Here is a 94,765-nt window from a genome sequence, read left to right on the forward strand (position 1 = left end):
AAAATCATTTTTGGAGCGGGTGATGGGAATCGAACCCACAACATCAGCTTGGAAGGCTGAGGTTTTGCCATTAAACTACACCCGCATAATTACTCGTGTAATCAATGAAATTTGATGCGGCCGAGAGGACTTGAACCTCCACGGGATCTCTCCCACTAGGCCCTCAACCTAGCGCGTCTGCCATTCCGCCACGACCGCTTGGGTTAAATTCATCAATTACTTAATTTAACAACGTACTCTATTGTAATACTTTCGTAATCTCTTGTCAATAACTTTTTAAAAGTTTTTAACAAGCCGTTAAAGTTCGTTTCAAATTTTTAATGTGTTTTTTTAGGACATGAACTATCATATAACATTCATTATCCTAAGTCAACATGAAACCTCGATTTTTTTCATCTTTTTTCAAATTTCTTCTATACACATAGAAACGCTGTGCATTGTGACACGTTCAAGCCTTAATGCACAGCGTTCATTTTTATTATTTCAGTTTCTTAACCAGCTGCAGTTTTCCATGGCAATGTCCGCATACCATTCTCTGTGTGTTTACTTTTTTAATTCTTGGAAATGATTTTTTGCATTTTCTGCACTGATAGATATAATTCGCTCTTTCTTCATAGCTTTTTATCGCACTGCAAAACCTCGGTGCACCAACTTGCTGACTTAATTGTTTAAAATCAGCATCTTTATGTTGGTAACCCCTCTTTTGCAAATGCAGATGGTAGTGGCACAACTCATGTTTAATAATGTCTATAATTGCCGCTTCTCCAAACTTTTCATATTGCTTTGGATTAATCTCGATATTGTGAGATTGCAGTAAATATCTGCCGCCTGTCGTTCTTAGCCGATTATTAAAATACGCCTGATGCTTAAACTCCCAGTTGAATACTTCTTTGGAAATCTTTTCTGTCAGCTGCTGCAATCTTTCATTATTCATCCATTGCTCAGTCATTTGGGTTAATCATCGTTAATGAAACTTTATTTTTAACTGTATCTGTATCTAGCACCCATACATCTACAATATCGCCGACATTGACGACATCCATAGGATTTTTGACGAAACGTTTAGAGAGTTGCGAAATGTGTACTAAACCATCTTGTTTTACACCGACATCTACAAACGCTCCAAAGTCTACAACGTTGCGTACTGTTCCGCTTAGTTTCATTCCTTTAGTTAAATCTTCTAAAGACAATACGTTCGATTTTAAAATCGGTGTTTCGTATTCATCACGCGGATCTCGGTTCGGCGCAATTAAAGCTGAGACGATATCTTCAAGTGTCGGTAATCCTACCTCTAACTTTTCAGCTGCTGCTTTCATATCAATTTTGTTCAGTGCATCTTTTAATTGTTTTGTGCCTAAATCCTCTGCACTCAGACCTTCTTGTTCCAGCAATTGGTATGCTATGTTATAGCTTTCTGGATGAATCGCTGTATTATCAAGCGGCTCTTTGCCATTAACGATACGCAAGAAACCAATACTTTGTTCAAAAGTTTTCGGCCCTAAGCGTTTAACTTTCGCAATTTGCTTATGATGATCAATTGCACCGTTCTCTTCACGGAAATCAATAATATTCTGTGCGATTTGCGGAGATAAACCTGATACGTGCTGCAATAATGAACGTGATGCTGTATTAACATCTACACCGACTTGGTTAACTGCTGTTTCCACAACAAAATCCAAAGCATTTTCTAATGCCTTTTGATTCACATCATGCTGATATTGTCCGACACCGATAGATTTCGGATCGATTTTTACTAATTCGCTTAATGGATCTTGTACACGACGACCTATTGACACAGCACTGCGTTCCTCAACTTGGAAGTCAGGGAATTCAGAACGTGCAATTTCAGATGCTGAATAAACAGAAGCCCCTGCTTCATTTACAATAATAAATTGCACATCTAAGTGATGTTTTTGAATCAAGTCCGCCACAAATTGTTCTGTTTCTCTGCTTGCTGTACCATTACCGATGGCAACAAGCTTCACATCGTAATCATTTACGAACTGCAAGAATGTTTTTTCTGCTTGCTGCTTTTTATTCACAGGCGGATGCGGATACATCACACCTTTAGCAATAAATGTTCCGTATGGATTGATTACAGCAAGCTTGCACCCTGTTCTGAAAGCCGGGTCGACACCTAAAATTTGTTTGCCTTTCAACGGCGGCTGCAATAACAAATGTTTGAGGTTCACACTAAAGACCTCAATAGCATGATCTTCAGCTTTCGTAGTTAAATCAGAACGGATTTCTCGCTCGATTGAAGGCATAATCAAACGTTTCATACTATCTTGTATAGCATCTTTAATATATTGACTGCCTTCATGATTGCCTTTGACTTCTTGTCTTTCAATATCACGTTCGATGCTGCTCGTATCCATTTCTATTTTAACGGTTAATACTTTTTCCTTTTCTCCGCGGTTCATTGCTAAGATACGATGATTTGCGACTTTATTGATTGGTTCTGAGAAGTCATAATACATTTCGTATGTCTTTTGTTCATCTTCAGCTTTTTTCTTTTTCTGACTCGTAATCAAGCCGCGCTTTTGTGTTTGCGTTAAGATTTTATTTCTATATTTAGGATTATCTGATACCCATTCAGCGATAATATCTTGTGCTCCTGCTAATGCTGCTTGTGCACTTTCTACTTCATCGTTGATAAAAGCTGCAGCATAATCAGCAGGTGATTGATCGATACTTTTTTGCATCAGCCATTTAGCTAAAGGTTCTAATCCTTTCCTTTTTGCTTCTGTGGCACGTGTCTTTTTCTTTTGTTTAAATGGTCTGTATAAATCTTCTACACGCTGCAATTTAGTTTGTTTTAAAATATCAGCTTTCAATTGTGCATCTAAAAGTCCTTGTTGTTCAATATTATGTAAGACTTCTTCTTTTCTTTTTTGAAGCTGCTCCATATAGTGGTATTCATCCGCTATTTTCTTGATTTCAACTTCATCTAATCCGCCCGTACGTTCTTTACGATATCTCGCGATAAACGGAACAGTATTATTTTCTTCTAAAAGTGCAAGCACTTCTGTAATTTGTTTGGTAGAAAAGTTATGTTGTTTTTCGATTGAGTTAATCAATTCTTTATTCAATATCGGCACCTCAATTTCGTTTTCTTGATTCCATGATAGCACAAAATACAAACAGGACTGAAATACATGAATACGTACTTCAGTCCTGTTATCAGATTCATATTTGCAACAAGCTGCTTTATTTCTTTGCTGCTTGCTGAAGTTTTTTAATCGCATTGCGCTGCAAACGAGAAACATGCATTTGGCTTAAACCAATGCGTTCACCTGTTTCTTTTTGACTTAATCCTTCGATAAACGTACACTGAATGATTTCACGTTCTCTGTCAGATAATATCGGTAAAATTCTTTCAAGAATCATGCGTTTTTCTGTTAAATCATAACCGTCTTCTTGTTCACCCATAATATCCAGCAGTGTCACTGTTGAACCGTCTTTGTCCGCTTCAATGGAATGATCCACACTTAAAGCATTATAACTTTGTCCCATCTCCATTGCTTCGAGTACTTCTTCTTCAGTGACTTCTAGTCTGTCTGCAATTTCAGCAATTGATGGCGAACGCTCAAGTTCATTAGTCAATTCATCTGTCGTTTTTTTGATCCTCGGACCAATTTCTTTAATTCTTCTTGGAACATGAACGCTCCAAGTCTTATCTCTTAAATATCTTTTGATTTCACCGATTACAGTAGGCACCAAGAAAGCTTCAAACTTTCTTCCGAAGTTAATGTCGAATCGATTGATTGCACCTATCAAGCCTACCATTCCTACTTGAACCAAATCTTCGTGGTGGGATTGTCCCTTTGAATACTTAAAAGCTAAAGATTCAATCAATTTCTGATAATGTTTGACAAGCTTGTCTTGGGCACTGGTATTTTCATTATTTTGATGCTGTCTGATCCACTCGTTGATTTGTTCTGGTGAAATATCGTTAGTTGATTTCGACTCTTTCGCCATTATTGTGCACCTGCTCTTTTTTTATATACTTAATCATGCTTATCGTAACACCATTGTCCTTGTTTACTTTAACTTCATCCATAAGTGATTCAATTAAGAACAAACCAAGGCCGCCTTCTCTTAAAAAGTCGATGTTTTCATTTTGTTTATATGGCCCTAGTTCTTTTTTCTTTTCTTCATAGTCGAAACTTTGACCTTGGTCAGAAATCACGACTCTGATTTTATCTTCGTAAATTTCAAAGCATAAATAAATAGAAGTATCTGTATCTTCACCTTTATAGGCATGCTTGACTGCATTTGTTACTGCTTCGCTCACTGCAATTTTTGCATCTTCAATATCATCGTATGAAGCACCGGCACGTGAGAATACACCTGACAGTGTTAATCGAATTAAACTGACATATTCAGCTTGTGCAGGTAACTTCATTTCAATTACATTCCGCTTCGCTTCCATGTCATTCTACCTCCGATCCTTCGTTTACATGCATTAAGTCGCTTAAGCCTGTAATTTCAAATAAACGGCTGATGCGCTCAGAAGCACCGATAATATATAATTCTTTATCATTTTGATTTAAAGCTTTCAATGTTCCAACAAATAAACCAAGACCTGTTGAATCCATGTAGCTGACATTCGTTAAGTTAACATGAACATCATGTGTACCTTCTTGTTTAATAGGTGACAAGACCTTTTCTAAATCAGGTACAGTATAGACATCCAATTCTCCTCCGACCTTAATTTCATAATACTCATCATGTTTTTTTGTCTCTATATTCAAGTTCATTCAATGATACACTCCAGTCTGTTCATATTTCAAACACTTATCTACCCGTTTTATTAAAAAGTTAATCACTTTTATTTAATTTACGCGCTTAATAATTAAAATTGTTAAGTCATCTCGTTTGCCTGAAGGCTGAATGCCTAACAGTTCTTCATATAATAACTGTACAATGTCTTGAGGATGCAGATTTTTGTATTTATGTATGAAATCTAACAAATAATCTGTTTCAATAAATTTGCCGTTTTCATCTCTGATCTCAGTCACACCATCTGTAAAGATAATAATCAAATCGTCTAAATAAATCGGAATCTCTTGCTGCTTATAACGCTCTAATTGTTTAACGCCTAATACTCTGCCTCTGACAGAAATTTCTTCAAATTCATCTTGTTCAGCTCTGAAGATATAACCAGGCTCATGTCCTGCTGAGCTGCAATACAATAAATGATTCATTTCTTCATACAAGCCGTAAAACATTGTCACGAACATATCTTGGTTAACGTTCTTTTCAACAACACGATTCAATCGTTTTAATCCGTCGCTTGGTAATTGCGAATGCCCATAGGAATCCATACCGAACTTAATCATACTCATTGCAAGTGCTGCAGGAATCCCTTTGCCGATGACATCTGCAACAGCGAAACTCATTGTCCCATCTTTATGATCGATTAAATTAAAATAATCTCCGCTTACCTTTTGTGCAGCTACGGAAATAACCCCGATTTGAATACTGTCAAATTGAGGTATCTCTGTTTGCAGCATTGTTTGCTGTAAACGAGAAGCTAAATCCATTTCCTTGTCATGGTAGTATAGTTTATCTACCATTTCTTGGTAATCTTGGTAGCTGAAGCCATATGCATTTGCAATTATTTTCAATAATTCGAACGTAGCCAGAATTTCATCTCTATTTAAATCCATCTCGTTGGCACATTCACGATGAATATCCAATACATCTTCTGCTTGAATGTCCTTTTCGATGATTTCTTTGCCGAACGCCTGGAATTGGTTCGTTATCTTTTCTTTATCATAGGACTCTACATATGATTGCATCATTTGCAAATACCTTTTTTTAAAATCCTTCATTGTATCGCCCTCTCTATAAATGTCAGTTTTTGCCCAATATTCTGTTTAATCTACACACTAAATACACATAAAGTTCATCATAGAAAAAGAGGAAAAAAACAAATTTCAGCATCATAGTAAGAATGCTGTATTACGCTATGATCATAGTCGAGCAATAAGCAAAATTGCTAAGTAAGCTGAAATCGTTTTTTAACCTCTTAACTTAATTTCATGGATGAACTGGATTGTTCAGCAAGACTGACATATCCGTTTGTCATTTAGTTGTTAAATATCAAGTTTGCAATCGGTTCTTAATTTTTGTGAGTTAAACCCAAACTGATTCCAATCGCATTGTCAATTTCTTTCATCTTTTCATCTGAAAGATAAGTCAGTTTCTCTTTCAAACGTTTTTTATCAACTGTTCTAATCTGTTCGAGTAAGATAACAGAATCTTTGTCTAATTTATATTTACTCTTTTCAATTTCCACATGTGTTGGAATTTTTGCCTTGTTAATACGGCCGGTAATTGCGGCTACAATCACCGTCGGACTGTACTTATTGCCAGTGTCATTTTGTATAATTACAACAGGTCTAACTCCCCCTTGTTCAGAACCTTGCACTGGTGATAAATCAGCTAAATATACATCGCCTCTCCTCATCATTCATCCTTGTCGAATGCAAGATAAGATTCGTTGCAATCACAGGCTTCACATTCAACTGAAAATGCCTCCGTTGCTAGGGAGAGATTTAAATCAGCCATTTGTGAATAGCCTTCTTTTAATGACTGTTCCAAACTATAAGTTCTATTCTGATTAAAAGTTGACATAAGTAAGACCTCCAAGAAATAAAGAACTGCTAAATTAATATTCAAACTAATGATAACAAATTTCAAAATTCATGACCATACTATTTTTGCAATTCGTTGACAATATCAAATAATTTTTCAGGTTCATAAATTCTTGGTACACGACGGCTGATGCGGCATAACACTTCATAATTGATTGTTTGCTGTTTATTCGCCATCTCTGTTAATGATTCCAGACCCTCGTGTTCACGGTTGAGCAAAGTTGCTGTATCACCGACATGAAACGTTTCATCTTCAGGTAATTCAACCATCATCTGATCCATGCAGACTCTGCCGATAATCGGGCAATGATGCCCTTTGATTTCAACTGTCGCACCTTGCATCATACGCGGAAAGCCATCTGCATAGCCTACACCTAATACAGCTGATTTCACTTTATGGTCCGCTGTATAAGTTGAGCCATAGCTTACTGTGTCACCGACATTCAGTTGTTTGACTTCCATAATTTCAGTCTGCCATTGTGCACACGGATACAAAACCGCATGTGTCTTTTCTCTTACATATTCAGATGGATAGTAGCCATATAATGCAATACCAGTACGGACCATGTTGCAAATCGGTGCTTCATGCAAAATAGTACCTGCAGAATTTTGCGCATGTACATAAGGCGGAAGTGGTAAAGTAGTTACCCATTCTTCAAACATTTGATATTGCTCTGCAGTATGCGGGCTATCTTCATCAGCTTGAGCAAAGTGTGTAAACACACCTTCAAAAATCAGATGTTCATGCTGATTGATCTCTTTAACAATCTTTTGGTAATCTTCTACTGATTTAATACCTAAGCGTCCCATTCCTGTATCGATTTTGACATGCAGCCATAAATCCTTTTCAACAGATGTATCAATTTGTTCAATCGCTGCTTTCAGCCATGAATATGATGGTACTGTTAATGCAACACGATGCTGAATCGCTTTATTAATATCATGCGGCATCACCACACCTAGAATTAAAATTTTGGCATCAATGCCGTTCATACGCAGTTCGATTGCTTCATCTAATGTTGCTACCGCAAAGAACTCTGCGCCGTTGTCTTCTAAACAGCGCGCAACTTTGACACTGCCCATACCATAGGCATTCGCTTTTATAACAGGCATCACTTGTTTATTGGGTTGTAGTTTACCTAGTACTTGATAGTTTTTTAAAATTGCTTCTAAATCTACCTTAAGATACGTAGGCCGATAAAATTTATCCGCCATAGTGTCATCTCCTTTAAAAACCGTTAAAATGTATTACTACTATAATACTACTTTTCACACTTTAGCAATACTCTTATTGTACTAAATCTTCTCTAGTATCACTTGGCTTGTCGCATAATTTTCAGTATGCGAGATGCTGACATGCACTTTAAATCCTTCGTATTCTATAAAAGGTCGTCCTAATTCATCATTTTTGCAGTTGATTGCTTTAAAGCCGATGCGTTTGCCGATCCCTGTCCCCAAGGCTTTACTGAAAGCTTCTTTGCATGCAAAACGGCCTGCAAGAAATTCTGCTTTTCTCTTTTCATGCGAAAATGAATTGAATTTCTCAAGCTCATCTGCACTTAAAATCTTCTCTGGCAATCTTTTTTGGCGTTCCAGCATCGTTTGAATACGCTCGATTTCAATTAAATCTATTCCGATTCCGTATATCATTTACTCACCTGTTTCTATATCATACTCATATAAAGTTTGAGAACTTTGTTTGATTTCATCCATTATAGCTTGTGCTGTAGTTCTTTTAATTAAAATAATATCACTATTCCCGCCGGCTGTGGATAAAGTTAGTGTTGCCAGCTGCCATTTGCGCATGATCCATCCTTCAGTAATATCTATGTTTTGAATTCTGAAAAGCGGAATATGTTTCAAGCTGACAAACAACATGCCTTCTTGTACAATTATCTTTTTGTTTTCAAGCACATAGCCATGTTGTTTCTTTTTCAGCCATGGATTGATAAGGCAGTCGATGATAATAGCAACCACAATGACACAAGCAGTAATGATAAAGTTCCATTTAACAGCTCGCTCTGACGTTATGTGCCACCAGTATAAGTCTGAAAAGGCAAGACTAAGCAATACCAATGCAATCAATGCTGTGCGTATTAACCCTGCAATAACAAGTACTTTCTTACCCTCTTGTGCCATTCGATTCAGTTTCATCATAACCCTCCTTGATATACCATTGTTTCAAACGCTCCGCTTCTCGGTCAGGAATAAACCGCAGCCCGATATCTATACTGGATAAACCACGTGCAGCCTTAAAGTTGAAATCAGCCAACTTGGCATGCTGCATGAAAAGATTTTGTGCTTTTTCAAAACCGATAATTTTATCCTTCTTCACATAAAAATATCGTGTCCGCATCAGCTGTGTTTTCTTCACTGTTAATAATGATGCATCTGTCATATAGCCAGAATAGAGCACAGTCATGATACTGTTCACAATAAACAACACACTTATGAATGCTGCTAAAACGAGATACCACACTGACCAGAAATACGTACAAATTCCGCCAGCAATCAGCAACAAAGCCACACCGATTTGTGCATGTCTGCGTATCCCGCCTTTAGGCAATCCTGTCGGTACACCTTGAAATTCCATAGACGGTACCAGCTGCTGTACCATTTCATAGGCTTTTTGTCTTTTGATAAACGGTAAAATCACAACATCTCCTGATGCAGATTCTGATTCTTCAGAGCTGTGTCCATCGCTTGTAATAATAAACGAAATAGAAGTATAACCCATAAATCTGCGAATAAAAGATTGCTTTTCAACAACTGCTTGTATTCTGCGTATCGGTACGTTCACAGTTTTAACACTTAATAAACCATGCTTGATATGAAGTTGTTCATTTTCTTCAGTCAATGTATAACCATAGCTGCGTACAAATTCTATAATGACACCGATAATGTATGCCGCAAGCAGCGCTGTAATAACGAGACCTGCTACAGCCACATATGCCGCATGTGCAATCCATTCGAAACGATTAAATAAACTTTCCCATGGAATGATTTCTTGGAATGTCCCGAGTATTGGTGTCAGTGTAACTAACGCAAAACCGATTGACCCGCTGGAAAGTGCCATTAAAATCAATTCTTTCAACGACAATTTAAAGAGCAATTGCTGCGATTTTGATTCATCTTCAGCACCTTCAACTGCTTCATTCTGTTCTGCCGGCTGATCATTGGCATACTGTACGGCTTTAACATTTTGTTCAATGTCTTCAAATTGCTTTTTAGAGACAATTTCTAATTGGATACTATCGCTCGGTGTTTTGATTTCCATAATCATGCCGCCGAAGATTCGACTGATAATATCTTGTGAAGAGTCAAAGGATTGAATACGTTGAATATCTAATTCTTTACGTTTCTTATTAAAAACCCCTTCTATAACGACAAAGTGATGACCTTCTATCCAATAGCGCGTTGAATATACCGCTAATGCATTGATGATAAAAGAAATAAGGAAGATTCCTATCATCGCTGCAGGCCAAATATATTCTCGGACATTCGTAAAGTTAAAATCCTTAATATTGATAAAGAATAAAATGATAACGATGATATTTTGTTTAATCGTTTTAATCAAGCCTGTGAGATAAGACAATGGATGCAGTTTCTGAGGACTATACATCAGCATCCACCTCCTCAAGCTTTTGTATACAAATTTTTTCTACTTCTTCTGCTGTCTTATGCATCAATAACGGCAGTGCGATTTTATATCCTGCTGTGACCACAACAATACCGTAAAGTTTAAATAATCTAAGTAATGGTCCGCTTTTTCGTTCGACATATTGAATACGATCAAACTTTACAATCTCTTGTTTTTTAAAGAAGAAATCTTTAATCGTTGAAATATTTGTGCTTTCAATTTGATAATGACGATACTTCCAAAGCAGCCAAGGCCGAATACATAAATAGAGCAGCTCAATCACCAAGAGCACCAGCAAGAGGTTGATAATCCAGCTGTTCCAATGAAAGTAATTACTGATCCATCTGATACCTAAAAAGATAAGCAGATAAAAAAGAAACGCTATCAAAAAACGCGTGTAATAATATTGTATAACACGACGAGGACTTTGCTGTTTCATTTTTTATGCCTCTCCTATTCATTTTAATTTTAGTATTAATCATAGTTTAACAATGATTAACCTCATTTTGTAACAATTTTATGGAACATTATGTAAAAAAACCGCTCCGAAATTAATCGGAACGGTAACATTTTAATCACGTCTATTATTTTTGCAAGTCCGCAAATGTACGGCCTTTAATCGGTTTCTTATGGTCTTTTTTATCGTTGCGTTGTTTCTTGTTGTTGAATTTGCCTTTGCCGCGACGGTTTTTGTTATCGTGTTTGTTGTTAGAACGTTTGTTTGAAGGTTTGCCTCCGCGACGAGGTCCTTTAGAATTTTGACGTCCTTTTCTTGCTAATGGTTTTTCGAATGTTAATTGTACTTCTACTTCATCATTCGCTTCCACTAACTCTTGTAATAACGCTGCGACTAATTCAACATCATTGTATTCATTCAATAATTGAGATGAAATGTTTTGCAGACGTTCTGAATGTTCATGAGACATCCATTTTTCTACTTTTTCTTTAATGTCGTTTTCGCGTGCACGCAATACTTCTTTACGATGCGGCGGTCTTAAAGCTCTCATTCGGCGGTTGTTTGTTTGTTCGATTTGACGGATATAATCCATTTCAATCGGGTTCACAAATGTAACTGCGATACCTTTTTTACCAGCACGGCCTGTACGTCCAATACGGTGAGTATAGCTTTCAGTATCTTGAGGAATATCGAAGTTGTATACATGGCTGACACCTGAAATGTCTAAACCACGTGCTGCAACGTCTGTAGCAACTAAGATATCGATTTGATCATTTTTGAATTTCTTCAAGACTTCTAAACGTTTTGCTTGTGTGATATCGCCATGCAAGCCTTCTGCTTTATAACCTTTAGAAATCAACGCACTTGTTAATTCATCAACACGGCGTTTTGTACGACCGAATACAATCGCAAGTTCTGGTTGATGTACATCTAAGAAGTTTGTAAATGTTTCGAATTTCTCTAATTCTTTAACAATCGTGTAGTATTCGTCAATTTGCGGATCTGACATTTCGTTATTCATTGTTTTAACAATTTTAGGGTCTTTCATAAATTGCTGCACTAATGCTTGAATAGCTTTCGGCATAGTTGCAGAGAATAACATTGTTTGACGATTTTCTGATGGAATATTATCCATAATGAATCTCATATCATCGATGAAGCCCATGTTCATCATTTCATCCGCTTCATCAATAATCAATGTGTGAATATTATCAGTTTTTAACGTACGGCGATTTAAATGGTCAATCACACGTCCTGGTGTACCCACTACGATTTGAGGGCCTTTTTTCAATGCTTTGATTTGACGGCCGATTGGCATACCGCCGAATACTGTCACAACTTGTACGCGTTGTCCGCGGCTGAATGCTCTTAACTGTTCAGCTACTTGCATTGCTAATTCGCGTGTAGGTGCTAAGATCAGTGCTTGAATACCGTCTTTTCCTACAACTTTCTCGATTAATGGAATACCAAACGCTCCTGTTTTACCTGTACCTGTTTGAGCTTGACCTAGAATATCTAATCCGTGCAATGCAAACGGTATACTGTCATTTTGTATAGGAGTCGGTTCTTCGAAGCCCATATTAGCAAGCGTTTCAGCAGTTTTTTCTGAAACACCTAAATCTATAAATTTTTGCAAAATAATTCTCCTTTATATATGGTCGAGACGACTTTGATGATTTTGTGCTCTCTTCAATCCAGTAGATATACATCATCTATAAGTTTCATTTTCATCCTAAAAATGATAAAAAATGAGCGGTTAATAATTTAACATTCATTCTGTATGAATTACAGAACTTGATGAGCACCCGCCCCCACCTGTCTTTAATTTTTCATCAACTTCTATATAGTACCACCTTGAGACCATTATAGCAATAACGCAAATTCCTCTTAAAAACAAAAAAGTTAGTAAGATGATAGGAGTTCTCGTATTGAGAATTTTTCACCATCTTACTAACTTTGTATTATTTCTGTTCTAATAGTGCTTGTGCAACTTCTTCTAAAGCCATGCCTCTTGAACCTTTGATTAAAATATTATCTTTAGGCTGAGCAGATTGAAGGACTGTATCAATCAATGCTGTTTTATCATCAAAATGTTGTGCCGATTCTACAAATGCTTGACCAGCTTCATGAATATATTTTGCTTCTTCGCCGAAAGTCAGTAATATATCGATACCTTTGTTTTCTAAGTAGGCACCGACTGACGCATGCATCTCTGCACTGTTTTCGCCGAGTTCTAATACATCTGCTAAAATCAATAGTTTGCGTCCGTCCATTGCTGCGAGTGTATCAATGGCTGCTTTCATGCTTGTCGGACTCGCATTATAAGCATCATTAATCACAGCAATCCCTGAGTCTGTACGATGCAATTCCATACGCATTTGTGTTAATTGTACTTTCGCAATATTTTCTTTGATGACTTCATATGATAAACCTAACAATTTGCCAACTGTAATTGCAATCGCTGCATTACGCATATTATGCGTACCCAAAATCGGTATTTGATAATGTTCGCTGACATTTAAACTGAACGCAATACCGAATGCATCATGTTGATCTACACTGCAGACCACTTCATTCTCAGAACCTAATCCGATACTGATTGTTTGCTTGTCTGCTAGTGTATTGACATGCGGCACTAATAAAGGCTCGTCTCCATCATAAAGCAATACACCGTCTGGTTTTAAACCGGCTACTATCTCAAATTTCGCTCTTGCAATACCTTCTCTTGAACCAAGGTCTTGCATATGCGATTCGCCGATATTCGTAATTACCGCAATATCCGGCTGTGCAATTTCAGATAATAGTTCAATTTGATGGAAGCCTGACATACCCATTTCTAAAATAGATATTTCCGTATCTTGATCTAATTCAAGAATTGTTAAAGGCATGCCGATTTCATTATTATAATTGCCTTGTGTCTTTTTCACTTTGAAGTTAGGCTTCAAGACACTTTCAATCATATCTTTTGTTGTTGTTTTACCATTAGAACCTGTGACCGCAATCACTTTAGGCTGTACTAACTGCAAGTATGCTTTGGCAAGCTCTTGCAATGCTAATAATGTATCATCTACCCAGATGATAGGTCCTTCTACAGGCGTCTCTGGTTTTGCATCGTTTTGGTAAAAGGCAGCACCGGCACCATCTGCCAATGCTTGTTCAACAAAACGGTGCCCGTCTGTATTTTCCCCTTTAAACGGAATAAATAAATTGCCTGCTTCAATTTTTCTTGAATCAATTGCTGCGCCTTTAATCGTATGTTCTAAATACTGTTCATCAATTTCACAGGGAATCCATTCTTTAATTTGTTTTAATGTTACTTCTATCATTACAAGTACACTACCTTAATCAATTTTATATTTGTTCTTTTGTTTTTCAACATGTTTCTCTTTCGCAAGTTCAATCAGTTTCGTAATCAAGTCAGCATAGGATAAGCCCATACCTTCCCATAAACTTGGATACATACTGTATTTTGTAAATCCAGGCATAGCATTCGTTTCATTAATATAAATTTGGTTGTCTTCAGTCACGAAGAAGTCTGCACGCAATAAACCAGCACAGTCAGTTGCTTTAAAGGCTTCAACTGCCATATTTCTTAATGTTGTGCTGACTTCCGGATCTAGTTTTGCCGGAATAGAAAGCTGGATATTGCCGTCTAAGTACTTAGATTTATAATCGTAGAAAGCAACATCTTTAATAACCTCTCCAGGTTCTGTAGTTTCAGGATAGTCATTGCCTAATACAGCAACTTCGATTTCACGTGCTACAACACCTTGCTCGATTACAAGCTTTCTGTCGAATTGGAAGGCTTCTTCGATACCTGCTTTTAATTCTTCTTCATTATTACATTTGCTGATACCTACACTTGAACCTAAGTTTGCTGGTTTTACAAAGACTGGGTACTCTAATTTATCATGGACAAGTTTTAAGATATTGCTTTGATATTTTTCATACTCGCTGCGTAAAAAGCTGACATATGGAAGCTGCGGCAGCCCTCTATGTGCAAAAAGCTGCTTCATTACTAGTTTGTCCATTGTGCTTGATGCAGCAAGTACGCCGTTGCCGACATACGGTAAATCCAATACTTCAAACAGACCTTGGATAGTTCCATCTTCACCATTTGGTCCATGCAATAACGGGAACACTGCTGAATATGGCTGTCCAGAGCTGCTGTTTGTAAGCAAGCTTGAAATTTCACCTTCTTCTACATCTTCTAGGCGTAAAGTTTCAGTATCTTCAATGCTTTCTGTGATATTATCTTTCTTCTTCCAAGAACCGTCATTTGTAATGTAAATGATGTCTACTTGGTAATCATCTTTATTGATAGCATTTAATACATTTTGCGCAGTCAAAATCGAAACATCATGTTCTGCACTCTTTCCACCATAAATGATACATATATTTTCTTTAGCCATGTTCTTTCCTCCAAACGCATTATTAAACTTTATTTTATCACGATTGCCTCACTTATTGCATGTCAAAGCTGAGAAAGAAAATTCACAATTTCATGAAACGGTATATAATAGGAAATAGCTACAGGTAAAACATTAAATATGCTATAGTTTTTCATAGAGAGAAATAATATAGGCAGAGCGGTTACAAGCGGCTTGTCATCTTTTCTGCCGATGTGAAATTGTGGATTAAAGGAGATCTAATATATGAAAGCTTCACGTCAACAACCTAGTAAATCATGGTTACGGCGCATTGACTGGGTTTTAATTGCCATCTTGCTGATATTTGCAGCGATCAGTATTTTATTTATTCAATCCGCTATGGGCGGCGGTCAATATAGTGCGAACTTCAGTATCAAACAAATTATCTATTACATATTCGGGTTTATTATCGCACTGGGGATTATGGTTGTTTCGCCTAAAAGGATTATGAAATATACGTATACTTTATACGGCATTTTATGCTTTTTGCTTATTGTTTTGCTGATTATGCCGGAAACGGCTGTTACGCCGACAATCAACGGCGCAAAAAGCTGGTATAGTTTAGGTCCGATCAGTATTCAGCCATCTGAATTTATGAAAATCGTCTTGATTTTAATGCTGGCTAAAATCGTATCACGACATAACAAATACACATTCAATAAATCATTAGAAACAGACTTCAAGCTGTTCTTCAAATTGCTTGTGGTTTCTGGTATTCCTATGATATTGATTTTCCTTCAAAATGACTTGGGAACTACATTGGTTTGTCTAGCTATTGTCGTCGGTGTACTGATTGTCAGCGGTATATCTTGGAAAATCTTGGCACCTATCTTTTTAACAATTTTATCTATCGGTGCTTTCTTTATTCTATCTATTATCTTTAAACCATCATTAATTGAAAATGGGTTTGGAATTAAAACATATCAATTAGGACGTATTGCTTCATGGTTAGATCCTTATTCTTATAGTTCAGGCGATGGTTACCATTTAACTGAATCGCTTAAAGCCATCGGTTCTGGTCAATTATTCGGCAAGGGATTGAATCATGGTGAAGTCTACATCCCTGAAAACCATACCGACTTTATCTTTTCAGTTGTCGGTGAAGAATTCGGCTTTATCGGAGCAGTGGTACTGATTATTCTATTCATTGTATTAATGTTCCACCTTGTACGTTTAGCTACGAAAAATACTGTGATTTATAATAAGATTTATATCATCGGCTTTATGACACTTGTATTATTCCATGCAGTACAGAATATGGGTATGACAATACAACTCTTGCCGATTACTGGGATCCCGCTTCCATTCATCAGTTACGGCGGCAGTTCTTTATGGAGCTTAATGACAGGTGTCGGTGTGATTCTATCTATTTATTATCACCAACCTGTACCTTACCAACCTGACTTCTTGCGTTCTAAATCATATAATCATTAATACACAACAAAAAACCGGTTATCGGTCGAACATTTTACAATGTCCGAATCGATAACCGGTTTTTATTCTTACTTTAATTTAGGTGTCGCAACTGATGTATTAGGCAAAGTATGCATAATTTCTAATCTTGATTTCGTTTTCTTAATATTAACACCTAGCGAAGATAACAATTGAACGACATTACGTAGTTTATCTGTATTATTATTCATTCGTGTTCACCCCATCTTCGTATTACAAATGATTGTTACTTACATTCTACCCTAAAAATTTTCCTATTACTACATTAATTTTGTAAATTCTTTTGATATTTAACCTTTTGAAGTCGTAATGCATTGAGTACGACAGAGACAGAGCTGAATGCCATTGCTGCACCAGCTACCCATGGGGCTAATAATCCGAATGCTGCAATTGGAATACCGATTGCGTTGTAACAAAATGCAAAGAATAGGTTTTGTTTGATATTTTTCATTGTTTTGCCGCTCATACCTAAAGCTACTTCCACTTTTTCGATATCTCCGCCGACAATCATAATATCGCCCGCTTCGATAGCAATATCTGATCCAGTACCCATTGCTAAACCAATATTGCTTTTAGCAAGTGCCGGCGCATCGTTGATACCATCACCAACCATCATGACATACTTGCCTTCTTCTTGAAGTTTCGTAATCTCATCTGCTTTATGATCAGGTTTGACACCTGCAATAACACGTTGAATACCAAGTTCTTCTGCGATTGCTTCTGCAGTACCTTGACTATCACCGCTCAGCATTACAATTTCATAATCAGGATTCAAGTGTTCGATTAATGCTTTCGCACTTGATTTCGGCTCATCTCTTAAAGCAATCATACCTGCAAATTGGTCATCAATTGATGCAAGAACGACTGTTGCACCTTGTTGCTGCAATGTTTCGATTTGTGCTTCTAATGCTTGATCCCATTCTTTTAAATCTGGTTGAATAAAGCTTTGCGATCCGACTTTGACAGCTTGTTGATTAATTATACCGCTGATACCGTTGCCTGGATGTGTTTGATAATTTTCTACAATTAAATTAGGCACATCTTGATAGTACTCAGTGATTGCTTGAGATAAAGGATGTTCAGATTGTACTTCCAAACTTTTCACTAGCGTACCGAATTGCTGGTTATCTGTGTTATCAATGACTTTATACACAGAAGGTTGTCCTTCTGTTAATGTTCCTGTTTTATCAAAGACAATCGTATCCACATTTTGTGTTTGTTCTAGTGCCTCTGAAGATTTGAAAAGCACACCTAGTTCAGCTGAACGTCCAGAACCTGCCATGATTGAAGTAGGTGTCGCAAGCCCTAATGCACAAGGACAAGCAATCACAATCACAGCGATAAACACTTCTAAACTTGATTGGAAATCAAGCGGTGTGACTAGACTGAACCAGATAATAAATACGACTAAGGCAATGCCTAGTACTGTTGGTACGAAGATACCTGAAATTTTATCTGCCAATCGTTGAATGTTTGGTTTTTCGCCTTGAGCTTCTTCAACAATTTTAATGATTTGATTCAAGACTAAATCATCGCCAGTGTGCGTTACTTTAACTTTAATAAAGTTGCCGTGGTTTAAAGTTGCACCGATGACTTCATCACCTGCTGCTTTATCTACAGGAATACTTTCACCTGTCAGCATCGATTCATCGATACTGGTATCCCCTTCGATAATTTCACCATCTAAAGGCACATATTCACCGCTTTTAATCAGTAAGATATCACCTTGTTTTACTTGGTCGACAGGCACTTCTACCGCTTCTCCGTCTCTTTCTACACGCGCTTCTTTCACTTGCAGCGAAAGCAGTTTATTAATCGCATCACTCGCATGTCCTTTAGCTTTTGCTTCGAAATATTTGCCCAACAGTATCAATGTAATTAATACAGCACTGGTTTCAAAATATAACGGAATATGCTGTTCGCCTGCATGGATAATCCACATATAGATACTGTAAAAGTACGCTGCCGAGGTACCTAAAGCAACGAGTACATCCATATTGGCACTTTTATTGCGCAAGGCACCATAAGCACCTTTATAGAATTGCCAACCTAAAATAAATTGGACAGGTGTTGCTAAGATGAATTGGAACCAAGGTTCAGTCATCACATGCGGCAGAGGGATAAAGCTTAAGAAACTGAAATGCCCTACCATCGTATATAACAACGGCAGTGATAATATCATCGCAATGATAAACTTCATTTTTTGACGATTCAATTCTTTTTGTTTACGTTGTTGCGCTTGGTCTGCCGTTTCTATAGCAATCGGTTCATAACCTAATTGTTTCACTTTCTCGAAGATTTGCTGAATATCGACGTTATCTTTATCAAAAGCAACAGATGCTTTTTCAGTCACAAGGTTGACGTTAGCTTGGTCAATCCCTTCCGTACGACTGAGTACCCGCTCAATACGTGCAGAACAAGCAGCACAGGTCATACCTGAAATTTTAAACTCTGCTTTTTCCATTATTAATCCACTCCTATACCCTATAGAGGTATATTATTTTTTGAAAAAATGAGGCTCAGTTACATCCATAACTTAAGCCTCTATTCACCTTTATTATTTTACAACATCGTAACCTGCATCATAAATTGCTGATTCTACTTGAGATAACACTGCATCGTCACCATTATATGCAACATCTACAGTATTTGCATCAGGATTTGCGTCGACTTTATCTACGCCTTCTACTTTACCTACTGCATCCTCTACTGCTGCTTTACAATGTCCGCAACTCATACCTTCTACTTTTAATTGTTTTTCCATAATAGAACACTCCTTACCATTAATTTAATATTTGATAACCTTGATCGTAAATTTCTTTCTCTAAGTTATTCAGACTGATAGGTGTTTTAAAGCTTGCTTTTACTTCATTCGTATCAAGATCAACTTGTACTTCATAAACACCAATCATCGCTTCAAGATGTTCTTTCAGCATTTCTTGCTGTTCTATCGTTTCCATTCCGCTGATGCGAATCACACTAGTTTGCATGATAAACTCCTTTATTAATCTTTAATTAATTTTTGGACGGTCACAAGCAATTCTTCCATTGCTTCTTCAGGGTTGCCATCATCCACTTTGTGCATAATACAACCTTTCATGTGATGATCTAGCAATCTGACCGCTACACTGTTCAACGCAGAACGTGTTGCTCTGATTTGTGTCAATACATCATCGCAGTAGACATCTTCATCTATCATACGATTAATGGCTCTGACTTGGCCTTCAATACGATTAAGACGTGCTTTAAGGTTGGATTTAATTTGTTCTGAATGATGTGCTTTATCAACTTGAGCCATATCATAACCTCCCCGTCCTAGTTTTGCTTTCACATTTATCATATACCCTATATAGGTATATGTCAAACTATGTCGTATCTATCACCGCTGTGTTACAATTAGTTCATTATCAGTTGATACAAACTTACAAATACTGCTGGTAAATGATGTGGAGGTTACATTATGTATAATTTTGATTTCGTACCCTATCAAGCGAACTTAGCCATTAATATTATCTTGATAGCGTGCTTTGTATTAAACCTTATCTTCGCATTTACTATTATTTTTATGGAAAGAAGATCAGCAGGTTCGATTTGGGCATGGATTCTAGTACTTGTATTTCTGCCTGTAATTGGATTCATTCTCTATTTACTGCTCGGCCGTCAAATCCAAAAAGATCATATCTTCTCATTAGACGAAGAAGATCGAATTGGTTTAGAGGCGATTGTCAATGAACAATTAGAGGCATTAAAGACATCTGAATTCTCTAAAGGGAACCATGAAATCGTTAAACACAAATCAATGGTACAAATGTTGTTGTACAATAACTCCGCATTCTTGACTACAGACAACGAAATGACCATTTTTACAGATGGCCATGAAAAGTTTGATGCATTAATTAAAGATATCGAGAATGCCAAAGATTACATCCATATCGAATATTACATATTCAGAAACGATAAGCTCGGAAAACGCATTTTACAAGCTTTAGAAAACAAACTGAATGAGGGCTTAGAAGTGAAGATGCTGTATGACGACATGGGTTCCAGAGGTTTAACATTGAAAGACTTTGATGAATTCCGACGTAAAGGCGGACAAGTAGAATCTTTCTTCCCTTCTAAACTGCCTTTGATAAACTTCCGTCTCAATAACAGAAATCACCGTAAAATAGTAGTAATCGACGGCACAATCGGCTATGTCGGCGGCTTTAATGTCGGAAAAGAATATTTAGGTTTATCTAAACGTTTCGGTTACTGGAGAGATACGCATTTAAGAATTGTAGGAGATGCGGTCAACGCTTTGCAGCTGCGTTTTATATTAGACTGGAACTCGCAAGCAAAACGTGACAATATCACGTATTCAGATCGCTACTTCCCTGATATTGATACAGGCAGTTCCATAGGGGTGCAGATTGCATCCAGCGGTCCAGACGAAGAATGGGAACAAATTAAATACGGTTACTTGAAAATGATTACTTCAGCGAAGAAATCTATTCAAATTCAGTCCCCTTACTTTATTCCAGACCAAGCCTTTATGGATGCTGTGTCTATTGCAGCGCTCGGCGGTGTTGACGTTACCATTATGATTCCGAACAAACCGGATCATCCTTTCGTCTTCTTTGCAACATTAAAAAACGTAGCATCACTGCTTGCTTCTGGGGTAAAAGTATATCATTACGACAACGGCTTCTTGCATTCGAAAATGATGATTATTGATGATGAAGTCGCAAGTGTCGGTACCGCGAATATGGACCACAGAAGCTTTACACTGAATTTTGAAATCAATGCGTTTATTTATGATAAACAAATTGCTATGCAATTACGTGATCAATTCGACAGAGATTTAGAGCTCTCTTCTGAACTAACACAAGAACGTTATAGCCAGCGCAGTCTTTGGGTAAAATTCAAAGAAGCTATCGCGAATTTGATTTCACCTATTTTATAAACCAAAAGGAGTATGACCTAGAATGAATCAATATCAACAATTAAAAGCAGCTGAAACTTATATGCGAGACTTCCATGAATCAGACAGTTCAGGCCATGATATTGCGCATGTAATGCGTGTCGTACGTATGGCATTATTCATCTCTGAACAAGAAGGTTACGGCAATCCTTTTATCATACAAATGGCAGCTTTATTGCATGACACAGTTGATACTAAACTCACAGATGAAACAACAGCGCTATCTGACCTTCAATCCTTTTTAAACCGTATTGAAGTAAAAGAGAGTCTTCAGCAGAAAATCTTAGACATTATTTTAAATATCAGTTACCGAAACGGTACTAATGAACATAAACAGCTTTCTCCTGAAGGCTATATTGTCAAAGATGCAGATCGCTTAGATGCCATCGGTGCAATCGGTATTGCACGTACTTTCCAATTTGCCGGCCACTTTAATGAACCGATGTGGGAAGGCACAGTACCTGATGATATCAGTCCAGACCAAACGCTAAAAGGCTACAATCCTTCAGCCATCAAACACTTTTATGACAAACTCTTTAAATTAAAAGATTTGATGCACACTGAAACTGCCAGCTACTTAGCTCAGCGCAGACATCAGTTAATGGAACAATTTGTCAAAGCTTTCTTTGAAGAATGGGACTTTGGCAATGATTACGAAGTATAAATAATAATGCCCGCTGTTACGCAACGAAGCATAAAAGCGGGCATTTTTTTGTACTGTTTTATTGTAAAGAATGCGCTAATATATAATCAGTTTGTCGTTCTTCTCCCATCATGAAATCATGTTCTGTAATCTTTTTAAAACCGAGATGCTCGTAAAATCCGATGGCTTGCGTATTTTTCTCCCAAACCCCCAACCAAATACTTTTCTTGCCTTCTTCAACCGCAAACTTAATCGCAAAGTTCAATAATTTCTTGCCATAACCGTAACGTTGATAGTTCTTTAAAATATATAGGCGTTCGATTTCAATAGAATCCGATGCGACATCTTCAGTTTGTGCACCAGGTCCATTCATTTTCAAATAGCCGACTATTTTATCATTGTCGTATAAAAAGTAAAAATAAGAATGCGGGTCTTCAAGTTCACTGCGCAATTGTTCTTCAGTAAAAGATGAATCTAAATATGCTTTTAAATTCTCAGGCTGGTTCATTTCTCTGAAAGTATCGTCAAAAGTTCGATAACTGATGATTTGCAGTTCCTTTATATCTTCGGTTGTTACTGATTTAATTTCCATTGGTTATATACCTCCAATTAGATAGCGCTTTACTTGTCTATTCCCTAATTGTGTTATCTTAAAGAAAAAAATCAGCTGCGAATCGCAACTGATTTTCTCAATTCATATTACTTTTTCTTTTTGTTTTTCTTGCCTATTACTTGTGCGCCTTTGTTTTTGCCTTTTCCATCTTTGCCGTATTTCTCTTCATACGCTCTAATCATAGGTGCAACTTCTTCTTTTGCTTTCTTAGAGTAGTACGCATTTGCGACATATGTTTGAACAATCAAGAATGCGGCACTGACTGACCAGTATAAACCTAATGCCGAAGCTGAACTTAATGAAACCCAAACGATCATAATCGGTGAAATAATCATCATCATGTAACTCATTTGTTTTTGTTCAGGCGGCATACTGAATGTTGAAACATAAGCTTGTAAGAAATAAAGCACGCCGGCAATAATTGTAATCCAAATATCTGGTTTAGCTAAGTTGAACCATAAGAAATCCGGATGTTCTGTAATTCCGCCCGGTGACGGATATTTCAATACGAAGAATAATCCCATGATGACCGGCATTTGGATCAACATCGGCAAACATCCAAGCATACTTTGCATTGGATTCATGTCGTATTTTTTATAAACTTCCATCATTTCTTGGTTAGCAGCCATTTTATCTTCTTGTGTACGTGCACGTTTAACTTTTTCTTTTACTGCATCCATATCTGGTTTTGCGATAATCATTTTTTCACGCATTAAATGACTATTCTTATAGTTAGAAAGCATGAATGGCAGAACGATAATACGGATTGCTAAAACTAAGACGATAATCGCTAATCCATAATCGTTATTGAAACTAGAGCCTAGCCAGTGGATAACGTTATCCATGTTTTTTACAAATGTATTATAGAAGAAACCTGTTCTGTTCTCAGGTTTAGAATAATCACACCCTGCAAGAAACACCATAACCCCAAGTAGCAAAGGCAATAATGCTTTTTTATTCATTTTTCCACCTCTATTGGTATTATTCACATAAAAATAATTTTATCACATTCTATGAGGTGTAGAAAACAAAAACATAAAATTAACAGCATTATTTAAAATATTGTAAGAAATTTTGGACGGTTGCTTGAATATCTGAACTTTGTGCAATGGCAGAAATCACAGAAACACCTTGTGCATGTGTTTTGGCAACTTGAGCAGCATTCTCCATCGAAATTCCGCCTATCGCAACAATCGGCACACCTTTTGTAGCCTTATGCAGAATTTCAATCATTTCTGTACCGACTGGAGCACTAGCATCTGCTTTTGAACCTGTTTTAAAGATAGGTCCGACACCGATATAATCGATATCAGTCAAATCTGATTGTGCTAATTCTGCTTCGTTCCCTACACTTAAACCGATAATTTTACCATTGAATTGATTTTTAAACGAAGCAACAGAAGCATCATCTTGCCCAACGTGAATACCATCTGCATCAATAGCTTCGGCTAATACTACATCATCATTGACAATAAACGGTACATCATAGTCATGACATAATGCTTGAAGCTTGCGTGCTAACGCTGTTTTTTCTTCTCCTGTTTTCGCATTTGGTCCTTTTTCTCTGAATTGGAATAAAGTAATACCGCCTTCTAAAGCTGCTTTAAGTACTTCTTCAATCGTTTTGCCTTCAGGCACATCTTGTGTCCCGCAAATAAAGTAAACTTTTAAATCTTCAGGTTGAAACATCTTATTGCACCTCTTGTACTTTGCTGTTTTGAACCACCGCATCATGATCAATACGATATAACGCATCAATAAATTGAACTAAGAAAGTACCTGGCCCTTTCGTTTCGCTCAATTGTTCTGCACGTTCTGCCGCAACATTATATACAGAAACCGCTTCTGCCAAATCATCAATGTCAGGATTTTCATTTCTGAATAAGAATGCGCCTACCACAGCACCTAACAAGCAGCCTGCACCCGTAATTTGTGTTAAAAAGCGTGAACCGTTATTGAGTTTTATTACTTTGTTGTTATGTGCAATAACATCTGTTTCGCCTGTTAACACAATCGCTGTTTTGTACTGTTCATGTGCTTTCTCAGCAATGCTGACTACATCTAAACTTTCGTCACTGTCTGTCCCTTTCATTGTAGTCGTTTCATCAATTAAAGTTAAAATTTCTGAAGCATTGCCTTTAATGACTGTAGGGCGAATCTTTTGCAAGAAATATTTGCAGAAATTTTTTCTGTATTGTGATGCGCCGACTGCGACCGGGTCAAAGACTAAAGGTGTGTTTGTTTCATTCGCAATTTTGCCTACTGATAACATAGCATGTTCTGTATCTTTCGTCAGTGTTCCAATATTAATCAATACCGCACCTGCATGCGGATAAAAATCTTTGGCTTCTTGCGGTGCTTCACTCATAGCAGGACTCGCTCCTAAGCTCAGCAGACCATTTGCGGTAAAGTTCTTAACGACATCATTTGTAAAGCAAATCACTAATGGATGTTCTGATCTGATTCTATCTAAAATGTTACTCATCATCTAAACCTACTTTCTTCATATAAGCAAAATGGTTCACAGGACCTCTGCCTTGGCCGATTTCAGGTGTATATTTAATACTTAAAGCAATAAAGTCTTTGGCTTTTTTCACAGCATCGTAAATAGATTTTCCTTTTGCTAATTCTGCTGCGATAACTGCTGAGAATGTGCAGCCTGTACCATGTGTATGCTTCGTATCATAGCGTTCGCTTTCAAAGACCTCTAATCCTTCTTTGGTGAATAGATAATCTTTTGCGATTGCATCATTTTCAATATGTCCGCCTTTAATCACAACACCTTTGCATCCGATATCTTCAATAAAGACTTTTCCTGCTTTTTTAATTGCTTCTTCATTGTCTAGTTTGAAGCCGACAATTTCTTCTGCTTCAGGCAAATTCGGTGTCGCAACATCTGCCAGCGGCAATAAAATACTTTGCAGTGCATGTTTGCCTTTGTCATCCATTAAAGCGTCTCCGCTTTTTGCCAGCATTACCGGATCAATAACATATGGAATGTCAGGATGCTGCTCTAAAAAGCTGCGGATTAATTCCATCATTTCTTTGGTCGCAATCATCCCTGTTTTAATCGCTTGCGGCAACTCATCATCAAAGACACTGTCGAGTTGTTCTTTAAGCCAAGTAATGTCTAAGTTATGAATATGCTGAACGCCTTTAGTATTTTGTGCCACGATACTTGTAATAGCTGCCATTCCGTATACGCCGCATGCATGAAATGATTTCAAGTCTGCCATGACACCTCCGCCGCCTGTCGGGTCAGTACCCGCAATTGTTAATGCTATTTTTGGTTTATTCATACTCTTGTTCCTCCAAATTTCCATTTTTCGCTTGTATAGGCCATGTTAAAGAAGTTGCGTTCATGGACTGTACTTTGAAGATAGTTATCTCTGACTTCTTGTTTTTCGTGTTCTGTCATGTTTTGTGTCAATGTATTCATCAGCTGATTCAAAACATCGATTAACGGATCCATCTCAGTTTGATAAAATTCAAACCATTTTGCTAAAACAGAATCTTTGTTTAGCGAAGCATCTTGCATTGCACGTTTGGCAACTTCTGCGTAGACGTAAGGACAAGGTGCCATAGCCGCAATCGCATATGCCGCATTTTCATGTGCATAAACGTTGTAATACATATGTTTAATATAGTGGTCTCCGCTTGGCGGCCAAACCTTCTCTTGTACTATTTCTTTATAAGGTTCTCCGACATACTCTGCCATAAACTCATGTGCTTCCACTTCACCATTGACGATGAATTGAATTTGTTCGACTAAGAAGCGTACATTTTCTAAGTCAGGCATTTTTGGAATTAATAAAGCATAGATATTAGCAAACTCTCTTAAATAAGATGCATCTGCTCTTAGATATTGTCTAAGCGCTTCTTTATCTATTTGTGCTTTCAGTAAATCTTGAATGAAACCATCGTGATAGATTTCATCAATAATGGGTTGTGCATCTCTTTCTAATGTTTCAGCAAATGTCACTTTTAATTCCTCCATAAAAAAACTGCTTTCCTGAGACAGAAAAGCAGTTCATACTTTTAGAATTATAGCGTTCTTTTATATGGCCACTACTTTCCTACGTTGGTATTAACCAAATCAGGTTTTAAGGGTCTAGTATTACTATCTCAGCCTTTACGGCGCCCCCAGCAGTTTTATTAAATTTGTCTTTACAAACTAAACATATCAAAGCAGCTCCATCGTTGCAATATTTATGATTCACGAAAAAAGCCGAGACGATTGTCCCGGCTTTATATATTCTATGAAATTAATTTCAATATTATGATTGAAGTATTAGAAGCCCCAAGCACCTAAACCTTGTGCATTGTATGCTCTAACTGCTGAGTTGATTTGATCGTCAACACTTGAAGTTGAACCCCAACCTGGCATTGTTTGGAATAAACCTGAAGCACCTGATGGGTTGTATGCATTAACTTGACCATTTGATTCACGTGCAATGATTTGTTCCCAAACTGATGCTGATACGCCAGTACGTGCTGCCATTTGGCTTGCTGCGTAAGAACCTTGAGCACCCGCAGTGTTACCGTTTGCTAATCTTACAGAACCGCCGCCATGGTATGTTGGTTGGCTGTAAGAAACTTGAGGTGCACTATAAGATTGTTGCGGTGCATTGTATGATTGTTCAGGCGCATTATTAGATTGCGCTTCAGTGTAATTATTATATGATACTGTTTGTGTATTATAGTTGTAGTTGCCTTCAGATTGAACAGCTGTTTGAGTTGTAGCTGTTTTCTTAGGTTCTTTTACTTTTAAGCTTTCATCAACTAAGATAAGATCAGATTTTTTCTTGTTCCATTTTTTTAAATCTTTAACTTCAACATCGAATTTTTTAGCGATTTTATTTAAAGTGTCACCTTTAACTACAGTGTATTCACCTTTTTCATTTAAAAACTTTTCTGCTTCTTTTACTTTTTTCGCATGTTCAGCCGGTGTAGATGATTTTGCTTGTACGTCATTTGCTTGGAATCCTGTTGCTAATACTGCTGCAGCAGCTGTCACCGCTGTTGATGCTACTAGTAATTTCTTCATGTAATATATGTCCTCCCATAAGGTGTTTGTTTAATAAGATTAATTTCTTATCTTTATACTATCATTCTTTCAATTCAGGTGGGTTACAACCATATATATATTTCGTTTCATATATTACATCTATATTACAAAAAGGCAGATTACCTCGCCTATCGGAGATAACCTACCTTGATTTATCGTTCTATATCATTATTAATAATTCGTTTGAATTATGCAGTAACCCAGTGAGATGCACCTGCGCCACCGTCATATAATTTAACAGCTGCTGCATCTTGTACTGATTCTGGAGCTGATGCTGGTGATTTACCTACCCATTCAGCTGGTGCTACTGAATCCCAAGTTGATTGTAAGAATTGGAATTTACCTGCTGCACCTGATGAAGGGTTGATAGCGTGGATGTCGCCACCTGATTCACGTTGTGCAATTGCACGTAAGTGATCATTTAAACCAACTGATGAACCAGAGCTTGCTTGTTGTTGAGGTGCTGCTTGTTGTGCTGGTGCTTGTTGTTGTGGAGCAGCTTGTTGTGCTGGTGCTTGTTGAGTTGCTGTTTGAGCTTGTGGTGCTGCTTGTTCAGCTGCAGGAGCTTCTTGTGCTGCTGGAGCTGCTTGAGTTGTAGTTTGAGCTGCTGGTGCGTTACCGCCTGCTTGACCGTAACTCCAAGTCCAGTAAGTACCGTCTGAGTTGAAGTTGAAGTCTAAACCGTTATATTCAAAGCTAATATTATAAGCGCCTTCTTGTACAGGGCTTTCATTTAATTGTTCAGGATTGTTTAAAGCTGTTTCTGCTAATTGTGCTTGATCTGCATTTCCTTGTTCAGATGCATGAGCGTTTGCTCCTACTCCTACTGCGAATAATGCTGCTGTTGCTGATGAAGCTACTAATAATTTTTTCATTTCTAAAAATCCTCCTATAAGGTAAGTGTTTTTTTCGTGTGATTAATATCATCAATTTGCAATTACAACTATAACATCTGAAATCAGGGTGTAGGTTACAGACAAATAAAAAAAACAGGCTTATTTTTACGTGTAAATTACATTAAAATAAAATAGTTAGATATCTTACTATCTCTCAAAAGACTTGTCATACCACATTATCTTTTGATTTTCATCATTTTATCATGTAATATACATGTAATCTTTCAGACAATTAAACCTCTATATTACTCTTAAATGACATAAATATTACGTTAAATATACTGAGTTTTTGATACTTATTTTAAGGTAATACCTCGGTTTATGTAAAAGAACCCTGCATAAAGTAAATTATACAGGGCTATTGTGAGTATTAATTTTAAAGAGTTGATATGGATTAAGTTGAAAGTACAAAATTTGAAGTGGAGCAAATCCAAGCATCTTTTATGCAAAGCTATGCTGTTGGACTTAATAGAATTTATATAAATAGAGTTTTGGGATGAGTTATAGGAAACTTCCTATAATAGAAAGAAGGATAGTTCTAACATCATAATGAATGTTTTTAATGAGAGGACAGCATGATAGTTTGAACAGGATATGATTTGGCAATATCATGCTAAAAAATTTTGTTGCTATTTAAGATTAGGGAATTTGGCAGTTAACTTTTTGGATTTAATAAGAATGGCTGTTCATTTAAGCATGAATTGAATCGAAACACGGGCTTGCTTCATTCTCTTCCATGATTGAATGATTAGCGGCATCATTCGGCGTTGAGATAAATTTGATAGTTTCCACAACCAGCTCCATACCGAAATGCGTTTGCTGGTCTTTCTCATATTTGTAGGAATGCATGTAGCCGGTAATTCCTACAAGCGTACCTTTAGTTGTATAGCTGGCAATATTTCGGGCAGTTTTGCCAAATGCTTTACAATTAATGTAGTCTACAGATTGTTGATTTTTACCTTGATAGTTATAATTTCTTTCAGTAGCAACGTTGAAGTATACAATGTCTGATTCCTCCTTTGCGATAATCTGAGGCTGCTTAGTTAATCTTCCTACAATTACTATCTTATTGATCATTTGTTCACCTCCTTGTTAATATCTTATTCAGATTCGGGCTTACCGTCAAAACGAAAATAATGAAAAATTATATACTGTTTATACTCATTTTTTAAGGTATCTCTCAAATATTTTCATAATTTACGCTATACTAGAGGAAGAATAAACGAATTCGCAGAATTTTAAAAAGATTGGAGTGACTTCAATTGAAAACATTTAAAGCAGTCAGATTCCAAATCGTCACTGAAAATGGCGGTGTAATAGAATATGAATTATATGATGGCGTTATAATCAATAAAGAACAAAGCGGCACTGGCTGGTTGTTGGAAATTGTAATCTCCAGCAATCATTATGACATTATGAAAGAATATATGGATGATGAAACATTATTAGATATCCGTGTTGTTATTACACGTCCTTCGAATGATCCGGCATTGTTCGATGCGACCATCAAAAACATATCATTGTATGATAATGAACGTATGTCTATTATTTTTGATTGCCACGTCTATACATTAAGACAAGTCTATGCTGAAAACTTATTAGCACAACTCGTCGACGAGGGATTTTCAGGAGAAGAACTGAAAACTACCTTCAATCGAATGATGCAATCTAAACCGCGTTTAAAAGATGAAAAAAGATAAAGTAATTCAAAATTAAAAATGCTCCCTTTACTACAAACTCTGAAAGTCTGTAATAAAGGGAGCGTTTATTTTGATTTTTTATACGTCTTGAATTGCGAAAGTCAATTCACAACTGCATGCTAATTGACCGTCTACTGTAGCTTTTGCCGTACCTTTACCGATAGGTCCGCGCATTTTTGTAATTTCAACTTCAAGCTGCAATGTATCACCCGGCACAACTTGCTTTTTAAAGCGGCATTTATCAATACCTGCAAATAAAGCAATTTTTCCTTTGTTTTGTTCGCTGTTCAAGATTGCAACTGCACCTGTTTGTGCTAATGCTTCAGTAATCAACACACCTGGCATTACCGCATATTCAGGGAAATGGCCTTGGAAGAATGGTTCGTTCCCAGAAACTTGTTTGATAGCTACGCATCGTTGTCCTTCTTCATACTCCACCACTTTATCGATTAATAAAAAAGGTTGGCGATGCGGGATGATTTCCTTGATTTGATTATAGTCAAAAATTGTTTCCATTATGTTAACCTCCAAAAATTTGCTTGAAATGATACCAGGTTTGGTAATCGAATAGTTTAAGCGGATTTTGATGATTGAGCAGAAAACCGATACACATGCCGATGATAAACATACATACCATCAGTATGAGCACAATCAAAATATGATATCCCATAGGCAAACGCATCAATTTACTGCTCCATTGCTTAATCATCATTCTTCCCCTTGCTTAATTATTTGCTTACACGTTCGATATCAGCACCTAATGCTTTAAGTTTGCCGTTAAAATTAACGTAGCCTCTATCTAAATGTTTTAATTCTGAAACTTCAGTAGTACCTTCTGCCACAAGTCCGGCTAAAATTAATGCTGCAGCGGCACGTAAATCTGTTGCTTTAACTTGTGCGCCTTGTAAATGGCTTTTGCCTGTAATTTTAGCATTGCGGCCTTCTACTGTAATTTGTGCATTCATACGTTTGAACTCTGCTACGTGCATAAAGCGGTTCTCAAATACTGTTTCAGTAATCACTTTATGGCCTTCTGCAGTAAGAAGCAATGCCATGATTTGCGACTGCATATCTGTAGGGAAGCCTGGGTGCGGTAATGTTTTAACATCTACCGGTTTCAATTCGCCTTCAGCTGTAACACGAATCGCATTTTCGTGATACTCTAAATGAACGCCCATTTCTTCTAATTTATATAATAAACTTGTCATGTGCTCTCTGATCGCACCTTTAACAAGGACATCCCCTCTTGTGATTGCGCCTGCTACTAATAACGTACCAGCTTCAATACGGTCAGGAATGATAGAATGTTCAACACCGTGCAAGGCTTCTACACCATGAATCGTAATCGTATCTGTACCTGCACCTGTGACATTGCCGCCCATTTCATTAATGTAGTTAGCTAAATCTACAATTTCTGGTTCGCGGGCTACGTTTTCAATAACTGACTTACCTTTTGCCAATGAAGCAGCCATGATAATGTTTTGAGTTGCGCCGACACTTGGGAAATCTAAATGAATATCTGCACCTGTTAAACCATTTGAAGTTTCCGCAAATACAAATCCGTTTTCTAAATGGATTTTTGCGCCTAGAGCTTCGAATCCTTTAATATGCTGCTCGATAGGTCTGCTTCCAATCGAACATCCGCCAGGCAAAGCAACTTTTGCATGACCTAATCTTGCTAGTAAAGGCCCCATCACTAAAATGCTGGCACGCATTTTACTTACATACTCATACGGTGCTTCATAGTTAAGTTGTTTTGTCGCATCTACTGTGACACTGTTGCTGTCCTTATGGTAAGCAATCTCTGCATTTAATGTTGATAATACATTATTAATTGTTTCTACATCGCTTAACTCCGGAACATTATGTAATGTACTTGTTCCTTTTGAAGCTAAGAGTGATGCCGTAAGTATCGGCAGAACCGCATTTTTAGCTCCTTCAACTTGTACTTCACCTACAAGGCGGTTGCCACCTTTAATAATCATTCTATCTCTATTCATTACTACTCCTCCACTTTTTACTCCTAAACATCTTCAATTCAAATTAGTTCTTATCTCTTCTATTATTATATATGGAATAACATTCGAATTACACTCAAACGATTAGCTTCCAATATATTTGATTTGTGTTGAGAATTGCAGTAAATCAATTATAAAATTACTGACTCCTGTACCGATTAAGATTGCGATAAATATCATCAGTACCTGAACTTGAACAGGATAGCCTTTCTTAAAGAATTGCTCTAACCTGATCGCATTCAATGCCCAATAAGCTGCACAAATGCATAACACATGCATGATTAAATGCGCTATCGCAAAATGTCCTAAATATTCCATTAGTCTAGTCGTCTCCTCAATTGTTTACTGTCTCATATTGTACATTAAATCTATTAAAAATCATACAATCAACATCAAATCTTCAATAATTTGGTACAGTGTTCATTTATATGTTTACCCGAATTTTGAACATTAAAAAATAGGATATATCTCGTTTTGAGATATATCCTATGATAAATGGTTGTCATTCTTCCATTTCAGAAACTTTAATGCGGTTTTCCGCACGCTCTAAAGCTCGTTCTGCTCTGTTAATGTCAGTATCTTCGTCATTGTTATTCAAATGTGATTCTGCTCGTTCTTTAGCCGATCTTGCACGTTTGACATCAATATCCGCAGCTTTTTCTGCTGTTTGTACAATTATTGATGTACTTTCTTGTCTGATTTCAACGAAACCATCACTGACCGCAATGAATTCAATCCCATCTGTATAATGTACCTTAACATAACCAGTTTTGATAGCTGTTACAGTCGGAATGTGCCCATACATTACACCGATGTCGCCTCCAACTGTCTGCAGAATAGCAATTTCAACATTATCTTGGTTATAAACAGAACCATTAGGAGTAACAATATTAACGTTCATTGTGTTCATTAAACTTTACCTCCTAATATTAAACTTCAACACCCATGTCTTTTGCTTTTTCTAATACATCATCCATGCTTCCTACTAAACGGAATGCATCTTCAGGGATGTGGTCATATCTGCCTTCAAGAATATCTTTGAAGTCTTCAACAGTACGTTTAACTGGAACATAAGAACCTTTTTGACCAGTGAATTGTTCAGCTACGTGGAAGTTTTGTGATAAGAAGAATTGAATACGTCTAGCGCGTTCAACTGTGCTCTTATCTTCATCAGATAATTCATCCATACCTAGGATTGCGATGATATCTTGTAATTCTCTATATTTTTGTAGTGTTGCTTGTACGCGACGTGCAACATCATAGTGTTCTTGTCCAACGATAGTTGGTTCAAGCGCACGAGAAGTAGATGCTAATGGATCCACGGCTGGGTAGATACCCATTTCTGTTAATTTACGCTCTAAGTTAGTTGTTGAATCTAAGTGAGCGAATGCTGTTGCTGGCGCAGGGTCAGTATAGTCATCGGCAGGTACGAATACTGCTTGGATTGACGTGATAGAACCTTTCAATGTAGATGTGATACGTTCTTGTAATTGACCCATTTCTGTTGCCAATGTCGGTTGGTAACCAACGGCTGATGGCATACGGCCAAGCAATGCTGATACCTCAGAACCTGCTTGTGTAAAGCGGAAGATGTTATCAATGAATAAAAGAACGTCTTGTCCTTTAACATCACGGAAGTATTCAGCCATTGTTAAACCTGATAATGCTACACGCATACGTGCACCAGGCGGTTCGTTCATTTGTCCGAATACCATTGCTGTTCTCTTGATTACACCACTGTCGCTCATTTCAAAGTACAAGTCGTTACCTTCACGTGTACGTTCACCTACACCTGCGAATACTGAAATACCGCCGTGTTCTTGAGCGATGTTGTTGATTAATTCTTGGATTAATACTGTTTTACCAACTCCGGCACCACCGAATAAACCTACTTTACCACCTTTGATATATGGTGCTAATAAGTCTACTACTTTAATACCTGTTTCAAGAATTTCTACTTTAGTTGATAATTCATCAAATGGTGGTGGTTGTCTGTGAATCGGTTCGCGTGGAACTGATTCAGGAATTGGACCATCGTTATCGATTGCGTCACCTAAAACGTTAAATACTCTTCCTAATGTATCTTCACCGACAGGGACACTGATTGGACGGCCAGTGTCTTTAACGTCGTCACCACGTTTAATTCCGTCTGTAGAGTCCATAGCGATTGTTCTTACTACGTCATCGCCTAATTCAAGTGCTACTTCTAATGTAAGAGATTCAGTCGTGCCGTCTTTTTTAGGTACATCTAGCACTAAAGCGTTATTAATCTTAGGCAGTTCATCATGATTAAATCTTACATCAATAACTGGACCCATGATTTGTGTTACGCGGCCTACACCCATTCTATTTTCCTCCTTTAATATACTATTCAAGAGCTGTTGCGCCACCGACAATCTCAGTAATTTGTTGTGTGATTGCTGCTTGACGTGCTCGGTTATATTCTAATGATAAGTCATCAATAAGATCGCTCGCGTTATCAGAAGCATTTTTCATTGCTGTCATTCTAGATGCGTGCTCGCTGGCTTTCGCATTTAGAATTGAGCCGTAAATTAAGCTTTCTACATATTGCGGCAAAATAATATTTAAAATTGACTCTTTATCTGGTTCGAATTCGTATGAAGACATTTGTCCATGACCTGAACTTGTATCTTCTTTAGTTAATGGTAATACTCTTTTTGCAGTTGGCTTGTTTTCAAGAACGTTGACGAATTTATTATAGTAAATGTTCAATTCATCAATATCGCCATCGCTGTATAAATCAATGGCTTTTTTCGTTACAGAAGAAATTGCTTTGAATGACGGTTGATCCGGTACATCCGGCAACGCAAAATCAACATCATAACTTCTGTTCTTGAAGAAGTCGATACCTACTTTACCTAAGACAATCAATTTATAGTCTTCAGGCCCTTCACCGCGTTCTTGAATATCTTGAACTACTTTTCTCAAAATATTCGCATTGTACGCGCCTGCTAAACCACGGTCACTTGAAATCACTAAGTAGCCGCGTTTCTTAACTGGGCGTTTCTTCAACATCGGATGATTGGAAGTCGTTTGACCTGCAACTGCTGTAATCGCATTTTGCAATTTGTCCATATAAGGTTTGAACCCGTTTGCATTACGTTGTGCTTTATTCAGCTTCGAACTTGCAACCATGTTCATCGCTTTGGTAATTTGATTCATCTTTTTCGTCGACTTGATTCTTGAATCAATGTCCTTTAGAGATCCCATTATTTCACCACCTTATTATTACTTCGCTTCATCTTAGTCTTCAGAAACACTGAAACTGCGTTTGAAGTTTTCAATTGCTTGGTTCATTTTTTCTTTGTCAGGTAAAGTACCTTTATTTTTGATTTCATCTAATAATTCAGGTGCATTGTTTTTAGTCCATCCGATAATTTCTGATTCGAAACGTTGTACGTCTTGAACAGGAACATCATCTAAGAAACCGTTAACTAATGCATAGATGATTAATACTTCGTTTTCTACAGGCAATGGTTCGCCTTGACCTTGTTTAAGTACTTCAACTGTACGTTTACCACGCTCTAATTTTCTCGCTGTGAATTCGTCTAAGTCTGAACCGAATTGCGCGAATGATTCTAATTCACGGTATGAAGCTAAGTCTAAACGTAAAGTACCTGCAACTTTTTTCATTGCTTTGATTTGTGCTGAACCACCTACACGAGATACTGAGAATCCGGCGTTGATTGCTGGACGTACCCCTGAGAAGAACAAGTCTGATTCTAAGAAGATTTGTCCGTCAGTGATTGAGATTACGTTTGTTGGAACATAAGCAGAAATGTCCCCTGCTTGTGTTTCGATAATAGGCAATGCTGTGATAGAACCGCCGCCTAATTCATCATTCAATTTAGCAGCACGTTCTAATAATCTACTATGTAGATAGAACACGTCACCTGGGTATGCTTCACGACCTGGCGGTCTGCGTAATAATAATGAAAGTTCACGGTAAGCAGCTGCTTGTTTAGTTAAATCATCATATACGATTAAAACTTGTTTACCGTTGAACATGAATTCTTCACCCATTGATACACCTGCATATGGCGCAATGTATAACAATGGAGCTGGGTCTGCAGCACCTGCAGTTACGATGATTGTGTAATCTAACGCACCGTGCTGTCTTAATTTCTCAACAGTTGCACGTACTGTTGATTCTTTTTGACCAATTGCTACATAGATACAAATCATATCTTGATCTTTTTGGTTCAAGATTGTATCGATTGCAATTGTAGTTTTACCAGTTTGACGGTCCCCAATGATTAACTCACGTTGACCACGACCGATTGGTACTAATGCGTCAATCGCTTTGATACCAGTTTGTAATGGTTCGTCAACTGATTGTCTTGCCATAACGCCCGTTGCTTTTTGTTCAACTGGACGTGTTTTAGATGTTTCAATCGGACCTTGTCCATCTAACGGTTGACCTAATGGGTTAACAACACGACCGATTAATTCGTCGCCTACAGGTACTTCCATGATACGTCCTGTACGTTTAACTTCGTCTCCCTCTTTAATGTCAGTGTATGGTCCTAAAATTACAATACCAACGTTTGATTCTTCTAGGTTTTGAGCTAGTCCAAGCACACCATTATGGAATTCTACTAACTCACCAGCCATAACGTCGTTTAATCCGTGAACTAATGCAATACCGTCACCAATCTGAATTACTGTACCAACATCAGTAACAGACATCTCTGACTCATAATTTTCAATTTGTGAGCGAAGTAATGCACTAATCTCTTCAGCTTTTATGGCCATCTATGTCACTCCTCTATAATTAATTATTTCGTTCTAGTAAATCTTCTTTCTAAGTTAACGAGATCATTTTGAATACTGCCGTCATAAACTTTTGTTCCTACTTTTGTTCTTACACCGCCGATTAATGATGGGTTAAGCACATTTGTAAGAATGACTTTGCTAAGACCTGTACGTTGAATTAAAGACTCCCCTACTTGATCAAGCTCTTCTTGAGTAAGCTCATGTACAGACTCTACAGTTGCAAAATCTTGATTGTAATGTTTGTTATACAATCCTTGGAATTCAACAAATACTTCGTCTAAAATCGCTAAGTTGCGATTTTCAGCTAATACATATAAAGCATTTTTCAAGTATTCATTTACACCCTGGAATGTTGCATCGACAAAGTCTTTACGATTCTTTGCAATATTCTTTGGATCCTCATCGAAAGATTTTAATTTCTCTTTATAAGGAATTACTGCTTCATTAATAACAGCAAATTCATCGTACATTAAATCTAAAACATCTTTATCGAGTGACGTTTCATACAGTGCTTGGGCATATTTTTTAGCAACATTTGCCATTATTTATCCCCTACCTCTTTAATGTACTTGTCGATCAAGTCTTTTTGATCTTTTTCTGAAATATCTTTTTGTAAAATTTTAGACGCAATCAGAACTGACAACTTAGATACTTCATCGTTGATTTCAGAGATTGCACGTTCTTTTTGGCTGTTGATTTCACTTTGTGCAGTTTCAATCATGCCGTTAGCACGAACATTTGCTTCATGAATGATTTGTTCATGTTGGTCGCGTGCTTGAACTTTTGCTTCTTCTAAGATTTTTTGAACCTCATCTTGAGTTTCTCTTAGTGTTTGTCTATTTCGTTCTTCTAGTTTTTGAGCATTAATTTTAGCTTGTTCTGCATCATCGATATCTTTGTTGATATCTTGTTCACGTTTATCCATTACAGCTTTCAATGGACCCCACGCGAATTTTTTAAGCAATGCTAAAAGGATTAAGAAAGTAATTAATGTTACTAATGCTGAACCCCATTCAACACCGCCGCCTGCAGCACCTAAAACTAATGTGTTTGTAGTCGCAGTCACAGTACTTGGACACTCCTTTCATTCAAAGTCCTCTATTGGCATTTAGTGTTAATTCATTACGAAAGAAATGGCGAATGTCGATAATCTGACTTCGCCGCTTGCCTCAATGTTTCTATTACATGAATAAAACGATGAATGAAATTACAAGACCAAGGATCGGTAATGCCTCAACTAAACCGATACCGATGAACATGATTGACATTAATTGTCCGCGTGCTTCTGGTTGACGTGCTACACCTTCAACTGTTCTAGATACAATAAGACCGTTACCAATACCTGCACCAAGTGCTGATAAACCAATTGCGATTGCCGCTGCGATTAAATTCATATTAAAAAATCCTCCTAATGTGTTTATAAAATTTTAATTTAGAAAAACTAGTGATCGTCCGCAACTTTGTGGGACATGTATACCATGGTTAACATGATAAAGATATACGCTTGGATTGTACCGATGAAAACTGAGAAACCTTGCCAAGCAATCAAACCTGGCACACCGATGATCCAACCCCATGCTAAATTACCTACTATCAATGATGATAATAAGCCGATTAAGATTTCACCTGCGTAAATGTTACCATAAAGACGCAAGCCGAGCGTTAATGTAGAAGTGAATTCTTCAAATACATTAACAGGTGTCAAAGCCAAGAATGGTTTTGTATAACCTTTAAAGTATGCTTTTGCTCCACGCATCTTAACACCGTAGTAATGTGTCAACAGAATCATCAAAGTAGATAATGTCAACGTAACGGTCGCATCTGCTGTCGGCGATTTCCACCATAATTTATGGTCAATCACGATAGCAAACGGAAGACCTAGCATATTACCGATAAAGATAAACAATATCAAAGTAACAGCAAGGAAATGGAACTGTCCGCCCTTCGACCAAGCGAGGTTGCTTTCAATAATACCTCTGACAAAGTCAAAAACCCATTCAATGAAGTTTTGTTTGCCGGTTGGACGTTTCTGCAAATTGCGTGTACACCAAACAGCAAGGACAAAGACAAGGATTGCGGTAATAATAACCATTAAGACAGTTGCCCAGTTAAATGTGAGGTCTAAGCCAAACAAATCCAAAGTAGACTTTGGGCTTTCGTGTTGCATATAATACTCACCTCTTTCACTCATTGATTTGTATTACATTTTGTGAAGAAATGGTCGGAAAATGATTAAAAAATATGAAATCATTAAACCAATCATTACACCAAATATATTCACTTGGTTTTTAAAGAAAAGCCAGATGCAACAAGCTGCTAAAGCGACTAAAAAGCGCCATATGCCCCCTGTTGATATCTGAGACGTTTCTTCTTTCTGCGCCTTAGATAAATATAATTCAAAGATGTATGTATTGATTAAGGAACCAAATGAACCAATGATAAGACCAATAATGAAAGGCTTGGGTATTAAAAATGCAATAATAACCAAAGCTGACAACCAATAAATGTAATATTGAAGAAATTTCTTAAAGATAAAGTTGAACTGTTTCATTTATTGTGCCTCATTTCACATGGAGATACGAATCATTTGTAAACCATTTCATCCATACAGTTTTAATCATAATATAGCAACGGAACACGTGTCAATTACATTCAAAATATGCTATTCTTATGAACTACAATTGTCACATTTTCGACACATTTTTAACAATTTATTCATAATTATCTTTATTTTCATTAAAATCTAACGGTTTTTCACTTGTTAGACTAAAATAATACTTAATATTGTCACAAATTCGCTGAGAAGCTTTTCCATCACCATAAGGATTGGCTGTTTCACTCATTTGCTTATAAATTGCTTGATCTGTTAACAATTGTTCCGCTTCTCGATACACATCCGCTTCATCTGTACCTGCCAACTTCAATGTTCCTGCTGCGACACCTTCAGGTCGTTCTGTCGTATCTCTCAAAACAAGCACAGGCTTGCCTAACGATGGTGCTTCTTCTTGAATACCGCCTGAATCCGTCAATATCAAGTAAGATTGATGTGCAAAGTTATGGAAATCCACAACATCTAAGGGCTCAATCAATTCAATGCGATCATGATGGCTCAAGTAGCGTTGTGCAATCGCTCTGACTTTAGGATTCTTATGCATAGGATAAACCGCCACAACATCCTCATGTGCTTCTACCAGCTTGCGAACTGCAGAAAAGATATGTTCCATCGGCTTGCCTAGGTTTTCTCTGCGATGTGCAGTCAGCAGCAATACACGCTTGCCTTTATGTCGCTCCATAACTTCTGAATGATAGTTATCTTGAATTGTCGTAGCCATTGCATCAATCGCAGTATTGCCTGTCACCGCAATTTTAGATGCATCGGTATTTTCATTTAATAAATTTGCTTTAGCTTGTGCTGTCGGTGCAAAATGCAAATCAGCTAATTTACTGATCATTTGGCGATTCATCTCTTCAGGATAAGGTGAATACTTATTCCAAGTTCTCAGCCCTGCTTCAACATGACCGATGGCAACTTGATTGTAAAATGCAGCTAAACTGCTCGCAAAAGCGGTCATCGTGTCGCCATGTACCAAAATCATATCCGGCTGTTCTTGTTGAATGACTGCTTCTAACCCTTTCAGCACTTTAGTTGTGATGTCTGATAGCGTTTGCCCCGACTTCATAATGTTCAAATCATAATCAGGCTGAATGTTAAACGTATCCAGTACAGAATCCAGCATTTCTCTATGTTGTGCTGTGACAACAACGATTGGCACTAATTCTTCTTCTTTTTTTAATTGATTGACCAACGGTGCCATTTTTATAGCTTCAGGTCGTGTGCCGAAGATTGTCATAATTTTTTTCAAATCATTTCCTCCTATACAGAGAAAGAGTATGCAAATCAATATTTAACAGATTTAAACACGTTGTGCATTCATGCTAAATAATTTGCATACTCTTTTGTTTATTCATCTATATATCATATCAAAACATTATGCTTATCTTATAGATAGCATTTTACATTCAGACAACTTATTTTGTTCCGAATAAGCGGTCTCCAGCATCACCTAAACCTGGGATGATATATGCTTTATCATTTAGCTTTTCATCTAGTGCAGCAATGTAAATATCTACATCAGGGTGTGCTTCTTGTAATTTTTCAACACCTTCATTTGCCGCAATCAAACACATGAAACGAATGTGTTTGGCACCGCGCTTTTTCAATGAGTTGATAGCTTCGATTGCTGAAGCACCTGTCGCTAACATCGGATCTACGACAATAATTTGTCTTTCTTCAATATCTTGCGGTAATTTCACAAAATATTCTACTGCTTCCAATGTTTTCGGGTCACGGTATAAGCCGACGTGGCCTACACGTGCTGCTGGAATTAAGCTTAAGACACCTTGCGTCATACCTAAACCAGCTCTAAGAATCGGAATAAACGCTAATTTTTTACCAGATAATCTTTTGGCTGTTGTTTTAGTGACAGGTGTTTCGATTTCAACATCTTGAAGTTCTAAATCTCTTGTAACTTCATAAGCCATTAACATACCGACTTCGTCTACAAGTTCTCTGAACTCTTTCGTTCCTGTATGAACGTCGCGGATATAGCTTAATTTGTGTTGAATTAACGGATGATCAAATACATGTACTTTTCCCATAAAGGAATAGCCTCCTAGTTCTCTTATTTATATAATGGGTGTTTTGAAGTCAACGCTTGCACACGTTCTGCAGCTTCTTTTAATTTTGCTTCATCTTTAATGTTTTGAACAACTAGGCTGATAATTTTTGCTACCTCTTCAAAATCTTTTTCGTCGAATCCGCGTGTAGTCGCCGCTGGTGTACCTAAACGTAAACCGCTTGTAACGAAAGGTTTTTCTTGGTCGAAAGGAATTGTGTTTTTGTTGCAAGTAATTCCTACTTCATCTAAAGCTTCTTCTGCTTCTTTACCAGTAATACCAAATGAACCTTTGACATCTACAGCAACCAAGTGGTTTTCTGTTCCGCCAGAAACAACTCTGAAGCCTTCTTTAACAAGTGTTTCAGCAAGTACTTTTGCATTTTTAACAACTTGTTGTTGATAAACTTTAAACTCAGGCTGCAAAGCTTCTCCGAATGCTACTGCTTTAGCAGCAATAACATGTTCTAAAGGTCCGCCTTGGATACCTGGGAAGATTGTTTTATCAATTTGTTTCGCATATTCTTTTTTAGTAAGAATCATACCGCCGCGAGGGCCTCTTAAAGTTTTATGCGTAGTTGTCGTTACAAAATCAGCATAGTCTACTGGGTTTTGGTGTAAACCTGCAGCAACTAAACCAGCGATGTGTGCCATGTCTACCATTAATTTAGCACCGACTTCGTCAGCAATTTCTTTGAATTTCTTGAAGTCGATTTCTCTTGGGTATGCTGATGCGCCTGCAACAATTAATTTAGGTTTGTTTTCTTTTGCAAGTCGACGTACTTCTTCATAATCAATACGTTCAGTTTCTTTATCTACTCCATACTCAACAAAGTTATAAAATTGGCCGCTGAAGTTGACTTTAGCACCGTGTGTCAAGTGGCCGCCATGGCTTAAGTTCATACCTAATACAGTGTCGCCGTAATCAAGTGCAACTAAATAAACAGCCATGTTAGCTTGTGAGCCTGAATGCGGTTGTACGTTTACGTGTTCTGCACCGAATAATTCTTTGGCACGTTCGATTGCTAAAGTTTCAGTAACATCCACAAATTGGCAGCCGCCATAGTAACGGCGTCCTGGATAACCTTCAGCATACTTGTTAGTCAATACTGAACCTTGTGCTTCCATTACTGCTTCAGACACAAAGTTTTCTGATGCGATTAATTCAATGTTGTTATTCTGACGATTGTATTCGTTTTGAATAGCTTCAAATACTGCTTTGTCTTCCTTTTCGATAAATGACATGACATCATTCCCCCAATTCATTTAGTTATAAAGTATAGTGAGCACGTTCGCCGCCAATTAACTTAGGTCTGGAAGTCGCAATTGTCACTACTGCATCGCCGACTGTTTTCACAGAAGTGCGCACAGGCACTGCAACATGTTTGATATGCATGCCGATCATAGTTTGACCGATATCAATACCGCAGTTTGCTGTGATATGCTCAACAACCATAGGATTGTTGAGGTGGCGATAAGCGTACGTTGACATACTGCCGCCAGCATGCGTTGCAGGTACTACAGTTACTTCTTCCATTGTAAGTGGATTGAAATGTTCACGTTCGATAGTAATTGCTCTGTTGATGTGTTCGCAACCTTGGAATGCAAAGATGACATCCGTTTCTTTACGGACCTCCATCAACGCATCAAATAATTCTTGTGCAACATCCATAGAACCGACCGAACCAATACGTTCGCCGATAACTTCAGATGTCGAGCAGCCGATTACACATATTTCTCCTGGTTTAAAGAAATTTTGTTCTTTCAATTCATTCAGCAACAACTTCAAGTTTTCCATTTAATTCCACCCCTTTTTAAAATGATGACAAGCAAAAACAAACAAGAACACCGCTTGTCTGCTTCGCTTATGTAAGCAAACCATGCTATATAATAGCTATTATAACGCATTTAAAGCTCAACTTATACTAATTATCCATATCTTTTTCCAATCGCGTTCTGACCTCATTCAGCAAGTAATTCAATTCATTGTAAATCTGCTCATACTGTGCATGTGTACCGCCGTATGGATCTGAAACTTCACCGTTTTGTCCTGCATACTCATAAAGTGTGTACACCGGCAAATCTTCCTTAAACATCATGGCCAATTGCTGCTTATGACCTTCTGTCATCGTTAAGATTAAATCAGCATCTGTATCTTGTTCGCTGAACTGACAAGATACAGTCGGCTCATCTAAACCTTTCTCATTCAATATCTCAGCAGTATGTACGGCTGCGGGCTGTCCATCCATTGCAAATAAGCCTCTTGAATAAAATTCATATTCTGGCATTAATGATTTGGCAATACTTTCTGCCATCGGGCTCCTGCATGTATTGCCTGTACAAACAAATATTATTTTCACAATTGATCCGCTCCTATTTGTTGATTGCCTGTTGCTTTTTCGAGTCTATTCAAGAAAGCAATACTATCATCGGTTGTTTTATAACGGTAAATGTAACCTTGATGAATCGAATCATCCGTATCAAGTTCATGCAATATTTGATATAGATTATGATTTGCGGCCTTTAAATCATAGCTATCTGAAGATAATTCACGATAAATCGCGTTCTTTGGAATATACTGCTTCAATGTCGCAGGTACCGCAAATAAAGTGTGCTGCCAATCCTGGTCGCTTGAAATCTCATGATTTAATTCTGTCAACATCGCCACAGGTGTTTCTGGTGAATAGTGTTTATATTTCATTCCAGGTGCAATCGGTTTATCTGTATCTAAATGTGCTGTTAAATCAACCGAACCCGGCAAGACATTTTCAATCATATCTGCTGTAATCGCACCGGGACGTGCAATTCTGAACGGATATTGCGTGCAATCCAACACGGTACTTTCTAAACCTTCTTCACTTTGATCACCGTTTACTATTCCTTCTACCCGTTCATTTAAATCTCTAAAGACATGAGCAAAGGTTGTAGGTGATGGACGTCCGCTAATATTCGCACTCGGCGCAGCAATCGGTAAATCTGTATATTCTAAAATGGCTCGGCCGATAGGATGGCTCGGCATTCTGACTGCAATAGACTGCAAACCGCCAGAAACACGTTCGCATAAATAGCCTGGCTCAAGCGGTAAAATAAATGAAATCGGTCCTGGCCAAAATGTGTCCATTAATAGTTTTACTTCTTTTGAACGCGGCGCTGTAAACGCATCTAATTGACTTTGGTCGTGAATATGCACAATCAGAGGATTATCAGAAGGACGTCCTTTTGCTTCGTATATTTTACGTACTGCTTCATTATCTTGCGCATTCGCACCTAACCCGTATACCGTTTCTGTCGGCAAAGCAACTAAGCCGCCTGCATGATAGATGGCGCTGATTTCTTCTAACGCTTTCTGACCTTGTTTTGTTCCTAATTGATGACGCAAATCCCAAGTTTTTGTCTTCATCTCTCTGCACGTCCTTTCAAAAATAATTGTAAAACAAAATAAGAAGTTATGCGAGAACAGGGTGTTATACAATCTCCCCTCTTCTCCCATAACTTCTCATCATTACGCTGTTCAGCGTTTCCATATAAATGAAATAATTCTGTCGTTTTGATTAATATCTTGAATCACTTCCGCCTCAATTGACGGATAGATAGATTGAATCAGTGCCTTCAGCACTTCCCCCTGATTATAACCAATTTCAAAAACGACTACAGCATTGTCATTTAATACTTGCGGCAGCTTTTCAATTATCGCTCGATAGATGGCTAAGCCGTGTTCTTCTGCAAACAAAGCTTGGTGCGGTTCATAATCCACTACAGTTTCAGCCATATCTATAGATTCTGCTTGATCAATATACGGCGGGTTTGAAATTAAGCCGTCTAATCGTATATTTTGTTCTATTAAAGGAGACAAGTCGCTCCCTTGCAAGAAAGTAATATCCGTTTGATGCATTGCTGCATTGGCACGCGCAACCTCTAAAGGTCCTTCAAACAAGTCCGTCGCATAGACAGTCAAATCAGGTTTCAAAAGCTTTAGCATCACCGCAATAATACCGCTGCCTGTACCGATATCAGCCACACTATCACCGTTAGATAATTGGTTCATAAAATGCATTAGGACTTCTTCAGTCTCAGGTCTTGGAATCAAGCAGCGTGCATCTACTTTAAAGCGTTCGCCGTAAAAGCTTTGGAAACCGGTAATATATTGAATCGGTTCCCCAGTTAACATACGGTCTGTTGCTTCTTGATAGGCTGCACGATGTGCTTCTGTCATAGTGTCATTCATCTTCAAGACATAATCTGCAAGCGACCAGTCAAACAAATCTAACAACAGCCACTTTGCTCTTTTAGATTCAAAGCCGCGTGCAACTGCTTGTTTCGCAGCTGCTTGTACAGCTTCCTTATAACTCAACGTTATTCAATTCTTTCAATTTCTCAGTTTGCTCTGACATTGTTAAAGCATCCACAATTTCATCTAATTTGCCTTCGATGATTTGATCCAATTTTTGGATTGTTAAACCGATACGGTGGTCGGTTACACGGTTTTGCGGATAGTTGTACGTACGAATACGCTCTGAACGGTCACCCGTACCTACAGCTGATTTTCTTTCTGATGCATATTTTTCTTGTTCTTCTTGCAATTTCATATCATAAACACGTGCTTTTAAGACTTTTAAGGCTTTTTCACGGTTTTGAATTTGTGATTTTTCAGATGATGTCGCAACGATACCTGTCGGCAAGTGCGTAATACGTACCGCTGAGTCAGTTGTATTGACGTGCTGACCGCCTGAACCGCTTGAACGGTATGTTTCTATCTTCAAATCTTCATTTCTGATTTCAACTTCAACATCTTCTGCTTCTGGAAGTACTGCAACAGTTGCTGTAGAAGTATGAATACGACCGCCTGATTCAGTTTCAGGGACACGTTGTACACGGTGCGCACCATTTTCATATTTCAATTTAGAATAAGCACCTTGACCATTAATCATAAAGCTGATTTCTTTAAATCCGCCATGATCACTGTCATTCATTTCTAATACTTCTGTTTTATAACCTAATGATTCACTATAACGTGAATACATACGGTATAAATCCCCAGCAAAGATTGCTGCTTCATCTCCGCCTGCAGCTGCACGGATTTCAACCACAACGTTTTTGTCGTCGTTAGGATCTTTAGGGATTAATAAGAATTTCAATTCTTCTTCAAGGTCAGGTAATGTCGCCTTTAATTCACTGATATCCGATTTCAGCATTTCCACTTCTTCTTTATCAGATGTTTCATTCAACATCTCTTGCATTTCACCGATATCTTCTTTGTTTTGTTTATATTCGCGATAAACATCTACAGTCTTTTGCAGGTCTGACTGTTCTTTAGAATATTCACGCAGTTTATCTGAATCACTGACAACATCTGGGTCGCTTAGTAATTCATTTAATTGTTCATAACGTTCTTCTACGATATCCAATTGATCAAACATTATAATTCCTCCTTCTCAGATTCACTAGGTGCAACGATATGATGTGCGCGGCATCTAGGTTCATAACTTTCATCTGCCCCCACCATAATAATCGGGTCATCTTCTTTAGCAGGTCTGCCGTTGATTAAACGCTGTGTTCTGCTTGCAGGTGCTCCGCAAACTGCACATACTGCTTGCAGCTTAGTAACCAACTCACTGACAGCCATCAACTGCGGCATCGGTTCAAAAGGTTTCCCTCTGAAGTCCATATCCAGTCCTGCCACAATGACACGATGGCCTTGTTCTGCCAAATCTTGTGCAATTTCTACAACCGAATCCTCAAAGAATTGCACTTCATCTATACCAATCACATCGACTTCAGTCAAATCCTGTTCTAAAATTTCTTCAGCCTTTTTAATAGTGATTGCTTCTATTGCGTTGCCGTTATGCGATACCACTTTTTCTTTGTGGTAACGATCATCTATTGCAGGTTTAAATACTACGACTTTCTGTTTTGCATACATGCCGCGTTTTAATCTGCGGATTAATTCTTCAGATTTACCGCTGAACATGCTGCCGGTAATACATTCAATCCAGCCGGAATGATAAGTTTCATACATTATGCTTTTCCTTCCTTTTCAAAACAAAATCATCTCATTATATCATATTTTTAATTAGGACAACGGGCAAAACATGAGAAAATTTTAATGGAATGCAATCTCTTTTTGTATACCCATACATCATTATACTTTGCTTTGAAAACCAAATAAAAAAACTCTCGCCAAATTGCGAGAGTCTCATTTAAATCGAAATTATTCGTTATTGTTTGATGATTTAAGACCGAATTTCTTGTTGAATCGTTCAACACGGCCATCCGCAGCTGCGAATTTTTGACGACCAGTGTAGAATGGATGTGAGTCAGATGAAATATCTAAACGGATAACTGGATATTCGTTGCCATCTTCCCATTCCATTGTTTCTGATGATGATTTAGTTGAACCACTTAAGAATTTGTAGTTAGTTGTTGTATCTAAGAAAATTACTTTGTGGTATTCAGGATGGATTCCTTGTCTCATAATTATTTTCAGCTCCTTTGCCCTGAACCATCTGGAACAGAGTTATTTGTGAGTTTTTACCCAATACTTAGTAATTATAATTGTTACTAGAATAAAATGCAACCCATTCTGGAAGACAAATATAATTTATTATTAAATGATAGGTTTGCCTGTACGTTTGCTTTCAATTGCAACTTCTTGCAATTGATGGAAGAATTCTTCATTATTTTTAGAACGTTTCAATTTGCGGATAAAGCGTTCAGTAAAGTCTGTTGAATCAGTAAACATATTGCGCAATTGCCATAAACTGTCTAAATCTTTCTTATCAACCAGCAGTTCTTCTTTACGTGTTGAACTTCTGCCGATATCAATTGCTGGGAAGACACGTCTTTCAGCTAATTTACGATCTAAATGCAATTCCATGTTTCCTGTTCCTTTGAACTCTTCATAAATCATATCGTCCATTCTGGAACCTGTATCGATTAAAGCTGTTGCTAAAATCGTTAAACTGCCACCTGCTTCAATGTTTCGCGCAGCACCGAAGAAGTGCTTTGGTTTGTGTAATGATGCAGGGTCTAAACCACCTGATAAAGTACGTCCGCTCGGCGGAATTACTAAGTTGTAAGCACGTGCCAAACGTGTAATCGAATCCATTAAAATGATGACATCTTCACCGATTTCAACCAATCTTTTCGCACGTTCTAACAACAATTCAGCTACTTTAACATGATGTTCCGGCGGCTCATCAAATGTTGAATGTACGACTTCAGCTGCTTCGCTTGATCGTTCAATATCTGTTACCTCTTCTGGTCGTTCTCCGACAAGCAGAATAAAAAGTTTTGCTTCAGGTTTATTGACTGTAACTGCATTTGCAATTTCTTTCAGCAATGACGTTTTACCTGCTTTAGGCGGTGCGACAATCAAACCACGCTGACCTAAACCAATAGGTGCAACTAAGTCCATGATTCTTGTCGAATAATTGTTTGATTTTGTTTCCAATTTAATACGCTCATCCGGATATAACGGTGTAAGTGCTTGGAAATGCGGGCGTTTTTTTACCTCTTCTGCATTATGATCATTGACAAAATCGACTTGCAGCAAGCCGTAATATTTTTCATTATCTTTAGGCTTTCTGACTTTCCCTGTCACCTTATCCCCGCGCTTGATTTCAAAACGGCGGATTTGACTTGCAGAAATATAAATATCTTTTTCGCCTTTAGAGTAGTTGACAGTTCTTAAAAAGCCGTAACCATCTGGTTGGATATCATCTAAGATACCTTCCATATAGTAATTGCCGTCTTTTTCCATCTGTGCTTCCATAATGGCTAATACTAATTCTTTTTTATTCAATTTACTATAGTTAGTTAATTTAAGAGATTTTGCTTTTTGAGTTAGCGCTTTAGTAGTATTGTTCTTATAGAGTTCGTGGAAAGACTCGTATTGAGGAGATGTACGTTCTCTTTCAGGCATGTTTTACACTCATTTCATTTTAGTTTACGTATTTACTAATTATAAAGTATTTTTCATAAGATAACCATAGCAAATTTTAAACCTTATCGCAAAACAATGATTGATACTCTGCTTAAAATTGTACATTACCCTCTCCTTAAAAAAATAAAAATGCTGAGCACATTACTGCCCAGCATTTTAGTTCAAAATTCTATTTGTTGTAATATCCGGCAATTGATTTGATTTCTAAGAATTCTTCAATACCATAGTCGCCCCATTCTCTGCCTAAGCCTGATTGTTTGTAGCCGCCGAATGGCAGATCTGGTTTGCGTCCAGCTTCATTGATTTCAATTGTACCGGCTTCTACTTCACGTGCTACTTTGCGTAAAGTATCTAAATCTTTACCATAAACATAACCTGCTAAACCATATACTGTATCGTTTGCGATTTCAATTGCTTCGTCCAAGTCTTTATAAGTGATAACTGACATCACTGGACCGAAGATTTCTTCTTGTGCAATTGTCATATCATTCTTAACGTTTGTAAAGATAGTAGGTTTTGCGAAATAGCCTTTTTCTAAGCCTTCAGGTTTGCCAGTACCGCCAAGGATTAATTCAGCACCTTCGTCGATACCTTTTTGAATATAATCTTGAACTTGATCATATTGTTTTTTACTGATAATCGGACCCATGTCTACGCCGTCTTCTCTTGGGTCTCCGACTTTAACTGCGCTCATTTTTTCTTTTACAGCTTTAATAAAGTCATCTTTCAATGATTCTGGAACGATTGTTCTTGTACCTGCAGTACAAACTTGTCCAGTATTATTGTAGACTTTGCCTGCAGCTGCTTCTGCTGCACCGTCAATATCTGCATCGTCTAAAATGATATATGGTGATTTGCCGCCAAGTTCAAGTGAAACTTTCTTGAAGTCTTGGGCAGCTTTTTCCATGATTTTTGCACCTGTCGGGCCAGAACCTGTAAATGACATCATACGTACATCAGGGTGCTCGCTTAATGGATTGCCGACACCTTCGCCGTCACCGTTCACTAAGTTGAAGACACCTTTTGGTACGCCGACTTTATCAAAGATTTCTGCTAAGATAACAGCCGCAAATGGTGTTAATTCTGAAGGTTTCAATACTACTGGACTGCCCGCTGCGAAAGCTGCCGCTAATTTAAGTGAAGTTTGGTTGGTTGGGAAGTTCCAAGGTGTAATTAATCCTGCTACACCGATAGCTTCTTTTACAACTAAATCATTGCCGCGCTGTTCTTCGAATTGGAAATTATCCAATGCATCTCTTGCTTCTGCGAAATGATTTAATCCCATTTGATAGTGCACTTTTTCAGATTTTTCTAATGGTGCACCTAACTCATCTGTAATTGCTTCTATAATATCTTCTTTTCTGTTTTCGTACTCTTTAACGATTTTATCAAGTAAATCTCTTCTGTATTCTACACTGCTGTGACGGAATTCAAGATAAACATTGTTCGCAGCTGCGACTGCTTTATCAACGTCTTCTTTATTCCCTTTTGCAATTTGGCCTAAGACTTCTTCAGTTGCAGGGTTGATGACATCAATTGTTTCACCGCTTGCACTGTCTACCCATTCGCCATTGATATATTGTTTCGTTTGAGTTCTCAATTACAGTCACTCCTTAGTAAATGTCTTATTATCTATTTTAACCTATCAGCGCTATTTTTAAACGAATGTGCTTATAACCAAAAAAGAAGAGCTACTCCATTAAGGAATAACTCTTGCTTTTATCAAATCTATTTTAAGAATTTGCAGCTTTATGCTCTTGTTCCAGTTCGACGTATTTTTGTGCCCATTCTTCCATCGGTACTAAAGCTTCAGCCAGTGCTGCACCTTTATCAGTCAATTGATAGACAATTGAGACCGGTGCTTTGGATACAATATTCTTTTCTACTAAGTCCCATTCCATCAATTCTGTAAGTTTTAAACTTAGAGAACGCGGTGTGATGGTCTTCAAGTCTTTCTTCATTTCACTGAAGTGAGCAGACTTTTCTGGGCATCTAGATAGATAATTCAATATCAATCCGTTCCAGCTGCGACCGATGATTTTAAATGTTTCTTCTAAATAAGGACATACTTCCATTTAAATCACCTCTCCATGATTACTAGATCATGTCAACCTAATATACAAAGTATACCACAAATTTTAGATTTTTTCAGTCCAAATGTTTGCGCCGAGAGATTTTAAATTTTCAACAATGTTTGTGTAACCGCGATAAATGTGATTTACATTATAAATTGTTGTTACACCTTCTGCAATCAAGCCTGCAACAATTAAACAAGCACCTGCACGCAAGTCGCTGGCATAGACAGAAGCGCCTTGCAATGTTGAAGGTTTAACAGTTGCTGTATTTTGATCAACAGAAATTGCACCGCCCATTTTCTTCAATTCTTCAATATGTCTGAAGCGTTCCGGATAAATCGTATCTGTCACAAATGAAGGTCCATCAGCTAAGAAAAGCAATGGCGTAATCGGCTGCTGCAAGTCTGTCGCAAATCCAGGATATACCAATGTTTTGATATTCACATTATTAAACGGCAATTGGCCTTTAAGTGTGACACTATCGTCATTGATATTAACATCCACACCTAATTCTTGAAGCTTAACTGTTAACGGTTCAATATGCTTTGGAATAATATTATCTAATTCCACTTCTCCGCCGCAAGCAGCTGCCATACACATGTATGAACCCGCTTCAATTCTATCTGGAATAATCTGATGCGTTACACCATGGAGGTGGTCAACACCTGTAATTTTAATCGTACTTGTACCAGCGCCTTTAATGTTAGCACCCATACCTGTTAAGAATGTCGCAACATCGACAACTTCAGGTTCTTTTGCGGCGTTTTCAATCACAGTTTGTCCTTCTGCACGCACTGCCGCTAACATTATATTGATTGTCGCACCGACACTGACCATATCCAAGAAGATATTCGCACCTTTTAATTCTTCTGCTTCAATCTTCATTGATGTCGGGCTTGACTCATCAATTGTCGCACCTAAAGCTTTGAAGCCTTTAATATGCTGATCAATCGGACGCGGTCCTAAAGGACAGCCGCCAGGCAAACCGATGACACATTTTTTGAATCTGCCTAATAAAGCACCCATCATATAATATGATGCTCTTAAAGATTCGACTTTATGATTCGGTAAAGATGCATTTTGAATTTCTGTCGGATCTATTTTTAACTCTGTACCTTCAAGATCAGTTTTTATATTTAAATCTTCTAACAAGCTAACTAAAGTAGCAACATCTGAAATTTGCGGTAGCCCTTCAAGTCTCACAACATCTTCTGCCAGTAATGCTGCTGGGATAATGGCAACTGCACTGTTTTTCGCACCATTAATTTTAAGCTTCCCTTTTAATGGCTGTCCGCCTCTGATTTTTATTACTTCTTGAGCCATTCGATTGTTCTCCTTTGTTATTCAATCTTCATTCCATAGTTCTATGTATAGCATACCCATGTTTCTGATATGACTACACCCCACTCACATTTGATTCATCTATGAAAATATTGGTTATCGTTGTTCTTCATATTTATTATAGTTGAATTCACAAGCGTTTGTATATTCATATTATGGATGCATTGCCATTTAACACTGTAATTATAACAGTTGATATGTTGCACCCATTTAATCTTGTTATCTAAGATGTTAGTTTCAATAAACTTTTTGATCATTCAAAAAATCACTTAAGATATTATAGCATAAAGCACGTTGATACTGAAAAAGATTTTCTTCAAAGTGATTACCTTAAGTTCGATTAATTTTCAATCAATCTTATGTATCCTAACACATGGTTGATAAGAGTACAATCTTTTCAAATATATTTATAACGCAAAAAAGAACATCTGAGAATACAGATGCTCTTTAACAAAACAAAATTATAAATTAAGCGCGGTTAGAAGTACCGAACTCTTTGATTTTACCAGTTACAGTTGCTTTGATAGCTTCGCGAGCTGGTCCTAAATATTTACGTGGATCGTAAACATCTTTGTCGTTGTTTAATACTTCGCGAACTGCTTTTGCTGAAGAAATTTGGTTTTCAGTGTTCACGTTGATTTTAGCTGTACCTAAAGAAATAGATTTTTGGATATCTTTAGTTGGGATACCAGTACCGCCGTGCAATACTAATGGTAAGCCAGTAGATTTACCGATTTCTTCCATTTCTTTGAAGCCTAAGTTTGGTTCGCCTTTGTAAGGACCGTGAACTGAACCTAATGCTGGTGCTAAAGTATCGATACCAGTTTTTTCAACTAATTCTTGACACTCTTTAGGGTCAGCATATATAACACCGTCAGCAACAACGTCATCTTCTTGTCCGCCGACTGTACCTAATTCAGCTTCTACGGATACTCCGCGAGCATGTGCATATTCAACAACTTTTTTAGTTGTTTCAATGTTTTCTTCGAATGGGCTGTGTGAAGCGTCAATCATAACTGATGTGAATCCAGCGTCGATTGCTTCTTTACATTTTTCGAAGCTTGAACCATGGTCTAAGTGGATTGCTACAGGTACAGTGATTTTAAGGTCATGTAATAAGCCTTCAACCATTTTAACTACTGTGTAGAATCCGCTCATGTAACGCGCAGCACCTTCAGATACACCTAAGATAACTGGAGCATTTTGTTCTTGTGAAGCTTCTAGAATAGCTTGAGTGAATTCTAGGTTATTAAGGTTATATTGTCCAACTGCATAACCTTTTTCTTTTGCGTCGATTAACATTTCTTTCATTGAAACTAAAGGCATGAAAGTTCCTCCTTGCGTGCATATTGCACGTGATTTTTATAAGTTTAGTATACCAAAGTCACCACTGTAATGCATTGCAAAACTAAATGTAAGCGGTTATAAATGATAAAATTGTGTGAATTTTCAAATGTAAACGTATTCATTTAAAATATACATCATAATATCATGATTAAGTCATTATCAGCGGTGTATCTTTTTACACTACCCTTTTTCTACCCTCCGTTATACATTTTTCCTCAGATTGAATTCACGTACTACATCATATAGAATTAATATATCTATTATGAAGTTGGAGGATACCATGGCAAATATATTACAAACACAACTTACAGGTATATTTAATCGATTGAATCAACAAGAAATCGATATTCAAATGGCAGCGCAATGTCTGATTCAAGCAATTGGCGGAGAAGGCCATATTTATGTTAAAGGCTATGGCGACTTGAAGTTTTTTGAAAGCTATTTATTAGAAAGCAATGAGAAGTTAGAAGACAGCAGAATGCTTTCTGACTTTGAGGATTTCAGTGCATTAGATACAACAGACCGTGTCTTATTGTTCTCGCCTTTTTATGATGAAGCGGTTCAAGCAGATACACAAGCATTAATTGATTTGGATGTGGACTTTGTATTGATTTGCAACAAGAGCAAAGAAACTGAGATTCCGGATCACCTCTTGCATTTCATCGACTTATGTACTCCAAGACCGATTGTTTATACAGAAGACTATGATAAGATTGTACAGCCTCATCCGATGGCGTTCGGCTATGTGTATTATGAAATCTACACGCAAATGATTGAAATGATTCGAGATTTAGACATAGATGTTGAATAAAATAAGCGGCAAAGCTTTTCACTTTTATAGGTGATCAGCTCTGCCGCTTATTATTTTTGTTCTCTTTTTATCAGCTTATTATTTGTTTTTGTTTTCTCGGAATTTGTTCGCCGCTTCGATGAACGCTTTGAAAATCGGTTGCGGACGGTTCGGTCTTGATAAGAATTCCGGGTGGAATTGGCTCGCAAAGAAGAAGTCGTTTTCAGGGATTTCTACCATTTCGATTCTTCTGCCGTCTGGACTTACACCAGAGAAGACCATGCCTTTTTCTTCCATTTGCTCACGGTAATCATTGTTGAATTCATAGCGGTGACGGTGACGTTCTTCGATTTCTTTTTTGCCGTAGATATCAAAAGCTAACGTACCTTCTTTGATTTCGCTTGGATATAAACCTAAACGTAAAGTACCGCCTAAATCTTCAATATCTTTTTGCTCAGGCAATAAGTCGATAATCGGATGTGCTGTTTCAGGATCTAACTCAGTAGAGTGTGCGCCTTCTAAACCAAGCACGTTGCGCGCAAATTCAACAGTAGCCAATTGCATACCAAGGCAGATACCGAAGTAAGGTACGTTGTTTTCACGTGCATAACGGATAGCTGAGATTTTACCTTCGCTGGCACGGAAACCAAAGCCGCCAGGTACTAAGATACCGTCTGCATCTTTAAGGAAGTCTGCTGCGTTTTCGTCTGTGACTTCGCTTGAGTCGATCCATTTAACTTTGATGTCTTTGTGAAGCGGATAACCTGCATGTTTCAATGCTTCTACTACTGAAAGATAAGCATCTTGCAAGCTGACATATTTACCGACTAAAGCGATAGTAATTTCACCGTCTAAATTATTCACAATTTCTAATAAGTGTTTCCACTCATCTAATTGTGTTTCATATTTCGCATCTAATGCTAAACGGTTAATGACTAAATCATCCATATGTTGTTTGCTTAATTGTAAAGGAATCTCATATAAAGATTCAGCATCGCGGCATTCAATGACATTTTCTTCTGGAATATCACAAAATAACGCAATTTTATCTTTTAAATCTTGTGTCATTTCATATTCTGTTCTTACAACGATTAAATCAGGTTGAATCCCTAAACCGCGTAATTCTTTTACACTATGTTGTGTCGGTTTTGTTTTCATTTCGCCTGCTGCTTTAATATACGGCAGCAATGTACAATGGATATACATAACATTTTCACGGCCTAAATCACTGCGGATTTGACGAATTGCTTCGATAAACGGCAGTGATTCGATGTCGCCTGTTGTACCGCCGATTTCTGTAATTACAACATCAGCTTTTGTACTTTCGCCTGCTAATAACAGACGTTCTTTGATTTCGTTAGTGATATGAGGAATTACTTGAACTGTTCCGCCTAAATAATCACCGCGGCGTTCTTTCTTTAATACGTGTGAATACACTTTACCTGCTGTCACATTAGAGTATTTATTTAAGTTGATATCAATAAAACGTTCATAGTGGCCTAAGTCTAAGTCTGTTTCAGCTCCATCATCAGTCACAAATACTTCACCGTGCTGGTACGGACTCATTGTACCCGGGTCCACGTTCAAGTACGGATCGAATTTTTGAATTGTAACAGATAAGCCTCTATCTTTTAATAATCTGCCTAATGATGCAGCAGTAATCCCTTTACCTAGTGAAGAAACTACTCCGCCAGTAACAAATATGAACTTAGTCATTCTTTTTCCTCCTACTATTCAATTACATATAATTTGTACATTCCCATATTGCTTGTATACATGATAAGGCAAATATGCCTTAATCCACTGATAAAATAAGCTTTTAAAAATAAAAAAACGCTCCCTCTCACATCTCATGTAAAGGGGGAGCGTATCATTTATACACGTTGTCCTAATTAAAGGAGCCCGAATAAAATTCTATCATTTTTCTAGAAAAAGTCAATTATAATTTACTCTTCATCCGGCTCGTCATTGAAGTCTTCCGCATCTTCAAACATTTCTTCTGTTTCTTCTAATTCATCGTCATCTTCATCGATAACGATATCCTCTTCGCCGACTTCATCTTCTTCTTGAGGATCGTCTAAATCTTCTTCGTCGTCTTCAGCGTCCGCTTCAGCTCTTTCTTCATCTTCGGCTTCTTCTTCCTCTTCACCAAGAAGTTTAAGGTTTTTATCCTCTTCATCTTCTTCATCCAAGATGTCGAATTTTTGAATTGTAGGTGCGATTTTTTCTTCAATATCATCTACTGAATACCAGTCGCGCAATCCCCAATTATTTTCTCCGACATTAAGGAAACGACCGTCAGTATTTAAGTCCGTATAGAACTGAACAATACGATTCTCTAAATGTTCATCATCTTCATAATGTCCTAAAGCTTTAAATTCATCGATAATATCGTATAAATTCATTGTAGTCCCTTTTTCTTCTAATAGAGTATGGGCCATATCGATAAATGATTTTTCGTCTACCATTTCTTTTGTGTAATCTTGAATTTTCATATGTTCTATTACTCCCTTTCAAAGGCTTTATCAATTCAATCACAAGTTTAGTTACATCTCATGTTAACAAATGTAAATTATAAATGACAATGTCTTATTTCGCAATGCTAATGATGATTCTTTTTTACCATTCGCTATTAATAAACAATATACTTTTCAAACTTCACATAATCCTCTGTCTGTAAAGTCTCGACAAAGTTGCTGTTCAAACAAAGTTGTTTTAATTCATTATGTTCTCCGAATAAAACGATATCAAGCACATCAATGTCTGGATAATTTTTTCTGATATATGTTGCTAATTGGCGCAATGCACTTTCTGCGATACCTTTATGACGTTGTGCTTTATCGACTTCAATTCCTCTGATATGCATACGGTTTTCTGTCGCTTGCAGTGCAATGAAGCCTGCTTTCTTACCGTCCAGCATTAAATGGACCGTATCAATTTCTTTGTCCGGCTGTTCTTCTGGTGCTTTTAATTTTAAAGAAGATACATATTTAGAATCTAAATCTAAATAATACAAGCGTTCTTCTCCGATCGGCCCTTCTTGTTTAGTAGCAGTATGCATAAAGCCCGCACGTTCATATACATTCCATGCTGCTTTATTCTCAGCATCCACCACTAAATAAAGGTGGTTGAAATCACTATACAGCGATTGAACATAATTCGGCAGATTCATCATGATTTTAGTGCCATAGCCGTTGCCTTGGTACTTTTCATTAATAGACAAAGAACGTACATAAACGACATGTTCAGGTGTATCGTAACCTTCGTGCTGATAATATTGATGCAGTACAAAGAAGCCGACCACTGCCCCTTCTTTATTAATCGCAATATTTGCAATGCGATCTTTATCTTTAAGTGCATCATCTAAGACTTGAATCGGCAGTGATGAATAAATCTGCTGACGTTCTGATAATTCAAAGTTCACAACTTCTTGGTAATATTTTGGTTGGTATGGTGTTACAATAATATCTTCATATTGCTTGCTATGTTTCATAATATCCCCTACATTTCTAATTTACTACAAGTTCAATTAGTGTTTCCCTACTCTCTATTATAAGAAACAATTAGATAACCAATTGACACCGTATTGGTCTCTCACTTGCCCGTGCATCGCATTGAAAAAAGTTTTAGCAATCGGCATATGCGGATCTCCGTTTTCACTCAATGCATCATAAACACGTTGTTGTTCTGACGCCTCTTCGAATGTCAAAATCAGGTTCACATTTTCATTGCTGAAAGGTTTGCCGTAATTGCTTGAAATATGCAGAACCATTTGTTCATTCACATGCACTTCAGCATGAAGTACTATATCTTTTTGCTGATTTAATATTTTTGTTTCTCCGCCGAATACATGTTGATAGAATTCTGCTGCTTGCCCTGCATTTTCGACGATAAGGTATGGACTCAATTTCATTTTATATCGTACACTCCTCATTTTTGCTTTTTTCTTTACATTTTGATTATACTATTAATGATTACGTCTTATACATATATTTGAGGTGAAAACATGAAAATCGGTATTGATGCAGGTGGGACATTAATTAAAATTGTTGAGATTGAAAACGGGCAGCGTAATTTCCGCACTGAACCTTCTGATGATTTATCAAAAGTAATCGACTGGTTGAATCATCAATCTTGTACGAACGTCACATTAACAGGCGGGAAAGCCAAACTCATTCAAAAGCAATTGAATTTCCCTTCAAAAGAATTCGTAGAATTCGATGCGTCCTCTAAAGGATTAGAAGTATTTCTTGAAGAACAAGGCCATTATTTATCTGATTATATCTTCGCAAACGTCGGAACAGGCACTTCCATGCACTATTCAGACGGAAAGTCTCAAAAACGTGTCGGCGGTATCGGTGCTGGCGGCGGTATGATTCAAGGTCTCGGTTATCTCTTATCAGGGATTACAGACTACACTGAATTGACAAATACAGCCCAACAAGGCGATCGCGAATACATCGATTTAAAAGTAAAACACATTTATAAAAACAGCGAACCGCCGATTCCAGGAGATTTAACAGCTGCCAATTTCGGTCATGTCTTGCATAATTTGGATAAAGACTTAACCCCTGCTGACAAACTTGCCTCTGTGATGGGTGTGGTCGGCGAAGTCGTAACAACGATGGCCATTACCCTTGCACGCGAGTCGCATACTGAAAATGTTGTCTATATCGGTTCTTCCTTCAACAATAATCCTCTGTTAAGAAAAGTTGTTGAAGATTATACTGTATTGCGCGGATTCAAACCTTACTATATCGAACATGGTGCTTTCTCAGGCGCATTAGGCAGTGTCTATTTAGGCAATCAAGAGTAATTAAAAATAAGGAGATACGGTTGATAGTTATCTGCTATCACCTTATCCCCTTATTTTTTTAATATGATAATTCGTTTTTAAGTGTTTGTGCTGAAACGATTGAACCTACCACACCAGGTTTTAAGTTGACGCCGACTGCACGGTCTTCATCTCTTAATTGTTCTAACCATTCACTGAATACTTCACCTTCTACTTGTTCAACGTCGCATTCTTCAAAGTCTTCATCGCGGAATTTCAATGCTGAACGGTAATCGCTCCATACCGGCATCAAATTCGGTTTATCTTCACCGTTATCACTGATGATAATGAATTGTTTATTGCCTTTATGTGTTAAACCGAACACCTCATCTGATTGTGCAGTAATTCGTGAAAATTCTACAACACGGATGCGGTCAAGTTCTGTCATCAATTTATCTGTAGCTTCATAAATATCAATAAAATGACCATCCACATCATCTGTAACATTGACTAATACTTTATCGCCTTTATCAAACAAATCATCTAATTCACATGTCACAAAACGATCTAAGTCTCTTGAAATAATTTTATCGTATGCATCTGTACGATTTTCAAAATAAGCTTCTGCTAATTCTTTTCTTGTCCAAAATAAAGCGACCGCATCGTCTCCTACATTTCTGCGAACCATTTTTCTATCTTTAATCGCTATATAATATGTTTCATTAACAAGAAGGTCTTTAAAAAATCTTTCATGTCTATAATCCATAATCAACCTACTTTCTCTTTAGTTGTGCATCAATGCAAATATAAAATAATTAACTTTATCAGTCAATCTAATGTGCTTAAGACAAATCAAAAACAGCGAGCCTCTCTTTTAGACGACTCGCTGTTTATTGATTAAGATTCAATTTCTTTTAAGAATGCTTTTTCGTTTAATTCGATTTCTTCTCTTGAACTGCCGTGCCAAATACAAGCAAAACGTGAATTGACTTTATCTTTGCCGTACCAATCACCATCATAGTATGATAATGGATAAATTTTACCTTGGCGAACATATTTCATAATAGTACGGTAGAATTTCGTATTATCACCTTTTGAGAAGTAGCTGTAGAATTTATGATAATCTCCTGTCAATTCATCATCTAACAGCAGCATGCTAGTAGATCCATTTTGACGGAAGTTCAAATCAATTGCATAAACATCGCCGTATTTATCATAAAGCAAATCAAAACCTGCGACACCATAGAAACCGTGACTGATACCGATTTCCATAATTTCACGGCCTGCTTCAATTACAGCTTGCGGTACTTCTTCTACAGGCACGCTTTGGTTGCCGTTATAGAATCCATACTCATTCGTCAACTGTTCTGTCGTACCAAGATATTTCAATCCAAGCTGATCTGAATAAGCAAATTGCACACAGTAGTTCGCAATAGCTTCGATTTTCTGCTCGATAATAATTGTATCTGTTTCCTCTGTTGCTTTATGAATACGATCGATAGCTTTATTTAAATCCTCTTGATTATAACAAATCATAACACCGTAACCGCCTGCTGTAGGCAAGTCATCGCCTGGTTTCAACACAATCGGCAACGGCCATTGTTTAACCGCTTCTTCAAAATCTTCTATTGCTACAACTTCACGTTTCGGCAAATACTTGCCATTGGTCCACTCTGGAATACGTGCTTTATTATTCAACGCAACAAAAGTATCTTTATCTAATGCATAATCCTCTTTTGGTACAAGTTCTTCACTATGCACATATTGGAAGTAGATTTTCTTGCCTTCTTCTTTAGGTAAAGATTTCAGCAAGTGTTCATAGCTTGCTTGATTATGGAATTTATAAACATTGCTTGGTACTTCTTTGCCGACTTCATTGAATAGCTGCTGCAGTTTATCTGTAACACTTGCTTCATGCACAATGACCGGCATTTTATTCGCAATCAGCAATTCTCGTCCAGTTAAGAAGTTCGATTGATGTTCATCTGGTTCTAACCAAGGGTTAGAGACATATGAAGGTCTTGAAGTATACACAATCGAATCATCATATAAATCACTTAATGTGACTTTCGGCTGTTCAGAGTGCTTTCTGAACTCTTTTAAAGAAGCTTGTTTTACTTTTCTGACATGCTGCTCTTTTATTTCTCTCAGCAATTCGTTGTTTTGAATCAAGTCCAGTCCCATCAGTGCAATAATTTGAGCACCTTTGATTAAAGCACTGTCCCCATGATCGCTTGCGGCAGCCTCTTTGAATTTATACGTATGGCCGACTAAGTTGCTCGGTCCGATTTTAATATGTGCATGCAATGTAGGAACAACATGGCTGACGTTGCCTGTATCTGTTGAACCGTATCCGAAATCATCTTCGCTGACTTCTTCGCCTTCTTTTCTGGCATAATAAGCAAACAACTCATCTAATTTAGGTGTCAAAATGAATTCGTTTACGCCGTTTTGAATCGGTTTGAATTCATAATCACAGCCTGTTTGGATAGCTGCACCTTGTGCAATCTGTCCGACACGATGTGTTAATACATCTAAATCTTTACGTGTTGTTGCTCGCGTATAGAATCGTGCATGTGTGAAATCAGGAATAATATTGGCTGCTTGTCCGCCATCTAAAATCACACCGTGAACACGTTCTGATTTCTTGATTTGCTGACGTAATTGCGCCACACCATTAAAGTAGCTGATCATTGCATCTAAAGCATTGATTGCTTCATTTGCATTTTCAGAAGCATGTGCACTTTTACCGTAAAATTTAATATCTAATACATCCACAGCAAGTGTATGGATTGTTTTATATGTTTCATTGCCCGGGTGCAGCATTAAAGCTACATCCAACTGATCAATCACACCAGCTTTTACATAGCTGGCTTTGGCACTGCCGTTTTCTCCGCCTTCTTCAGCAGGACAGCCTAATACCACAACTTTGCCGCCGACTTCATCGATTACTTGTTTCAATGCGATACCTGCAAGCACGCTCGTTGTACCGATGATATTATGGCCGCATGCATGTCCTAAGCCCGGAAGCGCATCATATTCTGCAAGGAAACCGATGGTTGGGCCAGGTTTATGACTGTTGTATTCTGCAATAAATCCTGTTGGGTGACCAGCAATATCTTGTTCAATCTCAAATCCATATTCTGTTAATTCTTGCATCAAAACCCCAGAAGCAAATACTTCTTGGTTTCCAAGTTCTGGTCTTTCGTGAATTTTGTGACTAATACCAATAAATTCTGACTGTTTATCTTTAATAAATTTTTCAATTTGTGTTTCAAATGACATTTCCATGGCTCCCTTTATTTTCAAAGCTATAAGTTACACAGAGGTTGAAATAACACAATTTGGAACGCTTTTTCACCACGTTCCAAACCTCTTTTATATCTTTATCAGTAAATTCGATTACTAAACATTTTAAAGGTTTTTAAGTGCTTTGTCATCCTTTTTCTCAATTTTCAACAAATTCATTCCGAGTAAACCGATAATATTTTCGCAAAAAGTGGAAACCTACAAATTGTAAAAGCCCTTTCCCCTTGTTACAATAGGGAATGAATAATTCAAGGAGGTTACAAGTTATGCCTAAAATGAACGTTGAAAGTTTCAATTTAGATCATACAAAAGTTGTTGCACCATTCGTACGCTTAGCAGGTACAAAAGAAGGTCAAAGCGGAGATGTTATTAAGAAATACGATATTCGTTTCAAACAACCGAACAAAGAACACATGAAAATGCCTGGAATGCACTCATTAGAGCATTTAATGGCTGAAAATATCAGAAACCACACAGACAAAGTTGTAGACTTAAGTCCAATGGGCTGCCAAACTGGTTTCTACGTTTCATTCATCAACCATGATGATTACGAAGATGTATTAAACATCATCGAAGCAACATTAAAAGATGCTGTTGCAGCAACTGAAGTTCCAGCTGATAACGAAGTACAATGCGGCTGGGCTGCAAGCCACTCTTTAGAAGATGCACAAAAAATCGCAAAAGAAATGTTAGAAAAACGCGACCAATGGGACAAAATCTTCAGCGAATAATCTGCAGATTGTATTTCTCAAAAGACGTTAAACTATAAGAAAACAGCACTGATAGCGCAGTACCGCTCATTATCAGTGCTGTTTTCTTATGTTGAGTCATTATGAACTGTAATTAGTTTTCTTTTTGTTTCAATTTATCAATCAGCAGCGATAATTTATAAACCAACGGTCTGATTGGTTTAATAAAGTCTCCGACATATTCTTCTACATGTGCATTGAAGCCTTCTTTGAATTTTTGTACACCATAATCTTCAGCTTCTTTAGAGAAGTCCCCTGTTACACCATAGAAATTATAACGATCGATGCCTTTTTTCTTCGCAAATTTAATCATATCCCATTGTAAACGGTACGCACCCATAAAGGCATTGTATTCAGGGTTTGAACCGCTGGATAAATAATACACTTCATGTTCGTTGTAAAGGTACAGCGCCGCTGCGAGATTTAAAATATTACCGTCTTTTTCTGCCATAGCTTGCGTTTCATTGATTTTTCGCTCATTACTGTCAAATTGCTGCTGCAGCTGATTGGCTTTACCTTTAGATTTCTTAGAATTCGGATTTTCTTTTAATTTCTCATTGATTTCATCTAGTTGTCCCTGCAGTTCCATCCGCTTGTCTTGCAGTTCTTTCAAATAATTATGTAAATCAATATATGCTAATTTTAAGAAACCGCGATTGCCGTAAGTTTTCTGCATTTGTTTAAAGTAATCTAATCCTCTGAAAGTGAAACCATGTTTTTCTTCAGCCATTTTAAACAATTCAAAGAATAAAGGTGTTTCATCAATCGATAAAGTTCTGACCTGTACACCCATTTCATAGGTTTTTTTAATGTTGCGTCTTGTTTGATAGTCCATTTCATTCAGAAGCTGTGTTTCTGATTTTCCTTTCAAATCCAAAACTGACAACCATCTGATTTGGCTCATTGACGAGTAGCCTATTGAATAGCCCTGATGAACATAACCGAGCTTTTTCAAAGTATCCATCAATGCATGATTATTATAACTTTCAATGATTTCTCCATCTGCTTCTCTGACACTAGCTAATACATAAGGGTCAACTAATACATATAATGCATTCTGCTTTTTCAAATACAATGTCAAAGACGCAAAGAAGTATTCTACTAATTTCAAATCATTGAAATCCATCACTGGTCCGCGGTGTGTATAAAAGTATTTAAAAAACTTCATACTGCGGGCTTCAGTTAACAAACAAGCTGCGATCACTTGATTATTATCATCTTTTACACCTACTAAATGCACATCTTTGTGGAGCTTATTACGGTTGTGGTAATGCCGTGCTGATTGTGTATAGTGTGAAAAATGATTTTTTGTAAAATTTCCAAACTCTTCTTCAGTTAAATTTGTAAAGTGCATGGTGTATCTCCTTTGTTGTTTTGTCGCTTATTTTAACAGTATCATTACTTCAAAATTTACACAACAAAGTAGCGTAATATTGTTTATTATTGTCATACTTTAACCGAATTTAACTATGAAAAAATGCTGTTCTTAATCTTTTCTACAATTAAGAACAGCATCTTTATCAAAATTTATTAAGTTTTAATAATCAGAATCCGACTCTAATCCTTGAATGATTTGAACACCTGCACTCGCACCTACACGTGTAGCCCCTGCATCTAACATAGCTTTAAAGTCTTCTAGGTTTCTTACACCGCCGGATGCTTTCACTTCTAAATCATCTCCGACAACTTCTTTCATTAATTTCACATCTTCGACAGTTGCGCCGCCGCCCGCAAAACCAGTTGAAGTTTTAACAAAATCAGCACCTGCTGCTTTGCTTAATTCTGACGCTTTACGTTTTTCTTTTTCAGTTAACAATACTGTTTCAATAATGACTTTAACAGTATGACCGTCCGCTGCTTTGACAACAGCTTCAATATCTTTTTGTACTTCATCATAGCGGCCGTCTTTTAATGCGCCGATATTAATCACCATATCCAATTCATCTGCGCCGTTTTTCACTGCGTCTTCAACTTCAAATGCTTTTACTTCTGAAGTATTTGCGCCTAATGGAAAACCGATAACTGTACAAACTAAGACATCTGAATCCTTCAATGCTTCTGCCGCATGTTTAACGTATGTCGGGTTAATACAAACTGATTTGAATTTGTATTCTTTAGCCTCATCAATCAACTTGTCAATTTGATCAACTGTCGTATCAGGTTTTAATAAAGTGTGGTCAATGTATTTTGCGTAATCCATTATATATTCATCCTCCAATTATGTTGTTTAAGCTCAAATATAATATTATTGATTCATATGCCATTTTACCAAAATATTTTAACTGACTAAAATATTTGTTGCTTGCTCACTATTTCAATTTCACTCTTTTTGGAAAATCATGCATCTTTTAACACTAAATAAGATGTACAAAACAAGGTTATCCTCGCATATTCAGGCTTTTTCGTGTTACATTTAACTTAAATATCTAAATATTAAAGGAGCAGATAATTTATGACTCAAGGTACACCTCATATTCAACCTAACGGTGCTAAAATCGCAAAGACAGTATTAATGCCAGGAGATCCGCTTCGCGCTAAATACATTGCTGACAATTACTTAGAAGATGTCGTACAATTCAACGAAGTCCGTAATATGTTCGGTTACACTGGAACATATAAAGGCAAAGAAGTTTCAGTAATGGGTTCAGGTATGGGTATTCCAAGTATCGGTATTTATTCATACGAACTTTACAACACATTTGATGTAGACACAATCATCCGTATCGGTTCTTGCGGTGCATTGCAAGAAGATGTTAATTTATACGACATCATTATCGCACAAGGTGCTTCAACAAACTCTAACTATGTAGATCAATACAACATCCCAGGCCACTTTGCACCATTAGCTGACTTTGATTTAATGGTACAAGCTAAAAATGCGGCAGATAAGCTTGGAGCTACAACACATGTAGGCAACATCTTATCTTCAGATACATTCTATAATGCAGATACTACTTTCAACCAACAATGGCAAAGAATGGGTATCTTAGGAATTGAAATGGAATCTGCGGGACTTTACTTAAATGCTACTTACGCAGGTAAAAAAGCATTAGGTATCTTCACTGTCAGCGACCATATTTTACGCGACGAAGCAACAACACCAGAAGAACGTCAAAATTCATTCACACAAATGATGGAAGTCGCATTAGAAATCGCATAATCCAATAAAAGGCGGAGCCGTTCAGCTTCGCCTTTTTATTTTGCCTTTAATTACTTGGTGCTTTGTTTGTCATACCCATAGTCTAAATATTCCTCTAAAGTCAACTGTTTATCATAGATAGCCTTAGCAGTTTTCTTACCTACATATCTGAAATGCCAAGGTTCGTATTGATAACCTGTCATCTGTTCTTTTCCTTTTGGATAACGCAAGATAAAGCCGTATTCATGCGCATGCTTTGCTAACCATTTGCCTTCTGGTGTTTTGCCGAATGCGTCTAAAAAGTCTGTACCTCCTGTTGAAGTTCCTACATCAAATGCTAAACCTGTTTGATGTTCTGAATGTCCTGGTCTTGCACTATATTGATCTGCAGCTGTTTTGCCATCACGCTTCACATAATTATTATAAAGTCCTTCTTGTTCTTGATAGGAACGAAATCCGCTTCTGAACACAACATCCAAACCTTGTTTATTCGCATCTTTCATCATTCGATCAAGCTGCTGCCTTGCAGTTTTGTTTTCACCTGGGTGATAAGATTGCGGTAACCCTGCTTTTTTATTGGCTAGTATTATGCCGTCTACTGTCGTTATACCCTCTTTCTTTTGAATATCGTGTTTTGCTTTTGGTGTGCTTTGCTGATTGACGCTTTTCGATTTTTCTGCAGTCTTGTTGGTATCATTGTTGGCACATGCTGTTAAGAGTATACTCACTGAAACAAGACTGATTATAATTTTTCTCACAACTTGTTCACCTCTTATATCTATTCATTTTCTATTATAAGGGAAAACACTTTGTGTTAAACCGCAAAATAAAAACCAAGTTATGACAATTTTTTCAGCCATAACTTGGTTTTTTATTAATCATTTCTTTCAAAGACAATCTTCTATTATTTGCCTAAGAATGATTGGAACATCCAGTTGTGTTTATCAACTGAAGTTTGTAATGCGATTAACATATCTTGTGATACATCATCTTCTGCATCTCCTGCAACACTGATTGATTTTTCAAGTTGTTCAGAGATATTTGTGAAGTCTTTTGAAATTGAAGCTACCATATCTTCAGCAGTTTTTTCAGTTTCAGCTTCGTCAACAATCGCTGCATCTAAGCTTTTTTTCATTGTCGCAACTGGGCTGCCGCCGATTGCTAGAATACGTTCAGCTAATTCATCAATGTGTTCGCTTGCTTCATTATATAATTCTTCAAATTTAACGTGTAAAGAGAAGAAATGAGGACCTTTCACAAACCAATGGAAGTTGTGGATTTTAGTGTATAACACTGTCCAGTTTGCTACTTGTTCATTGAGTACATCTACTACATCTTGTTTGTTTGCCATAAAAATAATCGCTCCTTTAGTTATCGTTCTCTCTTTGTAATAACTATTATATTATAATCATTATAATCTGTAAAGCCGTTTAGACCTTAATTTAAAATAATTCTAATTTAGAACTCTGAGCTGTCATTTTACTGTCATATTTAGTTTTACCCTTTTCTGTACCTGTTATGCATATAAGTAATGAGTACTGAATTGCTTATGCTGTCACTAAAAAAGAGAATGAAAATACCTAAATATGCATTTCCATTCTCAATTAAACTTTTTATCGTTTTAATACAGAACCGAATTTTAATTTCAGCCGTATTCTTTTTTAATCTTGTCAGGCAAATCTATAAAGAATGAACGCTCATAGTCGCTAGGCTTCTGCCACGTTGCATGCCACATTTTATCTCTGTTATTTGCAAATAAGTTATAACCTAGATTACGCAACGGTTTTGGAACCAATGTCAGTGCCAGACCGAGCCATTTTTCTTCTGTGAGCGACATTAATAATTTCGCAATTGCTGTCGATTTAAAGTAAAGCCGATCGCCTTCTTGCAGCACGACAGTATTTAATTCTAAGACCCCTGGATGCTGACGTTGCAATGCTTCTCCGGAAGGTCCTTTTAATGTCGCAAATTCATAACTTTTCGATAAGCCGTGTCGAATCAGCCATATCGCATAGTTGTAGCAATAAACACAATTGCCGTCATAATAAATTATCGGCATGTCATCAACGCTCCTTTCTTATTATTTTTCTCTATTTGCTTGTAATTATAGTTTACCCGTTGTGCTGAAGATTTAAAGGATACATGCTTAATAATGAGGTTAATCTGTTTAATTCCATAAAAAAGACCTTAGGTTCACATAATTTACCTAAGGTCTGAAATGATTAAATGTTCACGCTTAATCGTGATTGACTTTTACGATACGCGCATATTTTAAGAACTGTTCTGAGTATTTTTGTTTAATGGTTTCTAAGTCATCATAAGTGACACCGATAATATGCCAGTTAGGATTGAAATGATAGAAAGAATCTTTATTTTTAGACCATTTGACCATTGAGCCGTCTCTATTATAACGCGGTAGTGTCACTTCATAGCCTTCCAATACATTTATAAATGCTTGGAAAATATCCGGATCGATACGGTTAAAGTTATCAATGACTAAATAACTGCGATCAGTTCTCGGCATTAATTCCGTAATAAAACCTTCTCTGTAATACAATGCGCCCGCTTCGTTCGGTAAATACTTGCCGTAAAGCATATCTTCAGTGAAATCAGGATGCCCTGTTGTAATCACTGGTTTCGCATTGGTCTTTTGAAGCAGATTTTCAGCGGCTTTCAAACCTTCTGCACGATCTTTATCTTGAATCACAAGCAGAATAAATGGTTTGATTTCTTCATCCAGATGATTCACCACATTATCTTTGCGGATGGCTTCAAATTGCGGTTTCATGCCGTCATTCTTACTCATTTCAATAATCGCATCAAATTGTGCCTGCGACATACTTGCAATGGCTTGTTTTGCATTTTCTTGCAAGTAATATAAGTTTTTAAGTCTCGGATGTTTATTTAATGTTGTTAAATTCACCGGATTGATGTCTTCATCATAACGAACTTCGATGGCAGTACTGTTTGTACGACCAGGAATCGGAGGCAATTCGCGAATATACTGCGTCACTTCGCCTAAACCGATGACTGAATGATCCGCGTTGCGGTTGTAAAAGACAATTTTGTCTCCGATTTCAAGCTGCGTATAATAGTGATAACCATTACGCTTAATACCGTTATAAGTATGTGTAAAGATGGTATATGTTTCTTCAGGTTCAAAGTCCAGCGTTTCTGCCAAGAAGAAATATCTTGGGACTTTCGTTGTGCCTTTGCCTAATTGTTCGATTAAATCAAATTCTTCTTTTGTAATTTGATTGAACAATGTTTCTTTCATATTGTTAATACGAAACTCTAATTGTTCGCTGCGTTTTAAATAATCTGCAGTCAACGGCTTCAATGCTTCAGTTAATCTGAATTGTACACGGATCTTATGTTGCGCACCTGTTTGTACACTAATGATTTCACCGCTGCCGAGCAATCCTGCATCCGTTTGTACTTGATAAAAGATGACCTTATCCCCGGCTTTCGCTTTTTTAAACGCACGAAAACCTTGCGTAGGATTGAATTGTGCCCCTGATTCAAACAAAGTCGTTTGTCCGACTAAGGGTTCATTATGATTCCATCGATTAAAACCGCAGTTCAACCAGAAATAGTTTGTTTCTTCAGTCATTATGATACTGCTCCTTCTTCATTTATAAATTGATTTAAGTGCAATATACCCTTATCGCAGCTGTCCGCTTCAACCCTATATTGCAAATCTTGTTCTAAACATTTATATCAAATGCATCGCTTTGATACAAGTCAGACTTATTATTTCGGCATGAATATGATTGCCATCAGCGGCATAAAATTAATTAAAAAGCCCCCGAATTTCAACATGTTGCTGGTTTGTTTATCTGGTATCGTTACACATACACATAAAATACCTAAAATCGAAAAGCCGGCAGGGATCAATAGATTAGGATACTGCGGAAAGTTCATAAATACGCCTGCACCTGATAAAATACCGCATATCAATGTAATATATAAAAATTTTCGCATGCGATTTACACCTCTGTTTCTTTATACATACGTAATCATCACAGTTAAGTCGCCTTTAAAAATATTATCCAAGTCTTCAGACGTTAAAATAAAGCTGCTGCCGGGTTGAATTGAAAATACATCGCCATCCGTAATCAATTCTCCTTCACCGTAAAGCACGGTCACTAAGCAGAATTCTCTCGGTTTCATATAACTCAGCGTACCTGTAATTTCCCATTTTACAACCGTAAAGGCATCATTATTAATATATGATGTTCGTTTATGGTTATCGATAATCTCAGTTTCCGGAATCACATTCGGGCTGACAGTACGTACTTCTACAACATCTTTAGCTTTTTCGATATGCATCTCGCGTGAATGGCCTGCTTCATCTCTGCGATTATAATCATAGATACGATACGTAACATCAGAAGATTGTGTGACTTCATACACCACAATCCCTTTGCCTATCGCATGTACAATACCATTCGGCACAAAGAAGAAGTCGCCTGCACTGACAGGAATATGTTTGAATAGGTTATGATGTTCTTCGTTATCTAAAGCACGGATAAAATCTTCTTTAGAATCTGTATTCAAGCCGTAAATAATCTCAGCACCTTCTTCTGCTTCGATAATATACCAGCATTCTTTCTTGCCGAAATCTCCATCTTCATGTTCATAAGCATAAGCTGTATCAGGATGAACTTGTACAGATAATGCTTCTTGTGCATCAATCATTTTAACCATTAATGGGAATTCAGAACTCGGGAAATCTCCAAATAATTCTTTATGTTCACGCCAAACCTCACTTAATGTTCGACCTTCAAATGGCCCGTCAGTAATGACACTGTCACCATTTTGATGTGCAGAAACAGCCCATATTTCACCCACATTTGCATGAGGCAATTGATAACCATATTGTGTTAAGTGATTACTGCCCCAGATTCTTTCTTTAAAAATCGGGTCTAAAAACAATGGCATAAATCCGTGCACCTCCATTATTATTTCATTCTATGCTTGATTATGTATCGGTTGTTTATTCGACCATTCTTATGGAATTCATCATGATAGCGTTATCTAAGATATTATAACAATATTTTCTTCAAGGTGGTAGTATACTTAAAATATTTACAAAAGTTAAAAAGCAAAGGATGTCATATTCCATGTATTTCTTCTATTATTCTCATACTTATCTTTAATACAAATGTCACCTAAATTATTTTACAAATTATTTCAAATATTACTTGTATTGGTTAGGCTTCACCCCTTATAATAGAAGTATGTTAATAATAGCTTAACATTAGCTACATAAGGTAATAAATATGATTAATGTCGAAAGAGTTGCTGATGCGGCTCCATTTCATAAAAATTTGCATAAGACCTAGGCCCTGGAAAAGCCTAGGTCTTTTAAATGCGAAAAAGAACCGGACGAAAAACATCATGTGTTTTCGTTCGGTTCTTTATGCTTTGAATCAAAATTAAATATCATCTACAACGATATAAGCTGCTTTTACCGGACCGTGTACCCCTACTACTAAGTTCATTTCGATATCTGCAGAGTTAGATGGACCTGTAATGAAGTTGACACAAGATGGGAAGCGTACATCTTCTTGGTTTTTATCATATAAGCCATCTGCTGCTTGTGTAAATCTTGGCACGATTGTTGATTTTGGAATAATAGCGATATATGTTTCAGGCATCAAGCTGACTGCACGTCCGCGTCCTTTACCTGAGAATAAAACAATTGTACCGCTCTCGCTTAGACAGTAATCACTGAATGTGATACCGACTTGTGCAGATTGTGCTGCACGTTTGCTTTGTTCAGGTTGTGCTTCATCCCAAACAGTTGTATCGAATTCGCTTAAGTCCACTTGATATTCAGTAAAACGCGGATCATCAAATCTGACAACAGGGTTGCCGCCGAATTGTTTGATAGTGGCTCTTAAAATCTCATTTAAGTTAGCTTTTGTTGTTTTTTTGAATACAGTATGGATGCGTTCGCATTCATGTTCTAAATGATCCACGAGTTCATCGGGTGTTAAGTCAGCCAAAGTTTTATATTGCGGTTGTACTGACCATTCAGGTTTAACTACGTTTGCTGGTGTTTTGCGTTCTAAAGCATTTTGAATGTTTGCTAAGAACTTTTCTCTGTTAGAAATTAGTCCAGTCATTTGTTTTCCCCTTCTTTCTCTTTCAAGTGTGCTTTCATCCAGTGGCTGAAACGTTCTTTTTCAGGTGTTGGGAAATCTCTGGATTGTGTCCAGGCATGTAATGGTTTCGGACCTTTTTCTACCCAGCCGTCTTTATTAGCATACGGTTTAAGTGCAGGTCCTGCCATTTTAATACTGTACTGGAAGAGATGCGGTTTAGTCGTACCGATACCGAACCCTTTCATGACTAAGCGTTCGCCTAAAGCAGATTTTTTAAGTTCTTCTGCTTCGACTTGGCGGTGTTTAAGTAAGAGTTCGTGAAGCGGAATTTTAACCGGACATGCTTCTGAACATGCTGCACATAATGATGATGCATATGGTAATTGTCCATATTCTTCATAGCCGCCAAGCAATGGTGATAAGACTGCACCGACTGGTCCTGGATAAATAGAACCGTAGCTGTGGCCGCCTGAATGTCTGTAAACCGGACAAACGTTCATACAAGCACCGCAACGAATACATTGCAAGATTTCTTGGAATTGTGTACCTAAAATAGAAGAACGACCGTTATCAACAATAACTAAATGGAATTCTTCCGGACCATCAATTTCGCCTTCTCCTCTTGGACCTGTAAGTGTAGTCACATAACTTGGTAATTTTTGTCCTACTGCACTTCGTGAAAGCATACCGACTAATACTTCCATTTCTTTGAATGAAGGTACAATACGTTCCATACCCATCACTGTAATTTGTGTTTTAGGTACAGTAGTTGTCATACGTGCGTTCCCTTCATTAGTAACAAGGCAGAAGCTGCCGCTGTCTGCTACAGCAAAGTTGCATCCTGTTACCCCTACTTCAGCTGCCAAGAATTTTTCACGCATGATTTTACGTACAAATCTCGCCATTTCTGTCGGATCATCGCTGCCTTGGTAGCCTTCTTTAGCATTTAATACACGTTGGATTTGACCGCGGTTTTTATGCAACGCTGGTGCTACGATATGTGAAGGCGGATCTTCGTGGTCGATTTGAAGTAAGAATTCGCCTAAGTCGCTTTCTACAACTTCAGCACCGATATCTTGTAGTGCATGGTTCATTTCGATTTCTTCAGTTACCATTGATTTAGATTTGATGACTTTTTTCGCATTTTTCTTTTTCACAACATCTGCAATATAGGCAGAAGCTTCTTCTTTTGTTTCTGCAAAGTAGACATGGCCGCCTAATTTCGCTACATTTTCAGAAAGCTGATTTAAATAATAATCCAAGTTTTCTAATGTATGTTGACGGATTTCAGCTGATAATTGGCGCCATTCTTCCCAATTTCCGAGTTCTTCTTGTGCTTTTAGTTTTTTTACACGCAAACCATCTTGTGCTGAACTTACAGCACCGCGCATAAATTTATTCTGCTTTTCAATTTTAAAAGCATCTTTAAAGGATTTATCTCCGATACGCATACCCATCTTAATGCACCGCCCCTTCAAGCTGATGATTCAATACTTCAGCAATATGAAGTACTTTCACTTTGCTTTTAATACGTTTCAAACGGCCTTCGATATTCATTAAGCAGCTGGCATCCGCACCGACTAAATAATCTGCACCTGTTTCATCTACACAATGTGCTTTTTCATCTACCATTTCACTAGATACATCCGACATTTTAACCGCAAATGTACCGCCGAAACCGCAGCAATTATAATACTTAGGCAATTCAACCAATTCTAGACCTTTAACATTGCTTAATAATTGTTTAGGTTCATCAACTACTCCTAAAATTCTAGTAATATGACATGACGGATGAAGTGTTGCTTTGCCTTTAAGTGATGCTCCGACATCTGTAATACCTAAGACATTGACAATAAATTGTGTAAGTTCGTATGATTTATCTGCAAGCGCAACCGCTTCTTTATGCATCACAGGATCATTTTCGAATAAACTTGGATAATGTTTGAACATTGTAATACAAGAACCTGATGGCGCAACAACATATTCTGAATCTTTAAATGCTTTAATCATTTGTTTAGCTGATTGTCTTGCATCTTCGAAATAACCAGAGTTGAATGCAGGTTGCCCGCAGCAGATTTGTGAAGCAGGATAATCTACTTCGCAGCCTAATCTTTCCAGCAATTCCACAGTAGCCACACCGATACGTGTATGGAAAGCTTCAACTAAACAAGTTGAGAATAAACTGACTTTCATTTTTTACACCCTTTCCCCGTTCGCAAAACTTGTGAACGCGTGAGCCCGATTAAATTTAATGATTCCTATTACTTAAACCATTAAAACCCCAACAGGCATCCCCACAACGTCTGCTGCTTAATTTAAGAATAGAAAAGATTACTCGTACATTATAGCGCTCTTTAATCATCTAGTCATCAGATGTTTAACATTTTGTTCAAACTTTTTTCACTTTTATTCTGCTTTAAACAAAATAAAATAAAACAAGCCTCAATATAGAGACTTGTTCCATATAATTTTATCTTATTTGTTTTTGATGTTCTGCAAGATCGTATCACGTACTTCTTCGAGATGTTCATGCATTTGCTGCTGCGCTTGTACAGCATCTTTATCTTGAACTGCAAGATAAATTTTTCTATGTTCTTCATATAAACGAAGCAGCGCTTTTTCTTTATCAAACAAATACACTTTACGTGTCTCTTTCATTGTTTCTTGAATAACGTCTGAAATATTATTCAGTAAATCAAACAACATGTCATTTTGTGCTGCTTTTGCTACAGCAAGATGAAACTGCAAGTCAGCCGCTTCCCCTGATGTTCCGTCAGCTACTGCTTTTTGCATTAATCCTAATGCAGCGTCTAATGCTTTCAAATCTTCCTCTGATCTTAATTCAGCTGCTTTTTTCACCGTAGCAAGCTCCACGATTTCTCGCAGTTCTAATAAATCTTCAATTTGTTTTCTTGTCAGCGAAGTATCGTCTAAATCAAAAAAGACAGGTTCTTGCTTGGTCACAAATGTGCCGTAACCTTGTTTGATTTCAATAACTCCTATTGTTCTTAAAGCATTAAAAGCTTCACGTACTGAAGCGACACTTACACCATAATCCTTAGCAAGCGCTTGAATGGAAGGCAATTTGTCTCCGACCGCATACTCGCCTGTTTTAATTTTTTCTAACAAGATGTCGGCAATTTTTTCATATATCTTTGTCTTTGAAATTTTCATCCGAACTTTGACCTCCACTTTATTATCCATTCAATTATAACAAATACAAACGCTTTCTGACTCGCTTTTAGTAAAAAAGAAGGCCAGATACTACTGACCTTCCTTTAATCTGATGACATACAATTTATAGATTACTTATAGAAGTTTTCTAATGCTGCTTGAATCGATTCATTTCCATCAATGACTTGGAATTCTCCGCCTTGGAACTGCTTATTCGTTAGTACTTCAACGATGGTTGCCGCAACATCTTCTCTAGGAACAGAACCGCCTTCGTCAAATAATTTTTCAATTTCAACTTTTCCTGTACCATCATCATCTAGTAACGCACCCGGATGTACAATCGTATAGTTTAAACCAGAGTCGCGCAGATGATTATCCGCATAGTGTTTTGCGATGGTATAAGGTTTTAGTGCTTCATAATCATCGAAAGCTTCTCTTCTTGAATCAAAAGTAGAAACCATCACGAAATGTTTTACGCCTGCTTTCTTGCTGGCTTCAATCGCTTTGACAGCGCCATCTAAATCGACAATAATCGTTTTATCTGCACCAGTACTGCCGCCTGAACCGACTGAAAAGACAAGTTGTTCGTAACCTTTGAATTTATCAGCCAATGCGTCAATACTGTCTGTTTCCACATCCACGTTTTTTGCATCTAAGCCTTCTTTTTCTGCTTCTTCAACTTGGTCATCTTTACGATAAGCTGCAGTGAAATTTTGATCAGCATCTTTTAATTTTGAAACGATAAACTTGCCGACACCGCCGTTTGAGCCTAATACTAAAATACTCAAGTCCATCACTCCTGTTAATTTATTATCATGCTTAAACTTTTCCCTCTATCGCTTTATTGAAACAGCTGCACAAATTGCTCTATTGACTTCATAAGCACAACGTTGTAAATTAATATATGAATAAATGTTCATATATTAATTTAAGGAGTGGTAAGCTTGTCAAATCATGAATTAAGCAGTCGGACACTAGCGCAAGTCACTGATATTTTCAAAGCGTTAAGCGAACCTAACCGCATCCGAATTATGCATCTATTAAAACAAGGCCCTTGCAGCGTCGGACATATCAGCCATACCTTGGGACTTTCTCAATCGAATGTATCGCATCAATTGAAAATCCTGCGTCATGCTGAACTTGTAAAAGACCAGCGTCAAGGCCAATCCAAAATTTATATGCTCGATGATCAACATGTCGTAACGCTTTTAGCACAAGCTATACACCATGCAGAACATCCTGTTGATTAGAAAGGAAGATTGCTTATGAGCCATTCTCATGAACATGCACATCACCATCACCACAACCATGTGCATACTAACAACAAACGTGTCTTAACACTATCATTTATCATCATAGCCGCATTTATGGTCGTTGAATTAATCGGAGGTTTCATAGCAAATAGTTTAGCTTTGCTTTCAGATGGTGTGCATATGCTGAGTGATGCGTTCTCATTAGGCTTTGCCTTATTTGCATTTAAATATGCTGAACGCCACGCTACGATGAATATGACTTTCGGTTATAAACGTTTTGAAATTTTAGCCGCTTTATTCAACGGTGTGCTCTTACTGGTAATCAGTGTTGGTATTATGATTGAAGCTTTCAGACGTTTTGCTTCTCCTCAAGAAGTCTTATCTGCTGAAATGTTCTTCATCAGCGTAACAGGCTTAATCGTCAACATAGTTGTGGCTTGGCTGATGTTAAGCGGCGGAGATACAAAACATAACATCAATATGCGCGGTGCTTTCTTGCACGTCCTCGGCGACTTATTAGGTTCTGTTGGTGCAATTGTAGCAGCAATATTGATTTGGGCTTTCAACTTTACTATTGCCGACCCTATCGCAAGTTTGCTCGTTTCATTATTATTGCTTAAAAGCAGTTACGGCTTAATCAAAGATTCGCTTAATATCTTGATGGAAGGCACACCTAAAGATATCGATATTGATCAAGTCGTAGAAACTGTTAAATCAGAGGAAGCTATTCAAAATGTACATGATTGTCATGTCTGGACGATTTCTAATGATTTAAATGCTTTCAGCTGCCATGCGGTCGTCAGCGATACATTATCGATAAAAGAATGCGAAGCTTTGCTGCAGCGAATAGAAAAAGAACTGAATGCATTAAATATTCATCATATGACCATTCAATTAGAATCTCATGAAAATCCGCACAGCCGAACAACATTATGCGAACACATCACCGCAACCTCTTAAAATAAATATACAAATTAAACCGGCGGCTCAGACAAATCCTGAGTCGCCGGTTTAATTTGCTTTATTGAATGAACTTATCAAAAATCAACTGTCTGCCTGGTACTTGTTTAGTTTCAAAGCCATCAATGAAACGTTCGTTATCATATACCACACGGACTTGTTCGATATTAAACTGTTCAGGAGTAATCGTCACAATCCCATAGACTGTATAAGGTGCTCTGTTAAGGCCTACCGAACCTGGATTAAAGTATGCTGTATCTTCTTGAACAAAATGATGCAGCGTATGGTTATGACCGAATAAAATCAAATCCGCTTCTTTATCTTTAAACAATTTTGCCATATGCGATGCTGTAGGCTCGACAATCGGACTGAATGGAATTTGGTCAATCGGCTGGTCTAATTTTGCGTTTTCTATTTCATAATGAATACCTAATACAGATTGTCCGAAGACATCTAATTTAAATTCTCTCGGTAATTCATTTAAATAATCATAGTACTGCGGGTTTAAGTGTTCTGCGATCCAATGATGGTGTTCTAAGAATTTATCTTTTAAATCTTCTGGATATGGTGTCTTGTTTATCACAGACATAATTGCTTCATCATGATTGCCTGCAATAGACGTGATATCATCTCTAGATGTCACCATACCTAATACTTCATTGGTATTATGGCCGATGCCGATGATATCACCTAGATTATAAATATGGTCGATATCCCCTCTTCTATCAATATCTCGTAGTATTGTTTGAAGTGCATCCATGTTGCCATGCACATCTGTTATTACTGCAAATTTCAAAGTCATCACCCTCATATAAGTTTATTATTAAACAAAATGTTACATTTTGTCTGTAATCTTTATTTTTTAATTTGAAACTCCGCTATTTTTTGATATTGTGTTTATATCATATCAAAGGAGTGCTAAGCCATTGTTTAAATTTCATAAACAAGCAATACAAAACGCAAAACCGCAAAATGTTAAAATAGCTGTTTTTAGTATTCTAACATTCATTGTCTTTATTTTACTGGTTGGACTCAGTTTACTACCATTATCTCAGGCAGCGCAACTCGTAATGATGGCTATGATGACGCAACAGTTTTCACCGCAAATTATTATTGCGATACTCTTTGCTGTTATCTTGCCGCTTGCTTTCTTTATATTCGCCGGCTACCATTTAGCTGCTGGTGCTATCAATATTATATATAAAGGTATCAATAAAGAGAAAGTAAGTTTTACAGATGCCCTTTCTGCATTTAAGAAAGGCAGTTACTTAAAAGCAGTTAAATTAGCTTTATTCACACTGCTGTTTATCATTATTTTAAGTCTGATCCGCTACGTGTTAACGCAATTATTCAGTGCAGTTTTCGGCAGCGCAGTAAGAGGCGGCCAAAACTACTTCATGGAACATATCGGTGCATACATCGCAGTTCAATTAATTGCTTTAACAATATTAGGCTTAATTTTATCATTCTTCATTTGGGCAATTACTTACATCATTGTCGCATACACTGCCGCTTACTTTAAAGATCGTCAAGCTGGTGCATTCAAAGATGTAAAACAAGCATTTAAATCAATGAAGAATGGACAGCATTCATGGTTCAAATTATTACTAGGTCTTGTATTATTAGACTTTATCGTTATTCTTTTGAGCACACCGATTGTTCAACTCGTTAACCTTGGAACGAAATCGATGTCTCAAAATATCGCTAATGTTCTAATCATTATTGTAATGGTAATTGCGATGTTAGTCCGTGTGGCAGTTTATTACTTAAATACACACGCAATTATCGCATTCTTCAATTCAGCTGCCGGCCACCTTGCACCAAGAACAAAACCATCTCACAAAGAACGTAAGGCTAAACAAGCAGCAAAAGACAAAAAAGAACAAGTTGAAGATAAAGTTGAACAAAATAAAGACAAAGCAGACACAGAAAAAGAAACTTATTCTGATACAACATTTGATCATTTAGAGTCTAAGAAAAAAGACATTGATCAACGTTCAGATGAATTCAAAAAATAAGCAATGAAAATAAGCGTCTGAAGGCAGCCATAAGCTCCTTCAGACGCTCTTTTTGTATCTAATATAATTTCGTAAAAGCCTTTTTATTTCAATAAGTTATCTTCTAAATAACGTGCTGCCCCATCTTCATCATTTGTATAAGATGTAACATCTTTAGTCAATGCTTGAATTTCAGGACGTGCGTTTTTCATTGCGACTGTGTAATGTCCGAATGCAAACATAGAACGATCGTTATCACTGTCTCCGATGACTAATGTTTCAGTTTGATCGATGTGATAGTGTTCAATCATTTCTTTAATTCCTGTTCCTTTATCAATGCCTTCTGCCATTGTTTCAGCGTTGAAACGTGATGAATTCGAAACAGTAATTCCAAGTTGTTGCTGCTCTTCGATTAAATGCTCTCTGAAAGCTGTAATTTTTTCTAAGTCCGGTGTGAACATATAGATTTTAGAGAATTTAGTCTCAGGTAATGCATTCACCCAGTTCACATTGCCTGCAAGTGCATGTTTACGTGAATTCCACTCGCTGATACCTACATTATTCGGAGGTGTATCTCCTTCGCATGTAGCACGAATCCAATCTTCATCTTCTTTTAAAATCATGCGATTTCCGCTGAATGGGAACACTTCATAATAAATGTTTTGCGCTTTTGCTTCGCTGACAATTTGTGTCACCGCTTCAAACGTTAAACTATGCTCAAAAATAGTACTGCCTTCTGCATCGCCTCTTGTACCATTCGAAGAGATAACGCCGTCTATTTCAAAATTATCTGGTGTTAAATGTTTAATTTCATCAAATGAACGTCCAGTCGCGATAAAGACCTTATAGCCTTTTTGACGTAATTGTTTGATTGTTTCTGTAGTTGTTTCAGATACTCTATTGTTTTCTTGTAAAATCGTTCCGTCCATATCTAAGAATATCGCTTTCACATTATCCATTACTTTTCCTCCAAGTTCATGTTATCGCCTTGATTATGGCATTTCCAGGCTTTTTTCGCAACCTTCATCTACTTTTGTGCCAAGAAAAAACTGTCATCCTCATAAGAGAATGACAGCTTATAAATCTTCTATTATTCAACTGTAACTGATTTCGCTAAGTTACGTGGTTTGTCTACGTCTAAGTCACGATGCAATGCCGCATAATAAGAGATTAATTGTAATGGTACAACTGATACAAGCGGTGTTAATAATTCATTCACTTGCGGGATAACATATGTGTCATCTTGTTTGTTTAAGCCGTCCATTGAAATGATGCAAGTATGCGCACCACGTGCCGCAACCTCTTTCACATTACCGCGAATTGAAAGGTTGACGTTCTCTTGTGTAGCAAGTGCGATAACCGGTGTATTGTCTTCAATCAATGCGATTGTACCGTGTTTCAACTCGCCGCCTGCAAATCCTTCAGCTTGGATATATGAAATTTCTTTTAATTTCAATGCGCCTTCTAAGCTGACATTGTAGTCGATTGTACGACCGATGAAGAAAGCATTGCGTGTCGTTGCTAAGTAATCTTTAGCAATTTGTTCCATGAATTCTGCATCGTCTACGATAGCTTCCATCGCATTAGCAACTTTCGCTAATTCTTGAAGTAAGTCGACTGTCGCATCTTTACCGTGACGTTTCGCCACAATTTGAGACAAGATCGCTAGTACTGCAATTTGTGCAGTATATGCTTTTGTAGAAGCAACCGCAATCTCAGGACCCGCATGTAATAATAGCGTATGATCCGCTTCACGAGATAATGTTGATCCAGGCACGTTTGTCACTGTTAATGCTTTGTGACCGCGTTTTTTCATTTCTACAAGTACTGCACGACTGTCTGCAGTTTCACCTGATTGTGAAATGTAAATAAATAATGGTTTTTCAGATAATAGCGGTGTATTGTATACAAATTCAGAAGCAACATGTACTTCAGTAGGTACACCTGCCCATTTTTCAATGAACTCTTTACCTACTAAACCTGCATGGTAGCTTGTACCTGCTGCGATAATGTAGATACGGTCTGCTTGTGCGACTTCATCTACAATCGCATCGTCCATTTTCAAGCTGCCCGCTTCATCTTGGTATTCTTGAATGATACGGCGCATTACTGCAGGTTGTTCATGAATTTCTTTTAACATGTAGTGATCATAAACACCTTTTTCAGCATCAGCTGCATCAATTTCAGCAGTGTACGTATCGCGTTCTTGTACATTGCCTTCTAAATCTTTAATTTCAACACTGTCGCGTTTAACAATCACAATTTCATGGTCATGAATTTCTTTGTATTCATTTGTAACTTGCAGCATTGCTAATGCATCTGAAGCAACTACATTGAATTCATCACCGACACCGATTAATAAAGGTGATTTGTTTTTAGCGACATAAATTGTATCGTGGTCTTCTTCGTCTAATAACGCTAAGGCATATGAACCATGTAATAGTTTCACTACTTTTGTGAAAGCTTCCTCAGTTGTTAAGCCTTCATTTGAGAAGTGTTCTACTAATTGTACAATGACTTCAGTATCAGTTTCTGATAAGAAATTAACGTCTGAAACATATTCATCACGTAATTCTTCATAGTTTTCAATGACACCGTTGTGTACTAAAGTAAAGCGTTTTGACGCTGATTGATGCGGGTGTGAATTTTCATGGTTAGGTACACCATGTGTTGCCCAACGTGTATGTCCAATACCTACTGTACCGTCTACATCACTGCTGTCCGCAACTTTTCTCAAGTCCGCAATACGGCCTTTTTCTTTAAATACTTTTGTACCGTTATCATTTACAAGTGCGATACCTGCAGAGTCATAACCTCTGTACTCTAATTTTTCTAATCCTTTTAGTAATACTTCTTTCGCATTATCATATCCGATATATCCTACGATTCCACACATAATTCAATTCCTCCGTTTTTCTTTTCATTAACGGTTACCCTATACGGGGGAATCTATTCAGTTTTATATTAAATTTATTAACGAATCGAATAAAACTGCACCATAAATCCAACGCCTTGTTTTACCTTGTATGGCCCCTTCTCACTTGAACACATACAAAAAGGCGTACTTATCCCCTTGCTATGAGTACCGTTTAAAAATATAAACTTCGGTCTGTTTACAAACTTTGTGCATCGAGTTGCCTCAATGTTTTACTCTGTAAACTTACGACTGACCTAGTCCGAGACAGCATCCGCCGATAATCGATCACTGCCTTCCTCGTCGACAATTTCAAGCTTTAATGCTATTACACCTTCTGCTTTAAGGTATAAATCAGTGCAATTGTTCAGCTTTAATTGTACGGGCGCTATAATTGTTTGTAATACTTTCTGCCCCCCTTTTACATGTAATATAAGTATTTTACAATGACTGATTTTATAATTGCAACTATAAACTTCGTATGAATCCGCTTACAGTGTGATTTCATGAACTATTTTCAAAAGTTTGGAATTTGTTACATGTTTTCTACTATATATATATAAGGCTATTTGTTAATTGTCACTATCTATATGACAAAGTACGATTTAGATTAGATTGTTTGAACATCCATGTCAGTCTTAAGATGAATGTATACCAATTGAAATTAAGAGAGGTGGATGACAATGTCAAATTCACAAGAAAATAAGGGAATTGGGCGCAAAGTCCAAGCATTCGGCTCATTTTTAAGCAGTATGATTATGCCGAATATCGGTGCGTTTATCGCATGGGGCTTTATCGCAGCAATATTTATCGATAATGGCTGGTTCCCAAATAAAGATTTAGCAGAACTTGCAGGCCCGATGATTACGTACTTGATTCCGTTACTGATTGCATACAGCGGCGGTCGTTTAATTCATGACATGCGCGGCGGTATTATCGCAGCTACAGCTACTATGGGGGTAATTGTAGCACTGCCGGATACACCAATGCTTTTAGGTGCCATGATTATGGGTCCATTAGTAGGTTGGCTCATGAAGAAAACCGATGCATTTATTCAACCTAGAACACCACAAGGTTTCGAGATGTTATTTAATAACTTCTCTGCTGGTATTTTAGGTTTCATCATGACAATTGTAGGCTTTAAAATTTTAGCACCTATTATGCAATTCATTATGCATATCCTATCTGTAGGTGTTGAAGCTTTAGTCCATGCACATTTATTACCATTAGTCAGCATTATTGTTGAACCAGCAAAAATTGTGTTCTTAAATAATGCGATTAACCATGGTGTGTTCACACCGCTTGGCGCTGATCAAGCATCAAGTGTCGGACAATCGATTCTTTACACAATCGAGTCTAACCCTGGTCCAGGTATCGGTGTGTTATTAGCTTATATGATTTTCGGTAAAGGTACTGCAAAAGCAACTTCATATGGTGCTGGGATTATCCAATTCTTCGGCGGTATCCATGAAATTTACTTCCCATATGTTTTAATGCGACCTTTCCTATTCGTTGCAGTTATTCTTGGGGGAATGACTGGCGTAGCAACTTATTCATTATTAGATTTCGGATTTAAAACACCGGCTTCTCCTGGTTCCATTATTGTTTATGCAATTAATGCACCTAAAGGCGAATTCATTTCAATGTTAATCGGTGTAATTTTAGCAGCCCTTGTATCATTTGTAGTTTCAGCATTAATTTTGAAATTCACAAAAGATCCTAAACAAGATTTAGCAGATGCGACTGCGAAAATGGAAGCTACGAAAGGCAAGAAATCAAGTGTAGCGTCAAAATTAAGTGGTAATAAAGAAGATAAAGGCACAACTACTCAACAAGCAGCAACAGCCGCTTCAACTGCCGGTACTTCAGATAATGACACTGCCCTCTTAGATAAATACAACACTGAAGATGTAGATGCACATAACTATAACAACGTAAAACATGTTATTTTCGCATGTGACGCTGGTATGGGTTCTAGTGCTATGGGCGCAAGTATGCTGCGCAACAAATTCAAAAAAGCTGGTTTAGACAATATCGAAGTTACAAACACAGCCATCAACCAATTGCCTAGCGATGCTGAACTTGTAATTACTCAGAAAAAATTAACAGACAGAGCCATTAAACAAACACCAGATGCCATTCATATTTCAGTAGATAATTTCTTAAACTCTCCTAAATATGAAGAATTAATTAATAATTTAAAAGAAGATCAAAACGGTAAAGATAAAGCAGCTGCACCTTCAGATAAAGCAGAAGATTTATCTGAGCAATACAACACAGAAGATGTGGATGCCCACAATTACAGCAATGTCGACCATGTCATCTTTGCTTGTGATGCGGGTATGGGCTCTAGTGCTATGGGTGCGAGCATGCTTCGCAATAAATTCAAAAAAGCTGGTTTAGACAACATTGAAGTCACTAACACAGCCATCAACCAATTACCTAGCAATGCACAACTTGTAATTACACAAAATAAACTTACAGACAGAGCGATTAAACAATCACCAGATGCCATTCATATTTCAGTAGATAACTTCTTAAATTCTCCTAAGTATGAAGAACTGATTAATAATCTGAAAGATGACCAATAAACGCACCTGGTTCGTTTCTTAAATTAAAGATTGCAGGTGAAAGCCATGGTATTAAGCAACAGAGAGAAATTAATCCTGGAAATACTTGTTAAATCACACGGACACTATATTACGATTTATGAAATCGCTCAGCAGCTTGCGGTTTCATCTCGAACCATTCACCGTGAATTAAAAACATTAGAACATGACCTTGCAGAATTATCCATTACGATTGAACGTGTACCGAATAAAGGTGTTCAATTACAGGCATCTAAAGCAGCGCTGCATCAGCTTCAATCAGAAATCAGTCATAATGCTGCTTTAGATTTAACTACTGAAGAACAAAAAACCATTATTTTATATGCACTGATTCAAAGCAAAGAACCGATTAAACAGTACAGCTTAGCACATGAAATCTGTGTAGCGCAGTCCACATTAACCAAACTGTTGGACGAACTTGAACAAGAAGCCGGTGGTTACCAGCTAACTTTAGAACGCAGACGCGGTGCAGGTGTCCTCTTAACAGGTTCAGAAGCGAAGAAGCGGGAAATGCTGAGTCATTTAATGGTAGATCATTTAAATAGTACGAGCGTTTATTCAGTAATTGAAAACCACTTTGTTTATCAATCTATCAATGCTTCTCAACTTTCGATGGTGGAATTAGATAATATCTTCCAAGTCGAGCGGGTACTGATGGATCATTTAAGTGCCCTGCCCTATACATTGACAGAAGCCAGTTATCTGACATTAACAGTGCATATCGTATTAGGTATTGACCGTATTAAACATGGCGAGAATGTCACGATTGATGAATCTATTTATCAATCTGTCAAAGATACACAAGAATACGATATTGCTGTTTCATTAACCGAGCAGCTTTCGCAAATTTATGATGTGACTTTCAACAAGGCTGAAATTACATTTATTACGATTCATCTGCGCGGTGCTAAACGAAAGCAAGAAGATATCCAAGCGGATGAATTTCAAGATAGTGACGCAAAAATCAATGCATTGATTCAGCTGGTTGAAGAAAGCTCATACTATCATTTTGATGATAAGCCAACATTAGCTGCTGGTTTGAAACTGCATTTGATTCCTGCAATCAATCGGCTGAATGCTAACATCGAAACACACAATCCATTAACGCAGATGATACGAAAGAAGTATCCGAAGCTCTTTGACAGTGTGCTCGATGCCTTGTCGATTGTTTGGCCAAAACTCTACTTTCCAGATAGTGAAGTAGCCTTTGTAGTTTTGCATTTCGGCGGTTCGCTCAAAGCAAATGAATCAAAGGATTTAGATATTTTAGTCGTGTGCAGTTCTGGTATTGGTACCAGCCGTGTTTTAGCAACACGTTTAGAACAGACGTTTCCGACAATCAACCATACAAAACAAGCTTCACTAAGCGATTTAAAGCAATTAGATTTAAAAGCTTATGACGGTATTATCTCAACATTAGCTTTAGAAATTGATGAACCATATATTCAAGTCAATCCATTACTGCCTGAACCAGATGCAAAATATGTTGCGAATTACTTAGAGACTCAAACTAAAGAAGACCAGCAGCGTGTTTCAGAAACATCAGGTCCGCATGTTTTGGATGAAGATAAGGTTATACAGACATTACGCGATAACTTAGCGGTACTCGACAACATTTATATTGAAGATGCAAAAGTAACCGATTGGCAAGATTATCTCGTAAAACTGTTAGTCAAAAATAAAAGTATTAAAGATAAAGCAGCATTTAAAAAAGTATTGAATGACTATGCACGAGCAAGGACGATCACCTTAGACCCTTACCCCATCGGCTTGCCGCATTTAAAACATGCGCTGATACTTCAACCGATGATTACAATTACTCGTCTCAAACAACCTTTAGCGGTAACTGAGGATGGTAAAACAGTTAACATCGATTACTTAATCAGCATGTTTTTGCCAGAAGAAAGTCCTTCCTCACCAATAGTCAGTGCCATCTCAGAAACTATTTCATGGAATTTGCATAAAATTGATGAATTAATGCAAAATCCAAATGAAATAATAGACGAAATGAAGAAGACTTTTATTAAGGAAGCAAGACAAATATTATTAACGGAGTGATCAATTATGTCAGAATTATTCAGTAATGAAAACATCTTTTTAAACCAATCATTCAAGGATCAAAACGAAGCAATTGAAAAAGCAGGCCAAGCTTTAGTAAATGCTGGCGCTGTAACAGAATCTTATATTCAAGCTATGAAAGACAGAGAAGAAGTTGTTTCTACCTATATGGGTAATGGTTTAGCAATTCCTCACGGTACAGAAGAGGCTAAAAATGCAGTATTGCAATCAGGTTTAACTTTGCTTCAAGTACCTGAAGGTGTGCAATGGGGAGACGAAACAGCGAAAGTCATCGTTGGTATTGCTGGTAAAGACGGCGAACATTTAGATTTATTATCTAAAATTGCTATCACTTTCAGTGAAGAAGAAAATGTAGATCGCATTCTTAATGCACAAAGTGCAGAAGAAATTAAAGCAGTCTTCGAGGAGGCTGACGCATAATGAAAGCAGTACATTTCGGCGCAGGCAATATCGGTCGCGGATTTATCGGCCAAATCTTATCAGATAATCATGTTGATGTTACTTTCTCAGATGTCAATGCAGCGATTGTAGATGCTTTGAACAATGACCATGAATATAAAGTCATCTTAGCTGATGAAGCGAAAACTTCTTCAATGATTCATAATGTAGATGCTATCAATTCCATGGAAGATCCTGAGAAGTTGCATCAAGCTTTGTTAGAAGCAGATATTATCACTACAGCTGTGGGTGTCAATCTGTTGCCTATCATCGCAAAATCATTAGCACCTGCATTAAAAGAAAGAACAACACCTGTTAATGTAGTCGCATGCGAAAATGCGATTATGGCGACGGATACGTTGAAAGAAGCAGTTTTAGCAATTACTGGTCCCCTATCTGATGAGATTCACTTTGCGAATTCAGCAGTTGACCGTATTGTACCCCAACAATCTCATGACAATATTTTAGATGTCTTAGTAGAGCCTTTCTTTGAATGGGTTGTGGAAAAAGACGCTTGGTATGGTCCAGAACTTGAACACATTAAATATGTAGAAGACTTAACACCTTATATCGAACGTAAATTGATGACTGTAAATACAGGACATGCTTACCTTGCATATGCAGGCCAATATTATGGTCATAAAACGGTATTAGAAGCAATCGAAGATAAAAATGTTGAGCAAGGTTTGCGTAAAGTATTAGGCGAAACAAGCCAATATATTATTGATGAATTCGGCTTTACAGAATCAGAACAAGCGGATTACGTTGAAAAAATTATCGGTCGCTTCAAAAACCCATATCTTTCAGATGATGTTACACGCGTGGGCAGAGGCACACTCCGTAAAATCGGACCGAAAGACCGTATTATTAAACCACTCAGCTATTTAGCTGAGAAAGGCTTAGCACACGAAGGTTTAATAGAAGAAGCAGCGTATCTTCTAAAATACCAAGATGCCAATGATGAAGAAACTGTGAAAAAGAATGACTATATTAATGAACATGGTGTGATCGATTTCTTAAAAACATATGCTGAAATCAACGAAGCATTAGCAGAAGAAATCAATCAAGTTTATCTTCAATTATAATAATACACACTAATAAGACTGGAATGACTTCGTAGTTTGAAGCATTTCAGTCTTATTTTAATAATGAGTGGTATATTAATAATATAGATAGAAAGAGGAGTGTCTGTTATGCTGTTTCAATTAGATTTATTGCTGCGCATTGTAATTGCTGTTTTATGCGGTGCAACCATTGGTTATGAAAGAACGCAGCGTCTAAAGGCAGCAGGGATACGGACACATATTTTAGTGGCCGCAGCTTCTGCGCTGTTCTTAATCGTTTCTAAATATGGATTTAATGATATTTTAGCTCAAAACAATATCAGTTTCGACCCTTCTCGTATCGGTGCACAAGTGGTCAGCGGTATTAGTTTTATCGGAGCCGGCACTATATTAATTCGTCACCAAAGTATTAATGGCTTAACCACAGCCGCTGGAATTTGGATTACTTCCGGTATCGGTATGGCTTTAGGTTCTGGTCTTTATTTTATAGGCATTGTTTCAACGATTCTGATAGTCACAATACAATATTTTTTAAGAAACGATAGATTGTTTTCATCACTTCATATGAGTGAAGCCATTAAGGTATTGATTCAAGCTGAATATACTAATACGATTCAACAAGAAATCACGCAAACCTTTATCTCCCACCATGTAAAACAAGTTCAAATACAAATTTTGAAAATAGATAATGAAACCATTACCTTAAATGTTACTGGTAAAATTATGGTACGCAAACATTATAACCATAATGACTTGCTGGAAGATTTGATACATCAAAAAGCAATACTGTCTGTCCGATAAAATAAGGGAACCCAGAGTCGCGTCATTTGCGATCTGGGTTCCCTCTTATATTGCGTTATTATTCATTTAATCCCATTTTGTCTTTAACTACATCTGCGATTTGCTGCGCATAGCTTTCAGCTTTCTCATCTGTAGCTGCTTCAACCATGACACGTACTAATGGCTCTGTACCTGAAGGTCTGACTAAGATACGGCCTTCGCCATTCATGTCAGCTTCAACACGATCCATTTCTGCTTTAACATCTGCATTATCTGTCACAGCATATTTGTCTGTAACACGTACGTTGATTAATGATTGCGGATATTTTTTCATTTGTTCTGCAAGTTCGCTTAGCGGTTTGCCTGTAAGTTTAACCACTGCAGCGAGTTGAACACCTGTTAATAAACCGTCGCCTGTTGTGTTATAGTCCATTAACACAATGTGGCCTGATTGTTCGCCGCCAAGGTTATAATTACCTCTGCGCATTTCTTCAACAACATAACGGTCGCCTACTTTAGTCTTGTTAGATTTGATACCTTCTTCTTCAAGTGCTTTGTAGAAACCTAAGTTGCTCATTACAGTCGAAACAATCATATTATCGTTTAATTCTTGGTTTTTAGCCATTTCTTGTCCAATGATGAACATGATTTGGTCACCGTCGACAATATTGCCTTTTTCGTCTACTGCGATTAAACGGTCGCCGTCGCCATCAAATGCTAAACCAAAGTCGCTCTCTGTTTCAACAACTGTTTTAGCCAATGCTTCAGGGTGTGTAGATCCGACTTCATCGTTGATATTGTAGCCGTCTGGGCTGCAGCCGATGATTTCTGTATCTGCTTCTAAGTCCCCGAATAAGAATGGCGCAAGTTGAGATGTTGAACCGTTAGCACCGTCTAAGACGATTTTTAATCCTTCGAAATTAACATCTACTGTTGATTTCAAGTAGCTCAAGTATTTTTGAGTGCCTTCGAAGTAGTCTGAGTATTGCACGATTTCATTTCCGATTGGACGCGGCAAGTCTGGGTTTTCAGAATCTAATAATGCTTCTATTTCATTTTCTTGATCATCAGATAATTTGAATCCATCTGAACCGAAGAATTTAATGCCGTTGTCAGCAACTGGGTTATGTGATGCTGAAATCATAACACCTAATTCAGCATCCATTTCTTTTGTTAAGTACGCAACCCCTGGTGTTGAGATAACGCCCAAACGCATTACTTCAGCCCCAATAGAAATCAAGCCTGCAATCAAAGCAAATTCAAGCATTTCACCAGAAACACGTGTATCACGTCCCACAAGTACTTGCGGATGTTTCTTGTCTTCGTTATGTGCTAAGACATAACCGCCGTATCTACCTAATTTAAAAGCCAGTTCTGGAGTAAGTTCTTTGTTGGCTACACCTCTGACTCCGTCTGTCCCAAAATATTTGCCCATTTAAAAATTCTCCTTTAATGCTTTATTTATTTAGCTGAAACTGTAGCTGTAATATCGCTGCTGTCAGCTTTTTTAACTGTGTCAGGTAATTCTAAGCTTACACCTGCTTCATCTGAACTTTCGAAATCTGCCAGATTAATTACACCTGTAATACTTTGAATATCACTTAACTCTTCTCTATTTCCAAAAATTTCAACTTGTTGTTTAGACAAATTAACATTATCAGCATTTAACTTAGAATTTGCTTTACCGATAACTTTCTTTTTAATATCTACTTTCTTGCTGTAAGGTTTTAACTCTACAGTAATATTAACATTGCTTGGTTTAGTAATAACATCAATTCTCTTTAAATTCTTATCAAATGCTACGATTTCTCCTACATCTGTTGTATCGTCTTTGATATTAGATGCATTTTTAAATGTAGCCTTTAAATAAGCAATTTTTTCAACTTGATGCTGTCCGCCGATAACCTTCACCTTTTTAGGTGTCACTGATTGATTTTTCACTTGATAGTTCGGATCGATATCCTTGTCACTCACATCAGCGGTTACTGTCATTTCTTTAGAGACTTTTCTCTCAAGGTTGACAGTCGCTTGTTTCGGATTAACAGTACCCTCTACATCCTTGTCTAAACCTTTGATTTCATAATCAATTTTATGACGTCCGAACGTAGTGTTTGTTAAATCCAATTCAACCTTGATGTCATCTGATTGTTCTGCTTTTAAAACCTTTGATTGCGAACCTTTTAACTGAACATCCACACTTTCAGGAATACCTGAAGCATATAAGTTCTTGCTGTTATATGTAGCTTCTACAGGTACATTCTGAATCGTTCTCGTTGTATTTTGAGATATTGATGATGTACCAAAGATATTTCCAAAGACGTTATTAACGGTTAAAAAGAAAGCTAATGCCAAGACAAATGCTACAAATCTTAATCCCCATTTGCTCTCAAACATTTTACTTCACACCTTTCTTTGGAAGTCTTGTATCGAACCAATGTTCAGCTAATAATTCTTCAAAGACTTCTGACGAAATATCTTTACGCAATTTACCATCAAAGGTAACTGAAATCGATCCCGTTTCCTCAGACACAATTGCTGTAAACGCATCTGATACTTCTGAAATACCAACTGCTGCTCTGTGTCTTGTTCCTAAACTCTTTGAAATCTTAGAACTATCAGAAAGCGGTAAATAACAAGCAGCACTCGCTATCTTTGTTCCTTGAATAATCATTGCACCATCATGCAATGGTGTATTCGGAATAAAGACATTCGTTAATAACTCTTGTGAAATGTCTGAATCCATCGGAATGCCTGTTTCAATATAATCTTGAAGCCCAGTCTTTTTCTCAAACACGATTAAAGCACCGATACGCCGCTTAGCCATATACTGTATTGCACCGCTGACAGCTTTAATCAGTTTTTCTTGATCTTGTGATGAACTTCCAACATAACGTTTAAACAGGTTACCTCTACCTAACTGCTCGAGTGCACGTCTGATTTCAGGTTGGAAGATCACAATGATTGCTAAGAACCCCCATTGGATGACCATATCAAACAATCTTGCAGTTGTAGTTAAGTCTAAAGCAGCACTCACCCAACGTCCTAATACAATGACTATAATTCCTTTGAGAAGCTGGATGGCTTTAGTCCCTTTAAATACTGTGATTAATAAATAAATCACATACCAGACAATGAGTAAATCTAAAATACTTGTTATTAACTTTACCGTATTGAAATTTTCAAAAATGCCGCCAAAATCCATAGCATCTCCTCCGGTAACCTAATTACAATGATAGCCGATTTATCGCTATGATAAACAACTCTCATACATTTAAATTATAGCATAAATCCCCCTGCTCCTTTGAATGAAAATACATAAATATGTACAACCTATTCTACTGATTTCAGAGAAACTTAAAAAAGTGTAATAAAAAAGCACCCTATCACTAGGGTGCAACAGTGAGCCATAGAGGATTCGAACCTCTGACCCTCTGATTAAAAGTCAGATGCTCTACCAACTGAGCTAATGGCTCTAATGGCTGGGCTAACTGGATTCGAACCAGTGAGTGACGGAGTCAAAGTCCGTTGCCTTACCGCTTGGCTATAGCCCATTAGATGGTGGAGGGGGGCAGATTCGAACTGCCGAACCCGAAGGAGCGGATTTACAGTCCGCCGCGTTTAGCCACTTCGCTACCCCTCCGACAAATATTTAATTCAAAATGGTGGAGAATGACGGGTTCGAACCGCCGACCCTCTGCTTGTAAGGCAGATGCTCTCCCAGCTGAGCTAATTCTCCAATATGTAATGACCCCGACGGGACTCGAACCCGTGTTACCGCCGTGAAAGGGCGGTGTCTTAACCGCTTGACCACGGGGCCATATGGCTCCACAGGTAGGACTCGAACCTACGACCGATCGGTTAACAGCCGATAGCTCTACCACTGAGCTACTGTGGAATAATGTC

Annotated in this window: 99 protein-coding genes, 8 tRNA genes, 1 pseudogene and 1 riboswitch; of the genes and pseudogenes, 16 read left to right on the top strand and 92 right to left on the bottom strand. The window is 37.4% G+C overall.

All coding sequences use genetic code 11. From position 1 onward, the window contains the following. Positions 1–11 precede the first annotated feature (11 nt). From C7N65_RS09745 to C7N65_RS09830, 18 genes are all read right to left on the bottom strand, one after another. Positions 12–85 (bottom strand) — tRNA-Gly (locus C7N65_RS09745). A 30-nt stretch (positions 86–115) separates the two neighbouring features. Next, positions 116–198, bottom strand: a tRNA-Leu gene (locus C7N65_RS09750). Positions 199–478: 280 nt separating this feature from the next. Then, entirely contained in the window at positions 479–934 is a 456-nt protein-coding gene (locus tag C7N65_RS09755; RefSeq protein WP_105994383.1) for a SprT family protein, read from the bottom strand. 7 nt (positions 935–941) lie between these two features. After that, positions 942–3,092 (bottom strand): Tex family protein, encoded by a 2,151-nt coding sequence (locus C7N65_RS09760; protein WP_105994292.1) that lies wholly within the window; start codon positions 3,090–3,092, stop codon positions 942–944. Between the two features lie 118 nt (positions 3,093–3,210). Beyond that, positions 3,211–3,981: an RNA polymerase sigma factor SigB gene (gene sigB / locus C7N65_RS09765; RefSeq protein ID WP_105994293.1), complete on the bottom strand. Its 771-nt coding sequence runs from the start codon at positions 3,979–3,981 to the stop codon at positions 3,211–3,213. Beyond that, positions 3,956–4,435 (bottom strand): anti-sigma B factor RsbW, encoded by a 480-nt coding sequence (gene rsbW, locus C7N65_RS09770; RefSeq protein ID WP_105994294.1) that lies wholly within the window; start codon positions 4,433–4,435, stop codon positions 3,956–3,958. Before rsbW ends, sigB begins: the two co-directional genes overlap by 26 nt. 1 nt (position 4,436) lies before the next feature. Next, positions 4,437–4,763 carry an anti-sigma factor antagonist gene (locus C7N65_RS09775; RefSeq protein ID WP_105994295.1) on the bottom strand — a complete coding sequence of 109 codons (327 nt, stop codon included), beginning with the start codon at positions 4,761–4,763 and terminating at the stop codon, positions 4,437–4,439. 75 nt (positions 4,764–4,838) lie between these two features. After that, a complete protein-coding gene (locus tag C7N65_RS09780) occupies positions 4,839–5,840 on the bottom strand; it encodes a SpoIIE family protein phosphatase (protein ID WP_105994296.1) in 1,002 nt (333 codons plus the stop codon). 290 nt (positions 5,841–6,130) lie between these two features. After that, positions 6,131–6,481 (bottom strand): type II toxin-antitoxin system PemK/MazF family toxin, encoded by a 351-nt coding sequence (locus C7N65_RS09785; RefSeq protein ID WP_031262808.1) that lies wholly within the window; start codon positions 6,479–6,481, stop codon positions 6,131–6,133. Further along, the gene (mazE, locus tag C7N65_RS09790; protein WP_105994297.1) at positions 6,478–6,645 is read right to left on the bottom strand and encodes a type II toxin-antitoxin system antitoxin MazE; all 168 of its coding nucleotides are present in this window, start codon (positions 6,643–6,645) and stop codon (positions 6,478–6,480) included. Before mazE ends, C7N65_RS09785 begins: the two co-directional genes overlap by 4 nt. Before the next feature lie 80 nt (positions 6,646–6,725). Further along, positions 6,726–7,880 (bottom strand): alanine racemase, encoded by a 1,155-nt coding sequence (gene alr, locus C7N65_RS09795; RefSeq protein ID WP_105994298.1) that lies wholly within the window; start codon positions 7,878–7,880, stop codon positions 6,726–6,728. A gap of 81 nt (positions 7,881–7,961) precedes the next feature. Further along, positions 7,962–8,315, bottom strand: coding sequence for a holo-ACP synthase (acpS, locus tag C7N65_RS09800; protein WP_105994299.1), 354 nt, complete (start codon positions 8,313–8,315; stop codon positions 7,962–7,964). Continuing rightward, the gene (locus C7N65_RS09805; RefSeq protein WP_234019078.1) at positions 8,316–8,819 is read right to left on the bottom strand and encodes a PH domain-containing protein; all 504 of its coding nucleotides are present in this window, start codon (positions 8,817–8,819) and stop codon (positions 8,316–8,318) included. Then, positions 8,788–10,287 carry a PH domain-containing protein gene (locus tag C7N65_RS09810; protein ID WP_105994300.1) on the bottom strand — a complete coding sequence of 500 codons (1,500 nt, stop codon included), beginning with the start codon at positions 10,285–10,287 and terminating at the stop codon, positions 8,788–8,790. Before C7N65_RS09810 ends, C7N65_RS09805 begins: the two co-directional genes overlap by 32 nt. Next, the gene (locus C7N65_RS09815; RefSeq protein ID WP_105994301.1) at positions 10,280–10,744 is read right to left on the bottom strand and encodes a PH domain-containing protein; all 465 of its coding nucleotides are present in this window, start codon (positions 10,742–10,744) and stop codon (positions 10,280–10,282) included. Before C7N65_RS09815 ends, C7N65_RS09810 begins: the two co-directional genes overlap by 8 nt. Positions 10,745–10,889: 145 nt before the next feature. Further along, the gene (gene cshA, locus C7N65_RS09820) at positions 10,890–12,398 is read right to left on the bottom strand and encodes a degradosome RNA helicase CshA (protein ID WP_105994302.1); all 1,509 of its coding nucleotides are present in this window, start codon (positions 12,396–12,398) and stop codon (positions 10,890–10,892) included. 325 nt (positions 12,399–12,723) lie between these two features. Then, complete coding sequence (locus C7N65_RS09825) at positions 12,724–14,088, bottom strand: UDP-N-acetylmuramoyl-tripeptide--D-alanyl-D-alanine ligase (protein ID WP_105994303.1); 1,365 nt, start codon at positions 14,086–14,088, stop codon at positions 12,724–12,726. A 15-nt stretch (positions 14,089–14,103) separates the two neighbouring features. Then, a complete protein-coding gene (locus C7N65_RS09830; protein ID WP_105994304.1) occupies positions 14,104–15,174 on the bottom strand; it encodes a D-alanine--D-alanine ligase in 1,071 nt (356 codons plus the stop codon). A 243-nt stretch (positions 15,175–15,417) separates the two neighbouring features. On the opposite strand from C7N65_RS09830, the gene C7N65_RS09835 reads away from it, so the two are divergent. Further along, positions 15,418–16,626 carry an FtsW/RodA/SpoVE family cell cycle protein gene (locus C7N65_RS09835; RefSeq protein WP_105994305.1) on the top strand — a complete coding sequence of 403 codons (1,209 nt, stop codon included), beginning with the start codon at positions 15,418–15,420 and terminating at the stop codon, positions 16,624–16,626. Between the two features lie 68 nt (positions 16,627–16,694). On the opposite strand, the gene C7N65_RS12620 is transcribed toward C7N65_RS09835, so the two are convergent. The 5 genes from C7N65_RS12620 to csoR form a co-directional block, all read right to left on the bottom strand. Then, entirely contained in the window at positions 16,695–16,835 is a 141-nt protein-coding gene (locus tag C7N65_RS12620) for an Lmo0850 family protein (protein ID WP_023016106.1), read from the bottom strand. A 74-nt stretch (positions 16,836–16,909) separates the two neighbouring features. Further along, a complete protein-coding gene (locus tag C7N65_RS09840) occupies positions 16,910–19,108 on the bottom strand; it encodes a heavy metal translocating P-type ATPase (protein ID WP_234019079.1) in 2,199 nt (732 codons plus the stop codon). A 93-nt stretch (positions 19,109–19,201) separates the two neighbouring features. Beyond that, positions 19,202–19,408: a copper ion binding protein gene (locus C7N65_RS12735; protein ID WP_114602959.1), complete on the bottom strand. Its 207-nt coding sequence runs from the start codon at positions 19,406–19,408 to the stop codon at positions 19,202–19,204. Positions 19,409–19,427: 19 nt separating this feature from the next. After that, positions 19,428–19,634, bottom strand: coding sequence for a putative copper chaperone CsoZ (gene csoZ / locus C7N65_RS09845; RefSeq protein ID WP_105994306.1), 207 nt, complete (start codon positions 19,632–19,634; stop codon positions 19,428–19,430). A gap of 14 nt (positions 19,635–19,648) precedes the next feature. Continuing rightward, positions 19,649–19,942, bottom strand: a complete 294-nt coding sequence (gene csoR, locus C7N65_RS09850; RefSeq protein WP_105994307.1) for a copper-sensing transcriptional repressor CsoR — start codon at positions 19,940–19,942, stop codon at positions 19,649–19,651. A 162-nt stretch (positions 19,943–20,104) separates the two neighbouring features. Between csoR and cls the strand changes: the two genes are divergently transcribed. Together cls and C7N65_RS09860 are read left to right on the top strand one after the other, a co-directional pair. Continuing rightward, a complete protein-coding gene (cls, locus tag C7N65_RS09855; protein ID WP_105994308.1) occupies positions 20,105–21,586 on the top strand; it encodes a cardiolipin synthase in 1,482 nt (493 codons plus the stop codon). Between the two features lie 22 nt (positions 21,587–21,608). Further along, positions 21,609–22,268 carry an HD domain-containing protein gene (locus C7N65_RS09860; protein WP_105994309.1) on the top strand — a complete coding sequence of 220 codons (660 nt, stop codon included), beginning with the start codon at positions 21,609–21,611 and terminating at the stop codon, positions 22,266–22,268. 58 nt (positions 22,269–22,326) lie between these two features. Here the strand turns inward: C7N65_RS09860 and C7N65_RS09865 are convergent, their stop codons facing one another. The 9 genes from C7N65_RS09865 to C7N65_RS09905 all read right to left on the bottom strand — a co-directional run bounded on the left by C7N65_RS09865 (position 22,327) and on the right by C7N65_RS09905 (position 29,901). Continuing rightward, the gene (locus C7N65_RS09865) at positions 22,327–22,839 is read right to left on the bottom strand and encodes a GNAT family N-acetyltransferase (RefSeq protein WP_105994310.1); all 513 of its coding nucleotides are present in this window, start codon (positions 22,837–22,839) and stop codon (positions 22,327–22,329) included. A 107-nt stretch (positions 22,840–22,946) separates the two neighbouring features. After that, positions 22,947–23,822 carry a membrane protein insertase YidC gene (gene yidC, locus C7N65_RS09870; protein ID WP_105994311.1) on the bottom strand — a complete coding sequence of 292 codons (876 nt, stop codon included), beginning with the start codon at positions 23,820–23,822 and terminating at the stop codon, positions 22,947–22,949. 88 nt (positions 23,823–23,910) lie between these two features. Next, positions 23,911–24,549 (bottom strand): thiamine phosphate synthase, encoded by a 639-nt coding sequence (thiE, locus tag C7N65_RS09875; protein WP_105994312.1) that lies wholly within the window; start codon positions 24,547–24,549, stop codon positions 23,911–23,913. 1 nt (position 24,550) lies between these two features. Further along, positions 24,551–25,345: a hydroxyethylthiazole kinase gene (thiM, locus tag C7N65_RS09880; protein ID WP_105994313.1), complete on the bottom strand. Its 795-nt coding sequence runs from the start codon at positions 25,343–25,345 to the stop codon at positions 24,551–24,553. After that, entirely contained in the window at positions 25,338–26,159 is an 822-nt protein-coding gene (thiD, locus tag C7N65_RS09885) for a bifunctional hydroxymethylpyrimidine kinase/phosphomethylpyrimidine kinase (RefSeq protein WP_105994314.1), read from the bottom strand. Before thiD ends, thiM begins: the two co-directional genes overlap by 8 nt. After that, a complete protein-coding gene (tenA, locus tag C7N65_RS09890; RefSeq protein ID WP_415918796.1) occupies positions 26,156–26,857 on the bottom strand; it encodes a thiaminase II in 702 nt (233 codons plus the stop codon). Before tenA ends, thiD begins: the two co-directional genes overlap by 4 nt. Before the next feature lie 59 nt (positions 26,858–26,916). Next, positions 26,917–27,015: riboswitch (TPP riboswitch) on the bottom strand. Positions 27,016–27,151: 136 nt separating this feature from the next. After that, positions 27,152–27,907: a LysM peptidoglycan-binding domain-containing protein gene (locus C7N65_RS12855; RefSeq protein ID WP_105994316.1), complete on the bottom strand. Its 756-nt coding sequence runs from the start codon at positions 27,905–27,907 to the stop codon at positions 27,152–27,154. Between the two features lie 209 nt (positions 27,908–28,116). Continuing rightward, on the bottom strand, positions 28,117–28,803 hold the full coding sequence (locus tag C7N65_RS09900; protein ID WP_105994317.1) for a transglycosylase family protein: 687 nt from the start codon (positions 28,801–28,803) through the stop codon (positions 28,117–28,119). A gap of 711 nt (positions 28,804–29,514) precedes the next feature. Then, the gene (locus C7N65_RS09905; RefSeq protein ID WP_105994318.1) at positions 29,515–29,901 is read right to left on the bottom strand and encodes a single-stranded DNA-binding protein; all 387 of its coding nucleotides are present in this window, start codon (positions 29,899–29,901) and stop codon (positions 29,515–29,517) included. A gap of 185 nt (positions 29,902–30,086) precedes the next feature. Here C7N65_RS09905 and C7N65_RS09910 point away from each other — a divergent pair, with 185 nt between their 5' ends. Beyond that, complete coding sequence (locus tag C7N65_RS09910; protein WP_105994319.1) at positions 30,087–30,524, top strand: YwpF family protein; 438 nt, start codon at positions 30,087–30,089, stop codon at positions 30,522–30,524. A 78-nt stretch (positions 30,525–30,602) separates the two neighbouring features. Here C7N65_RS09910 and fabZ read toward each other — a convergent pair whose 3' ends face one another. The 28 genes from fabZ to fdaB form a co-directional block, all read right to left on the bottom strand. Continuing rightward, complete coding sequence (fabZ, locus tag C7N65_RS09915) at positions 30,603–31,040, bottom strand: 3-hydroxyacyl-ACP dehydratase FabZ (protein WP_105994320.1); 438 nt, start codon at positions 31,038–31,040, stop codon at positions 30,603–30,605. 4 nt (positions 31,041–31,044) lie between these two features. Next, positions 31,045–31,233: a DNA-directed RNA polymerase subunit beta gene (locus C7N65_RS09920; protein WP_158698117.1), complete on the bottom strand. Its 189-nt coding sequence runs from the start codon at positions 31,231–31,233 to the stop codon at positions 31,045–31,047. 19 nt (positions 31,234–31,252) lie between these two features. Then, a complete protein-coding gene (gene murA / locus C7N65_RS09925) occupies positions 31,253–32,524 on the bottom strand; it encodes a UDP-N-acetylglucosamine 1-carboxyvinyltransferase (protein WP_105994322.1) in 1,272 nt (423 codons plus the stop codon). A gap of 102 nt (positions 32,525–32,626) precedes the next feature. Beyond that, positions 32,627–32,860 (bottom strand): DUF1146 family protein, encoded by a 234-nt coding sequence (locus tag C7N65_RS09930; protein ID WP_105994323.1) that lies wholly within the window; start codon positions 32,858–32,860, stop codon positions 32,627–32,629. A 184-nt stretch (positions 32,861–33,044) separates the two neighbouring features. Further along, on the bottom strand, positions 33,045–33,452 hold the full coding sequence (locus C7N65_RS09935; RefSeq protein WP_105994324.1) for a F0F1 ATP synthase subunit epsilon: 408 nt from the start codon (positions 33,450–33,452) through the stop codon (positions 33,045–33,047). Positions 33,453–33,471: 19 nt separating this feature from the next. Continuing rightward, complete coding sequence (gene atpD / locus C7N65_RS09940; RefSeq protein ID WP_105994325.1) at positions 33,472–34,887, bottom strand: F0F1 ATP synthase subunit beta; 1,416 nt, start codon at positions 34,885–34,887, stop codon at positions 33,472–33,474. 22 nt (positions 34,888–34,909) lie between these two features. After that, positions 34,910–35,773 (bottom strand): ATP synthase F1 subunit gamma, encoded by an 864-nt coding sequence (gene atpG / locus C7N65_RS09945; RefSeq protein WP_105994326.1) that lies wholly within the window; start codon positions 35,771–35,773, stop codon positions 34,910–34,912. Between the two features lie 33 nt (positions 35,774–35,806). Next, a complete protein-coding gene (atpA, locus tag C7N65_RS09950) occupies positions 35,807–37,318 on the bottom strand; it encodes a F0F1 ATP synthase subunit alpha (protein WP_105994327.1) in 1,512 nt (503 codons plus the stop codon). 23 nt (positions 37,319–37,341) lie between these two features. After that, positions 37,342–37,881, bottom strand: a complete 540-nt coding sequence (locus C7N65_RS09955; RefSeq protein ID WP_105994328.1) for a F0F1 ATP synthase subunit delta — start codon at positions 37,879–37,881, stop codon at positions 37,342–37,344. Next, positions 37,881–38,405 (bottom strand): F0F1 ATP synthase subunit B, encoded by a 525-nt coding sequence (locus C7N65_RS09960; RefSeq protein ID WP_105994329.1) that lies wholly within the window; start codon positions 38,403–38,405, stop codon positions 37,881–37,883. Before C7N65_RS09960 ends, C7N65_RS09955 begins: the two co-directional genes overlap by 1 nt. Before the next feature lie 115 nt (positions 38,406–38,520). Further along, a complete protein-coding gene (gene atpE / locus C7N65_RS09965) occupies positions 38,521–38,733 on the bottom strand; it encodes a F0F1 ATP synthase subunit C (protein ID WP_105994330.1) in 213 nt (70 codons plus the stop codon). Between the two features lie 47 nt (positions 38,734–38,780). Continuing rightward, positions 38,781–39,506, bottom strand: a complete 726-nt coding sequence (atpB, locus tag C7N65_RS09970; protein WP_105994331.1) for a F0F1 ATP synthase subunit A — start codon at positions 39,504–39,506, stop codon at positions 38,781–38,783. Between the two features lie 33 nt (positions 39,507–39,539). Then, positions 39,540–39,890 (bottom strand): ATP synthase subunit I, encoded by a 351-nt coding sequence (locus C7N65_RS09975; protein ID WP_105994332.1) that lies wholly within the window; start codon positions 39,888–39,890, stop codon positions 39,540–39,542. 160 nt (positions 39,891–40,050) lie between these two features. Beyond that, entirely contained in the window at positions 40,051–41,202 is a 1,152-nt protein-coding gene (gene wecB, locus C7N65_RS09980; protein WP_105994333.1) for a non-hydrolyzing UDP-N-acetylglucosamine 2-epimerase, read from the bottom strand. A gap of 166 nt (positions 41,203–41,368) precedes the next feature. After that, the gene (upp, locus tag C7N65_RS09985) at positions 41,369–41,998 is read right to left on the bottom strand and encodes a uracil phosphoribosyltransferase (RefSeq protein WP_105994334.1); all 630 of its coding nucleotides are present in this window, start codon (positions 41,996–41,998) and stop codon (positions 41,369–41,371) included. Between the two features lie 23 nt (positions 41,999–42,021). Further along, entirely contained in the window at positions 42,022–43,260 is a 1,239-nt protein-coding gene (gene glyA, locus C7N65_RS09990; protein WP_105994335.1) for a serine hydroxymethyltransferase, read from the bottom strand. A gap of 25 nt (positions 43,261–43,285) precedes the next feature. Then, entirely contained in the window at positions 43,286–43,813 is a 528-nt protein-coding gene (locus C7N65_RS09995; protein WP_105994336.1) for a TIGR01440 family protein, read from the bottom strand. Positions 43,814–43,940: 127 nt separating this feature from the next. Next, a complete protein-coding gene (locus C7N65_RS10000) occupies positions 43,941–44,375 on the bottom strand; it encodes a low molecular weight protein arginine phosphatase (RefSeq protein WP_105994337.1) in 435 nt (144 codons plus the stop codon). After that, positions 44,372–45,415, bottom strand: coding sequence for an L-threonylcarbamoyladenylate synthase (locus C7N65_RS10005; protein ID WP_105994338.1), 1,044 nt, complete (start codon positions 45,413–45,415; stop codon positions 44,372–44,374). The genes C7N65_RS10000 and C7N65_RS10005 overlap by 4 nt, the downstream gene beginning before the upstream one ends. Positions 45,416–45,526: 111 nt before the next feature. After that, entirely contained in the window at positions 45,527–46,366 is an 840-nt protein-coding gene (gene prmC / locus C7N65_RS10010) for a peptide chain release factor N(5)-glutamine methyltransferase (RefSeq protein WP_105994339.1), read from the bottom strand. Continuing rightward, a complete protein-coding gene (prfA, locus tag C7N65_RS10015; RefSeq protein ID WP_105994340.1) occupies positions 46,356–47,432 on the bottom strand; it encodes a peptide chain release factor 1 in 1,077 nt (358 codons plus the stop codon). The genes prmC and prfA overlap by 11 nt, the downstream gene beginning before the upstream one ends. Further along, positions 47,432–48,031, bottom strand: coding sequence for a thymidine kinase (locus C7N65_RS10020; RefSeq protein ID WP_105994341.1), 600 nt, complete (start codon positions 48,029–48,031; stop codon positions 47,432–47,434). Before C7N65_RS10020 ends, prfA begins: the two co-directional genes overlap by 1 nt. A gap of 192 nt (positions 48,032–48,223) precedes the next feature. Further along, positions 48,224–48,487, bottom strand: a complete 264-nt coding sequence (locus C7N65_RS10025; protein ID WP_105994342.1) for a type B 50S ribosomal protein L31 — start codon at positions 48,485–48,487, stop codon at positions 48,224–48,226. Between the two features lie 132 nt (positions 48,488–48,619). Further along, positions 48,620–49,936: a transcription termination factor Rho gene (gene rho / locus C7N65_RS10030; protein WP_105994343.1), complete on the bottom strand. Its 1,317-nt coding sequence runs from the start codon at positions 49,934–49,936 to the stop codon at positions 48,620–48,622. Positions 49,937–50,126: 190 nt separating this feature from the next. Beyond that, positions 50,127–51,557: an aldehyde dehydrogenase family protein gene (locus C7N65_RS10035; RefSeq protein WP_105994344.1), complete on the bottom strand. Its 1,431-nt coding sequence runs from the start codon at positions 51,555–51,557 to the stop codon at positions 50,127–50,129. Positions 51,558–51,690: 133 nt separating this feature from the next. Further along, the gene (locus tag C7N65_RS10040; RefSeq protein ID WP_105994345.1) at positions 51,691–52,032 is read right to left on the bottom strand and encodes a winged helix-turn-helix transcriptional regulator; all 342 of its coding nucleotides are present in this window, start codon (positions 52,030–52,032) and stop codon (positions 51,691–51,693) included. Positions 52,033–52,095: 63 nt separating this feature from the next. After that, the gene (locus C7N65_RS10045) at positions 52,096–53,355 is read right to left on the bottom strand and encodes a UDP-N-acetylglucosamine 1-carboxyvinyltransferase (RefSeq protein WP_105994346.1); all 1,260 of its coding nucleotides are present in this window, start codon (positions 53,353–53,355) and stop codon (positions 52,096–52,098) included. 486 nt (positions 53,356–53,841) lie between these two features. Further along, positions 53,842–54,699, bottom strand: coding sequence for a class IIb fructose-bisphosphate aldolase FdaB (gene fdaB / locus C7N65_RS10050; protein WP_105994347.1), 858 nt, complete (start codon positions 54,697–54,699; stop codon positions 53,842–53,844). A gap of 301 nt (positions 54,700–55,000) precedes the next feature. Between fdaB and C7N65_RS10055 the strand changes: the two genes are divergently transcribed. Continuing rightward, positions 55,001–55,531: a DUF2529 family protein gene (locus C7N65_RS10055; RefSeq protein ID WP_105994348.1), complete on the top strand. Its 531-nt coding sequence runs from the start codon at positions 55,001–55,003 to the stop codon at positions 55,529–55,531. Positions 55,532–55,609: 78 nt separating this feature from the next. Here C7N65_RS10055 and C7N65_RS10060 read toward each other — a convergent pair whose 3' ends face one another. From C7N65_RS10060 to C7N65_RS10075, 4 genes are all read right to left on the bottom strand, one after another. Further along, complete coding sequence (locus tag C7N65_RS10060) at positions 55,610–57,226, bottom strand: CTP synthase (RefSeq protein ID WP_105994349.1); 1,617 nt, start codon at positions 57,224–57,226, stop codon at positions 55,610–55,612. A 230-nt stretch (positions 57,227–57,456) separates the two neighbouring features. Continuing rightward, positions 57,457–58,005 (bottom strand): DNA-directed RNA polymerase subunit delta, encoded by a 549-nt coding sequence (gene rpoE, locus C7N65_RS10065; protein WP_105994350.1) that lies wholly within the window; start codon positions 58,003–58,005, stop codon positions 57,457–57,459. Positions 58,006–58,142: 137 nt separating this feature from the next. Continuing rightward, positions 58,143–59,003, bottom strand: coding sequence for a GNAT family N-acetyltransferase (locus C7N65_RS10070; RefSeq protein WP_105994351.1), 861 nt, complete (start codon positions 59,001–59,003; stop codon positions 58,143–58,145). Between the two features lie 57 nt (positions 59,004–59,060). Next, positions 59,061–59,423, bottom strand: a complete 363-nt coding sequence (locus C7N65_RS10075; RefSeq protein WP_105994352.1) for a VOC family protein — start codon at positions 59,421–59,423, stop codon at positions 59,061–59,063. A 93-nt stretch (positions 59,424–59,516) separates the two neighbouring features. Here C7N65_RS10075 and coaW point away from each other — a divergent pair, with 93 nt between their 5' ends. Beyond that, the gene (gene coaW, locus C7N65_RS10080; RefSeq protein ID WP_105994353.1) at positions 59,517–60,326 is read left to right on the top strand and encodes a type II pantothenate kinase; all 810 of its coding nucleotides are present in this window, start codon (positions 59,517–59,519) and stop codon (positions 60,324–60,326) included. A 58-nt stretch (positions 60,327–60,384) separates the two neighbouring features. Here the strand turns inward: coaW and C7N65_RS10085 are convergent, their stop codons facing one another. The 3 genes and pseudogenes from C7N65_RS10085 to C7N65_RS12750 form a co-directional block, all read right to left on the bottom strand. After that, on the bottom strand, positions 60,385–61,050 hold the full coding sequence (locus tag C7N65_RS10085; protein ID WP_105994385.1) for a DUF2750 domain-containing protein: 666 nt from the start codon (positions 61,048–61,050) through the stop codon (positions 60,385–60,387). A gap of 131 nt (positions 61,051–61,181) precedes the next feature. Next, a complete protein-coding gene (ldmS, locus tag C7N65_RS12745) occupies positions 61,182–62,426 on the bottom strand; it encodes an L-aspartate--L-methionine ligase LdmS (RefSeq protein WP_415918797.1) in 1,245 nt (414 codons plus the stop codon). Then, positions 62,412–63,569 (bottom strand): annotated as a pseudogene (locus C7N65_RS12750) (M20 family metallopeptidase); the annotation flags it as partial. The pseudogene C7N65_RS12750 and the gene ldmS, both read right to left, overlap by 15 nt. A gap of 290 nt (positions 63,570–63,859) precedes the next feature. On the opposite strand from C7N65_RS12750, the gene C7N65_RS10095 reads away from it, so the two are divergent. Beyond that, complete coding sequence (locus C7N65_RS10095; RefSeq protein ID WP_105994355.1) at positions 63,860–64,324, top strand: S-ribosylhomocysteine lyase; 465 nt, start codon at positions 63,860–63,862, stop codon at positions 64,322–64,324. Between the two features lie 112 nt (positions 64,325–64,436). Here the strand turns inward: C7N65_RS10095 and C7N65_RS10100 are convergent, their stop codons facing one another. Next, entirely contained in the window at positions 64,437–65,696 is a 1,260-nt protein-coding gene (locus C7N65_RS10100; RefSeq protein WP_105994356.1) for an aminoacyltransferase, read from the bottom strand. Positions 65,697–65,879: 183 nt separating this feature from the next. After that, positions 65,880–66,542, bottom strand: coding sequence for a deoxyribose-phosphate aldolase (gene deoC, locus C7N65_RS10105; RefSeq protein WP_105994357.1), 663 nt, complete (start codon positions 66,540–66,542; stop codon positions 65,880–65,882). Between the two features lie 252 nt (positions 66,543–66,794). On the opposite strand from deoC, the gene deoD reads away from it, so the two are divergent. Continuing rightward, positions 66,795–67,502, top strand: coding sequence for a purine-nucleoside phosphorylase (gene deoD, locus C7N65_RS10110; RefSeq protein ID WP_105994358.1), 708 nt, complete (start codon positions 66,795–66,797; stop codon positions 67,500–67,502). Positions 67,503–67,552: 50 nt separating this feature from the next. Here the strand turns inward: deoD and C7N65_RS10115 are convergent, their stop codons facing one another. From C7N65_RS10115 to C7N65_RS10165, 11 genes are all read right to left on the bottom strand, one after another. Beyond that, the gene (locus C7N65_RS10115; RefSeq protein WP_105994359.1) at positions 67,553–68,239 is read right to left on the bottom strand and encodes a D-alanyl-D-alanine carboxypeptidase family protein; all 687 of its coding nucleotides are present in this window, start codon (positions 68,237–68,239) and stop codon (positions 67,553–67,555) included. A 146-nt stretch (positions 68,240–68,385) separates the two neighbouring features. Then, positions 68,386–68,832, bottom strand: a complete 447-nt coding sequence (locus tag C7N65_RS10120; RefSeq protein ID WP_105994360.1) for a Dps family protein — start codon at positions 68,830–68,832, stop codon at positions 68,386–68,388. A gap of 294 nt (positions 68,833–69,126) precedes the next feature. Beyond that, positions 69,127–69,540: a thiol-disulfide oxidoreductase DCC family protein gene (locus C7N65_RS10125; RefSeq protein ID WP_105994361.1), complete on the bottom strand. Its 414-nt coding sequence runs from the start codon at positions 69,538–69,540 to the stop codon at positions 69,127–69,129. Between the two features lie 177 nt (positions 69,541–69,717). Then, complete coding sequence (locus tag C7N65_RS10130) at positions 69,718–71,094, bottom strand: EVE domain-containing protein (protein ID WP_105994362.1); 1,377 nt, start codon at positions 71,092–71,094, stop codon at positions 69,718–69,720. Between the two features lie 140 nt (positions 71,095–71,234). After that, on the bottom strand, positions 71,235–71,465 hold the full coding sequence (locus C7N65_RS10135) for a hypothetical protein (RefSeq protein WP_105994363.1): 231 nt from the start codon (positions 71,463–71,465) through the stop codon (positions 71,235–71,237). Between the two features lie 21 nt (positions 71,466–71,486). Continuing rightward, complete coding sequence (locus C7N65_RS10140) at positions 71,487–72,425, bottom strand: type I phosphomannose isomerase catalytic subunit (RefSeq protein WP_105994364.1); 939 nt, start codon at positions 72,423–72,425, stop codon at positions 71,487–71,489. Between the two features lie 497 nt (positions 72,426–72,922). After that, positions 72,923–73,615: a LutC/YkgG family protein gene (locus C7N65_RS10145; protein WP_105994365.1), complete on the bottom strand. Its 693-nt coding sequence runs from the start codon at positions 73,613–73,615 to the stop codon at positions 72,923–72,925. Further along, positions 73,612–75,051, bottom strand: a complete 1,440-nt coding sequence (locus tag C7N65_RS10150; RefSeq protein WP_105994366.1) for a LutB/LldF family L-lactate oxidation iron-sulfur protein — start codon at positions 75,049–75,051, stop codon at positions 73,612–73,614. The genes C7N65_RS10145 and C7N65_RS10150 overlap by 4 nt, the downstream gene beginning before the upstream one ends. A 1-nt stretch (position 75,052) precedes the next feature. Further along, on the bottom strand, positions 75,053–75,787 hold the full coding sequence (locus C7N65_RS10155) for a (Fe-S)-binding protein (RefSeq protein ID WP_105994367.1): 735 nt from the start codon (positions 75,785–75,787) through the stop codon (positions 75,053–75,055). Positions 75,788–76,069: 282 nt separating this feature from the next. After that, positions 76,070–76,768, bottom strand: a complete 699-nt coding sequence (locus tag C7N65_RS10160; RefSeq protein WP_105994368.1) for a FadR/GntR family transcriptional regulator — start codon at positions 76,766–76,768, stop codon at positions 76,070–76,072. A gap of 131 nt (positions 76,769–76,899) precedes the next feature. Beyond that, positions 76,900–77,556, bottom strand: coding sequence for an SDR family oxidoreductase (locus C7N65_RS10165; protein WP_105994369.1), 657 nt, complete (start codon positions 77,554–77,556; stop codon positions 76,900–76,902). Between the two features lie 156 nt (positions 77,557–77,712). On the opposite strand from C7N65_RS10165, the gene C7N65_RS10170 reads away from it, so the two are divergent. After that, positions 77,713–78,018 carry an ArsR/SmtB family transcription factor gene (locus C7N65_RS10170; protein WP_105994370.1) on the top strand — a complete coding sequence of 102 codons (306 nt, stop codon included), beginning with the start codon at positions 77,713–77,715 and terminating at the stop codon, positions 78,016–78,018. A 15-nt stretch (positions 78,019–78,033) separates the two neighbouring features. Then, complete coding sequence (locus C7N65_RS10175; RefSeq protein WP_105994371.1) at positions 78,034–78,981, top strand: cation diffusion facilitator family transporter; 948 nt, start codon at positions 78,034–78,036, stop codon at positions 78,979–78,981. A gap of 61 nt (positions 78,982–79,042) precedes the next feature. On the opposite strand, the gene C7N65_RS10180 is transcribed toward C7N65_RS10175, so the two are convergent. Next, a complete protein-coding gene (locus C7N65_RS10180; RefSeq protein WP_105994386.1) occupies positions 79,043–79,777 on the bottom strand; it encodes a metallophosphoesterase family protein in 735 nt (244 codons plus the stop codon). 130 nt (positions 79,778–79,907) lie between these two features. On the opposite strand from C7N65_RS10180, the gene C7N65_RS10185 reads away from it, so the two are divergent. Next, positions 79,908–80,999, top strand: a complete 1,092-nt coding sequence (locus C7N65_RS10185; RefSeq protein WP_105994372.1) for a hypothetical protein — start codon at positions 79,908–79,910, stop codon at positions 80,997–80,999. A gap of 83 nt (positions 81,000–81,082) precedes the next feature. Here C7N65_RS10185 and C7N65_RS10190 read toward each other — a convergent pair whose 3' ends face one another. Then, positions 81,083–81,937 (bottom strand): HAD family hydrolase, encoded by an 855-nt coding sequence (locus C7N65_RS10190; protein ID WP_105994373.1) that lies wholly within the window; start codon positions 81,935–81,937, stop codon positions 81,083–81,085. A 131-nt stretch (positions 81,938–82,068) separates the two neighbouring features. Then, positions 82,069–83,874 (bottom strand): glutamine--fructose-6-phosphate transaminase (isomerizing), encoded by a 1,806-nt coding sequence (gene glmS / locus C7N65_RS10195; protein ID WP_105994374.1) that lies wholly within the window; start codon positions 83,872–83,874, stop codon positions 82,069–82,071. Between the two features lie 701 nt (positions 83,875–84,575). Between glmS and C7N65_RS10200 the strand changes: the two genes are divergently transcribed. The 5 genes from C7N65_RS10200 to C7N65_RS10220 all read left to right on the top strand — a co-directional run bounded on the left by C7N65_RS10200 (position 84,576) and on the right by C7N65_RS10220 (position 90,883). Further along, on the top strand, positions 84,576–86,483 hold the full coding sequence (locus C7N65_RS10200; protein ID WP_105994375.1) for a PTS mannitol-specific transporter subunit IIBC: 1,908 nt from the start codon (positions 84,576–84,578) through the stop codon (positions 86,481–86,483). Between the two features lie 45 nt (positions 86,484–86,528). Further along, positions 86,529–88,559, top strand: a complete 2,031-nt coding sequence (locus tag C7N65_RS10205; protein WP_105994376.1) for a BglG family transcription antiterminator — start codon at positions 86,529–86,531, stop codon at positions 88,557–88,559. Positions 88,560–88,565: 6 nt separating this feature from the next. Beyond that, the gene (locus C7N65_RS10210) at positions 88,566–89,000 is read left to right on the top strand and encodes a PTS sugar transporter subunit IIA (RefSeq protein WP_105994377.1); all 435 of its coding nucleotides are present in this window, start codon (positions 88,566–88,568) and stop codon (positions 88,998–89,000) included. Next, a complete protein-coding gene (locus tag C7N65_RS10215) occupies positions 89,000–90,103 on the top strand; it encodes a mannitol-1-phosphate 5-dehydrogenase (RefSeq protein WP_105994378.1) in 1,104 nt (367 codons plus the stop codon). The genes C7N65_RS10210 and C7N65_RS10215 overlap by 1 nt, the downstream gene beginning before the upstream one ends. Before the next feature lie 108 nt (positions 90,104–90,211). Then, positions 90,212–90,883, top strand: coding sequence for an MgtC/SapB family protein (locus tag C7N65_RS10220; protein ID WP_105994379.1), 672 nt, complete (start codon positions 90,212–90,214; stop codon positions 90,881–90,883). Positions 90,884–90,941: 58 nt separating this feature from the next. Here C7N65_RS10220 and glmM read toward each other — a convergent pair whose 3' ends face one another. The 9 genes from glmM to C7N65_RS10265 all read right to left on the bottom strand — a co-directional run bounded on the left by glmM (position 90,942) and on the right by C7N65_RS10265 (position 94,757). Continuing rightward, positions 90,942–92,297 carry a phosphoglucosamine mutase gene (gene glmM / locus C7N65_RS10225; protein WP_105994380.1) on the bottom strand — a complete coding sequence of 452 codons (1,356 nt, stop codon included), beginning with the start codon at positions 92,295–92,297 and terminating at the stop codon, positions 90,942–90,944. 26 nt (positions 92,298–92,323) lie between these two features. Next, the gene (locus C7N65_RS10230; protein ID WP_105994381.1) at positions 92,324–93,256 is read right to left on the bottom strand and encodes a YbbR-like domain-containing protein; all 933 of its coding nucleotides are present in this window, start codon (positions 93,254–93,256) and stop codon (positions 92,324–92,326) included. 1 nt (position 93,257) lies between these two features. Further along, on the bottom strand, positions 93,258–94,064 hold the full coding sequence (cdaA, locus tag C7N65_RS10235; RefSeq protein ID WP_105994382.1) for a diadenylate cyclase CdaA: 807 nt from the start codon (positions 94,062–94,064) through the stop codon (positions 93,258–93,260). Between the two features lie 198 nt (positions 94,065–94,262). After that, positions 94,263–94,335, bottom strand: a tRNA-Lys gene (locus tag C7N65_RS10240). 3 nt (positions 94,336–94,338) lie between these two features. Continuing rightward, positions 94,339–94,413 (bottom strand) — tRNA-Gln (locus C7N65_RS10245). A 5-nt stretch (positions 94,414–94,418) separates the two neighbouring features. Beyond that, positions 94,419–94,502 (bottom strand) — tRNA-Tyr (locus C7N65_RS10250). Between the two features lie 20 nt (positions 94,503–94,522). Then, positions 94,523–94,598: transfer RNA gene (locus C7N65_RS10255), tRNA-Val, on the bottom strand. Between the two features lie 9 nt (positions 94,599–94,607). Further along, positions 94,608–94,679 (bottom strand) — tRNA-Glu (locus tag C7N65_RS10260). 3 nt (positions 94,680–94,682) lie between these two features. Continuing rightward, positions 94,683–94,757, bottom strand: a tRNA-Asn gene (locus tag C7N65_RS10265). Positions 94,758–94,765 lie beyond the last annotated feature (8 nt).

The sequence above is a fragment of the Staphylococcus simulans genome (genome assembly GCF_002994445.1).
Taxonomy (GTDB): Bacteria; Bacillota; Bacilli; order Staphylococcales; family Staphylococcaceae; genus Staphylococcus; species Staphylococcus simulans_B.

What these genes read in the sequence shown, in the direction of transcription:
- C7N65_RS09755 (WP_105994383.1), bottom strand. Translation starts at nt 934, where the DNA reads ATGAATAATGAAAGATTGCAGCAGCTGACAGAAAAGATTTCCAAAGAA.
- sigB (WP_105994293.1), bottom strand. Translation starts at nt 3,981, where the DNA reads ATGGCGAAAGAGTCGAAATCAACTAACGATATTTCACCAGAACAAATC.
- rsbW (WP_105994294.1), bottom strand. Translation starts at nt 4,435, where the DNA reads ATGGAAGCGAAGCGGAATGTAATTGAAATGAAGTTACCTGCACAAGCT.
- C7N65_RS09775 (WP_105994295.1), bottom strand. Translation starts at nt 4,763, where the DNA reads ATGAACTTGAATATAGAGACAAAAAAACATGATGAGTATTATGAAATT.
- C7N65_RS09780 (WP_105994296.1), bottom strand. Translation starts at nt 5,840, where the DNA reads ATGAAGGATTTTAAAAAAAGGTATTTGCAAATGATGCAATCATATGTA.
- C7N65_RS09785 (WP_031262808.1), bottom strand. Translation starts at nt 6,481, where the DNA reads ATGATGAGGAGAGGCGATGTATATTTAGCTGATTTATCACCAGTGCAA.
- mazE (WP_105994297.1), bottom strand. Translation starts at nt 6,645, where the DNA reads ATGTCAACTTTTAATCAGAATAGAACTTATAGTTTGGAACAGTCATTA.
- alr (WP_105994298.1), bottom strand. Translation starts at nt 7,880, where the DNA reads ATGGCGGATAAATTTTATCGGCCTACGTATCTTAAGGTAGATTTAGAA.
- acpS (WP_105994299.1), bottom strand. Translation starts at nt 8,315, where the DNA reads ATGATATACGGAATCGGAATAGATTTAATTGAAATCGAGCGTATTCAA.
- C7N65_RS09805 (WP_234019078.1), bottom strand. Translation starts at nt 8,819, where the DNA reads ATGAAACTGAATCGAATGGCACAAGAGGGTAAGAAAGTACTTGTTATT.
- C7N65_RS09810 (WP_105994300.1), bottom strand. Translation starts at nt 10,287, where the DNA reads ATGTATAGTCCTCAGAAACTGCATCCATTGTCTTATCTCACAGGCTTG.
- C7N65_RS09815 (WP_105994301.1), bottom strand. Translation starts at nt 10,744, where the DNA reads ATGAAACAGCAAAGTCCTCGTCGTGTTATACAATATTATTACACGCGT.
- C7N65_RS09825 (WP_105994303.1), bottom strand. Translation starts at nt 14,088, where the DNA reads ATGATAGAAGTAACATTAAAACAAATTAAAGAATGGATTCCCTGTGAA.
- C7N65_RS09830 (WP_105994304.1), bottom strand. Translation starts at nt 15,174, where the DNA reads ATGGCTAAAGAAAATATATGTATCATTTATGGTGGAAAGAGTGCAGAA.
- C7N65_RS09835 (WP_105994305.1), top strand. Translation starts at nt 15,418, where the DNA reads ATGAAAGCTTCACGTCAACAACCTAGTAAATCATGGTTACGGCGCATT.
- C7N65_RS12620 (WP_023016106.1), bottom strand. Translation starts at nt 16,835, where the DNA reads ATGAATAATAATACAGATAAACTACGTAATGTCGTTCAATTGTTATCT.
- C7N65_RS09840 (WP_234019079.1), bottom strand. Translation starts at nt 19,108, where the DNA reads ATGGAAAAAGCAGAGTTTAAAATTTCAGGTATGACCTGTGCTGCTTGT.
- C7N65_RS12735 (WP_114602959.1), bottom strand. Translation starts at nt 19,408, where the DNA reads ATGGAAAAACAATTAAAAGTAGAAGGTATGAGTTGCGGACATTGTAAA.
- csoZ (WP_105994306.1), bottom strand. Translation starts at nt 19,634, where the DNA reads ATGCAAACTAGTGTGATTCGCATCAGCGGAATGGAAACGATAGAACAG.
- csoR (WP_105994307.1), bottom strand. Translation starts at nt 19,942, where the DNA reads ATGGCTCAAGTTGATAAAGCACATCATTCAGAACAAATTAAATCCAAC.
- cls (WP_105994308.1), top strand. Translation starts at nt 20,105, where the DNA reads ATGTATAATTTTGATTTCGTACCCTATCAAGCGAACTTAGCCATTAAT.
- C7N65_RS09860 (WP_105994309.1), top strand. Translation starts at nt 21,609, where the DNA reads ATGAATCAATATCAACAATTAAAAGCAGCTGAAACTTATATGCGAGAC.
- C7N65_RS09865 (WP_105994310.1), bottom strand. Translation starts at nt 22,839, where the DNA reads ATGGAAATTAAATCAGTAACAACCGAAGATATAAAGGAACTGCAAATC.
- yidC (WP_105994311.1), bottom strand. Translation starts at nt 23,822, where the DNA reads ATGAATAAAAAAGCATTATTGCCTTTGCTACTTGGGGTTATGGTGTTT.
- thiE (WP_105994312.1), bottom strand. Translation starts at nt 24,549, where the DNA reads ATGTTTCAACCTGAAGATTTAAAAGTTTACTTTATTTGCGGGACACAA.
- thiM (WP_105994313.1), bottom strand. Translation starts at nt 25,345, where the DNA reads ATGAGTAACATTTTAGATAGAATCAGATCAGAACATCCATTAGTGATT.
- thiD (WP_105994314.1), bottom strand. Translation starts at nt 26,159, where the DNA reads ATGAATAAACCAAAAATAGCATTAACAATTGCGGGTACTGACCCGACA.
- tenA (WP_415918796.1), bottom strand. Translation starts at nt 26,857, where the DNA reads ATGGAGGAATTAAAAGTGACATTTGCTGAAACATTAGAAAGAGATGCA.
- C7N65_RS12855 (WP_105994316.1), bottom strand. Translation starts at nt 27,907, where the DNA reads ATGAAGAAATTACTAGTAGCATCAACAGCGGTGACAGCTGCTGCAGCA.
- C7N65_RS09900 (WP_105994317.1), bottom strand. Translation starts at nt 28,803, where the DNA reads ATGAAAAAATTATTAGTAGCTTCATCAGCAACAGCAGCATTATTCGCA.
- C7N65_RS09905 (WP_105994318.1), bottom strand. Translation starts at nt 29,901, where the DNA reads ATGATCAATAAGATAGTAATTGTAGGAAGATTAACTAAGCAGCCTCAG.
- fabZ (WP_105994320.1), bottom strand. Translation starts at nt 31,040, where the DNA reads ATGGAAACAATTTTTGACTATAATCAAATCAAGGAAATCATCCCGCAT.
- C7N65_RS09920 (WP_158698117.1), bottom strand. Translation starts at nt 31,233, where the DNA reads ATGATTAAGCAATGGAGCAGTAAATTGATGCGTTTGCCTATGGGATAT.
- murA (WP_105994322.1), bottom strand. Translation starts at nt 32,524, where the DNA reads ATGAATAGAGATAGAATGATTATTAAAGGTGGCAACCGCCTTGTAGGT.
- C7N65_RS09930 (WP_105994323.1), bottom strand. Translation starts at nt 32,860, where the DNA reads ATGGAATATTTAGGACATTTTGCGATAGCGCATTTAATCATGCATGTG.
- C7N65_RS09935 (WP_105994324.1), bottom strand. Translation starts at nt 33,452, where the DNA reads ATGAACACAATGAACGTTAATATTGTTACTCCTAATGGTTCTGTTTAT.
- atpD (WP_105994325.1), bottom strand. Translation starts at nt 34,887, where the DNA reads ATGGGTGTAGGCCGCGTAACACAAATCATGGGTCCAGTTATTGATGTA.
- atpG (WP_105994326.1), bottom strand. Translation starts at nt 35,773, where the DNA reads ATGGGATCTCTAAAGGACATTGATTCAAGAATCAAGTCGACGAAAAAG.
- atpA (WP_105994327.1), bottom strand. Translation starts at nt 37,318, where the DNA reads ATGGCCATAAAAGCTGAAGAGATTAGTGCATTACTTCGCTCACAAATT.
- C7N65_RS09955 (WP_105994328.1), bottom strand. Translation starts at nt 37,881, where the DNA reads ATGGCAAATGTTGCTAAAAAATATGCCCAAGCACTGTATGAAACGTCA.
- atpE (WP_105994330.1), bottom strand. Translation starts at nt 38,733, where the DNA reads ATGAATTTAATCGCAGCGGCAATCGCAATTGGTTTATCAGCACTTGGT.
- atpB (WP_105994331.1), bottom strand. Translation starts at nt 39,506, where the DNA reads ATGCAACACGAAAGCCCAAAGTCTACTTTGGATTTGTTTGGCTTAGAC.
- C7N65_RS09975 (WP_105994332.1), bottom strand. Translation starts at nt 39,890, where the DNA reads ATGAAACAGTTCAACTTTATCTTTAAGAAATTTCTTCAATATTACATT.
- upp (WP_105994334.1), bottom strand. Translation starts at nt 41,998, where the DNA reads ATGGGAAAAGTACATGTATTTGATCATCCGTTAATTCAACACAAATTA.
- glyA (WP_105994335.1), bottom strand. Translation starts at nt 43,260, where the DNA reads ATGTCATTTATCGAAAAGGAAGACAAAGCAGTATTTGAAGCTATTCAA.
- C7N65_RS09995 (WP_105994336.1), bottom strand. Translation starts at nt 43,813, where the DNA reads ATGGAAAACTTGAAGTTGTTGCTGAATGAATTGAAAGAACAAAATTTC.
- C7N65_RS10005 (WP_105994338.1), bottom strand. Translation starts at nt 45,415, where the DNA reads ATGAAGACAAAAACTTGGGATTTGCGTCATCAATTAGGAACAAAACAA.
- prfA (WP_105994340.1), bottom strand. Translation starts at nt 47,432, where the DNA reads ATGTTTGATCAATTGGATATCGTAGAAGAACGTTATGAACAATTAAAT.
- C7N65_RS10020 (WP_105994341.1), bottom strand. Translation starts at nt 48,031, where the DNA reads ATGTATGAAACTTATCATTCCGGCTGGATTGAATGTATTACCGGCAGC.
- C7N65_RS10025 (WP_105994342.1), bottom strand. Translation starts at nt 48,487, where the DNA reads ATGAGACAAGGAATCCATCCTGAATACCACAAAGTAATTTTCTTAGAT.
- rho (WP_105994343.1), bottom strand. Translation starts at nt 49,936, where the DNA reads ATGCCTGAAAGAGAACGTACATCTCCTCAATACGAGTCTTTCCACGAA.
- C7N65_RS10040 (WP_105994345.1), bottom strand. Translation starts at nt 52,032, where the DNA reads ATGGAAGTATGTCCTTATTTAGAAGAAACATTTAAAATCATCGGTCGC.
- C7N65_RS10045 (WP_105994346.1), bottom strand. Translation starts at nt 53,355, where the DNA reads ATGGCTCAAGAAGTAATAAAAATCAGAGGCGGACAGCCATTAAAAGGG.
- fdaB (WP_105994347.1), bottom strand. Translation starts at nt 54,699, where the DNA reads ATGCCTTTAGTTTCAATGAAAGAAATGTTAATCGACGCAAAAGAAAAA.
- C7N65_RS10055 (WP_105994348.1), top strand. Translation starts at nt 55,001, where the DNA reads ATGGCAAATATATTACAAACACAACTTACAGGTATATTTAATCGATTG.
- C7N65_RS10060 (WP_105994349.1), bottom strand. Translation starts at nt 57,226, where the DNA reads ATGACTAAGTTCATATTTGTTACTGGCGGAGTAGTTTCTTCACTAGGT.
- rpoE (WP_105994350.1), bottom strand. Translation starts at nt 58,005, where the DNA reads ATGAAAATTCAAGATTACACAAAAGAAATGGTAGACGAAAAATCATTT.
- C7N65_RS10070 (WP_105994351.1), bottom strand. Translation starts at nt 59,003, where the DNA reads ATGAAACATAGCAAGCAATATGAAGATATTATTGTAACACCATACCAA.
- C7N65_RS10075 (WP_105994352.1), bottom strand. Translation starts at nt 59,423, where the DNA reads ATGAAATTGAGTCCATACCTTATCGTCGAAAATGCAGGGCAAGCAGCA.
- coaW (WP_105994353.1), top strand. Translation starts at nt 59,517, where the DNA reads ATGAAAATCGGTATTGATGCAGGTGGGACATTAATTAAAATTGTTGAG.
- C7N65_RS10085 (WP_105994385.1), bottom strand. Translation starts at nt 61,050, where the DNA reads ATGGATTATAGACATGAAAGATTTTTTAAAGACCTTCTTGTTAATGAA.
- C7N65_RS10095 (WP_105994355.1), top strand. Translation starts at nt 63,860, where the DNA reads ATGCCTAAAATGAACGTTGAAAGTTTCAATTTAGATCATACAAAAGTT.
- C7N65_RS10100 (WP_105994356.1), bottom strand. Translation starts at nt 65,696, where the DNA reads ATGCACTTTACAAATTTAACTGAAGAAGAGTTTGGAAATTTTACAAAA.
- deoC (WP_105994357.1), bottom strand. Translation starts at nt 66,542, where the DNA reads ATGGATTACGCAAAATACATTGACCACACTTTATTAAAACCTGATACG.
- deoD (WP_105994358.1), top strand. Translation starts at nt 66,795, where the DNA reads ATGACTCAAGGTACACCTCATATTCAACCTAACGGTGCTAAAATCGCA.
- C7N65_RS10120 (WP_105994360.1), bottom strand. Translation starts at nt 68,832, where the DNA reads ATGGCAAACAAACAAGATGTAGTAGATGTACTCAATGAACAAGTAGCA.
- C7N65_RS10125 (WP_105994361.1), bottom strand. Translation starts at nt 69,540, where the DNA reads ATGCCGATAATTTATTATGACGGCAATTGTGTTTATTGCTACAACTAT.
- C7N65_RS10130 (WP_105994362.1), bottom strand. Translation starts at nt 71,094, where the DNA reads ATGACTGAAGAAACAAACTATTTCTGGTTGAACTGCGGTTTTAATCGA.
- C7N65_RS10135 (WP_105994363.1), bottom strand. Translation starts at nt 71,465, where the DNA reads ATGCGAAAATTTTTATATATTACATTGATATGCGGTATTTTATCAGGT.
- C7N65_RS10140 (WP_105994364.1), bottom strand. Translation starts at nt 72,425, where the DNA reads ATGCCATTGTTTTTAGACCCGATTTTTAAAGAAAGAATCTGGGGCAGT.
- C7N65_RS10145 (WP_105994365.1), bottom strand. Translation starts at nt 73,615, where the DNA reads ATGACTGGACTAATTTCTAACAGAGAAAAGTTCTTAGCAAACATTCAA.
- C7N65_RS10150 (WP_105994366.1), bottom strand. Translation starts at nt 75,051, where the DNA reads ATGGGTATGCGTATCGGAGATAAATCCTTTAAAGATGCTTTTAAAATT.
- C7N65_RS10155 (WP_105994367.1), bottom strand. Translation starts at nt 75,787, where the DNA reads ATGAAAGTCAGTTTATTCTCAACTTGTTTAGTTGAAGCTTTCCATACA.
- C7N65_RS10160 (WP_105994368.1), bottom strand. Translation starts at nt 76,768, where the DNA reads ATGAAAATTTCAAAGACAAAGATATATGAAAAAATTGCCGACATCTTG.
- C7N65_RS10175 (WP_105994371.1), top strand. Translation starts at nt 78,034, where the DNA reads ATGAGCCATTCTCATGAACATGCACATCACCATCACCACAACCATGTG.
- C7N65_RS10190 (WP_105994373.1), bottom strand. Translation starts at nt 81,937, where the DNA reads ATGGATAATGTGAAAGCGATATTCTTAGATATGGACGGAACGATTTTA.
- glmS (WP_105994374.1), bottom strand. Translation starts at nt 83,874, where the DNA reads ATGTGTGGAATCGTAGGATATATCGGATATGATAATGCGAAAGAAGTA.
- C7N65_RS10200 (WP_105994375.1), top strand. Translation starts at nt 84,576, where the DNA reads ATGTCAAATTCACAAGAAAATAAGGGAATTGGGCGCAAAGTCCAAGCA.
- C7N65_RS10205 (WP_105994376.1), top strand. Translation starts at nt 86,529, where the DNA reads ATGGTATTAAGCAACAGAGAGAAATTAATCCTGGAAATACTTGTTAAA.
- C7N65_RS10210 (WP_105994377.1), top strand. Translation starts at nt 88,566, where the DNA reads ATGTCAGAATTATTCAGTAATGAAAACATCTTTTTAAACCAATCATTC.
- C7N65_RS10215 (WP_105994378.1), top strand. Translation starts at nt 89,000, where the DNA reads ATGAAAGCAGTACATTTCGGCGCAGGCAATATCGGTCGCGGATTTATC.
- C7N65_RS10220 (WP_105994379.1), top strand. Translation starts at nt 90,212, where the DNA reads ATGCTGTTTCAATTAGATTTATTGCTGCGCATTGTAATTGCTGTTTTA.
- glmM (WP_105994380.1), bottom strand. Translation starts at nt 92,297, where the DNA reads ATGGGCAAATATTTTGGGACAGACGGAGTCAGAGGTGTAGCCAACAAA.
- C7N65_RS10230 (WP_105994381.1), bottom strand. Translation starts at nt 93,256, where the DNA reads ATGTTTGAGAGCAAATGGGGATTAAGATTTGTAGCATTTGTCTTGGCA.
- cdaA (WP_105994382.1), bottom strand. Translation starts at nt 94,064, where the DNA reads ATGGATTTTGGCGGCATTTTTGAAAATTTCAATACGGTAAAGTTAATA.